Origin of the sequence: Pseudomonas azerbaijanoccidentalis, assembly GCF_019145495.1 — a bacterium.
GTDB classification, from domain to species: Bacteria; Pseudomonadota; Gammaproteobacteria; order Pseudomonadales; family Pseudomonadaceae; genus Aquipseudomonas; species Aquipseudomonas azerbaijanoccidentalis.
The window spans coordinates 1-114,317 of the sequence record NZ_JAHSTU010000013.1; the positions used below are offsets into that span (position 1 = coordinate 1).

The 114,317-nt window shown below is 59.8% G+C and carries 108 protein-coding genes, 1 other RNA gene and 1 riboswitch (1 of these 110 running past the window's edge); of the genes, 50 read left to right on the forward strand and 59 right to left on the reverse strand.

The window, feature by feature from the left end; genetic code table 11:
• Window positions 1-223: 223 nt before the first annotated feature.
• From KVG88_RS29200 to KVG88_RS29230, 7 genes are all read left to right on the forward strand, one after another.
• Window positions 224-1,789: an MBOAT family O-acyltransferase gene (locus KVG88_RS29200; RefSeq protein ID WP_217873439.1), complete on the forward strand. Its 1,566-nt coding sequence runs from the start codon at window positions 224-226 to the stop codon at window positions 1,787-1,789.
• 11 nt (window positions 1,790-1,800) lie between these two features.
• Entirely contained in the window at window positions 1,801-2,976 is a 1,176-nt protein-coding gene (locus tag KVG88_RS29205; protein ID WP_150702924.1) for an alginate O-acetyltransferase, read from the forward strand.
• A 14-nt stretch (window positions 2,977-2,990) separates the two neighbouring features.
• On the forward strand, window positions 2,991-3,647 hold the full coding sequence (locus KVG88_RS29210) for an alginate O-acetyltransferase AlgF (protein ID WP_217873440.1): 657 nt from the start codon (window positions 2,991-2,993) through the stop codon (window positions 3,645-3,647).
• 148 nt (window positions 3,648-3,795) lie between these two features.
• Window positions 3,796-5,247, forward strand: coding sequence for a mannose-1-phosphate guanylyltransferase/mannose-6-phosphate isomerase (locus tag KVG88_RS29215; RefSeq protein WP_150702926.1), 1,452 nt, complete (start codon window positions 3,796-3,798; stop codon window positions 5,245-5,247).
• A 238-nt stretch (window positions 5,248-5,485) separates the two neighbouring features.
• Window positions 5,486-5,950: a multidrug transporter gene (locus KVG88_RS29220; RefSeq protein WP_150702927.1), complete on the forward strand. Its 465-nt coding sequence runs from the start codon at window positions 5,486-5,488 to the stop codon at window positions 5,948-5,950.
• Between the two features lie 34 nt (window positions 5,951-5,984).
• Window positions 5,985-6,809: an SDR family oxidoreductase gene (locus tag KVG88_RS29225; RefSeq protein WP_217873441.1), complete on the forward strand. Its 825-nt coding sequence runs from the start codon at window positions 5,985-5,987 to the stop codon at window positions 6,807-6,809.
• Window positions 6,810-6,928: 119 nt separating this feature from the next.
• On the forward strand, window positions 6,929-7,327 hold the full coding sequence (locus KVG88_RS29230; protein WP_217873442.1) for a DUF4440 domain-containing protein: 399 nt from the start codon (window positions 6,929-6,931) through the stop codon (window positions 7,325-7,327).
• Window positions 7,328-7,462: 135 nt separating this feature from the next.
• Here the strand turns inward: KVG88_RS29230 and KVG88_RS29235 are convergent, their stop codons facing one another.
• From KVG88_RS29235 to KVG88_RS29250, 4 genes are all read right to left on the reverse strand, one after another.
• A complete protein-coding gene (locus KVG88_RS29235) occupies window positions 7,463-8,320 on the reverse strand; it encodes an efflux RND transporter periplasmic adaptor subunit (RefSeq protein ID WP_217873443.1) in 858 nt (285 codons plus the stop codon).
• 10 nt (window positions 8,321-8,330) lie between these two features.
• Window positions 8,331-8,531 carry a DUF1656 domain-containing protein gene (locus tag KVG88_RS29240; protein WP_150702932.1) on the reverse strand — a complete coding sequence of 67 codons (201 nt, stop codon included), beginning with the start codon at window positions 8,529-8,531 and terminating at the stop codon, window positions 8,331-8,333.
• Window positions 8,521-10,713, reverse strand: coding sequence for an FUSC family protein (locus KVG88_RS29245; RefSeq protein WP_217873444.1), 2,193 nt, complete (start codon window positions 10,711-10,713; stop codon window positions 8,521-8,523). Before KVG88_RS29245 ends, KVG88_RS29240 begins: the two co-directional genes overlap by 11 nt.
• 77 nt (window positions 10,714-10,790) lie before the next feature.
• Window positions 10,791-12,290: an efflux transporter outer membrane subunit gene (locus KVG88_RS29250; protein WP_217873445.1), complete on the reverse strand. Its 1,500-nt coding sequence runs from the start codon at window positions 12,288-12,290 to the stop codon at window positions 10,791-10,793.
• A gap of 268 nt (window positions 12,291-12,558) precedes the next feature.
• On the opposite strand from KVG88_RS29250, the gene KVG88_RS29255 reads away from it, so the two are divergent.
• The 7 genes from KVG88_RS29255 to KVG88_RS29285 all read left to right on the forward strand — a co-directional run bounded on the left by KVG88_RS29255 (window position 12,559) and on the right by KVG88_RS29285 (window position 22,689).
• Window positions 12,559-13,527 carry a LysR family transcriptional regulator gene (locus tag KVG88_RS29255; RefSeq protein ID WP_150702935.1) on the forward strand — a complete coding sequence of 323 codons (969 nt, stop codon included), beginning with the start codon at window positions 12,559-12,561 and terminating at the stop codon, window positions 13,525-13,527.
• Between the two features lie 654 nt (window positions 13,528-14,181).
• Window positions 14,182-15,342, forward strand: a complete 1,161-nt coding sequence (locus KVG88_RS29260) for an efflux RND transporter periplasmic adaptor subunit (RefSeq protein WP_217873446.1) — start codon at window positions 14,182-14,184, stop codon at window positions 15,340-15,342.
• Window positions 15,339-18,452, forward strand: coding sequence for a multidrug efflux RND transporter permease subunit (locus tag KVG88_RS29265; RefSeq protein ID WP_217873447.1), 3,114 nt, complete (start codon window positions 15,339-15,341; stop codon window positions 18,450-18,452). The genes KVG88_RS29260 and KVG88_RS29265 overlap by 4 nt, the downstream gene beginning before the upstream one ends.
• A gap of 9 nt (window positions 18,453-18,461) precedes the next feature.
• Window positions 18,462-19,139, forward strand: a complete 678-nt coding sequence (locus tag KVG88_RS29270; protein WP_217873448.1) for a heavy metal response regulator transcription factor — start codon at window positions 18,462-18,464, stop codon at window positions 19,137-19,139.
• Window positions 19,129-20,493: a heavy metal sensor histidine kinase gene (locus tag KVG88_RS29275; protein ID WP_150702939.1), complete on the forward strand. Its 1,365-nt coding sequence runs from the start codon at window positions 19,129-19,131 to the stop codon at window positions 20,491-20,493. The genes KVG88_RS29270 and KVG88_RS29275 overlap by 11 nt, the downstream gene beginning before the upstream one ends.
• Window positions 20,494-20,768: 275 nt before the next feature.
• Entirely contained in the window at window positions 20,769-20,987 is a 219-nt protein-coding gene (locus tag KVG88_RS29280) for a hypothetical protein (RefSeq protein WP_150702992.1), read from the forward strand.
• A gap of 205 nt (window positions 20,988-21,192) precedes the next feature.
• Window positions 21,193-22,689: a sensor domain-containing diguanylate cyclase gene (locus tag KVG88_RS29285; RefSeq protein WP_217873449.1), complete on the forward strand. Its 1,497-nt coding sequence runs from the start codon at window positions 21,193-21,195 to the stop codon at window positions 22,687-22,689.
• A 151-nt stretch (window positions 22,690-22,840) separates the two neighbouring features.
• On the opposite strand, the gene lpxC is transcribed toward KVG88_RS29285, so the two are convergent.
• From lpxC to rsmI, 18 genes are all read right to left on the reverse strand, one after another.
• A complete protein-coding gene (gene lpxC / locus KVG88_RS29290; protein ID WP_150702941.1) occupies window positions 22,841-23,752 on the reverse strand; it encodes a UDP-3-O-acyl-N-acetylglucosamine deacetylase in 912 nt (303 codons plus the stop codon).
• A 112-nt stretch (window positions 23,753-23,864) separates the two neighbouring features.
• Window positions 23,865-25,058 carry a cell division protein FtsZ gene (ftsZ, locus tag KVG88_RS29295; RefSeq protein WP_053154973.1) on the reverse strand — a complete coding sequence of 398 codons (1,194 nt, stop codon included), beginning with the start codon at window positions 25,056-25,058 and terminating at the stop codon, window positions 23,865-23,867.
• Between the two features lie 71 nt (window positions 25,059-25,129).
• Window positions 25,130-26,389 carry a cell division protein FtsA gene (ftsA, locus tag KVG88_RS29300; RefSeq protein WP_034149519.1) on the reverse strand — a complete coding sequence of 420 codons (1,260 nt, stop codon included), beginning with the start codon at window positions 26,387-26,389 and terminating at the stop codon, window positions 25,130-25,132.
• A gap of 15 nt (window positions 26,390-26,404) precedes the next feature.
• A complete protein-coding gene (locus KVG88_RS29305) occupies window positions 26,405-27,271 on the reverse strand; it encodes a cell division protein FtsQ/DivIB (RefSeq protein ID WP_150702942.1) in 867 nt (288 codons plus the stop codon).
• A gap of 4 nt (window positions 27,272-27,275) precedes the next feature.
• A complete protein-coding gene (locus KVG88_RS29310; protein ID WP_150702943.1) occupies window positions 27,276-28,244 on the reverse strand; it encodes a D-alanine--D-alanine ligase in 969 nt (322 codons plus the stop codon).
• Window positions 28,241-29,701 carry a UDP-N-acetylmuramate--L-alanine ligase gene (gene murC, locus KVG88_RS29315; RefSeq protein ID WP_150702944.1) on the reverse strand — a complete coding sequence of 487 codons (1,461 nt, stop codon included), beginning with the start codon at window positions 29,699-29,701 and terminating at the stop codon, window positions 28,241-28,243. The genes KVG88_RS29310 and murC overlap by 4 nt, the downstream gene beginning before the upstream one ends.
• A complete protein-coding gene (gene murG, locus KVG88_RS29320; RefSeq protein ID WP_150702945.1) occupies window positions 29,694-30,764 on the reverse strand; it encodes an undecaprenyldiphospho-muramoylpentapeptide beta-N-acetylglucosaminyltransferase in 1,071 nt (356 codons plus the stop codon). Before murG ends, murC begins: the two co-directional genes overlap by 8 nt.
• Window positions 30,754-31,971 (reverse strand): putative lipid II flippase FtsW, encoded by a 1,218-nt coding sequence (gene ftsW / locus KVG88_RS29325; protein WP_150702946.1) that lies wholly within the window; start codon window positions 31,969-31,971, stop codon window positions 30,754-30,756. Before ftsW ends, murG begins: the two co-directional genes overlap by 11 nt.
• Window positions 31,968-33,314: a UDP-N-acetylmuramoyl-L-alanine--D-glutamate ligase gene (murD, locus tag KVG88_RS29330; RefSeq protein WP_150702947.1), complete on the reverse strand. Its 1,347-nt coding sequence runs from the start codon at window positions 33,312-33,314 to the stop codon at window positions 31,968-31,970. The genes ftsW and murD overlap by 4 nt, the downstream gene beginning before the upstream one ends.
• Before the next feature lie 6 nt (window positions 33,315-33,320).
• Window positions 33,321-34,403 (reverse strand): phospho-N-acetylmuramoyl-pentapeptide-transferase, encoded by a 1,083-nt coding sequence (gene mraY / locus KVG88_RS29335; RefSeq protein ID WP_150702948.1) that lies wholly within the window; start codon window positions 34,401-34,403, stop codon window positions 33,321-33,323.
• Window positions 34,403-35,770: a UDP-N-acetylmuramoyl-tripeptide--D-alanyl-D-alanine ligase gene (locus KVG88_RS29340; RefSeq protein WP_217873450.1), complete on the reverse strand. Its 1,368-nt coding sequence runs from the start codon at window positions 35,768-35,770 to the stop codon at window positions 34,403-34,405. Before KVG88_RS29340 ends, mraY begins: the two co-directional genes overlap by 1 nt.
• Window positions 35,763-37,226: a UDP-N-acetylmuramoyl-L-alanyl-D-glutamate--2,6-diaminopimelate ligase gene (locus KVG88_RS29345; RefSeq protein ID WP_217873451.1), complete on the reverse strand. Its 1,464-nt coding sequence runs from the start codon at window positions 37,224-37,226 to the stop codon at window positions 35,763-35,765. The genes KVG88_RS29340 and KVG88_RS29345 overlap by 8 nt, the downstream gene beginning before the upstream one ends.
• Window positions 37,226-38,965: a peptidoglycan D,D-transpeptidase FtsI family protein gene (locus KVG88_RS29350; protein WP_191630496.1), complete on the reverse strand. Its 1,740-nt coding sequence runs from the start codon at window positions 38,963-38,965 to the stop codon at window positions 37,226-37,228. Before KVG88_RS29350 ends, KVG88_RS29345 begins: the two co-directional genes overlap by 1 nt.
• A complete protein-coding gene (gene ftsL / locus KVG88_RS29355) occupies window positions 38,965-39,258 on the reverse strand; it encodes a cell division protein FtsL (protein ID WP_075945622.1) in 294 nt (97 codons plus the stop codon). The genes KVG88_RS29350 and ftsL overlap by 1 nt, the downstream gene beginning before the upstream one ends.
• Window positions 39,255-40,202 (reverse strand): 16S rRNA (cytosine(1402)-N(4))-methyltransferase RsmH, encoded by a 948-nt coding sequence (gene rsmH / locus KVG88_RS29360; RefSeq protein ID WP_412071274.1) that lies wholly within the window; start codon window positions 40,200-40,202, stop codon window positions 39,255-39,257. Before rsmH ends, ftsL begins: the two co-directional genes overlap by 4 nt.
• Window positions 40,199-40,654 carry a division/cell wall cluster transcriptional repressor MraZ gene (mraZ, locus tag KVG88_RS29365; RefSeq protein WP_007917012.1) on the reverse strand — a complete coding sequence of 152 codons (456 nt, stop codon included), beginning with the start codon at window positions 40,652-40,654 and terminating at the stop codon, window positions 40,199-40,201. The genes rsmH and mraZ overlap by 4 nt, the downstream gene beginning before the upstream one ends.
• Window positions 40,655-41,101: 447 nt before the next feature.
• Window positions 41,102-41,455, reverse strand: an RNA gene (rnpB, locus tag KVG88_RS29370) — RNase P RNA component class A.
• Between the two features lie 75 nt (window positions 41,456-41,530).
• Window positions 41,531-42,403 (reverse strand): 16S rRNA (cytidine(1402)-2'-O)-methyltransferase, encoded by an 873-nt coding sequence (gene rsmI / locus KVG88_RS29375; protein WP_217873452.1) that lies wholly within the window; start codon window positions 42,401-42,403, stop codon window positions 41,531-41,533.
• A gap of 209 nt (window positions 42,404-42,612) precedes the next feature.
• Between rsmI and KVG88_RS29380 the strand changes: the two genes are divergently transcribed.
• The 4 genes from KVG88_RS29380 (at window position 42,613) to KVG88_RS29395 (ending at window position 46,056) form a co-directional block, all read left to right on the forward strand.
• Entirely contained in the window at window positions 42,613-44,424 is a 1,812-nt protein-coding gene (locus tag KVG88_RS29380) for a penicillin-binding protein activator (protein WP_217873453.1), read from the forward strand.
• Entirely contained in the window at window positions 44,424-44,786 is a 363-nt protein-coding gene (locus KVG88_RS29385; protein WP_019582357.1) for a YraN family protein, read from the forward strand. The genes KVG88_RS29380 and KVG88_RS29385 overlap by 1 nt, the downstream gene beginning before the upstream one ends.
• Before the next feature lie 101 nt (window positions 44,787-44,887).
• On the forward strand, window positions 44,888-45,481 hold the full coding sequence (locus KVG88_RS29390) for a phosphoheptose isomerase (protein WP_007904374.1): 594 nt from the start codon (window positions 44,888-44,890) through the stop codon (window positions 45,479-45,481).
• Window positions 45,478-46,056 (forward strand): BON domain-containing protein, encoded by a 579-nt coding sequence (locus KVG88_RS29395; protein ID WP_150702954.1) that lies wholly within the window; start codon window positions 45,478-45,480, stop codon window positions 46,054-46,056. Before KVG88_RS29390 ends, KVG88_RS29395 begins: the two co-directional genes overlap by 4 nt.
• A 148-nt stretch (window positions 46,057-46,204) precedes the next feature.
• Here KVG88_RS29395 and KVG88_RS29400 read toward each other — a convergent pair whose 3' ends face one another.
• The 7 genes from KVG88_RS29400 to rplM form a co-directional block, all read right to left on the reverse strand.
• Complete coding sequence (locus tag KVG88_RS29400; protein WP_217873454.1) at window positions 46,205-46,621, reverse strand: ClpXP protease specificity-enhancing factor; 417 nt, start codon at window positions 46,619-46,621, stop codon at window positions 46,205-46,207.
• Window positions 46,622-46,637: 16 nt separating this feature from the next.
• A complete protein-coding gene (locus tag KVG88_RS29405; protein ID WP_007939828.1) occupies window positions 46,638-47,255 on the reverse strand; it encodes a glutathione S-transferase N-terminal domain-containing protein in 618 nt (205 codons plus the stop codon).
• A 150-nt stretch (window positions 47,256-47,405) separates the two neighbouring features.
• A complete protein-coding gene (locus KVG88_RS29410; RefSeq protein ID WP_150702956.1) occupies window positions 47,406-48,188 on the reverse strand; it encodes a cytochrome c1 in 783 nt (260 codons plus the stop codon).
• A complete protein-coding gene (locus KVG88_RS29415; RefSeq protein ID WP_150702957.1) occupies window positions 48,188-49,399 on the reverse strand; it encodes a cytochrome b in 1,212 nt (403 codons plus the stop codon). The genes KVG88_RS29410 and KVG88_RS29415 overlap by 1 nt, the downstream gene beginning before the upstream one ends.
• Entirely contained in the window at window positions 49,399-49,992 is a 594-nt protein-coding gene (petA, locus tag KVG88_RS29420; protein ID WP_034149537.1) for a ubiquinol-cytochrome c reductase iron-sulfur subunit, read from the reverse strand. Before petA ends, KVG88_RS29415 begins: the two co-directional genes overlap by 1 nt.
• A 268-nt stretch (window positions 49,993-50,260) precedes the next feature.
• Window positions 50,261-50,653, reverse strand: a complete 393-nt coding sequence (rpsI, locus tag KVG88_RS29425) for a 30S ribosomal protein S9 (protein ID WP_003228056.1) — start codon at window positions 50,651-50,653, stop codon at window positions 50,261-50,263.
• 14 nt (window positions 50,654-50,667) lie between these two features.
• Entirely contained in the window at window positions 50,668-51,096 is a 429-nt protein-coding gene (gene rplM, locus KVG88_RS29430; RefSeq protein WP_007917032.1) for a 50S ribosomal protein L13, read from the reverse strand.
• A 245-nt stretch (window positions 51,097-51,341) separates the two neighbouring features.
• Here rplM and KVG88_RS29435 point away from each other — a divergent pair, with 245 nt between their 5' ends.
• On the forward strand, window positions 51,342-52,382 hold the full coding sequence (locus KVG88_RS29435; protein WP_150702958.1) for an NADP(H)-dependent aldo-keto reductase: 1,041 nt from the start codon (window positions 51,342-51,344) through the stop codon (window positions 52,380-52,382).
• A 110-nt stretch (window positions 52,383-52,492) separates the two neighbouring features.
• Here KVG88_RS29435 and KVG88_RS29440 read toward each other — a convergent pair whose 3' ends face one another.
• Window positions 52,493-53,629, reverse strand: a complete 1,137-nt coding sequence (locus tag KVG88_RS29440) for an acyl-CoA dehydrogenase family protein (protein WP_150702959.1) — start codon at window positions 53,627-53,629, stop codon at window positions 52,493-52,495.
• Between the two features lie 146 nt (window positions 53,630-53,775).
• Here KVG88_RS29440 and KVG88_RS29445 point away from each other — a divergent pair, with 146 nt between their 5' ends.
• The 5 genes from KVG88_RS29445 to KVG88_RS29465 all read left to right on the forward strand — a co-directional run bounded on the left by KVG88_RS29445 (window position 53,776) and on the right by KVG88_RS29465 (window position 60,369).
• The gene (locus tag KVG88_RS29445; protein ID WP_110658921.1) at window positions 53,776-54,771 is read left to right on the forward strand and encodes a GlxA family transcriptional regulator; all 996 of its coding nucleotides are present in this window, start codon (window positions 53,776-53,778) and stop codon (window positions 54,769-54,771) included.
• Between the two features lie 269 nt (window positions 54,772-55,040).
• Complete coding sequence (locus KVG88_RS29450) at window positions 55,041-56,987, forward strand: flavin monoamine oxidase family protein (RefSeq protein ID WP_217873455.1); 1,947 nt, start codon at window positions 55,041-55,043, stop codon at window positions 56,985-56,987.
• 197 nt (window positions 56,988-57,184) lie between these two features.
• Window positions 57,185-58,072 carry a nitrilase family protein gene (locus KVG88_RS29455; RefSeq protein ID WP_217873456.1) on the forward strand — a complete coding sequence of 296 codons (888 nt, stop codon included), beginning with the start codon at window positions 57,185-57,187 and terminating at the stop codon, window positions 58,070-58,072.
• A 14-nt stretch (window positions 58,073-58,086) separates the two neighbouring features.
• On the forward strand, window positions 58,087-59,289 hold the full coding sequence (locus KVG88_RS29460) for a hypothetical protein (protein ID WP_150702962.1): 1,203 nt from the start codon (window positions 58,087-58,089) through the stop codon (window positions 59,287-59,289).
• Window positions 59,290-59,367: 78 nt separating this feature from the next.
• Entirely contained in the window at window positions 59,368-60,369 is a 1,002-nt protein-coding gene (locus tag KVG88_RS29465; protein WP_217873457.1) for an asparaginase, read from the forward strand.
• Window positions 60,370-60,523: 154 nt separating this feature from the next.
• Here KVG88_RS29465 and zapE read toward each other — a convergent pair whose 3' ends face one another.
• From zapE to KVG88_RS29480, 3 genes are all read right to left on the reverse strand, one after another.
• Entirely contained in the window at window positions 60,524-61,618 is a 1,095-nt protein-coding gene (gene zapE / locus KVG88_RS29470; protein WP_217873458.1) for a cell division protein ZapE, read from the reverse strand.
• 90 nt (window positions 61,619-61,708) lie between these two features.
• The gene (locus tag KVG88_RS29475; protein ID WP_217873459.1) at window positions 61,709-63,064 is read right to left on the reverse strand and encodes a tryptophan--tRNA ligase; all 1,356 of its coding nucleotides are present in this window, start codon (window positions 63,062-63,064) and stop codon (window positions 61,709-61,711) included.
• A gap of 24 nt (window positions 63,065-63,088) precedes the next feature.
• Window positions 63,089-63,718: an alpha/beta hydrolase gene (locus KVG88_RS29480; RefSeq protein ID WP_150702966.1), complete on the reverse strand. Its 630-nt coding sequence runs from the start codon at window positions 63,716-63,718 to the stop codon at window positions 63,089-63,091.
• A 144-nt stretch (window positions 63,719-63,862) separates the two neighbouring features.
• Between KVG88_RS29480 and KVG88_RS29485 the strand changes: the two genes are divergently transcribed.
• On the forward strand, window positions 63,863-64,297 hold the full coding sequence (locus KVG88_RS29485) for a Z-ring associated ZapG family protein (RefSeq protein ID WP_150702967.1): 435 nt from the start codon (window positions 63,863-63,865) through the stop codon (window positions 64,295-64,297).
• A 181-nt stretch (window positions 64,298-64,478) separates the two neighbouring features.
• On the opposite strand, the gene KVG88_RS29490 is transcribed toward KVG88_RS29485, so the two are convergent.
• The 8 genes from KVG88_RS29490 to ehuR form a co-directional block, all read right to left on the reverse strand.
• Window positions 64,479-65,864: an aspartate aminotransferase family protein gene (locus tag KVG88_RS29490; RefSeq protein ID WP_217873460.1), complete on the reverse strand. Its 1,386-nt coding sequence runs from the start codon at window positions 65,862-65,864 to the stop codon at window positions 64,479-64,481.
• Between the two features lie 23 nt (window positions 65,865-65,887).
• The gene (locus tag KVG88_RS29495) at window positions 65,888-67,360 is read right to left on the reverse strand and encodes an NAD-dependent succinate-semialdehyde dehydrogenase (RefSeq protein ID WP_217873461.1); all 1,473 of its coding nucleotides are present in this window, start codon (window positions 67,358-67,360) and stop codon (window positions 65,888-65,890) included.
• 248 nt (window positions 67,361-67,608) lie between these two features.
• Complete coding sequence (locus tag KVG88_RS29500; protein ID WP_150702970.1) at window positions 67,609-68,088, reverse strand: Lrp/AsnC family transcriptional regulator; 480 nt, start codon at window positions 68,086-68,088, stop codon at window positions 67,609-67,611.
• A gap of 45 nt (window positions 68,089-68,133) precedes the next feature.
• Complete coding sequence (gene doeB / locus KVG88_RS29505) at window positions 68,134-69,135, reverse strand: N(2)-acetyl-L-2,4-diaminobutanoate deacetylase DoeB (protein WP_150702971.1); 1,002 nt, start codon at window positions 69,133-69,135, stop codon at window positions 68,134-68,136.
• 3 nt (window positions 69,136-69,138) lie between these two features.
• The gene (doeA, locus tag KVG88_RS29510) at window positions 69,139-70,329 is read right to left on the reverse strand and encodes an ectoine hydrolase DoeA (RefSeq protein ID WP_150702972.1); all 1,191 of its coding nucleotides are present in this window, start codon (window positions 70,327-70,329) and stop codon (window positions 69,139-69,141) included.
• Window positions 70,330-70,368: 39 nt separating this feature from the next.
• Window positions 70,369-71,361, reverse strand: a complete 993-nt coding sequence (gene eutC / locus KVG88_RS29515; RefSeq protein ID WP_217873462.1) for an ectoine utilization protein EutC — start codon at window positions 71,359-71,361, stop codon at window positions 70,369-70,371.
• A gap of 36 nt (window positions 71,362-71,397) precedes the next feature.
• Window positions 71,398-72,369 (reverse strand): hydroxyectoine utilization dehydratase EutB, encoded by a 972-nt coding sequence (gene eutB / locus KVG88_RS29520; RefSeq protein ID WP_217873463.1) that lies wholly within the window; start codon window positions 72,367-72,369, stop codon window positions 71,398-71,400.
• Between the two features lie 106 nt (window positions 72,370-72,475).
• Window positions 72,476-73,870 carry a MocR-like ectoine utilization transcription factor EhuR gene (gene ehuR, locus KVG88_RS29525; RefSeq protein ID WP_217873464.1) on the reverse strand — a complete coding sequence of 465 codons (1,395 nt, stop codon included), beginning with the start codon at window positions 73,868-73,870 and terminating at the stop codon, window positions 72,476-72,478.
• A gap of 291 nt (window positions 73,871-74,161) precedes the next feature.
• On the opposite strand from ehuR, the gene ehuB reads away from it, so the two are divergent.
• The 4 genes from ehuB to ehuA all read left to right on the forward strand — a co-directional run bounded on the left by ehuB (window position 74,162) and on the right by ehuA (window position 77,282).
• The gene (ehuB, locus tag KVG88_RS29530) at window positions 74,162-75,019 is read left to right on the forward strand and encodes an ectoine/hydroxyectoine ABC transporter substrate-binding protein EhuB (RefSeq protein ID WP_150702975.1); all 858 of its coding nucleotides are present in this window, start codon (window positions 74,162-74,164) and stop codon (window positions 75,017-75,019) included.
• Between the two features lie 75 nt (window positions 75,020-75,094).
• Window positions 75,095-75,754, forward strand: a complete 660-nt coding sequence (ehuC, locus tag KVG88_RS29535) for an ectoine/hydroxyectoine ABC transporter permease subunit EhuC (RefSeq protein WP_110658949.1) — start codon at window positions 75,095-75,097, stop codon at window positions 75,752-75,754.
• On the forward strand, window positions 75,751-76,407 hold the full coding sequence (ehuD, locus tag KVG88_RS29540; protein WP_150702976.1) for an ectoine/hydroxyectoine ABC transporter permease subunit EhuD: 657 nt from the start codon (window positions 75,751-75,753) through the stop codon (window positions 76,405-76,407). The genes ehuC and ehuD overlap by 4 nt, the downstream gene beginning before the upstream one ends.
• A complete protein-coding gene (ehuA, locus tag KVG88_RS29545) occupies window positions 76,407-77,282 on the forward strand; it encodes an ectoine/hydroxyectoine ABC transporter ATP-binding protein EhuA (protein ID WP_412071275.1) in 876 nt (291 codons plus the stop codon). Before ehuD ends, ehuA begins: the two co-directional genes overlap by 1 nt.
• A 115-nt stretch (window positions 77,283-77,397) precedes the next feature.
• Here ehuA and KVG88_RS29550 read toward each other — a convergent pair whose 3' ends face one another.
• The 7 genes from KVG88_RS29550 to KVG88_RS29580 all read right to left on the reverse strand — a co-directional run bounded on the left by KVG88_RS29550 (window position 77,398) and on the right by KVG88_RS29580 (window position 87,984).
• Window positions 77,398-78,129 (reverse strand): YiaD family glycine zipper/OmpA-like lipoprotein, encoded by a 732-nt coding sequence (locus tag KVG88_RS29550; protein ID WP_150702977.1) that lies wholly within the window; start codon window positions 78,127-78,129, stop codon window positions 77,398-77,400.
• 104 nt (window positions 78,130-78,233) lie between these two features.
• Window positions 78,234-78,875: an MBL fold metallo-hydrolase gene (locus tag KVG88_RS29555; RefSeq protein ID WP_217873465.1), complete on the reverse strand. Its 642-nt coding sequence runs from the start codon at window positions 78,873-78,875 to the stop codon at window positions 78,234-78,236.
• Window positions 78,876-78,962: 87 nt separating this feature from the next.
• Entirely contained in the window at window positions 78,963-81,701 is a 2,739-nt protein-coding gene (locus tag KVG88_RS29560; protein WP_217873466.1) for a winged helix-turn-helix domain-containing protein, read from the reverse strand.
• A gap of 202 nt (window positions 81,702-81,903) precedes the next feature.
• A complete protein-coding gene (locus KVG88_RS29565) occupies window positions 81,904-83,268 on the reverse strand; it encodes a DUF1329 domain-containing protein (protein ID WP_217873467.1) in 1,365 nt (454 codons plus the stop codon).
• A 28-nt stretch (window positions 83,269-83,296) separates the two neighbouring features.
• Window positions 83,297-85,183 (reverse strand): DUF1302 domain-containing protein, encoded by a 1,887-nt coding sequence (locus KVG88_RS29570; RefSeq protein ID WP_150702981.1) that lies wholly within the window; start codon window positions 85,181-85,183, stop codon window positions 83,297-83,299.
• Window positions 85,184-85,520: 337 nt separating this feature from the next.
• Window positions 85,521-87,203: a fatty acid--CoA ligase gene (locus KVG88_RS29575; RefSeq protein WP_217873468.1), complete on the reverse strand. Its 1,683-nt coding sequence runs from the start codon at window positions 87,201-87,203 to the stop codon at window positions 85,521-85,523.
• A 151-nt stretch (window positions 87,204-87,354) separates the two neighbouring features.
• Window positions 87,355-87,984, reverse strand: a complete 630-nt coding sequence (locus KVG88_RS29580; RefSeq protein ID WP_217873469.1) for a LysE family translocator — start codon at window positions 87,982-87,984, stop codon at window positions 87,355-87,357.
• Window positions 87,985-88,075: 91 nt separating this feature from the next.
• Between KVG88_RS29580 and KVG88_RS29585 the strand changes: the two genes are divergently transcribed.
• From KVG88_RS29585 to KVG88_RS29595, 3 genes are all read left to right on the forward strand, one after another.
• Window positions 88,076-89,041, forward strand: a complete 966-nt coding sequence (locus KVG88_RS29585; protein ID WP_150702984.1) for a 2-hydroxyacid dehydrogenase — start codon at window positions 88,076-88,078, stop codon at window positions 89,039-89,041.
• 31 nt (window positions 89,042-89,072) lie between these two features.
• Window positions 89,073-90,071: a methyltransferase gene (locus KVG88_RS29590; RefSeq protein WP_150702985.1), complete on the forward strand. Its 999-nt coding sequence runs from the start codon at window positions 89,073-89,075 to the stop codon at window positions 90,069-90,071.
• 39 nt (window positions 90,072-90,110) lie between these two features.
• A riboswitch (yybP-ykoY riboswitch) is annotated at window positions 90,111-90,235 on the forward strand.
• Window positions 90,236-90,324: 89 nt separating this feature from the next.
• Complete coding sequence (locus tag KVG88_RS29595) at window positions 90,325-90,909, forward strand: TMEM165/GDT1 family protein (protein WP_150702986.1); 585 nt, start codon at window positions 90,325-90,327, stop codon at window positions 90,907-90,909.
• A gap of 122 nt (window positions 90,910-91,031) precedes the next feature.
• On the opposite strand, the gene KVG88_RS29600 is transcribed toward KVG88_RS29595, so the two are convergent.
• Window positions 91,032-91,850: a M48 family metallopeptidase gene (locus KVG88_RS29600; protein ID WP_150702987.1), complete on the reverse strand. Its 819-nt coding sequence runs from the start codon at window positions 91,848-91,850 to the stop codon at window positions 91,032-91,034.
• Between the two features lie 247 nt (window positions 91,851-92,097).
• Here KVG88_RS29600 and KVG88_RS31220 point away from each other — a divergent pair, with 247 nt between their 5' ends.
• Window positions 92,098-92,220, forward strand: a complete 123-nt coding sequence (locus KVG88_RS31220) for a hypothetical protein (protein ID WP_264084266.1) — start codon at window positions 92,098-92,100, stop codon at window positions 92,218-92,220.
• Between the two features lie 99 nt (window positions 92,221-92,319).
• On the opposite strand, the gene KVG88_RS29605 is transcribed toward KVG88_RS31220, so the two are convergent.
• From KVG88_RS29605 to KVG88_RS29615, 3 genes are read right to left on the reverse strand one after another with little or no spacing between them, the layout of a single operon-like run.
• Entirely contained in the window at window positions 92,320-92,943 is a 624-nt protein-coding gene (locus KVG88_RS29605) for an SOS response-associated peptidase (protein WP_150702988.1), read from the reverse strand.
• Between the two features lie 35 nt (window positions 92,944-92,978).
• Window positions 92,979-93,239 carry a putative signal transducing protein gene (locus KVG88_RS29610; RefSeq protein WP_150702989.1) on the reverse strand — a complete coding sequence of 87 codons (261 nt, stop codon included), beginning with the start codon at window positions 93,237-93,239 and terminating at the stop codon, window positions 92,979-92,981.
• 9 nt (window positions 93,240-93,248) lie between these two features.
• Window positions 93,249-93,431, reverse strand: a complete 183-nt coding sequence (locus KVG88_RS29615) for a CPXCG motif-containing cysteine-rich protein (RefSeq protein WP_217873470.1) — start codon at window positions 93,429-93,431, stop codon at window positions 93,249-93,251.
• A 139-nt stretch (window positions 93,432-93,570) separates the two neighbouring features.
• On the opposite strand from KVG88_RS29615, the gene KVG88_RS29620 reads away from it, so the two are divergent.
• The gene (locus tag KVG88_RS29620) at window positions 93,571-94,737 is read left to right on the forward strand and encodes a 1-acyl-sn-glycerol-3-phosphate acyltransferase (RefSeq protein ID WP_150704782.1); all 1,167 of its coding nucleotides are present in this window, start codon (window positions 93,571-93,573) and stop codon (window positions 94,735-94,737) included.
• Window positions 94,738-94,835: 98 nt separating this feature from the next.
• On the opposite strand, the gene KVG88_RS29625 is transcribed toward KVG88_RS29620, so the two are convergent.
• A complete protein-coding gene (locus KVG88_RS29625) occupies window positions 94,836-95,114 on the reverse strand; it encodes a hypothetical protein (protein WP_150704781.1) in 279 nt (92 codons plus the stop codon).
• A gap of 193 nt (window positions 95,115-95,307) precedes the next feature.
• Between KVG88_RS29625 and KVG88_RS29630 the strand changes: the two genes are divergently transcribed.
• Window positions 95,308-95,514 carry a hypothetical protein gene (locus tag KVG88_RS29630; RefSeq protein WP_034149566.1) on the forward strand — a complete coding sequence of 69 codons (207 nt, stop codon included), beginning with the start codon at window positions 95,308-95,310 and terminating at the stop codon, window positions 95,512-95,514.
• A 188-nt stretch (window positions 95,515-95,702) separates the two neighbouring features.
• Here KVG88_RS29630 and KVG88_RS29635 read toward each other — a convergent pair whose 3' ends face one another.
• Window positions 95,703-96,287: a YajG family lipoprotein gene (locus KVG88_RS29635; RefSeq protein WP_150704779.1), complete on the reverse strand. Its 585-nt coding sequence runs from the start codon at window positions 96,285-96,287 to the stop codon at window positions 95,703-95,705.
• 204 nt (window positions 96,288-96,491) lie between these two features.
• Here KVG88_RS29635 and KVG88_RS29640 point away from each other — a divergent pair, with 204 nt between their 5' ends.
• Together KVG88_RS29640 and mqo are read left to right on the forward strand one after the other, a co-directional pair.
• On the forward strand, window positions 96,492-96,725 hold the full coding sequence (locus tag KVG88_RS29640; RefSeq protein WP_150704778.1) for a hypothetical protein: 234 nt from the start codon (window positions 96,492-96,494) through the stop codon (window positions 96,723-96,725).
• Window positions 96,726-97,459: 734 nt separating this feature from the next.
• Complete coding sequence (mqo, locus tag KVG88_RS29645; RefSeq protein WP_217873471.1) at window positions 97,460-98,968, forward strand: malate dehydrogenase (quinone); 1,509 nt, start codon at window positions 97,460-97,462, stop codon at window positions 98,966-98,968.
• A 141-nt stretch (window positions 98,969-99,109) separates the two neighbouring features.
• On the opposite strand, the gene KVG88_RS29650 is transcribed toward mqo, so the two are convergent.
• The 3 genes from KVG88_RS29650 to KVG88_RS29660 all read right to left on the reverse strand — a co-directional run bounded on the left by KVG88_RS29650 (window position 99,110) and on the right by KVG88_RS29660 (window position 100,643).
• Window positions 99,110-99,397: a PA4642 family protein gene (locus tag KVG88_RS29650; RefSeq protein ID WP_150704776.1), complete on the reverse strand. Its 288-nt coding sequence runs from the start codon at window positions 99,395-99,397 to the stop codon at window positions 99,110-99,112.
• A gap of 63 nt (window positions 99,398-99,460) precedes the next feature.
• The gene (locus KVG88_RS29655; protein WP_217873472.1) at window positions 99,461-99,946 is read right to left on the reverse strand and encodes a hypothetical protein; all 486 of its coding nucleotides are present in this window, start codon (window positions 99,944-99,946) and stop codon (window positions 99,461-99,463) included.
• Window positions 99,947-100,085: 139 nt separating this feature from the next.
• Window positions 100,086-100,643, reverse strand: a complete 558-nt coding sequence (locus KVG88_RS29660) for a hypoxanthine-guanine phosphoribosyltransferase (RefSeq protein WP_008045996.1) — start codon at window positions 100,641-100,643, stop codon at window positions 100,086-100,088.
• 165 nt (window positions 100,644-100,808) lie between these two features.
• Between KVG88_RS29660 and upp the strand changes: the two genes are divergently transcribed.
• Together upp and KVG88_RS29670 are read left to right on the forward strand one after the other, a co-directional pair.
• Window positions 100,809-101,447: a uracil phosphoribosyltransferase gene (upp, locus tag KVG88_RS29665; protein ID WP_150704774.1), complete on the forward strand. Its 639-nt coding sequence runs from the start codon at window positions 100,809-100,811 to the stop codon at window positions 101,445-101,447.
• 2 nt (window positions 101,448-101,449) lie between these two features.
• Window positions 101,450-102,724, forward strand: coding sequence for a uracil-xanthine permease family protein (locus KVG88_RS29670; RefSeq protein ID WP_217873473.1), 1,275 nt, complete (start codon window positions 101,450-101,452; stop codon window positions 102,722-102,724).
• Window positions 102,725-102,854: 130 nt separating this feature from the next.
• On the opposite strand, the gene hemH is transcribed toward KVG88_RS29670, so the two are convergent.
• Both hemH and KVG88_RS29680 read right to left on the reverse strand, forming a co-directional pair.
• Window positions 102,855-103,880 (reverse strand): ferrochelatase, encoded by a 1,026-nt coding sequence (gene hemH / locus KVG88_RS29675; protein ID WP_217873474.1) that lies wholly within the window; start codon window positions 103,878-103,880, stop codon window positions 102,855-102,857.
• 13 nt (window positions 103,881-103,893) lie between these two features.
• Window positions 103,894-104,796, reverse strand: coding sequence for a TIGR01777 family oxidoreductase (locus KVG88_RS29680; RefSeq protein ID WP_217873475.1), 903 nt, complete (start codon window positions 104,794-104,796; stop codon window positions 103,894-103,896).
• A 197-nt stretch (window positions 104,797-104,993) separates the two neighbouring features.
• Between KVG88_RS29680 and KVG88_RS29685 the strand changes: the two genes are divergently transcribed.
• The 11 genes from KVG88_RS29685 to KVG88_RS29735 all read left to right on the forward strand — a co-directional run.
• Window positions 104,994-105,980 (forward strand): NAD(P)/FAD-dependent oxidoreductase, encoded by a 987-nt coding sequence (locus tag KVG88_RS29685; protein WP_150704770.1) that lies wholly within the window; start codon window positions 104,994-104,996, stop codon window positions 105,978-105,980.
• Window positions 105,977-106,192 (forward strand): TIGR02450 family Trp-rich protein, encoded by a 216-nt coding sequence (locus tag KVG88_RS29690; protein WP_150704769.1) that lies wholly within the window; start codon window positions 105,977-105,979, stop codon window positions 106,190-106,192. The genes KVG88_RS29685 and KVG88_RS29690 overlap by 4 nt, the downstream gene beginning before the upstream one ends.
• 142 nt (window positions 106,193-106,334) lie before the next feature.
• Window positions 106,335-107,294, forward strand: coding sequence for a YbgA family protein (locus KVG88_RS29695; protein ID WP_217873476.1), 960 nt, complete (start codon window positions 106,335-106,337; stop codon window positions 107,292-107,294).
• Window positions 107,294-108,235 carry a MerR family transcriptional regulator gene (locus tag KVG88_RS29700; RefSeq protein ID WP_150704767.1) on the forward strand — a complete coding sequence of 314 codons (942 nt, stop codon included), beginning with the start codon at window positions 107,294-107,296 and terminating at the stop codon, window positions 108,233-108,235. The genes KVG88_RS29695 and KVG88_RS29700 overlap by 1 nt, the downstream gene beginning before the upstream one ends.
• 34 nt (window positions 108,236-108,269) lie before the next feature.
• Complete coding sequence (phrB, locus tag KVG88_RS29705) at window positions 108,270-109,715, forward strand: deoxyribodipyrimidine photo-lyase (RefSeq protein WP_217873477.1); 1,446 nt, start codon at window positions 108,270-108,272, stop codon at window positions 109,713-109,715.
• Window positions 109,708-110,130, forward strand: coding sequence for a nuclear transport factor 2 family protein (locus KVG88_RS29710; protein ID WP_150704765.1), 423 nt, complete (start codon window positions 109,708-109,710; stop codon window positions 110,128-110,130). Before phrB ends, KVG88_RS29710 begins: the two co-directional genes overlap by 8 nt.
• Window positions 110,127-110,909, forward strand: coding sequence for an SDR family NAD(P)-dependent oxidoreductase (locus tag KVG88_RS29715; protein WP_217873478.1), 783 nt, complete (start codon window positions 110,127-110,129; stop codon window positions 110,907-110,909). Before KVG88_RS29710 ends, KVG88_RS29715 begins: the two co-directional genes overlap by 4 nt.
• Window positions 110,906-112,153 (forward strand): NAD(P)/FAD-dependent oxidoreductase, encoded by a 1,248-nt coding sequence (locus tag KVG88_RS29720; RefSeq protein WP_217873479.1) that lies wholly within the window; start codon window positions 110,906-110,908, stop codon window positions 112,151-112,153. Before KVG88_RS29715 ends, KVG88_RS29720 begins: the two co-directional genes overlap by 4 nt.
• A complete protein-coding gene (locus KVG88_RS29725) occupies window positions 112,150-112,965 on the forward strand; it encodes a DUF1365 domain-containing protein (protein ID WP_150704762.1) in 816 nt (271 codons plus the stop codon). Before KVG88_RS29720 ends, KVG88_RS29725 begins: the two co-directional genes overlap by 4 nt.
• Window positions 112,952-114,223, forward strand: coding sequence for an SAM-dependent methyltransferase (locus KVG88_RS29730; RefSeq protein ID WP_150704761.1), 1,272 nt, complete (start codon window positions 112,952-112,954; stop codon window positions 114,221-114,223). The genes KVG88_RS29725 and KVG88_RS29730 overlap by 14 nt, the downstream gene beginning before the upstream one ends.
• Window positions 114,216-114,317 carry the 5' end (the start) of a DUF2878 domain-containing protein gene (locus KVG88_RS29735; protein ID WP_150704760.1) on the forward strand. The gene runs 402 nt beyond the window's last position, so the window shows 102 of its 504 coding nt (coding positions 1-102); it begins with the start codon at window positions 114,216-114,218; its stop codon lies off the right edge, out of view. The genes KVG88_RS29730 and KVG88_RS29735 overlap by 8 nt, the downstream gene beginning before the upstream one ends.

Sequence of the window (114,317 nt, forward strand, 5' to 3'; positions counted from 1 at the left end):
GGGCAAGGGTTCATAGAACAACGCATCCCCTGTAGGAGCTGCCGAAGGCTGCGATCTATTGATCTTGCTTTCAAAGATCAAGATCAAAAGATCGCAGCCTTCGGCAGCTCCTACAGGGTCGGTGTCAGGTTTGAGTTTTGTGTGTTAGCCCCCCGGTTTTCTGTGGGGGGGTTTGGGGGGGCCGTTGGCCCTTGACTGTTGGTTCAAACATGGAGAGATCGGGATGGTTTTTTCGTCCAACGTATTCCTGTTTTTGTTCTTGCCGATCTTTCTCGGCTTGTACTACCTGAGCGGGCAACGCTATCGCAATTTACTGCTGCTGATTGCCAGCTACGTGTTCTACGCCTGGTGGCGTGTGGACTTTTTGGCGCTGTTCGCTGCGGTCACACTGTGGAACTACTGGATCGGCCTGAAAGTCGGTGCCGCAGGCGTGCGGACCAAACCGGCGCAGCGCTGGCTGCTGCTCGGCGTGGCTGTCGACCTGTGCATCCTCGGCTACTTCAAGTACGCCAACTTCGGTGTCGACAGCATCAACGCGATGATGACGTCGGTGGGCCTTGAGCCGTTCATCCTGACCCACGTGCTGCTGCCGATCGGTATCTCGTTCTACATCTTCGAGTCCATCAGCTACATCATCGACGTCTACCGTGGTGACACGCCGGCGACCCGCAACCTGATCGACTTCGCGGCGTTCGTGGCGATCTTCCCGCACCTGATCGCCGGGCCCGTGCTGCGTTTCCGCGACCTGGCCGACCAGTTCAACAACCGCACCCACACCCTCGATAAATTCTCCGAGGGCTGCACCCGGTTCATGCAAGGTTTCATCAAGAAGGTCTTCATCGCCGACACCCTGGCGGTGGTGGCCGACCATTGCTTCGCCCTGCAAAACCCGACCACGGGCGATGCTTGGCTCGGTGCGCTGGCCTACACCGCGCAGTTGTATTTCGACTTCTCCGGTTACAGCGACATGGCCATCGGCCTGGGCTTGATGATGGGTTTCCGCTTCATGGAAAACTTCAAGCAGCCGTACATCAGCCAGTCGATCACCGAGTTCTGGCGCCGCTGGCACATCAGCCTGTCGACCTGGTTGCGTGACTATCTGTACATCACGCTGGGCGGTAACCGTAAAGGCACGCTGATGACCTATCGCAACCTGTTCCTGACCATGCTGCTCGGTGGTCTGTGGCACGGCGCGAACATCACCTACATCGTCTGGGGTGCGTGGCACGGCATGTGGCTGGCGATTGAAAAGGCCCTGGGCCTGAACACCTCGCCGCGCAGCATCAACCCGATCCGCTGGGCGCTGACCTTCCTGCTCGTTGTCATGGGCTGGGTGATTTTCCGTGCCGAGAACCTGCACGTTGCCGGTCGCATGTACGGCGCGATGTTCAGCTTCGGCGACTGGTCGTTGTCGGAACTCAACGAGGCCAACCTCACCGGCCTGCAAGTGGCGACGCTGATCGTGGCTTACATGACCCTGGCGTTCTTCGGCATCCGCGACTTCTACAGCAATCAGCCGCCCGCCAAGACCAAGCCTGCGGTGAACGTCGACAACGACGGCCCGGCCGCGACCGAACCAGGCCTGATCAAAGCTGCACCCGGCGATAACCCGACGAGCATCCACCAGCCTGGCTACACCGTCGGCGTCGATGCCCAGGTGCAACCGGCCTACTGGACCGCTGACTGGTCGCGCTATGTGATGCGTGCCCTGGTGCTGCTGCTGTTCATCGCCTCGATTCTCAAACTCTCGGCGCAAAGCTTCTCGCCGTTCCTTTACTTCCAGTTCTGAGGGATCTGACCATGACCCGCTCATTACGCATCTTCTACATCGCCCTGTTCCTGGTGACGCTGCTCGCCTTGGGCGTGTGGTCGGTTCGCAGCTTCATGGGCTTCAGCACCAACGCCGATGCGACGGTGCTCAACGGCCGCTGGACCAAGGCTGTGGAAACCCACTACGACGACGAATTCCCGATCAAGCGCCTGGGCACCAACCTCTGGGCCGCGCTGGATTTCAAACTGTTCAACGAAGGTCGTCCGGGCGTGGTGCTCGGTCGTGACCAGTGGTTGTACAGCGACGAAGAATTCCACCCGACCGTCAACGAAGAGCTGAACCTGCAAGGCAACTACGCGCTGGTCGAAGGCGTGCGCCAGACCCTTAAAGAGAAAGGCGTGAAACTGGTGATGGCCGTGGTGCCCGCCAAAGTGCGCCTGTATCCGGAGCATCTGGGTGAAGTGAAACCGGCCAGCATTCACGCCAACCTTTACCAGGACTTCCACAAGCGTCTGGCTGCCGATCGCATCCTCGCCCCTGACCTGCTCGGCCCGCTGCAACAGGCCAAGCAGAACGGCCAGCAAGTGTTCCTGCGCACCGACACCCACTGGACGCCGCAAGGTGCCGAGATCGCGGCCAACCGTTTGGCCAAGACCATTGCCGACAAGTACCCGCTGAGCGGCGAGCCACAGCGCTTTGTGACCGAACCTGCGGAAACCATCACCCACAAGGGCGACCTGCGTCTGTTCCTGCCACTGGATCCGCTGTTCGAAAACCTGATGCCCAAGCAGGAACCGTTGCAGAAGCGCAATACGGTTGCCGCTGGTGATCAACCTGCCGGTGACGACGCGTTGTTCGCCAACACCGAAGTGCCGGTGGCCCTGATCGGCACCAGCTACAGCGCCAACCCGAACTGGAACTTCGTCGGTGCGCTGAAACAAGCGCTGAACAGCGACGTGGTCAATTACGCCGAAGATGGCCACGGCCCGATTCTGCCGATGCTCAGCTACCTCAAAAGCGACGCTTTCAAGAACAGCCCGCCACAGGTGCTGATCTGGGAGTTTCCTGAACGATATCTGCCTGTGAACAACGAAATCGGCGACGCCGACCCGCAGTGGGTCGCAGAGCTTAAACAAGCCGGCGCCCGCCAACAAAACGTAGCCGCAAACACTAAATCCGAGACGCCCGACCGGGCGCAAAACTGAAAGAGAGGTACACCATGACTTTCACTACAACTCCTCGTCGTCTCGCCAAAACCTTTGCACTGGTTGCCGGCATGAGCGCGCTTTCCATGCAGGCCTTCGCCGGGGGCGATGCCGCCCTCTACGGCCCGACCGCACCGAAAGGCTCATCCTTCGTTCGTATCTACAACGCCAGCAACGCCGAAGTCAGCGCCACCGTCGGCAGCACCAACCTGAGCGACGTCGCGCCACTGTCGAGCAGTGACTTCAGCTTCATGCCGGGCGGCGACTACAGCGCCAAGGTCGGCAGCCAGACGCTGCCGGTGAAACTGGCCGGCGATCACTATTACACCTTGGTCAACAACGCCAGCGGCGCGCCGCAACTGATCGAAGAACCACCGTTCAAGAACAAGCAGAAATCCCTGGTGCGCGTGCAGAACCTCAGCGACAAGCCGCTGACCCTGAAAACCGCCGACGGCAAGACCGATGTGGTACCGAACGTTGCGCCTAAAGGTCGTGGCGAACGTGAAATCAACCCGGTGAAAGTCAGCCTCGCGCTATACGATGGCACAACGAAAGTCGGCGACGTGAAACCGGTCGCCCTGGAACGCGGTGAAGCGGCCGTGCTGTACGTCACCGGTAACGGCAGCAGCCTGTCGCCGGTCTGGGTGAAACGCCCGGTCTCGACGCGCTAATTAATTTCCCGAACTGCCCCGGCTCTCTGTGGGAGCCGGCCTGCCGGCGATGCAGGCCACTCGGTTTTACGCTGTACCGAGGTGATGCCATCGCTAGCAGGCTAGCTCCCACAAAGGCCTAACCAAACGATTTTCAAGGAGTAACAACATGATTCCGGTGATCTTGTCAGGTGGTAGTGGCTCACGTCTTTGGCCGCTTTCGCGTAAGCAGTTTCCTAAACAGTTCCTGGCCCTGACCGGCGAGCACACGCTGTTCCAGCAAACCCTGGAGCGCCTGGTGTTCGAAGGCATGGACACGCCGATCGTGGTCTGCAACAAGGACCACCGTTTCATCGTCAACGAGCAGTTGGCCGCCCGCAAACTCGAAACCCAGCGCATCCTGATGGAACCGTTCGGTCGCAACACTGCGCCGGCCGTGGCCCTGACCGCGATGATGCTGGTCAATGAAGGTCGCGATGAACTGATGCTGGTGCTGCCGGCCGACCACGTCCTGGAAGACCAGAAAGCCCTGCAACGCGCCCTGGCCCTGGCCACCGTTGCCGCCGAAAACGGTGAAATGGTGCTGTTCGGCGTGCCGGCCACCAAACCGGAAACCGGCTACGGCTACATCAAATCGACCAACGATTCGCTGCTGCCCGAAGGCGTCAGTCGCGTCTCGCACTTTGTCGAAAAACCGGACGTGAAGCGCGCCACCGAGTACGTGCAATCCGGTGGTTACTTCTGGAACAGCGGCATGTTCCTGTTCCGCGCCAGCCGCTTCCTCGAAGAGCTGAAAAAGCACGACCCGGACATCTACGACACCTGCCTGCTGACCCTCGAACGCAGCCAGCAGGATCCCGACACCATCACCTTCGACGAAGCCACTTTCGCCTGCTGCCCGGACAATTCCATCGACTACTCGGTGATGGAAAAAACCCAACGCGCCTGCGTCGTGCCACTGACCGCCGGCTGGAGCGATGTCGGTTGCTGGTCGTCGCTGTGGGAAGTGAATGAAAAAGACGCCAACGGCAACGTCACCAAAGGCGACGTGGTCATTCAGGACAGCAAAAACTGCATGATCCACGGCAACGGCAAACTGGTGTCGGTGATCGGCCTGGAAAACATCGTCGTGGTCGAAACCAAGGACGCCATGATGATCGCGCACAAGGATAAGGTCCAAGGCGTGAAGCAGATGGTCAACACCCTTAACGAACAGGGCCGCACTGAAACCCAGAACCACTGCGAAGTCTATCGTCCGTGGGGTTCCTACGACTCGGTGGACATGGGCGGCCGTTTCCAGGTCAAGCACATCTCGGTCAAACCGGGCGCATGCCTGTCGCTGCAAATGCACCACCACCGCGCCGAGCACTGGATCGTGGTCAGCGGCACCGCTGAGGTGACCTGCGACGAGAACGTGTTCCTGCTGACCGAGAACCAGTCGACCTACATTCCGATTGCCTCGGTGCATCGCCTGCGTAATCCGGGGAAGATTCCGTTGGAGATCATCGAAGTTCAATCGGGCAGCTACCTGGGTGAAGACGATATCGAGCGGTTTGAAGACATCTACGGTCGTTCGACCCCGATCGAGCGTGGCGTGTCGGTGAAAACCATCGCGCAGTAAGCCTCTGTAAGCCTTAAGCCCCCGCCCAGCTCGTTGCGTCCCCTATCCGCAGCGGGTTGGCCGGGGGCTTTTTTTCAAGCAAGAGCAAAAGATCGCAGCCTTCGGCAGCTCCTACAGGAAACCGTATTCCCCTGTAGGAGCTGCCGAAGGCTGCGATCTTTTGACTTTGTTCTTCCCATCGCCAACCCCACCCACGCTTCGGTAGGATGGTCCTCTCTATTCCCGAGGTTGGTGCGACATGTTCATCGGCATCCTGCTGGTCATTACCTGGCTGATCCTGTTACTGCGCTATCCAGCCAAAGCCCTGCCCGTGTCCATGGCGGCCGCCGTGGGGCTGGGCATGGTCGCCACCTGGGTGATCTGGATGGACCACCGCGAACTCAAGCAGCTACAACGCCTGGAATTGCGCATCAGCTACGCGCCGCAACACTGCCCTGCCGACCGGCCACTGCAATTGACCATGAACAACGGCAACGACGTACCATTGACCGAACTGCGCTGGCGCGTCGCCGCTTATGCGCCGGGCGACACGGTCAATCTGGCCGACAATCAGTACACCGCCCCGCGCTATCGTGGCCCCGGCGAATTGCAGGCCGGCGGCAACTGGGAAGACTGTTTGCCGCTACCGCCACTGCGACCTGGCTACCGCCCGGAAACCCTGGAGTTTCGCGCCGAGCGATTGCAGGGTAGTTTTTCCGACTGAGCCCTCTCCCCATTTTTTGCACAAGGAATGCGCCATGCCCGTTGCGTTGATTACCGGTTGTTCCAGCGGCATTGGCCGCGCCCTGGCCGATGCGTTCAAGGCTGCCGGCTACGAGGTCTGGGCCAGTGCGCGCAAGCCTGAAGACGTTGCCGCACTGACCAGCGCCGGTTTTATTGCGGTGCAACTGGACGTCAATGACGGTGTGGCTCTGGAGCAGCTGAGCAGTCGCATCAATCAGGAACGCGGTGGCCTCGATGTGCTGATCAACAACGCCGGATATGGCGCCATGGGGCCGCTGCTCGATGGCGGTGTTCCGGCTATCCAACGCCAGTTCGAAACCAATGTATTCGCCATCGTTGGCGTGACTCGCGCGATGTTTCCGGTGCTGCGCCGAACCAGAGGGCTGGTGGTCAACATCGGCAGTGTGTCCGGTGTGTTGGTCACGCCGTTCGCCGGTGCTTACTGCGCCTCAAAAGCCGCTGTGCATGCCTTGAGCGATGCCTTGCGCATGGAACTGGCGCCATTTGGCGTGCGGGTCATGGAGGTTCAGCCGGGGGCCATCGCGTCCAGTTTTGCCAAGAATGCCGGACACGAAGCCGAGCAGTTGATCAGCGAGCAATCGCCGTGGTTTCCGCTGCGCGAAGGCATTCGTGCACGGGCGAAGGCGTCCCAGGACAATCCGACGCCGGCCAGTGAATTTGCCGCCGGATTGCTCAAGGCGGTGCAGCAGGCCAAACCGCCACGGCTGATCCGCCTGGGCAATGGCAGCCGCGCGTTGCCGTTGCTTGCCGGATTGTTGCCCAAGGGGTTGCTGGAATCGGGATTGATGAAGCGGTTCGGGTTGCGTGGGCACCTCTGAGACCGAGTCGACGCCTTCGCGGGCAAGCCCGCTCCCACATTTGAAATGCGTTCCCCTGTGGGAGCGGGCTTGCCCGCGAAGGCGCCAGAACAGACTCCACAGAATTCAAGGAATCAAACATGACCGACTACACCGAATACTTCGACGAAGTGATCCAGGCCCACGTCGCCATCGAACAATGGCTGGCCGAGGAACGCGACGCGGCTGAACTCGAACAACTGCTGACGCGTTTCTCCCCACAGTTTTCCATGGTCTCGCCCTTGGGCCGAGTGCTGGATTTTGCAGCGCTGAGCGAACTGTTCCTGCTGGCGGGCGGCAAGAAGCTTGGCTTTCGCATCGAGCTCAGCGAGTTGCGTGGCATTGCGCTTCACGAGGGCGGCGCGACCGTGAGTTATCGCGAGCAACAGACCGATGCAACCGGCCTGCATTCGGATCGCCGCTCTACAGTGGTGTTCGAAAAACAGGTGGATGGCCGCGTGATCTGGCGGCATTTGCAGGAAACCTTCTGCAAAGAGTGAACCCGCCCTTTGTAGCAGCTGCCGAGCCCGCGAGGCTGCGTTCGAGGACGCAGTCCTCGCAAAACTCTATTTTCCTGTACAAACACTTCGGCGACTGCTGCGCAGCCGAACGCAGCCTCGCAAGCTCGGCAGCTGCTACAGAGCTTGCTTCACCACCACCGTACAAGTAATCCCCGCCGCCAACAGCACCCCCTCCGGCACTTCATCAATGTGAATCCGCACCGGCACCCGTTGCGCCAGGCGTACCCAGTTGAAGGTCGGGTTCACATCGGCGATCAGCTCGCGACTTTCCGGGTTGTCGCGGTCGTAGATGCCGCGTGAAATGCTTTCCACATGCCCCTTGAGCACTTCGCCGCTCATCAGTTGCATATCAGCCTGATCACCGACACGCACGTGGGGCAGTTTGGTTTCTTCGAAGAAGCCGTAGACCCAGAACGAGTTCATGTCGACCACGGCCATTTTCGCTTCGCCGATGCGCGCGTAATCGCCGCGATGCACATTGAGGTTGGTCACGTAGCCGTCCACTGCCGCACGCACTTCGGTGCGTTTGAGGTTGAGTTCGGCGGCTTCCAGTTGTGCTTGTGCCTGTTGGTAGTCGGCCAGGGCCGAGTCAGCAAGATTGCTCGCGTCGTCGCGGTTTTCCCGGGAGATCACCAGGTTGTCCATGTCGGCACGACGATGAGCGTTGACCTTGCGCATCTCCCAACCGGCCTTGCGCGAGGCCACCAGCGACTGCGCCTGTTTGACCGCGAGCCGGTAGTGCTCAGGGTCGATCTGCATCAGCAAATCGCCTTTCTTCACCAACTGGTTATCGCGCACCGGCACGTTCACCACTTCGCCGGTAACGTCGGCGGCGACGTTGATGATGTCGGCACGCACCCGGCCGTCGCGCGTCCACGGGGTTTGCATGTAATGCACCCACAGGGTTCGGCCGATCCATATCGCAAGGGCCAGCACCAGCAAGGTTGCGAGCAGGCTGAAAAGCTTTTTCATCAGGGCATTCTCAGTGGTAGACAGTCAGCGCCATCGCGCCGAACAGACAGGTAAACAAACTCAGGCGCAGCAACGCCGGGTGCCAGAAAAAACGGTACAGGTCGAACCCGGACAGGAACCGGTCCAGCGCCCAGGCCACCACCGCTGCAATCAGGAACATCAGGGTCATGGTCGGCATGTACACGCCGTGGAAGGCGATTTCACGAGGCATGTTCAAGTCCTTCAGGCTTGGCGGTTGTGTGGGCGGCAAGCGGCGATTGCGGGTCGAGCAGCGACGTGCGGATGAAGTGCAGGTAGCTCTTCACCCGGCGCAACGCCGAGGTATCGAAGTGCGGGGCGAAAGGCTCGTCGGTGGATTGCACGCGGCTGATCGCGTGGTCGACGGCAATCAGTGCACGTTCAAGGTTGCTGTGACTTGGTTGCAGAAACAGTCGCACCAGTGAGCGCCCCATCACGCGAATCGCCTGCCGCCACGGCTGGGATTCGGCGTACGCCGGATGCACCGGCAGAACCGCCTGCTCCTTGCGCAACTCGATGATCGCGTGCCCGACTTCCAGAACCACAAACATCCAGCGCAGCAGGTTGCGCTGCACCTGTGGCTGCCCCGCCGCGAAGCCGTAGGCCTGGTGCACCAGATCGCGGGTGCGGCTCTCGAAACTCGACGCCAACCCTTTGAGTTTGCCGCTGATCGCGTACACCACTTGGCCACGCAGGTCCTGTTCCAGTCGACGCCACAACCAGCGGCTATTGGGCGGCAGAATGATCGCCCCAGCCGCCGCGCACACCAGCATGCCGAGCACCATGGCGATGTAGTCGTTGATGAAGGTGTAAGGGTTGTAGACCGTGAGGTTGTCGGGCACCGAACCGGTGCTGAAGAAGATCAGCAAGCCCAGGCCGACACCGGCGTATTGTGGCCGCGAGGCCAGGAATGAGCCCAGTACGATGACCGGCGCGAGCATTACGCACAGCAACGGAAAACCGTCGATCCACGGGAAGATGAAGAACATCTCGACGAAGCCGATCACCGCGCCGAGCAACGTGCCACACGCCATCTGGAACGCCATGCGTTTGGGGTTCGGCGTAGCGGCGGACAGGCCCACAGTGGCGGCGGCGATCAGGGTCATGGTCGCCCCGCTCGGCCACGCCGTGGCCACCCAATAGCTGCCCAGTACCACGAGGATGAACGCAGCACGAATGCCCGACGCTGCCGACACCAGCCAGTTGGTCTGCGGGGTGAACGGCTCGTCCCAGCGCTCCCGCTCGTGACTGTGATCGGCCAGAGAAGCGTGAGTCTGTGCATAACTGTGCAAATCATCGACGAAGCGATAGAGCAGTTCGTACGCCGTGTGGAAATCCAGCAGTTCGTCGTCGCTCGGTTCACTCTCCTGAAAGATCGCCCGCAGGCTGCGCACCCGCGCCGGCAACCCGGCCTTGTAGGCGCTCAGCGCCGTGACCAGACGCGCCGCATCGGCGCTGGTCAGCGCACGCCCGCTGAAGCCGTCGAGTAATTCAGCAAGGTCTTGCAAACCCGGTTTGATCGCCGCCACGGCATGATCCGTGTCATTGCTGTGCAAGCGCTCGAGCAGTTGATGCAGCGCATTGAAACGCGTGGTGACGCCCATGAATTCGCTGTTCAGGCGGCTCAATCGCCCATTGCGTCGGCGCATGTGCGGGTCTTCGAACACAGTGACACTGCGCAGCCCTTCGAGCCCGACGGCCTCGGCAATGAAGCGCACGTTGCCGGCCTCAAAAGCCTCGCGTTGACTGCGGCCACGCAAGCCGTCTGTGACGAACAAGGCAAACACCCCGAAGCGCTGATACAGGGCGTTGCGCATGGCGGCGCTGGCGGTTTGCGGAAGGATCGCAGCGCTGATCAGGGTCGAGCAGAGAATCCCCAGGGAAATTTCCAGCACCCGCCAGACCGCCGCCATGAATGCGCCATCCGGGTGAGCCAAGGCAGGCAGCCCGACCATCGCCGCGGTGTAGCCGGCGAGCACAAACCCATAGGCGCGAAAATTGCGGCAGCGCGCCGCGCCGGCCGTGCAGATACCGACCCAAATCGCCAGTGAACCGAGAAACAGTTCAGTGTTCTGCGCAAACAGGGCAATCAGCGCCACCATCACCGTCGACCCGGCCAGGGTGCCGAGAAAACGATAAAAACTCTTAGCGAATACATGGCCGCTTTGCGGCTGCATGACGATGAACACGGTGATCATTGCGGTGCGCGGCTGCGGCAATTCCAGACGCATGGCCAGCCACAGCGTGAGAAACGCCGCGATCAGCACTTTGAAAATGTACACCCAGGTCACGCCATCACTGCGCGCCCAGTCAAAGAACCCTCGGCGCCATTCCAGGGAATACAGCCAGCGCAAGGGAGCGGGCAAGGGAGTCATTCAATCCTGCTCATCAAAATTCGATAAAAACCCGGAACCTGTGGGAGCCAGCCTGCTGGCTCCCACAGGGATTACATTCACCTCAGCAGAACCGGGGTTTTCGGAGGCTGGGTTTGTTCGGCTTTCGGCACATCGTTGCCCGCCCCCAACCCACCGCCCAACGCCGTCACCAATTCCGCATGAGCACTCAATCGCGCCGCTTGAACCTGCTGTTGCACCTGCTGTTGTTTGAACAACAACGTCTGCGCGTTGAGCACGTTGAGGTAGTCGGTGAGCCCGCGTTGATAGGCGATCATCGCGATGTCGTAGGTCTGCTGCGCGGTGGCGACCGACTCGGCGGCGAAAGCCTGCTGCTTGTCCATCGACTCGCGGCGGATCAACTGATCAGAGATGTTTTTCAGCGCATTCACCAGAGTCTGGTTGTAGTGCGCCACCGCGATGTCATACCCCGCCGAAGCTTCACCCAGCTCCGCGCGCAAACGCCCGCCATCGAAGATCGGCAACGAAATCGCCGGGCCGACGCTGTAGTTGAGTTTCTTGCCGGTCAAAAACTCCTGCGCCCCGCCGCCGGTGGCCATGTAGCCGAGGCTGCCGACGAGGTCGACGTTCGGATAAAAACCGGCATGGGCGACATCGATGCCCCGCGCCTGCGCCGCCACTTGCCAGCGGCTGGCGACCACGTCCGGACGTTGGCCAAGCAATTGCGCCGGCAACGACGACGGCAGTTTCAGCGCGGCGGCCAATGACAATGTCGGGCGCTGCAACTGCGCGCCTTCGCCCGGCCCTTTGCCGACGAGCGCGGCCAATTGATTGCGGCTCAAGGCGATTTCTTCGTCCAGCGCATCGACCTGCCGATGGGTTTCCGGCAGCGGCGTTTCGGCCTGGCTGACTTCGAAATGGGTGCCGATGCCGCCGTTCAAACGCTTCTGCGCCAGCTCAAGAATTTGCTCTTGCTGCTTCAACGTCGCTTCGACAATGTCCCGCTGTGCGTAATGCAACGACAGTTCGATATAGACGCGCACGATGTTGTTCTGCAACTCGAGCTGGGCCTGACGCGCCTCGGCGACCGTCATGTGGGCCATGTCTACCGCACGCTCGGTGGCATTGCTCTCCCGGCCCCACAGGTCGAGGGCATAACTGAAACCCAGCGCAGCGTTGTTGTCCCAGGTGGTGCTGTTGGCCAAGTCACCGGGACCGTAGAACTGATCAGTGGGCCAGTTGTGCCGCTTGAGGGTCGACTCGCCGTTGATCTGCAATGACTCGGCCGCTTCGGCAACACCGGCCATCGACTTCGCTTGCCGAACCCGTGCGGCGGCCATGGCCATGGTCGGACTGCCTTGCAGCGCGAGTTCGATCCAGTGGTTCAGTTGCGGATCGCCGTAAGCCTGCCACCATTGTGCGGTGGGCCAGCGCGCATCCTGAGCAGCGCTCTGGATGGCTTCGTCGGTGGCCAGTGAATTGGCCTCCAGCGCCTTGCCCTGTGGGGCAATACCTCCGGTTCCGATGCAGCCGCTGATTGCCAGGGTTAAAGCCAAAACACTGAGCGGCGAAAGCGCTCTGCTGATGCGACGCGGCACTGCTGAAGATTCCTGAGATGGAGGGAATACCCTGTAGGAGCTGCCGCAGGCTGCGATCTTTTGATTTTTGTTTTCAAAAGCAAGATCAAAAGATCGCAGCCTGCGGCAGCTCCTACAAAGGATCGGCGCAATTCTATGGGGGGCCTTTGATGGCGATAAGCTGGGATTCCTGTGAATCTTTGTTACCGTTAACGAGATAATCCGTTTGTAGGGCTCACCGCCCCAGAAACTTCGTGTCACAATTTGCCATCGAACCCGAGAGCACCTCATGGACACTTTGCAAAACATGCGCGCCTTCAGTTACGTGGCCGAAGCCGGCAGCTTCACCGCCGCCGCCGTGCAACTGGACACCACCACGGCCAACGTCTCGCGCGCGGTCTCCAACCTGGAAGCCCACCTGCAAACCCGCCTGCTCAACCGAACGACCCGCCGCATCGCCCTGACCGAAGCCGGCAAGCGCTATTTGCTGCGCTGCGAGCAGATCCTGGCTTACGTCGAAGAAGCCGAAGCCGAGGCCAGCGACGCCCACGCACGCCCGGCCGGGCAACTGAAAGTGCACACCATGACCGGCATCGGCCAGCACTTCGTAATCGACGCCATCGCCCGCTATCGCAAGACCCACCCGGACGTGACCTTCGACCTGACCATGGCCAACCGCGTGCCGGACTTGCTCGACGAGGGCTACGACGTGTCCATCGTGCTGGCCAGCGAACTGCCCGACTCGGGCTTCGTTTCCCAACGCCTGGGCATCACCTACAGCATCGTTTGCGCCTCCCCGGCCTACGTCAAAGCCAACGGCTGCGCACAAAAACCCAGCGACCTGCTCAACCACGCCTGCCTGCGCCTGGTGAGCCCGGTCATCCCCTTGGAAAAATGGGCCTTCGACGGCCCTGATGGCCAGGAAATGGTCACCATCAACAGCTCACCGTTCCTGGTGAACTCCGCCGACGCGATGAAAACCGCGATCACCAGCGGCATGGGCGTTGGCGTCCTGCCGCTGTACGCAGCGATCGACGGCCTGCGCGACGGCACGCTGGTGCGCGTCATGCCCAACTACCGCTCGCAGGAACTCAACCTGTACGCGATCTACCCTTCGCGGCAGTACCTGGATGCGAAGATCAAGACCTGGGTGGAATATCTGCGCGGCTCGTTGCCGGAGTTGTTGGCCGCGCATCAGGCGGAATTGGCGGCGTATGAATTGAGTGGGAGTCTGGGAGGGGTTCGGGTGGCGAATTGATGTGCAAACCTGTGGGAGCGAACCGGGTATGTCTGCAAGAGATTGGTAGGCCGGCAGGCAGCCATCGCTGGCAAGCCAGCTCCCACAGGGGGATGGGTAATCCTGTCAGAGATTGATCGGCTATGAGGCCGCCATCGCTGGCAAGCCAGCTCCCACAGGGTAACGGCGTACACCTAAGCTTTTCACCACTCAACAGGCCGAGCGTTAGCTCGCCTGCCGCTTTTGATCTTGATCCACCCGCCCCCTCGGCAGGCTGAGTGGAGGTGTTTATCCGGGGGTGGGCGCGTAGCGCCGTGCGGCGCAGCCGCACACATCGAGAGGAGGTTGAAGCGAAGCCAACCGGAGGCGATGCCCCCGGATGAATGCCGGAACGAAGGAACACCGAGCCCTAGCGAGGGGCCGTACGTAAGGGGCGAGACCTTTTGGTTCCTTTTGGGGCGTTTGCCAAAAGGGACTCGCCGTAAGGGCGAAACCCTAAGCCGCCCTGACCGCAGCAACGGATATGTACCCAATCACCCCCCGCATGGTCGGCCCAGAGGCCGCCAAGGCCCAAACTGACAGCGCCGTCAGTTAGCCGTCACCTTCCCGACCCCCAAACAGGTTTATAAGGGGTGATACCCTTCAACCAAAAACCAGCCCTGGCGCCCCACTCGCATGCGAATCCAGCAAAAACCCGCCCTGCTTGTCGCCCTCCTGATCATCCTGGCAGCGCTGGGCGTGTGGTACGCCACCAAACCCGCCAAGGCAAAACTGACCACCTCCACCGCCATCCCCGTGCGCGTAGTCAGCGTCGCCGAAAAAGACGTCCCGCGCTTCGTCAGCGGCATCGGCTCGGTGCTCTCATTGCACAGCGTCGTGGTCCGCCCGCAAATCGATGGCATCCTCACCAAAATCATGGTCAAGGAAGGCCAACTGGTGAAAAAAGACGACCTGCTGGCCACCATCGATGGCCGCTCGATCCGCGCCAGCCTCGACCAGGCCCGGGCACAACTGGGCGAAAGCCAGGCACAACTGCAAGTGGCGCTGGTCAACCTCAAACGCTACAAAATACTCAGCGTCGACGACGGCGTCTCTAAACAGACCTACGACCAACAACAAGCACTGGTCAACCAACTCAAAGCCACCGCCCAAGGTAACCAGGCCTCAATCGACGCCGCGCAGGTGCAACTGTCCTACACGCAGATTCGCTCACCGGTCACCGGCCGCGTCGGCATTCGCACAGTGGATGAAGGCAACTTCCTGCGCATGACCGACGCCCAGGGCTTGTTCACCGTGACCCAGATCGACCCGATCGCCGTCGAGTTCTCCCTGCCGCAACAAATGCTGCCCACCCTGCAAGGCTTGATCAGCGACCCGCAACACGCCCAGGTAAAGGCCTACATCGGGGCCGACACCGACGGCGAAACCGGCAACCTGCTGGGCGAAGGCCATCTGACCCTGATCGACAACCAGATTAATGCCAATACCGGCACCATCCGCGCCAAGGCTGAATTCAACAACCCCGGGCAAAAGCTCTGGCCGGGCCTGCTGGTGACGGTAAAAATTCAGACAGCGCTGGATAAAGATGCATTGGTCGTACCGCCCAACGTCGTACAACGTGGCCTCGATCAACACTTCGTCTATCGCCTCAATGGCGACAAAGTCGAAACCGTGCCGGTGCAAATGGTCTATCAGGACAGCGGCCAGAACATCATCAAAGGCGTGCAGCCTGGGGATAAGTTGGTCAGCGACGGGCAGTCACGACTCAAACCCGGCTCGACGGTGCAGGTGCTGACCGACCCGCCGCAAGTGGTGCAATCGGAGCCGACACCATGAAGGGCCACGGTTCGGTTTCAGCCTGGTGCATCGATCACCCGGTGGCGACCATTCTCCTGACCTTTGCCTTGGTGCTGCTGGGCGCAATCGCCTTCCCCCGCCTGCCCATCGCGCCGCTGCCGGAAGCAGAATTCCCGACCATCCAGGTCGCCGCACAACTGCCCGGTGCCAGCCCGGAAACCATGGCGTCGTCGGTGGCCACGCCTCTGGAAGTGCAATTCAGCGCCATCCCCGGCGTGACCCAGATGACATCGAGCAGCGCCCTCGGCTCGACCAACCTGACCCTGCAATTCACCCTCGACAAGAGCATCGACACCGCTGCCCAGGAAGTCCAGGCCGCGATCAACACCGCCGCCGGCAAGCTGCCCAAGGACATGCCGAACCTGCCGACCTGGCGCAAGGTCAACCCGGCCGACAGCCCGGTGCTGATTCTCAGCGTCAATTCCTCGCTGATGCCCGGCCCGGAACTCAGCGACCTCACCGAAACCCTGTTGTCCCGTCAGCTCAGTCAGGTCGACGGTGTTGGACAGGTGGCGATTACCGGCCAGCAACGTCCGGCGATTCGCGTCCAGGTCTCGGCCGACAAACTGGCGGCCATCGGCTTGACCCTGGCCGACATCCGTCTGGCGATCCAGCAAACCAGCCTCAACCTGGCCAAAGGTGCGCTGTACGGCGAGTCGAGCATTTCAACGCTTTCGACCAATGATCAACTGTTCCACCCCGACGAATACAGCCAGTTGATCGTTTCCTACAAGGACGGCGCACCGGTTCACCTCAAGGATGTCGCCAAAGTCGTCAACGGTTCGGAAGATGCCTACGTGCAGGCCTGGGCGGGCTCGCAACCGGGCGTCAACCTGGTGATCTTCCGCCAGCCCGGCGCCAACATCGTTGAGACCGTGGATCGCATTCAGGCGGCGTTGCCGGCGCTGGAAGCGATGTTGCCGGCCTCGGTGGAGGTCAAGGTACTGATTGACCGCACCCAGACCATCCGCGCGTCGCTGCATGAAGTGGAAATCACCTTGCTGATCGCCGTCCTGCTGGTGGTGGCGGTGATGGCGTTGTTCCTGCGTCAACTGTCGGCCACGCTGATTGTGTCGGCGGTGCTCGGCGTGTCGCTGATCGCCAGTTTTGCCTTGATGTACGTGATGGGCTTCAGCCTCAACAACCTGACGCTGGTGGCGATCGTGGTGGCCGTGGGGTTTGTGGTCGACGATGCGATCGTGGTGGTGGAGAACATTCACCGCCACCTGGAGGCCGGCGACGGCATGCGCGAAGCGGCGATCAAAGGCGCCGGCGAGATCGGTTTTACCGTGGTGTCGATCAGCTTCTCGCTGGTGGCGGCGTTCATTCCGCTGCTGTTCATGGGCGGCGTGGTCGGGCGATTGTTCAAGGAGTTCGCCCTGACCGCCACCTCGACCATCATGATTTCGGTGGTGGTCTCGTTGACCTTGGCGCCCACCCTGGCCGCGCTATTCATGCGCGCACCGGTGCATAACGCCCACGCCAAACCGGGCTTCGGCGAGCGTCTGTTGGCGTGGTACGAAAAAGGCCTGCGCCGCGCCCTCGCCCATCAAAAAACCATGATCGGTGTGTTCGCGTTGTCGCTGGCCCTGGCCGTCGCCGGGTACATCTTCATTCCCAAAGGTTTCTTTCCGATCCAGGACACCGGCTTCGTTCTCGGCACCACGGAAGCAGCGGCTGACATTTCCTACGGCGACATGGTGAAAAAACACTTGGCGATGGCCGAAATCGTTGCCGCCGACCCCGCTGTCGAAACCTTCTCGCACTCGGTCGGCGTGTCCGGCAGCAACCAGACCATCGCCAACGGCCGATTCTGGATCACCCTGAAAAAGCGCGGCGACCGCGACGTCTCCGCCAGCCAGTTCATCGACCGGATCCGCCCGCAACTGATGAAAGTACCGGGCATCGTCTTGTACCTGCGTGCCGGGCAAGACATCAACCTCAGCTCCGGCCCGAGCCGCGCGCAGTACCAATATGTACTCAAGAGCAACGACGGTCCGACCCTCAGCACCTGGACCCAGCGCCTGACGGAAAAACTGCGCGCCAACCCGGCATTCCGTGACATTTCCAATGACCTGCAGCTGGGCGGCAGCATCACCCACATCAGCATCGACCGCAGCGCGGCGGCGCGCTTCGGCCTGACCGCCAGCGACGTCGACGAGGCGCTGTACGATGCGTTTGGTCAGCGGCAGATCAACGAATTCCAGACCCAGATCAACCAGTACAACGTGATCCTGGAACTGGACACCAAGCAACGCGGCAAGGCCGAAAGCCTCAACTATTTCTACCTGCGCTCGCCCCTGAGCGGTGAAATGGTGCCGTTGTCGGCGTTGGCCAAATTCGATGCGCCGACCATCGGCCCGCTGTCCATCGCCCACGACGGCATGTTCCCCGCCGCCAACCTCTCGTTCAACCTGGCGCCCGGCGTGGCGTTGGGCGATGCGGTGATCATGCTCAACCAGGCCAAGGTCGACATCGGCATGCCGGCGGCCATCAGCGGTAATTTCCAGGGCGCGGCGCAGGCGTTCCAGAGTTCGCTGGCCAGTCAGCCGTGGCTGATCCTGGCGGCGCTGGTGGCGGTGTACATCATTCTCGGCGTGCTCTACGAGAGCTTCGTGCATCCGCTGACGATCATTTCGACATTGCCATCGGCCGGCCTCGGTGCGGTGATCATGCTGTGGATCTGCGGCCAGGACTTTTCGATCATGGCGCTGATCGGACTGGTATTGCTGATCGGGATCGTAAAAAAGAACGGCATCCTGATGATCGACTTTGCCCTCGAAGCGCAGCGCAACGGTGGGTTGTCGCCGGAAGAGGCGATCTTCAAGGCCTGTATCACGCGGTTCCGGCCGATCATCATGACCACCCTCGCCGCCCTGCTCGGCGCCCTGCCGCTGATGCTCGGCTACGGCACCGGCGCCGAACTGCGCCAGCCGTTGGGGATCGCGGTAGTCGGTGGCTTGCTGGTGAGCCAGGCGCTGACGCTGTTCACCACGCCAGTCATATACTTATGGTTGGAGCGTTTATTTCATAGGCACACTCTCTCACCAGCGCCTCCGCCCACACCGGCGCTGGCGACCACAGACTGAGGCGGGGTCATGCGCGTTCTGATTATCGAAGACGAAGAAAAAACCGCGGACTATTTGCACCGCGGCCTGACGGAACAGGGTTACACCGTGGACCTGGCCCGCGATGGCGTGGAAGGCCTGCACATGTCGCTGGAAAGCGACTACGCGGTGATCGTCCTCGACGTGATGTTGCCCGGCCTGGATGGCTTCGGCGTGCTGCGCGCGTTGCGTGCGCGCAAGCAAACCCCGGTGATCATGCTCACCGCCCGCGAGCGTGTGGAAGATCGCATCAAGGGCCTGCGCGATGGCGCCGACGATTACCTGGGCAAACCGTTTTCTTTCCTTGAGCTGGTGGCGCGCCTGCAGGCGCTGACCCGTCGCAGCGGTGGCCATGAACCGGTGCAAGTGAGCATTGCCGACCTGTGGATAGATTTGATCAGCCGCAAGGCCACCCGCGCCGGCACACGGCTGGACCTGACCGCCAAGGAGTTTTCGCTGCTCAGCGTGCTGGCCCGGCGTCAGGGCGAAATCCTCTCGAAAACCGCCATTGCCGAAATGGTCTGGGACATCAATTTCGACAGTGACGCCAACGTCGTCGAAGTGGCGATCAAACGCCTGCGGGCCAAGCTCGACGGGCCGTTCGAAGAGAAACTGCTGCACACCATTCGCGGCATGGGTTATGTGCTGGAGAGCCGTGGTGTCCAGTAACTCGATTGCACTGCGTCTGAGCGGGATGTTCACGCTGGTGGCGCTGTTGGTGTTTTTGTTGATCGGTTGGGCGCTCTACCAACAGGTCGACAAGGGGCTCGGCTTGTTGCCCGAAGCCGAACTGGACGCGCGTTACAGCGTGCTCGAATCCACAGTCGGCCGCTACGGCACACCCGAGCATTGGGTGAAGATCAACAACAAGCTCAAGTTGCTCGGCGAAGAAGACAAGCGCATCAGTTTCTGGATCGTCAGCGGCGATCCGCGCTATGAATACGGCAACCCGACACCACAAATCCGCGCCTTTGCCGAAGGAGCGCTGGGCATGCGCGACATGCAACTGCCAGATCAGCCCTACCCACTAAAAGTGCTGGTCAGCCAGTTCCCGGCCAAGGATCAGCGCCCGCCGCTGCGCTTCATGATCGGCATCGACACCGAGACCTTTCACCAGACTCAACATCAACTGCTGATCGCCCTGATTGCACTGGCGATTATCGGCGTGCTGATGGCTTCGGCGCTGGGGTATTGGGTGGCACGGATTGGCCTCAAACCGTTGATCAAACTGTCCCATGAAGCCCAGCGGTTGGCGCCGCCGTTGCGCTCAGGGCGACTGCGCCTGTCGCCGCTGCCGCCGGAGCTGGATCAGTTCGTCAACGCGTTCAATTCCACACTGGAGCGGGTCGAACAGGCCTACTCGCGCCTGGAATCGTTCAACGCCGATGTCGCCCATGAACTGCGTTCACCGCTGACCAATCTCATTGGCCAGACCCAAGTGGCACTGACCCGTGGTCGCTCGGCAGAACATTACTTCGAGGTCCTGCAATCGAACCTCGAAGAGCTTGAGCGGCTGCGCTCGATCATCAATGACATGCTGTTCCTCGCCAGCGCCGATCAGGGCAGCAAGGCGACCAAGCTGACGTCGACGTCGCTGGCCGATGAAGTGGCAACGACCCTGGAGTATCTGGATTTCATTCTTGAGGACGCCCGGGTCGAGGTTCAGGTCAGCGGCGATGCCCTGGTGCGCATCGAGATCGCCCATCTGCGCCGGGCGTTGATCAACCTGTTGAGCAACGCGGTCCAGCACACCGAACCCGGGCAGGTGATTGAGGTGCGGATCGAAGCCGAGGCGCATCAGGTCAGCATCGGTGTTGCCAACCCCGGCTCGCCGATTGCCAGTGAACATCTGCCGCGCCTGTTCGAACGCTTCTACCGCGTCGACGCCTCACGCAGTAATAGCGGCAACAACCACGGGTTAGGGCTGGCGATCGTCAAGGCAATTGCGCTGATGCACGGCGGCGATGTGTTTGTGCGCAGTGACCATGGCATGAATACCTTCGGTATCCACATCCCCGTTTAACCCACCGGTCCCTGTAGCAGCTGCCGAAGGCTGCGTCCGGCTGCGCAGCAGTCGTGATAGCCGGCACCAGGATTTGTCAGGAAAACCGCGCTGACAGTATTTGCGACTGCTGCGCAGTCGAACGCAGGCTTCGCCAGCTGCTACAAGGTATCGCTATCGCCCACTGTTGCCCTTTACGCAACAGTCCTTTCATGAATCCGCTCTTTTTCCCATCGCCCGACATCCTTATCTTTGCCCGCACCAAACAGCACTTGCCAAGCAAGAAGGTTTTAAAGATGTCCAACAGTATGGGTATTGCCAGCGCTTTCGTTTTGTCCTCTTTGTTCCTGTCTCCGTTCGCCATGGCTGAAGAGTCGCAGGCCTTCGTCGCGCAAAACAGCGCACGTGCCGCTGCGTTCGAAGAGCAGCAGATCGAAATGACGGCCAAAACCCAGGAGGCCATCCAGACCCCGCAAGCATCCAGCAACCAGGCTCAAGCCCTGAAGGACAGCTGATTGCTGCGCACCGCTCCCGTTTCCCTCGACACTTTTCATCGGCTCTTCCCTTTGAAAAGTTGTCTTCAAAGCCGCTGCCATCAGCGGCTTTTTTTCGTCTGAAAGCAAAGTCGTTTGCGCGTTGTTCATTGCATTCGCCGCAACGATGGCCGCTGGCTGCTAGGGTTACTACGCTTACCCAGTCATTCCAGCAGACATCAGCCCCATGACCGAACGCCGCCCCCCCAATCCTTCCGGCCGCACCGGGCGCCCCGAGATCCTGGTCATCCTCGGCAGCAGCCTGACGGTGATCGCGATTCTCGGCATCGTGACCTTTCTGCTGATCCGCGAACATGCCAATGCCCAGGAGGCCGCCACCCGCGGCGCCACCACTGTCGCGCAACTGATCGACGCTGATGTGCTGCGCACCGTTGAGCTGTATGACCTGACGCTGCAAGGTTTGATCGCTGCGGCACAACGGGACGACCTCAAGCAGGTTTCAGCGCAAATCCGCCATCTGGTGCTCTTCGACCGCTCGACAACCGCACGTTTCAAGGGCGACATCCTGTTGCTGGACAAGCACGGCGAGGTGCTGGCCGACTCGTCATTGATCGCGCCCAAACCCGGAAACTTCGCCGACCGCGACTACTTTCTCGTCCACGCCTTCAACCGCGACAGCGGCATGTTCATCAGCCGGCCATTCAAACCTCGCTGCGATTGCGCCTACAGTGATGAATGGCAAATCAGTTTCAGCCGGCGCATTTCCTCGGCCACGGGTGAATTCCTGGGGGTGGCGGTGGCTTCGATGCGCCTGGCTTACTTCGATCAATTGTTCAACAGCCTGGACATCGGCACGGACAGCACACTGGCCATCATCAACGACGACGGCGTTCTGCTGGCGCAAAAGCCGTTTCTGGAAGGTAACTCAATCGGCAAAAGCTTCGCCGGCCGGCCCAACGTAGTGCGCATGCTGCGCGAGGGTAGTGGCAGCTTCGATGGCGTCTCCAGCGTCGATGAGCGGCCGCGGCTTTATACCTTCAGCCGCGTCGGCAACTTGCCGTTGACGGTCATCGTTGCGCTTTCCAGTGACGAAGTGTTTGCCACCTGGAACCGCACCGCCGTGGTGATCAGCGGCGCCACCGGGGTCTTGTGTATCGCGCTGCTGTGGCTGACCTGGTTGCTCTGCCGCGAATTGCGCCTGCGTTACAACGCCGAACAGGAACTGGCACAGTTGGCGGCGACCGATGCCTTGACCGGAGTAGCCAACCGTCGAACCCTCGATCAGACCCTGCGCCATGAATGGTTTCGGGCGCAACGTTCCGGCAAACCGCTGTCGGTGTTGATGATCGACGCCGACCACTTCAAGGCCTTCAACGACCGCCATGGCCACCAGGCCGGTGACCAGGCCCTGCGTGCACTGGCGGGTGTGATTAAGGCCAACGTCCACCGTCCGACCGATCTGGTGGCACGTTATGGCGGCGAGGAGTTTTCGGTGGTACTGGCAGAAACCGACAGCGAAGGTGCGCGGCAGATCGCCGAGCAAATTCGCGAGCAAGTACAGCAACTGCCGTTGATGGCGGGCGATGAACAGCCGATGTCAGTGAGCATTGGTATCAGCACATGGACGACCGCGAGTGACATCAGTCTGGAACAGTTGCTGTTCGCGGCGGACAAGGCGTTGTATCAGGCCAAGGAAGGCGGGAGGAATCGGGTGGTTGGATGATTCTGAAAGCAAAAGATCGCAGCCTTCGGCAGCTCCTACATTGGAATGCGTTCCGCTGTAGGAGCTGCCGAAGGCTGCGGTCTTTTAAGCTCAGAGGCATAAAAAAAGGCCACCCGAAGGTAGCCTTTAAAAAACTAGAGAGGTTTTTTACTTACACGGCCGCAACAGGACGCATGTAAGAGATCGGTGCAGTGCTGGCGTCTTCGAAAGTCACGACTTCCCAAGCATCTGTCTGCTCAATCAACTTGCGCAGCAGCTGGTTGTTCAATGCATGTCCGGACTTGAAGCCCTTGAACTCACCAATCAGGCTATTGCCCAGCAGGTAGAGGTCACCAATTGCATCGAGGATCTTGTGCTTCACGAATTCGTCTTCATAGCGAAGGCCGTCTTCGTTCAGTACACCATCCGCGTCGACCACAATAGCGTTTTCAACGCTGCCGCCGAGTGCGAGGTTGTGCTTGCGCAGGTACTCGATGTCACTCATGAAACCAAAGGTACGGGCGCGGCTGACTTCTTTTACGAACGAAGTGCTGGAAAAATCCACGCTTGCACTTTGTGTGCGGTCACGGAAAACCGGGTGATCGAAATCGATCTCGAAGCTCACTTTGAAACCTTCGAAAGGGACGAAAGTGGCGCGCTTGTCGCCATCTTCCACAGTCACTTCACGCAGGATGCGGATGAACTTCTTGGCGGCGTCCTGTTCTTCCAGGCCAGCCGACTGAATCAGAAATACGAAGGGTCCAGCGCTACCATCCATGATCGGGACTTCGGACGCGGAGAGCTCGACGTAGGCGTTATCGATGCCCAGGCCAGCCATGGCCGAGAGCAAGTGCTCCACCGTATCCACCTTCACGTCACCGTTGACCAGCGTCGTCGACATGGTTGTCTCGCCGACGTTAGCCGCACGAGCCGGTATCTCGACCACTGGATCGAGGTCGGCACGGCGAAAGACGATGCCGGTGTCGACAGGCGCAGGCTTGAGGGTCAGGTAGACCTTCTCCCCGGAGTGCAGACCTACACCTGTGGCACGGATAATATTTTTCAGTGTGCGTTGTTTAATCATGGCTTGGGCCGCTTCAGCGCAAATTGCGAACTGGTATCAACAAAGGCTGGCGATGATAGCAGACCACGCCTTTGCTGAACACCAATCACCTTCATAGCCCTGATACATTTCATCAATCGGCCTGACGACGCAGGAATGCCGGGATGTCCAGGTAGTCCAGATCATCTTGCGGATTCATCTTCGCGGCAGCTGCAGCACCGGCCTGAGCCTGGTTGCGCATGACGGTCGGACGGTCGAGGTCACGGTAGTTCACCGCTGGAGCTTCTTGACGAACAGGAGCTTGTTGTTGTGGCTGCGAAGCCATCGAAGTGTGAACGGTATTGTCGATAACCTTCACAGGCTTCTCGATTTTAGCGCCCAGACCGGTCGCAACGACAGTCACGTGCAGCTCGTCGCGCATGTCCGGATCGATAACGGTACCGACCTTGACCATGGCGTGCTCGGAAGCGAAGGCTTCGATGATGCTACCCACGTCGGAATACTCACCCAGGGACAGGTCAGGACCGGCGGTGATGTTCACCAGGATGCCGCGTGCACCTTGCAGGTTCACGTCTTCGAGCAACGGGTTGCGAATGGCCGCTTCAGTGGCTTCACGTGCACGGTTCGGACCGCTGGCGCAGCCAGTGCCCATCATCGCCATGCCCATTTCGCTCATCACGGTACGCACGTCGGCGAAGTCGACGTTGATCATGCCCGGACGCTTGATGATGTCGGAGATACCGCGAACGGCACCGGCGAGTACATCGTCAGCCTTGGCGAAAGCCGACAACAGGCTGGCGTCTTTACCGAGGATGGTCAGCAGCTTCTCGTTGGGGATAGTGATCAACGAGTCGACGCTTTCAGACAGCAGGCGAATACCTTCGTCGGCCAGCTGCATGCGCTTGCGACCTTCGAAAGGGAACGGACGGGTCACCACCGCAACGGTGAGGATCCCCATTTCCTTGGCCACTTCGGCAATGATCGGCGCAGCACCGGTACCGGTACCGCCGCCCATGCCAGTGGTGATGAACACCATGTTGGTGCCCTGCAGGACTTCGGCAATGCGCTCACGGTCTTCGAGAGCGGCCTGACGACCTACTTCAGGGTTGGCACCGGCGCCCAGACCTTTGGTCACGCCAGTACCCAGTTGCAGGATGGTCCGCGCGCTGATGCTTTTCAGCGCCTGGGCATCAGTGTTGGCGCAGATGAACTCAACGCCTTCAATGTTGCTCTTGACCATATGATTCACGGCGTTGCCGCCGCCACCGCCAACACCGATAACTTTAATGACCGGGCTTGCGGGGATGTTGTCTACGAGTTCGAACATTTTCCCTCTCCTTTACGTTCTCTAGTTTTTTCGCCTACTGCGTGTATCTACAACGGTGTTGCGGTAATGCTTTAGAAGTTGCCCTGCACCCAGCTCTTGATGCGATCGAGCAAGGCGCCTTTGGGCTCTTCATTGCTGTAGCTGTCACGGCTGCCGATGCCCGAGAACGAAATGCCGTCGGATTGCTTCTGCAGGCCGTACATCAACAGGCCAACGCCTGTGGAATAAATCGGGTTGCGGACCACGTCATCCAGGCCCTTCACGCCGTGAGGCACGCCCAGGCGCACCGGCATGTGGAAGATTTCCTCGGCCAGTTCAGTGGCGCCTTCCATCTTCGCGGTACCGCCGGTCAGCACGATGCCGGCCGGGATCAGGTCTTCGTAGCCGCTGCGGCGCAGCTCGGCCTGGATCAGCGTGAACAGCTCGTCGTAACGCGGCTCGACCACTTCGGCCAGGGCCTGGCGGGACAGTTCGCGCGGTGGACGGTCGCCAACACTTGGCACCTTGATGGTTTCACCGGCGCCGGCCAGTTTGGCCAGGGCGCAGGCGTAGCGAATCTTGATTTCTTCGGCGTACTGGGTCGGGGTGCGCAACGCCATGGCGATGTCGTTGGTCACCTGATCGCCCGCGATCGGGATCACTGCGGTGTGGCGGATCGCGCCTTCGGTGAAGATCGCGATGTCGGTGGTGCCGCCGCCGATGTCCACCAGGCACACGCCCAGTTCTTTCTCGTCATCGGTCAGGACCGAATAGGCCGAAGCCAGTTGCTCGAGAATGATGTCGTCGATTTCCAGGCCACAGCGGCGCACGCATTTTTCAATGTTCTGTGCGGCGTTGACGGCGCAGGTGACCACGTGAACCTTGGCTTCCAGACGCACACCGGACATGCCCAGTGGCTCGCGGACACCTTCCTGGTTATCGATCACATAATCCTGCGGCAGGGTGTGCAGCACACGCTGGTCAGCCGGGATCGCCACGGCCTGGGCGGCGTCGAGTACGCGCTCAAGGTCGGCGGAGCTGACTTCGCGATCACGAATCGCCACGATGCCGTGGGAGTTCAGGCTGCGGATGTGATTGCCGGCCACGCCGACAAATGCCGAGTGAATGCGGCAACCAGCCATCAGCTGCGCTTCTTCAATCGCGCGCTGGATCGATTGCACGGTGGACTCGATGTTCACCACCACGCCTTTTTTCAGGCCACGGGACGGGTGCGTACCGATCCCGACGATTTCCAGCGTGCCGTCGTCCGCAACCTCGCCTACCAGCGCCACCACCTTGGAGGTGCCGATATCGAGACCGACGATCATTTTGCCGCTTTGCACGTTTGCCATGGGTCCTGCCTCTTCTTAATTCTTCGCGACAGCGGGTTGGGCTGCCGTCGGCGCTATGGGTTCCCGCCAGCCAACAGCAAGGCCGTTGGCGTAGCGCAGATCGATACGCGCAATGTTCGTAATCTGTTCTTTGAGCGTCTTGTCATAGATGGCAATGAAACGGCGCATCTTTTCCACCTGGTTGCCGCGCCCCAGCAGCAGTTCAATCCCGGGACCCGCACTGCCTGGGCCGGTGGTCAGGAACCAGCTGCCTCGTTCACGCAACTCCAGGCGTGCAATCGAGAAGCCCAGCGGTCTGAGCATCTGGCTCAGCACCTGGTATTGCTGCATCACCTGCTGTTGAGCCCGTTGTGGGCCAAACAGCTGTGGCAAGTGTTCGTAGTTCGCCAACTCGCGCGGTGTGAAAGCCTGGCCCTGGTTGTTCAACAGCGACTCGTCGCCCCAACGGGCTACCGGCAGTTGTTCCTCCAGGCGGATCACCACCTGATCCGGCCACACCCTGCGCACTTCGGCGTGGGCAATCCATGGCATCTGTTCCAGCTCGGTGCGCATGCTCGCCAGGTCGATGGTGAAGAAACTCGACGCCACGTATGGGGCAATCCGTTGCTGCACCGCTTGCTGGCTGATGTAACTCAAGTCGCCCTGTACGTTGATCTTGGTGATCGGCCGGTCGGCGTACGGCAACAAACGCTGCGCGCCTTCGTACGTACCGAACCCCAATGCCACCAGCAGCACGGGCCAGAACAGACTTTTCAGAAAACCAAAATTGGCTTTCGGCAGGCGCGCAGACATCGGCTCTTTGGCCACCATTCGGCTGGCACCCCGCGGCACCGGCTTGCGGCCGGGTACGGGTGGCTGATGTCTGATTTGAGCGCCATGCATGGTCTTAACCCCTTGGCTCTTCATTGCCGGCAACACTGGCTGCCAGAATGGCCAGGACCAGTTGCTGGAAATCCAGACCGGCGGCACGGGCCGCCATCGGCACCAGGCTGTGATCGGTCATGCCCGGTGCGGTGTTGACTTCCAGAAACCAGAACTGCCCGTCGGCGTCCTGCATCACGTCCGCCCGGCCCCAACCGGCGATACCCAGCGCATCACAGGCTTTCGCCGTGAGGTCCATGAGTTCCTTTTCCTTGGCGCTGTCCAGGCCGCACGGAATCCGGTACTGGGTATCGTTGGCGATGTACTTGGCGTCGTAGTCGTAGAAACTGTGCGTCGTGCCCAGGGCGATTGGAGGCAACACCTGGTCACGCAGGGTGGCGATGGTGAACTCCGGACCTTGAATCCATTGCTCGACCAACACTTGCGAATCGTAGGTACTGGCCGCTTTCCAGGCGTCGATCAATTCGGACGCGGAATTCACTTTGGCCATCCCGATACTTGAACCTTCATGGGCCGGTTTGACGATCAAAGGGAAGCCCAGTTCCGTGGTCGCCGAAATACAATCGGCCTCGGAACTCAGTACGGCGTGACGCGGCGTCGGAATGCCCAGGCTGTGCCAGACCTGCTTGGTGCGCAGCTTGTCCATGGCCAGTGCCGACGCCAGGATGCCGCTGCCGGTGTACGGAATGCCCAGGCATTCGAGCAGGCCTTGCATGCTGCCGTCTTCACCGCCACGACCGTGGAGGATGACGAAGGCGCGGTCGATTTTTTCGTTGAGCAAACGCTGCAACAGGTCATCGCCCACGTCGAGGCCGAACGCGTCCACGCCCGCGCTTTGCAGCGCTTCGAGAACCGCGTTGCCCGACTTCAGGGAGACTTCGCGCTCGGCACTCTTGCCACCGAACAACACGGCGACACGGCCGAAGTCCTTCGGTGCAACAGTGGAGACGAGGTTGGCGTAAGCAGCAGTCATTTCAACTTCCCCTCGACCGATGCCGCAACGGCCCCGGCGAACAACGGACTATTCAACAGTTTTGGTGCGAGGCCACCGATATCACCGGCGCCCTGGCACAGCAGGATGTCGCCGGCACGCAGCAGTGGCTTGACCACTGGCGCGAGGTCGACACCACGCTCGATGTAGATCGGGTCCAGCTGACCGCGCTGACGGATGCTGTTGCACAGCTTGCGGCTGTCGGCCCCCGGGATCGGCTCTTCGCCGGCCGGATAGACTTCCATCAGCAACAGCACGTTGGCATCGGCCAGTACATTGACGAAATCGTCGTACAGGTCGCGCGTACGGCTGTAGCGGTGCGGCTGGTAGACCATCACCAGTCGGCGCTCCGGCCAGCCTCCGCGCACGGCTTTGATCACGGCCGCGACTTCGGTCGGGTGGTGACCGTAGTCGTCAACCAGCATCACGTTGCCGCCTTCTACCGGCAGTTCGCCGTAGACCTGGAAGCGTCGGCCGACCCCCTGGAACCCGGACAGACCCTGGACGATGGCTTCATCGCTGACGCCTTCGTCGCTGGCGATGCAAATGGTCGCCAGTGCGTTCAATACGTTGTGGTTGCCCGGCATGTTCACCGAGACATCCAGCGGCTCGCGGTCAGGACGCAGCACGGTGAAGAAGGTCTGCATGCCTTGCTGGCGAACATTGATCGCGCGCACGTCGCAATCGTCGCCGAAGCCGTAGGTAACGGTCGGACGTTTGACCTGCGGGAGGATTTCACGCACCACAGGATCGTCCAGGCACACCACCGCCAAACCGTAGAACGGCAGGTTGTGCAGGAACTCGACGAAGGTTTTCTTCAGTACGTTGAAGTCACCGCCGTAGGTCGCCATATGATCGGCGTCGATGTTGGTGACCACCGCTACCAGCGGCTGCAAGTGCAGGAAGCTGGCATCGCTTTCGTCCGCTTCGGCGATCAGATAGCGGCTGGTGCCAAGCTGGGCATTGGTGCCCGCTGCATTCAGACGACCACCGATAACGAACGTCGGGTCCAGGCCACCGGCGGCGAACACCGAGGCGATCAGGCTGGTGGTGGTGGTTTTACCGTGGGTACCGGCGACGGCGATGCCGTGGCGGTAGCGCATCAGTTCAGCCAGCATTTCTGCACGCGGGACCACCGGGATGCGGCGCTCCAGTGCAGTGGCGACTTCCGGGTTGGACGTGTTCACGGCGCTCGACACCACCAGCACGTCGGCGGCGGCAGCGTTCTCGGCACGGTGGCCAATGAAAATCTGGGCGCCAAAGGATTCCAGGCGCTCGGTGACCGGCGAAGCCTTGAGGTCGGAGCCGGACACTTGATAGCCCAGGTTCAACAACACTTCAGCAATCCCGCACATGCCCACACCGCCGATGCCGACGAAGTGGATGCGGCGGATGCGGCGCATCTCCGGTTGCGGCATGGCTTTCTGATTCTCAACCATGGGCCACCTCCAAACAGGTATCGACCACGTTACGGGTAGCATCGGGTTTGGCCAGGCGGCGTGCCGCAGTAGCCATTTCTTCGAGTCGTTGCGGTTGCATCAGGACCTCTGTCAGGCGAGCGGCAAGATCCGCTGCGCCAGTCGTTCTTTGCGGCATCAGGAAAGCAGCGCCTTCCCGGGCCAAATAATCGGCGTTGCGGGTCTGGTGATCGTCGATGGCGTGGGGCAAAGGCACCAGCATCGAGGGCAGACCGGCGGCGGCCAGTTCACTGATGGTCAGCGCGCCTGCGCGACATACCACCAGGTCGGCCCAGCCATAGGCTTGGGCCATGTCTTTGATGAAAGGCTGCACTTGCGCCTCGACGCCAGCCGCGCGATAGCGCTCTGCAGTCACTTCATCGTGGTTTTTGCCGGCCTGATGGAACACGTCCGGACGCAGGTCGGCAGCGACTTGCGACAGGGCTTCAGGCAGCAACTTGTTCAACGGTTCTGCGCCCAGGCTTCCGCCGAGGATCAGCAAACGCGCCTTGCGCCCAGCCAGGGCTGGACGCGATGTTTCGAGGAACAGCTCGGTGCGCACCGGATTACCGGTGGTCCGACGGCTGTTCGACAGGGTAAAGGTGTCGGGGAACGCTTCACAGACTCGGGCGGCCAACGGCACCAGCAACCGATTGGCGGTACCGGCCACGGCGTTCTGTTCGTGAACGATCACTGGCACACCGGCCAGTTTCGCCGCGACACCGCCAGGACCGGTCACATAACCACCAAAACCGACCACGCAGGCTGGCCGCAACCGACGGATGATCGCCCGCGCCTGCCAGACCGACTTGAGCAACATGAACGGTGCCTTGAGCAGGGACAGTTTGCCCTTGCCTCGCAAACCACTGGCGTTGATCCGGTGCAACTCAATGCCGGCCGCCGGAACCAGATCGTTTTCAATGCCGCGCGGCGTACCCAGCCAGTGCACGGTGTAGCCGCGCGCCTGAAACTCACGGGCACAGGCCAGCGCCGGGAACACGTGGCCACCGGTGCCGCCCGCCATGATCAATACGTTAGCGCCCATGGGTCGGCTCCTCGGCGAAGTCGCTCTCATGGAACTCCATCTCTTCACTGCCCAAATGGGTTCGACTCTCCCACTCAATGCGCAGCAACAAACCGAGACAGGCACAGCAGATCACCAAGGAACTGCCGCCATAACTGAGGAACGGCAGCGTCAGACCTTTGGTCGGCAGCAGACCGACGTTCACACCGATGTTGATCAGGAACTGACCAATCCACAGGAACGACAACCCATAGGCAACATAGGCGGCGAAGAACTGCTTGGCCTTCTCGGCCCACAAGCCGATGTACATGCCGCGGATACACACGAAGACGAACAATGCGACGGTGCACAGCGAGCCGACCGCACCCAGTTCTTCAGCCAATACCGAGAACACGAAGTCGGTGTGGGCTTCCGGCAGGTAGAACTGTTTCTGCACGCTGTTGCCCAGGCCCACGCCCAGCCATTCACCACGACCGAACGCGATCAAGGCTTGGGACAGCTGGTAACCGGCGCCAAACTGGTCGGCCCACGGGTCGGCAAAGTTGGTCAGACGCGCCATTCGATAAGGCTGCATCTGAATCAACAGCACCACGGCCCCGACGGCCAGCACCACCATCAGGGAGAAACGGAACAACCCGACCCCGCCCAAAAACAGCATCGCCGCCGCAGCGCCCATCATCACGACGGTGGCACCGAAGTCGGGCTCCATCAGCAAGAGGCCCGCCATGGGCAGCAGCACGATGAACGGCTTGAAGAAACCCATCCAGCTTTCACGCACTTCTTTCTGACGACGCACCAGATAACCGGCGAGGTAGATCACCACGAACACCTTGGCGATCTCGGAAGGCTGAACGTTGAAAAAACTGAAGCCGATCCAGCGCATCGAACCGTTCACTTCACGGCCGATGCCCGGGATGATCACCATCACCAGCAAACCGAATGCCCCCAGCAGCATCAACCAGCCCAGGCGTTGCCACGTGGCGATCGGGATCATCATCGTGACAATGCAGGCCCCCAGGCCAAGCACCACATAAATAAGGTGGCGAATCATGTAATACAGGGCACTGCCCGACTGCACGGCGGCCACTTCGGTGGAGGCCGACGCAATCATGATCAGGCCCAGGCCGAGCAACGCCAGGCAACCGGCGAGCATCGGGAAATCAAGGTCGATACCGCGCCCGGTGATCAGTGGCGATGGGTAAGGCTTGATGATGTTCAGCAGGCTCATGCCAGTTCCTCCACAGCTTGGACGAACTGGTGACCACGGTCTTCGTAGTTCTTGAACATGTCGAAACTGGCACAGGCTGGCGACAGCAACACCACGTCACCCGCTTGGGCAGCGGCGCGGCATTGCGCAACGGCTTCAACCAAAGAGCTTGCACGAATCAGCGGAACTGCATCGCCAATGGCCTCGCCGATCTTGTCGGAGTCGCGACCCATCAGGATCACGGCACGGCAATTGGCCGCCACCGGATCGCGCAGGTCCTTGAACTCGGCTCCTTTGCCATCGCCACCGGCGATCAGCACGACCTTGCCGTCGATGTCTGCGCCCAGGCCTTCGATAGCTGCCAATGCAGCACCCACGTTGGTGGCTTTGGAATCGTTGTAGTAACCCACGCCATCCAGGTCACGGACCCACTGGCAGCGATGCTCAAGCCCGGCGAACGTGCGCAGAGCCGAGAGCATGGCATCGAACGGCAAGCCGACGGCATGGCCGAGCGCCAGGGAAGCCAGGGCATTGGACTGGTTATGTGCGCCGCGAATTTTCAACTCGCGCACTGGCATCAGGTTCTGGAATTCGAAGGCCAGGTATTTTTCGCCGTCTTCTTCACGAATGCCGAACGCCTTGAAATCGGGTTTGCTCAAACCGAAGGTCCAGCACGGCTGACCCTCGCCCATCAGCGGACGGCTCAGGGCGTCCTGACGGTTGACCACGAACTGCCTGGCGCCACGGAAGATCCGGTGCTTGGCCAGGTGATAAGCCGGCAGACCGCTGTAGCGGTCCATGTGGTCTTCGCTGATGTTGAGTACGGTCGCCACTTCGGCGTTGAGCTGATCGGTGGTTTCGAGCTGGAAACTCGACAACTCCATCACGTACAACTCGATGTCGTCGCTGAGCAGGTCCAGCGCCGGCGTGCCGAGGTTGCCACCGACGGCGACACGTTTGCCGGCCGCTGCCGCCATCTCGCCGACCAGCGTGGTCACGGTGCTCTTCGCGTTGGAACCGCTGATGGCCACGATCGGCGCCTTCGCGTTACGCGCGAACAGCTCGATGTCACCGGACAGTTTCACGCCACGGGCGGCGGCAGCCTGCAGGGCCGGGGTCGCCAGCGCCAGACCGGGGCTCACGTAGAGCTCGTCGGCACGGCACAGGAATTCGACGTCCAGCTCGCCACAACGCACTTCCACGTGCGGATAGTCACGCTTGAGCGTGGCCAGTTCCGGTGGATTTTCCCGCGTATCGGCCACGGCAAACGCCACGCCCCGGTTCGCCAGGAAGCGAACCAGGGACATGCCGCTCTTGCCGAGGCCGACAACGATGCGGAAGTGGTCAGAAGCGATCAGAGACACGAATTTCTACCTCAGCTTCAGGGTGGCAAGGCCGACCAACACCAGAATCACGGTGATGATCCAGAAACGGACAATCACGCGCGGCTCGGGCCAGCCCTTGAGTTCAAAGTGGTGGTGAATCGGCGCCATGCGGAATACGCGGCGACCGGTCAGTTTAAAAGAGGCGACCTGAATGACGACTGACAGGGTTTCCATCACGAACACACCGCCCATGATGAACAGGACGATTTCCTGACGGACGATCACCGCGATGGTGCCCAGGGCTGCGCCCAACGCCAGTGCGCCGACATCACCCATGAAGACTTGCGCCGGGTAGGTGTTGAACCACAGGAAACCCAGGCCCGCACCGATCAATGCGCCGCAGAACACGATCAACTCGCCCGCGCCCGGCACATAAGGAATCAACAGGTACTCGGCGAATTTCACGTTACCCGACAGATAGCAGAAAATGCCCAGGCCACCACCGACCATCACGGTCGGCATGATCGCCAGGCCATCAAGGCCATCGGTCAGGTTGACCGCGTTGCTCGAACCGACGATCACGAAATAGGTCAGGACGATGAAACCGGCGCCCAGCGGAATGCTGTAGTCCTTGAGCATCGGCAGGATCAGCGTGGTTTCCACCGGCGTGGCAGCGGTCATATAAAGGAAGATCGCTGCGCCCAGGCCGAACACCGACTGCCAGAAATACTTCCAGCGGCTTGGCAGCCCACGGGAGTTCTTCTCGATCACTTTGCGGTAATCGTCCACCCAGCCGATGGCACCGAACAGCAGGGTCACCAGCAGGACAACCCAGACGTAGCGGTTGCTCAAGTCAGCCCACAACAGGGTGCTCACGCCGATGGACGACAGAATCAGTGCGCCGCCCATGGTCGGTGTACCCGACTTGGACAGGTGAGATTGCGGACCGTCGTTACGAACGGACTGGCCGATCTGACGGTTCTGCAAAGTGCGGATCATCCACGGGCCATAGCACAGCGACAAAACCAGCGCGGTCAGTACACCAAGAATCCCGCGCAGGGTCAGGTACTGGAAGACCGCGAAGCCTTTGTGGAACTGTTGCAGATACTCCGCTAGCAGCAGCAGCATTAATGTTTCTCCAGACTGGACCCGCACAAAGCGGCGACGATGTTTTCCATCGCCGCGCTGCGCGAACCCTTGATCAAAATGGTGGTGTTTGTATCTTGCTCGGCGCCCAGGGCCTTGATCAGTTCAGCCTGCGTGCTGAAATGAAAGGCCTGTGGACCGAAAGCGTTGACGGCGAGAACCATCATTGGCCCGACGGCGTACAGCGCAGAAACCTTGCCACGGGCGTACTCGCCCACGTCGCGGTGCCCCTGCTCCGCCCAATCGCCCAACTCGCCGATATCCCCGAGCACCAGAACGGTGCGCCCGGAAAAGCCGGCGAGTATATCAACGGCGGCGCACATCGAGGTGGGGTTCGCGTTGTAAGTGTCATCAATCACGCGCATGCCATTGGTGGCCAGTTGCGCGACGGTGCGCCCCTTGACCGGCTGCACCGCGCCAAGGCCGGTGGCGATGCCGAACAACGACACACCCAGAGCATGGGCGGCAGCCGCAGCGGCCATGGCGTTGGCCACGTTATGCGTGCCGAGCAGGTTCAGTTGCACACGTTCCGCACCTTCAGGGCTGTGCAGGTTGAATGCCGGGCAGCCACGGGCATCGGTGGCCAGGTCGCTGGCGTAGAAATCGGCGCTGCTGTTGCTCAAGGCGAACGTCAGCACTTTGCGATCGCCGGCGCGCGCCTTCCAGATACCGAACGCCTTGTCGTCGAGGTTGAGAACGGCGACGCCATCGGCGTCCAGCCCTTCGATGATCTCGCCCTTGGCTTCAACGATTTTTTCAGGCCCGCCGAACTCGCCAACGTGGGCGGTCCCGGCATTGTTGAGAATGGCCACGTGGGGTTTGGTCATGGCCACGGTGTAGGCAATTTCACCCAGACGCGAAGCGCCGAGCTCGATCACGGCAGCGCTGTGTTCCGGCGCCAGTTCGAGCAGGGTCAGCGGAACGCCGAGGTCATTGTTCAGGTTGCCACGGGTCGCCAATACCGGACCGCGCGTGCGCAGGATGCTTGCGAGCATTTCCTTGACCGTGGTCTTGCCGCTGGAACCGGTGACCGCCGCGACTGGCTGGGTGAACGCGGCGCGGTTCAACGCACCGAGTTGCCCCAGCGCCTGACGCGTATCGCTTACCAACAATTGCGGCAACGTGCTGTCAGCCACTTCGCGCTCGACCAATGCCGCCACGGCGCCTTTGGCAGCCACGTCATTCAGATAATCATGACCATCAAAACGCGGGCCGGCCAAGGCAATAAACAGTTGGCCCGGCTTGATCGCACGGCTGTCGATGCTGACACCGTCGAAGCTGGCATCGGCAGATACCAGGCGTGCATTCAGCGCGCCGGTCAGTTCGCTCAGTTTCAAGGCTTTAAGCATGGGCCACCTCCCACGCGGTCAAGGCATGATCGGCCTCGACCAGATCGGAGAAGGCATGCCGTTCGCCGTTGATTTCCTGATAGTCCTCATGCCCTTTGCCGGCCAGCACGATCACGTCGTCCGCGGACGCACCAGCAATCAACTGGGCAATTGCCTGGCCACGGCCAGCGACGAAGGTGACGTTATCCACAGCCGAGAACCCGGCGCGGATGTCGTCAAAAATCACCGATGGATCTTCAGTACGCGGATTATCGTCGGTGACCAGCACGCCATCGGCCAGACGCTCGACCACTTCTGCCATCAGCGGACGCTTGCCGCGGTCACGGTCGCCGCCACAGCCGAACAGGCACAGCAGCCGCCCTTTTGCGTGCGGGCGCAACGCCGTCAGGACTTTTTCCAACGCATCCGGGGTGTGCGCGTAATCGACCACCACCAGCGGCTGGGAACCACCGCCAAGGCGTTGCATGCGACCGGCCGGGCCTTCGAGTTTCGGCAGAACCTTGAGAATTTCGTCCAGCGCGTAATCCAGACCGAGCAACGCACCGACTGCGGCCAAGACGTTGCTCAGGTTGAAGCGACCGAGCAAGGTGCTGCGCAGATGGTGCTCACCCTGCGGCGTGACCAACGTGGCGCGCACACCTTCGTCGTCGAACTGCGCTTCGCGGCAATAGAGGTAGGCGCTGCTGTCGAGCAGGCTGTAAGTGATCAACCGCGATTCACGTTTTTCAGCGGCCAGTTGCCGGCCGAAATCGTCGTCGAGGTTTACCACCCGGCACTTCAAATCATTCCAGGCGAACAGTTTGGCCTTGGCTTCGCCGTAGGCCTGCATGGTGCCGTGGTAATCCAGATGATCGCGGGACAGGTTGGTCATCACCGCCACATCGAACGCCAATGCAGTGACTCGGCCTTGATCCAGACCATGGGAAGAGACTTCCATGGCAACGGCTTTGGCGCCGGCCTTTTTCAGGTCGCCCAAGGTCGCTTGCACGGCAATCGGGTTCGGTGTGGTGTGCAGGCCGCTTTCCAGCGCGCCGTAGAAACCGGAACCCAATGTGCCGACGATGCCGCAGTGCTGACCGAGCAGATCCAGCGCCTGGGCCACCAGTTGAGTCACGCTGGTCTTGCCGTTGGTGCCGGTCACGCCGATCAGGTTCAGATGATGGCTCGGCTCCCCATAAAAGCGACCGGCAATGTCCGACAGTTGCGCGGCCAGGCCTTTGACCGGAATCAATGGCACGTCAGTGATCGGCAGCACAGTGGCGCCTTCCACTTCATAAGCCACGGCAGCAGCGCCGCGCGCCAGTGCGTCGGCGATGTGTGCACGGCCATCGAATTTGCCGCCCGGCACGGCGAGGAACAAATCACCGGCGCGCACGTTGCGGCTGTCGAGTGCCAATTCACGAATCAACAGATCGTGGCCGGCGTGGGGGAAAATCTTGTTCAAACTTAGAGACATCAGCCGCGCCCTCCATTGGCTTTCAGTGGAACGACCGGCGTCGCGTTCGCTTGTTGAGTAGGTGGCAGGTTGTCCGGGGTGACGTTCATCAGACGCAGGGTGCCGGACATCACGCGGCTGAACACCGGCGCCGATACCAGACCACCGAAGTAACCGGCCTTGGTCGGTTCATCGATTACAACCACGATGGCGTAACGCGGATCGCTCATCGGGCCGAAACCGGCGAACAGCGAACGGTAGGAGTTTTCGGCGTAGCCCTTGGCACCCACCGAGGTTTTCCGCGCAGTACCCGACTTGCCGCCCACGTGATACGCCGGCACCTGCGCACGGAACACGCCGCGCGGAGCCTCGATCACTTGTTGCAACATGGTTTGCATGGTTTTCGCGACTGCTTCGGGCAGCACTTGCGTCGTTTGCGGCGCTTTGTCGGTTTTGATCAGTGTCAGCGGCGCGAGGCGGCCGTTGTTGGCCAGGGCCGAGAAGGCGTGAACCAACTGGATCGCGGTCACGGAAACGCCGTAGCCGTAGGACAGCGTCGCGGTTTCGGCCTTGCGCCATTCGCGGTAGTTCGGCAGGTTACCGACGCGCTCGCCGGGGAAACCGAGACCGGTGTCCTGGCCGAGGCCGACTTTCTGTGCCAGACGGAAAATCGTCTCGCCACCGATATCGAAGGCGATCTTACTCATGCCGACGTTACTGGAATTGATCAGGATGCCGGTCAGATCGAGCACCGGACCTTCTGTCTTGGACACGTCCTTGATGGTGTACTTGCCAATCTGCAACGAACCCGGATACACCTCGACGGTGTCGCTCGGTTTCCAGCGCCCGGTCTCGATAGCAGCACTCATGGAGATCGCTTTCATGGTCGAACCCGGCTCGAACACGTCGATCATCGCGCGGTTACGCATCATCGCCGGCTGCAGGTTGCGACGGTTGTTCGGGTTGTAGGTCGGCTGGTTGACCATGGCGAGAATCTCGCCGGTCTTCACGTCCATGATCACCAGGCTGCCGGCCTTCGCGCCGTTCTCGATGATCGCGTTGCGCAGTTCGCGGTTGGCCAGGTATTGCAGGCGCAGGTCAATGGACAACGCCAAGGGCTTTCCGGCCTTGGCGTTTTTGGTGACCTGGACATCCTTGATCAACCGGCCGCGCCGGTCCTTGATCACCTGACGCTTGCCCGGCACCCCGGCGAGCCATTCGTCATAGGCCAGTTCGACACCTTCTCGACCGTGGTCGTCGATGTCGGTAAAACCAACCATATGCGCGGTCACTTCACCGGCCGGATAGAAACGGCGGAACTCTTCGATGCCGTAGACGCCAGGCACTTTCAGGTCGAGCACAGCCTGGCCCTGCTCAGGCGTCAGCCCGCGCACCAGGTAAATGAATTCTTTATTGGCTTGTGCTTCAAGACGTTCGGCCAGGGCTTTCGGATCTTGCCCGAGCGCAGCAGCGAGCGCTGGCCACTTCTCTTTGGCCAGTTGCATTTCCTTGGCGTTGGCCCACAGCGTGGTTACCGGCGTACTGACGGCCAGCGGTTCGCCATTACGGTCGGTGATCAGACCACGGTGAGCTGGAATAGGAATGTGTCGAACGCTGCGCGCGTCGCCCTGACCTTTAAGGAAGTCACGGTCAACCACTTGCAGGTCGATGATGCGCCAGCAAATCGCAGCCACCATGACGCCGAGCAAACCCAGCACCAGACGGAAACGCCACGGAAAGAGCGCGCCTTCGAGTTTCATCATGGTGCCACCATCTGTACGTCGGCGGCGCCGGGAATGCGCATTTTCAGCTGCTCGGTGGCGAGCACTTCGATACGGCTATGGGCGGTCCAGGTGCTCTGTTCCAGAATCAACCGGCCCCATTCGGCCTGCGCCTTGTCGCGCACGCTCAACTCGTTGTACAGCGAGTTCAACAGTTGGCGATTCCAGTGCGCGCTGTAAGACACGCCGATAGCCGACACGAGTACACCGACAAACAGCAGCAGCATGAAAAAGCTGCCGCCGGGCAGTGGCTTGGCGAAAAGCTTGCTCACCGCAGCTTCTCCGCCACGCGCATGACAGCGCTACGGGAGCGTGGGTTGGCTTTGAGTTCGGCGTCGGAGGCCGTCTGCGCTTTGCCATGGACTTTGATTTTTGGTTCGAAAGCCACGTGACGAACCGGAAGGTTGCGCGGCAGGTTGTCGGCTTCGCCTTTCACCAGCTTGCGCATGAACAGCTTGACGATACGGTCTTCCAGCGAGTGGAAGCTGATGACCACCAGACGGCCACCGATTTCCAGGCAGTCCAGAGCGGCTTCGAGGCCGGTTTCCAAGTCGCCCAGTTCGTTGTTGACGTGAATGCGTAGCCCCTGGAATGCACGGGTCGCCGGGTTTTTGCCCTTTTCCCAGGCAGGGTTGGCAACTTTCAACACTTCGGCCAGATCAGCGGTACGCTCGAACGGCTTGATGTCGCGACGTTCGGCCACGGCACGGGCCATGCGCCCGGAAAAACGCTCTTCGCCGTACTCCTTGAACACCCGGGCAATTTCTTCCACCGGTGCGGTGTTGACGAACTCGGCAGCGCTGATCCCGCGGGACGGGTCCATGCGCATGTCCAACGGACCATCGTTGAGGAAACTGAAGCCGCGTTCAGGGTCGTCGAGCTGCGGCGAAGACACGCCGAGGTCGAGCAAAATGCCGCTGACCTTGCCTTGCATACCGCGTTCGGCCACTTCCGAACCCAGCTCGGCAAAGCTACGCTGCACAACGACAAAGCGGCCGTCTTCGGCCGCTAGCGTTTGCCCGGTGGCAATCGCTTGAGGATCTTTGTCAAATCCGAGCAACCGACCATCGGGACCGAGCCGGCTCAGGATCAACCGGCTGTGCCCGCCGCGCCCGAACGTGCCGTCCAGATAGCAGCCATCAGGACGTACGGCGAGAGCCTCGACGGCTTCGTCAAGCAGTACGGTGATGTGGTTAAAGCCGCTATCAATAGTCACAGGATCAAATCACGCAGTTCATCAGGCATCGCGCCCGGTTGTTGAATAGCAGCCAGGTCAGCGGCAGAAACCGCATTCCAGGCATCCTCGTCCCACAATTGGAACTTGTTCAGTTGGCCTACCAACATCGCGCGCTTATCCAACTTGGCATATTCACGAAGACGCGGCGGAACCAGAAAACGACCACTGCCATCGAGCTCGAGGTCGACGGCATTACCAATCAGTAAACGTTGCAGGCGGCGGTTCTCTTCTCGAAGCGAAGGCAGTGCGCGCAGTTTGGTTTCAATAATTTCCCACTCATCGAGTGGGTAAACACACAAACACGGATCAACGGCATCAATTGTGACGATTAACTGCCCGGAACTACGCGAATCGAGCTCGTCACGGTACCGGCTCGGCATAGCGAGACGGCCCTTTGCATCGAGACTGATAGCGTTGGCTCCGCGAAACACGTCAGCGTTTCTCCAAATATTAGCGTTTTGCGTTCAAAAAACCCACTTCATGCCACTTTCCGCCACTTGCGCACACTATAGGAATGCGCCCACCACACCGTCAAGGCGCGCATTAAAGGAAAACCCTTACAGAACTGAGATTTAGGAGCATAAAAGGAGGGGTAACGAGAATCTGGCAGATGAAATCGCCCAATAACTTGAATCAGCACAGAAGGCTGCGTTCGGAAGTTAAAGTAATTTATTAAGAGTAAGATTTTTTCGGTATTACGAAAGTGCTTCTGCCGACGATTCTGAAAGGAGGGAAATCGGTGTTGCGTTGAGTTTTTGCGTTGGCTGTCGGCGTAGGCTAATCGACATCACACAACCCTTCTGGCGAACGGCCTGCAAGAAGGGAGATTGCCATCACCAGCGCCCCTGCTCAATGAGTTAAGCAGAGGGAAGAAAAAGGTGGAGAGTCGATCTGTAAGCCGGGTTCTGTCTTGAACAGTCATTCGTCTACGATGGCCATCACTGGACATCTTTAGCAACCTACCCGGTCCCAGCGCGGGCCACGCCTTGGGACCCTATTTGGTCTTGCTCCAAGTGGGGTTTACCTAGCCACGAACTGTTGCCAGACGTGCGGTGCGCTCTTACCGCACCTTTTCACCCTTACCGGCGCCGAAGCGCTTAGGCGGTTATTTTCTGTGGCACTTTCCGTAGGCTCACGCCTCCCAGGCATTACCTGGCACTTCGCCCTATGGAGCCCGGACTTTCCTCCCCCCCCTAATTTTCATAGAGGGCAGCGACTGTCCGATCGACTCTCCGCCGCGCAGGTTAACGGCAGAGCGCCCGAAGAACAAGCGCTAAAAGCCTTTGAATGCGCCTGCACGTCGGGTTTCACTCGCCCTTCTGTTTATCCAGCGCGACCTGATAAAGAACATTCTTACGCTCGCCGGTAATTTGCGCTGCCAACGCCGCCGCACGCTTGAGCGGCATTTCCTCGAGCAACAGGTCAAGAATGCGCATTGCCTCACTGCTGACCGCATCTTCCGACTCGGGCGCCGTCCAGCCGGCGACCAACACCACGCATTCGCCACGTTGTTGGTTGCTGTCCGACTCGACGAACTGACGCAGCTCGGCCAACGGCAAGCCTTTGAGCGTTTCGAACGTTTTGGTCAGCTCACGCGCCAACAGCGCCGGGCGCTCGGCACCAAAGACCAGTTCCATGTCCTGAAGGCACTCAAGAATACGGTGCGGCGCTTCGTAAAAAATCAGCGTGCGCGGCTCTTCCTTTATGAGTTCCAGACGCGCACGGCGCCCGACGGCCTTGGCTGGCAGGAAACCTTCAAAGATGAAACGGTCCGACGGCAGCCCCGCCGCCGACAGCGCAGCAATCAGTGCGCACGCGCCGGGCACCGGAACCACGTTGATGCCCGCCGCACGCGCCTGGCGCACCAAGTGGTAGCCAGGGTCGGAAATCAGCGGTGTTCCGGCATCGGAGATCAGCGCCACATCGTCACCAGCCAACAGACGAGTGATGAAGCGACTGCCTTCGTCGCGCTCGTTGTGTTCGTGACAGGCCGCTAGCGGAGTCGGAATACCGAAGTGCTGCATCAATCGCTGGGAGTGGCGAGTATCCTCGGCGGCGATCAAGGCAACCTCGCGCAGGATTTTCAGCGCGCGCGCACTGATGTCGTCCAGGTTGCCGATGGGCGTCGCCACCACATAAAGCGAGCCAGCAGCGGAATTCAAAGCACCTGGAGCAGTCAAAGCGCACACCTCATGATCGATAAAGCCGCCATTGTAACCCGTCGCGGCGCTCGGGATACGCGCAAGCCATACTCGCTTTTGCCGCCTTTTGTGCCGCACAGCAACATTTGCGCAAGCTAAATTGATCGATTCACGCCACTAACATCGCGCCCCGGCCAGTGCTTGGGTACAATTCCACGCTAATTTGATCGAGTATCAGGAACACTTACATGATCGCTTGCCTGCGGCTGTTTACTGCCCTCTGCCTCGCTGCCTTGCTGGCGGCTTGCGCCAGCTCGCCCTCCTCCAGCCTTGGCGAACTTCCACGGACCCCGGATGCCAGTATCGAGCAACTGCTCGAGAAGGCCGCCCAAAGCAAATCGCCGGAAGAGGCGGCCCTGTTGCGCCTGAGCGCCGCTGACCTGGCCTACCGCCAGGGCAATGCCGCGCAGTCCGCGCAAATCCTGCAACAAGTGCCTGTGGAGCAACTCAAGCCCGGTCAGCAGGTATTCGCCAGCACACTGGCCGCCGAACTGGCGATGACCCGCAACCAGCCGAAAGCTGCGCTGACGGCATTGAGCCATCCAAGCATGCAGCGCCTGGGCGAACTGCCGGAAGAGCAACAGATCCGCACCGGCACTGTTCGTGCCCGCGCTCTTGAAGCCGATGGCCAGACCTTGGCCGCCGCCAAGGAACGCATCTTTATCGCGCCGATGCTCAAAGGCGAAGCCGCCAGCAAAAACCACGAAGCGATCTGGACACTGATTGCATCGCTGCCGACCGATCAACTGCAACCCAACACCACCGACGACCTCGGCGGCTGGATGGGCCTGGCCCTGGCGGTCAAAACTGCCGGCACTCTGGAACAGCAGCAGGCAGCCATCGACAACTGGCGCGCGCAGAACCCGAAACACCCGGCCGCCATCCAGTTGCCGCTGCCTTTGACCAAACTCAAGGAACTGGCCAGCCAGCCCCTGAGCAAAATCGCGCTGCTGCTGCCGCAGGACGGTCCATTGGCGTCGGTGGGCAAGGCATTGCGTGAAGGCTTCATGGCCGCGCACTACCAGGCCCAACAAGCCGGGCAGAAGCCGCCAGCCATCGAGTTCTATGACAGCTCGCGCCTGACCTCCCTCGACGAGTTCTACCGCAAGGCTCAGGCAGACGGCGTGCAACTGGTCGTCGGCCCGCTGGAGAAGCCACTGGTCAAACAGCTGAGCACTCGCCCGCAACTGCCGATCACCACCCTCGCGCTGAACTACAGCGAAGGCGAACAAGGACCGGCCCAGCTGTTCCAGTTCGGCCTTGCCGCTGAAGACGAAGCCCGCGAAGTGTCCCGCCGTGCTCGCGCCGACGGCCTGCATCGTGCCGCCATCATGGTGCCGAAAGGCGAATGGGGCGACCGCGTGCTCCGCGCGTTCAGCCAGGACTGGCAAGCCAATGGCGGCAGCATCGTTGCCACCGAGCGCGTTGACCAGCCGGTTCAACTGGCCCAGCAAATTGCCGACATGTTCCAGCTGCGCCAGAGCGAAGGTCGCGCCAAGAGCCTGCAAAGCACCGTCGGGTCGCAAGTCGCTGCCCAGCCTTCGCGTCGCCAGGACATCGAGTTCATCTTCCTCGCGGCGACGCCGCAACAGGCCCAACAGATCAAGCCGACCCTGAACTTCCAGTACGCTGGTGACGTTCCGGTTTACGCCACCTCCCACGTGTTCAGCGCCAGCGGTGATGTAAACCAGTACAACGACATGAACGGCATTCGCTTCTGCGAAACCCCGTGGCTGCTGGACGCCAATGATCCGCTGCGCAGCCAGGTCACCGCTCAATGGCCACAAGCCGCAGGCAGCCTGGGCCGCTTGTACGCAATGGGCGTCGACGCCTATCGCCTGGCGCCACGCCTGGGCCAGCTCAAGGCTTTGCCTGACAGCCGCATCGAAGGCCAGTCAGGCAGCCTGGGCATGACCCAGAACCAACGTGTCGTGCGACAGTTGCCGTGGGCAGAGTTCGTCAACGGCCAGGTCCAGCGCCTGCCGAACACCACACGCTGATGCCTGACAGGTCACGCCAGCAAAGCGGTAAAGATGCCGAGCGCCATGCGCTCGAGCATCTTCAACAACAAGGTCTGCGCCTGCTGGCGCAGAACTGGTTATGCAAACGCGGCGAGCTTGATCTGGTCATGCTTGATGGCGATACAGTAGTATTCGTTGAAGTTCGCTACAGAAAAAACACTCAATGGGGTGGCGCGCTCGATAGCATTGATGAGCGCAAACGGCAGAAACTGATTTTTGCCGCGCAGTATTTTCTTCAGCGCGAGTCGCGCTGGGCCAATTCCCCTTGCCGTTTCGACGTGGTTGCCATCGACAGCAACCTCGATCAGTTGAACTGGTTGCAAAATGCCTTCGACAGCTGATCGCCTGCGCCACGAAGCGGGCACAACCCAACATTTTTGCTCTTTGTTTTGCGGGCTGCACTTTCACGTGCCGGACAGCCGCGCTCATTAAGGTCACACAGATGGACATGCAATCCAGAATTCGCCAGCTTTTTCAGGCCAGCATCGACACCAAGCAACAGGCGATGGACGTACTTGCACCGCACATCGAGCAAGCCAGCCAGGTCATGGTCAACGCCCTGCTCAACGAAGGCAAAATGCTTTCTTGCGGCAACGGCGGCTCTGCCGGTGACGCCCAGCATTTCTCGTCCGAGCTGCTCAACCGCTTCGAACGTGAACGCCCGAGCCTGCCAGCCATTGCGCTGACCACCGACAGCTCGACGATCACTTCGATCGCCAACGACTACAGCTACAACGAAATCTTCTCCAAACAGATCCGCGCCCTGGGCCAGCCAGGCGACGTATTGCTGGCGATTTCCACCAGCGGCAACTCGGCAAACATAATTCAAGCGATCCAGGCCGCACATGATCGCGAAATGATTGTCGTAGCTTTGACCGGTCGCGATGGCGGCGGCATGGCGTCGCTGTTGTTGCCCGAGGACGTGGAGATTCGCGTACCGGCCAACGTCACCGCACGCATCCAAGAAGTCCACCTGCTGGCGATCCATTGCCTTTGCGATCTGATCGACAGCCAACTGTTCGGGAGTGAAGAATGACCCCTAATCGCCTCGGCCTACTGGCCCTGACCCTGTGCCTCGGCATCAGCGGCTGCACCTCGGTGGTTAATGCCAGCCGGGAAGCGCCGATTGAAGATGACCGTGGCACCCGCACCTTCGGCAGCAAGATCGATGACTCGCTGATCGACACCAAGGTTGGCGTGAACATCGCCAAAGCCGACCCGGCCCTGGATAACGACTCGCACATCGTCGTCACCAGCTTCAACGGCGTCGTACTGCTGGCCGGCCAAACTCCGCGCGCCGACCTCAAGGCCAAGGCCGAACAGGCCGCCGCGGCTGTTCAGCGCGTGAAGACGGTGCACAACGAGCTGCAGGTTTTGCCTCCCTCCGGCTTCCTTGCCCGCCAGAACGACACCTGGCTGACCTCCAAGATCAAGACGCAGATGCTCACCGACCCGAACATCCCAGGCTCGCGGATCAAGGTCGTCACCGAGAACGGTATCGTCTACCTGTTGGGCTTGCTGACCAAACAGGAAGCTGCCCAAGCAACCAGTCTGGTGCAGGGCGTTTCCGGGGTGCAGAAGATTGTGAAGCTGTTCGAATACATCGACTGACCTGCATTTTGCAGGAGCTGCCGCAGGCTGCGATCTTTTGATCCTGGAAAACAGAATCAAAAGATCGCAGCCTTGTTTCACTCGACAGCTCCTACGTTTGAAGGTGGCGAAGTAATAAAAAAGGCGATCCTTGCGGATCGCCTTTTTATTACTTCACCACTTTCAGGCTAGGTCGACCGCTGGGACGCGGCGGCTCGCTGTCGGGTGGCGGAAGATCATCGTCATCCGGCTCGATGTCATCCTCCTCGCCCATAGGCGACTCCAGATCAAACACCATACCCTGACCGTTCTCCCGGGCGTAAATGCCCAGGATCGATGCGATAGGCACGTACAGCGTGTGCGGCACACCACCAAAGCGGCCTTCGAAGCTGACAGCCTCGTTGTCCATGTGCAGATGACGCACGGCTTGCGGCGATACGTTCAAGACAATCTGCCCGTCACTGGCAAAACCTTGCGGCACTTGCACCGAGGGATACTCGGAGTTCACCAGCATGTGCGGGGTGCAATCGTTATCAACAATCCACTCGTAGAGCGCGCGGACCAGATAAGGTCGACTGGAGTTCATAGCGGCTCCTTAAGCCTTAGCGCATATCGCGTTCGACACCAGACAGACTCGCCTGGAAAGCCTCACGCGCAAACTGGCGCTCCATGTAATCAAGCAGCGGCTTGGCAGGCCGCGGCAGTTCTATACCCAGAATCGGCAATCGCCAGAGTATTGGTAATAGGCAGCAATCCACCAGACTTTGTTCCTCACTGAGGAAAAACGGCTTGTCTGCAAACAACGGCGAAACGCCGGTCAGGCTCTCACGCAGTTCTTTGCGCGCCACAACACGGGCCGCTTCCTTGGTCCGCGAATCCAGAATCAGATCCACCAGACCACACCAGTCACGCTGGATGCGGTGGATCAGCAGACGGCTATTGGCACGCGCCACTGGATAAACCGGCAGTAGCGGCGGGTGCGGGTAACGCTCATCCAGATATTCCATCACCACCGTTGACTCCCACAACGCCAGGTCACGATCGACCAGGGTGGGCAAGCTGCCATAAGGGTTCACTTCGATCAGTTTAGGCGGCTGACGGCCAGCTTCAACGTAAATGATCTCGGCGCTGACACCCTTCTCTGCCAGTACGATTCGCACTCGGTGGGAATAGTGGTCGGCGGGGTCGGAGTAACAGGCCAACCGATTGGTCACGCCCATGGCGATCCTCCTCGCTTGTAGAAATTATCGGAAGCGGAAAAACGAGCGCGCCCAGAGGGCGCCTCCCGTAACACCTGCAATACCAGGCTCGTTACATTTTCAGAGGCGCCCTTGGGCGCGCGCGATTAACAGCAATTGCTTAAAGCTTTATCAGTGCACATCTTTCCAGTATTCGCGCTTGAGCAAGTAGGCGAATACGAAGAAGAACGCGAGGTACAGCAATACATACGTACCAATGCGCTGATGTTGCAGCTTAACCGGGTTAGCCGAGTAAGCCAGGAAGGTTACCAGATTCTTGACCTTCTCATCGAACTGCTCTTCGGTCAAAGCACCGCTTTTCGGCACGATGGTCAGCTGATCGCACGCTTCATGCGTCAGCGGCGTGCCGGTCAGCGGATCATATTGCTTCTTGCCGTCTTCGACGATCTGAACCTGTTTGCAACCAACGACCTGGCGACCCTGCAAGCCAACCAGAACGTTAGGCATGCCGACGTTCGGGAAAACCTTGTTGTTCACGCCCCAAGGGCGCGACGGGTCTTCATAGAACGACTTCAGATAACCGTAGAGCCAGTCGGTGCCGCGAACGCGAGCCACCAGGGTCAGGTCGGGCGGAGCCGCGCCGAACCAGGCCTTGGCGTCTGCCGGCTGCATGCCGATGTTCATGTGGTCGCCGATCTTGGCGCCGGTGAACACCAGCTTTTCGAGCATCAGTTCGTGAGGAATACCCAGATCATCAGCAACACGCTCATAACGCTGGAACTTGGCGCTGTGGCAGCCCATGCAATAGTTGGCGAACGTACGCGCGCCATCCTGCATGGCAGCCTTGTCGGACACGTCGATGTCGACTTTTTCCAGCTCCGGACCACCGTGCTCGGCGGCGAATGCAAACACTGGCAGCGCGGCAAGCATCAATACAGCAAATAGTTTTTTCATCAGCCAGTCACCCTTTCCGGAACCGGTTTGGTCTTCTCGAGCCTGGTGTAGAACGGCATCAGAATGAAGTAGGCGAAGTACAGGAAGGTGCAGACCTGCGACAGCAGCGTACGTCCCGGAGTCGGAGCCAGAACACCCAACACACCCAGGATCACGAACGAGATGCAGAACACCCACAGCCAGATTTTGCTCATCCAGCCCTTGTAGCGCATCGACTTGACCGGACTACGGTCCAGCCACGGCAGGACGAACAGCACGGCAATGGCCGCCCCCATGGCGATTACGCCGAGGAGCTTGTCCGGAACCGCACGCAAAATCGCGTAGAAAGGGGTGAAGTACCAGACCGGAGCGATGTGCTCTGGCGTCTTGAAGGCGTTCGCCACTTCGAAGTTCGGCTTCTCGAGGAAGTAACCACCCATTTCCGGGAAGAAGAACACGATCGAGCAGAAGATGAACAGGAACACCACCACGCCGACGATATCTTTCACGGTGTAGTACGGGTGGAAGGCAATGCCGTCCAGCGGTACGCCGTTTTCGTCTTTGTGTTTCTTGATGTCCACGCCGTCCGGGTTGTTCGAACCGACTTCGTGCAGCGCCAGAACGTGCAGTACCACCAGGCCGAGAATAACGATCGGCAAGGCCACCACGTGCAAGGCGAAGAAACGGTTCAAGGTAATACCGGAAATCAGGTAGTCACCACGAATCCACTGGGTCAGGTCGTTACCGATGACCGGGATCGCACCGAACAGCGAGATGATCACCTGGGCGCCCCAGTAGGACATCTGGCCCCACGGCAGCAGGTAGCCCATGAAGGCCTCGGCCATCAGTGCCAGGTAAATCAGCATGCCGAAAACCCACACCAGTTCACGCGGCTTCTGGTACGAACCGTAGAGCAAGCCACGGAACATGTGCAGATAAACCACGATGAAGAACGCCGAAGCGCCGGTTGAGTGCAGCAGACGCAGGATCGAGCCGTACTCGACGTCGCGCATGATGTATTCGACGGAAGCGAATGCCTCTTCAGCCGATGGGGTGTAGCTCATGGTCAGCCAGACACCGGTGACGATCTGGTTGACCAGAACGAGCAGCGCCAGCGAGCCAAAGAAGTAGAAGAAGTTGAAGTTCTTCGGGGCGTAATACTTGCTGAGATGGTCTTCCCACATCTTGGTCGCGGGAAAGCGCGCATCAACCCAATCCATGAACTTGCTCATCACGCTTTCTCCGTATCGACGCCAACGACAATGATGTCATCGGTCTCATAGGAATGCGGGGGAACTGGCAGGTTCAAAGGCGCAGGTTGCGACTTGTAGACGCGGCCAGCCAGATCGTAATGGGAGCCGTGGCAAGGGCAGAAATAGCCACCTACCCAGTCTTTGCCCAGGTCTGCCGGGGCAACTTCAGGACGGAACGTCGGCGAGCAACCCAGGTGCGTGCAGATACCGATCAGCAGCAGGACCTCAGGTTTGATCGACCGTGTTTCCGGGTCGACATAGGTCGGTTGTGTCGAGTTCTTGGAGGTCGGGTCAGACAACTGGCCCTCGATCTTTTTCAGATTCCCCAGGATTTCCTGTGTACGGCGGACGATGAATACCGGCTGGCCGCGCCATTCAGCAATCATCTGCTGGCCTGGCTCGATCTTGCTGACATTCACTTTCACCGGTGCACCTGCGGCTTTCGCCTTGGCACTGGGAAACCATGACCCCACGAACGGGACCGCAGCCCCCACCGCTCCTGCAGCACCCACCACGGATGTGGCTGCTACCAAGAAGCGACGCCGGCCTGCATTCACGCCGTCATTGCTCATTCAGTCCTCTCCCATCAGCTTTGTGGCCTGTTAAATCAGGCATCTACTAAGTAAATCTATGCACTTATAAAAATTTTGCCGAATGGTAATGAAAAGCCCCAATTCTGACAAGGTAATTACCCCGAGGCACCACTGCCAAGCCTTGCAGTATAGGGGGTCTACGGATGTGGCAAGTTGTCACAGCGCAATTCTTTGATAAATCGCACGCATAAAAAAACGCCCAGCTCCGTGAGGAAACTGGGCGTTCTTTTTTGAACGTGGAAGCGAATTAACGCTTCGAGTACTGCGGACGCTTACGCGCTTTACGCAGACCAACTTTCTTACGTTCAACTTCACGAGCATCGCGGGTTACGAAGCCGGCTTTACGCAGCGCGCTGCGCAGAGTCTCGTCGTAATCCATCAGAGCGCGAGTGATACCGTGGCGGATTGCGCCAGCTTGACCACTTACACCACCGCCGATCACGGTGACGTAGATGTCGAACTTCTCGACAGTCTCAGTCAATTCCAGCGGCTGACGAACTACCATGCGGGCAGTTTCGCGGCCGAAGAAATTATCCAGCGAACGGTTGTTGATGGAGATGTTACCAGTACCCGGACGCAGGAAAACGCGTGCGGTTGCGGTCTTGCGACGGCCAGTGCCGTAATTTTGAGTCGCCGACATAATGTACTATTCCGTTAAAACTTCAGTTCTTGGGGCTGCTGAGCAGTATGTGGGTGTGCAGCGCCCGCATAGACTTTCAGCTTACGGTACATGTCGCGACCCAGCGGGTTCTTAGGCAGCATGCCTTTGACCGCGGTCTCGATCACGCGCTCAGGGGCTTTAGCGATCAGCTTTTCAAAGTTGATCGACTTGATGCCGCCCGGGAAACCGGAGTGGGAGTAGTACATTTTGTCAGTGGTTTTAGCACCGGTAACACGGATCTGCTCAGCGTTGATTACGACGATGTAGTCGCCGGTGTCAACGTGAGGAGTGTACTCAGGCTTGTGCTTGCCACGCAGACGGCTCGCGATTTCGGTGGCCAGACGACCCAGGGTCTGACCAGCAGCGTCGACGACAAACCAGTCGCGCTTTACTGTTTCCGGTTTAGCAGTAAAAGTCTTCATTCTTTATAGCCTCAGGGGCCGCCCTGTAAATTAGACGGCGGATCTTACTGAATAGTGCGTACTTTGACAAGTCAAAGGCAGCCGGATACAGACGCTTTCGGGGGCTCGGGTCGGCGCGTCCGTTCAACGGCAAGATTCTTCGGCGGCGGCGCATCACTTCCACTGCAGAAAGAGGTGCGCAATTATGCAGATTGCGAAAAATATTTCAACCTGCTTTTATGATTGTTTTGCCCAAGGAGCACCTGATGGACTATCGCCAGCTAGGCCGGACCAATCTGAATGTGAGTGCCCTCTGCCTCGGAACCATGACCTGGGGCGAGCAAAACAGCGAGGCAGACGCCTTCGCCCAGATCGAACGGGCCAAGAGCGCCGGGATCAACTTCATCGACACCGCCGAAATGTATCCGGTGCCGCCCAAGGCCGAAACCTACGCCACCACCGAACGCTACATCGGCAACTACTTCAAAAGCCGCGGTGACCGTGCCGACTGGATCCTGGCCAGCAAGATCGCCGGCCCCGGCAACACCATCGACTACATCCGCGACAAGAACCTCCGGCACAATCGACAGCACATCACCGCCGCCGTGGATGCCAGCCTCCAGCGCCTGCAGACCGATTACATCGACCTGTACCAATTGCACTGGCCGGAGCGCAGCACCAACTTCTTCGGCCAGCTGGGCTACAAACACAAGATCGAAGCCAACCTGACGCCACTTGAGGACACGCTCGAAGCGCTCGACGAACAGGTCAAGGCCGGCAAGATCCGCCATATCGGCCTGTCCAATGAAACCCCTTGGGGCACCATGCGCTTCCTCGCCCTGGCCGAAGCCCGTGGCTGGCCGCGCGCGGTATCGATCCAGAATCCGTACAACCTGCTTAACCGCAGCTTCGAAGTCGGTCTGGCGGAAATCGCTATCCGCGAACAATGCGGCCTGCTCGCCTATTCGCCGCTGGCGTTCGGTTTCCTGTCCGGCAAGTACCTCGATGGCGCGCGCCCTCCAAAAGGTCGCCTGAGCCTCTACAGCCGCTTCAGCCGCTATTTCAACCCGCAATCCGAGGCAGCGTGCGCCCGTTACGTGGCCCTGGCCCGTGAGCACGGCCTGGACCCGGCGCAGATGGCACTGGCGTTCGTGACGCAGCAACCCTTCGTGACCAGTAACATCATTGGTGCAACCACGATGGAGCAACTGGAAAGCAACATTGCCAGTTTTGATCTGAAACTGTCGGAGGAGGTGCTGGAAGGGATCGAGGCGATTCACAAGGATCATCCCAATCCTGCCCCCTAATTTGTCATGACCACGAAAAAGATCGCAGCCTTCGGCAGCTCCTACAGGGTGTACGCCAATTCTGTGCAGGAGCTGCCGGAGGCTGCGATCTTTTCAACCATCAGCGCCCATCAAAGCGACCGCGCAATAATCTCCTTCATGATCTCATTGGTTCCCGCATAAATCCGCTGCACCCGCGCATCCGCCCATGCCCGCGCAATCGGGTACTCCCACATGAAGCCGTAGCCGCCATGCAACTGCACGCACTCGTCGAGCACTTTGCATTGCAGGTCCGTGCCCCAGTACTTGGCCATCGCTGCGGTCGGCACATCGAGCTTGCCTTGCAGGTGCAACTCCAGACAGCGATCGACGAAGACCCGACCAATCTGGATTTCCGTCGCCATCTCCGCCAGCTTGAAACGAGTGTTCTGGAAATCCGCAATCGCCTTGCCGAAAGCCTTGCGATCACGGGTGTAATCCAGCGTCCACTTCAACGCCGCTTCGGCCGACGCCAGACCGCCAATGGCCACGGTCAGCCGTTCCTGCGGCAATTCCTGCATCAAGTACGCGAAGCCCATCCCGGCCTGGCCCAGCAGGTTTTCCTTCGGCACCCGAACGTCCTGGAAGAACAGTTCTGACGTGTCCTGGGCTTTCATGCCGACTTTTTCCAGGCGCTTGCCCTTCTCGAACCCCGGCGTATTGGCTTCGACCAAGAACAGACTGGTGCCTTTGGCGCCCGCCTTTGGATCGGTCTTGGCCACGACGATGACCAGATCAGCGAGAAAGCCATTGGTGATAAAGGTCTTCGAGCCGTTGATCACATACTCATCACCGTCGAGCACCGCCGTGGTCTTCACCCCTTGCAGGTCAGAGCCCGCGCCCGGCTCGGTCATGGCGATGGCCGTCACCATTTCGCCGGACACCAGTTTCGGCAGGTATTTTTGTTTCAGCGCTTCACTGCCGTAATGCAGGATGTAAGGCGCAACGATGTCCGAATGCAGGGAGAAACCGATACCGGTCAAGCCCAGGCGCCCCACCTCTTCGATGACCACCGCGCTGTAGAGAAAGTCCGCCCCCAGCCCGCCGTACTCTTCCGGCAGGTGCGAGCACAACATCCCCGCCTCCCCGGCCTTGTTCCAGAGTTTGCGATCGATGTAGCCCTGTTTTTCCCATTGGGCATGGAACGGCACCGCCTCTTTTTCGAGGAACGTTCGCACGCTGTCGCGAAAAAGTTCGTGCTCGGAACTGAACAGGGTTCTGGGGATCATGCGGCACCTTTTCTTTGTTTTTAGAATGAGTTGACCTTCAGAGACTATGCCTCGGTTCCGATACAGGACACTGGACACATCCGACAAAAAATAAGACGATCCAGCCGTCTGGTGACCACTTCCCCCTATAAAAATAAAGTTGAATTATGTCTAACCAAGCCTCCACGCCATTGCGGCGCGTCAGCATCCTGGCCATTGACCGGGTTTTCGCTTCCACCCTCCTGCAAGCCAAGGATTTCTTTCATCTCGCCAGCTTGCGCTACGGCAAACAACTGGGCCAAGGCCTGACACCGGCGTTCGAAACCCGCTTGGTCAGCCCTGACGGCAAACCCGTCAACACCTTTAGCGACGTGTTGATTCCGGTGGACGGCGGGCTGGAAAACGCCGACATCATCGTCCTGCCTGCGTTCTGGGATGATTTTGACAGCCTCTGCAAACGTTACCCGCAAGTCCTGCCCTGGCTGCGCCAGCAACATGCGCGGGGCGCGGTGCTGTGCGGCGAAGCAACGGGCGTGTTCTGGCTGGCCGAGGCCGGGTTGCTCAATGGCAAGGAAGCGACCACTTACTGGCGCTTCTTCAATGCCTTTGCCGAACGCTTCCCGCAGGTTCAGCTCAATCAGGACAAGCACCTGACTGATGCCGATAACCTCTACTGCGCTGGCGGCACTACTTCAGCCTGCGATCTGTACATTTACCTGATTGAACGCTTCTGCGGCGCCAACGTGTCCCAGGCCGTGGCGCGAGACATTCTGTATGAAGTGCAGCGTAGCTATTCGCCAGGACGAATTGGTTTCGGCGGGCAGAAGCTGCACCAGGACGTAATCATCCTGCAGATCCAGCATTGGCTCGAAGAACATTTCGCCGACAAATTCCGCTTCGAAGACGTGGCCCGTGAACACGGCATGAGCATTCGTAACTTCATGCGCCGCTTCCAGACCGCCACCGGCGACAAGCCGTTGCATTACTTGCAGCGCCTGCGCATCGAAACCGCCAAGGGCCTGCTGTCCGGCAGTCGCAAGAGCATCAAGACCATCAGCTACGAAGTCGGCTACGACGATGCCAGCTTCTTCGCAAGGTTGTTCCGCCAGCACACGGAACTGTCGCCGAACCAGTATCGGCAGCAGTTTCAACAAGCAGCGTAAGGATCGAGTTTCAACGCCAATCAACTGTAGGAGCGAGCCTGCTCGCGATAGCGGTGTGTCAGTCACGTCAATACCGAATGTGACGCCGCCATCGCGAGCAGGCTCGCTCCTACAGGTTTTTCTGGTGAATCCGCTGAAGGGATTCCTTTTCCTACGCAAAACCGGGAATAAACAACTCCGACGAACACGAATCGGCTGATACTCATGCCCCTCTCGTAACCTCACCATCTCCCTGCACTCACTTTCAGTGCGGACAGGGACGTTCAACAGTGACTATCGGATCAAGCTACAACTACCCCTCATTCGTGGCGAAGGACACCAGCCGGACAAAGCGTTCGGCTGGAAGCAAATGGACCGCTCGCTTTCCTAACCCGCCTGACCTGTGTTTCGACTACCGGGCATTGGTCGAACAAAAAGACGGCATCGCCAAGGCAACTGACCCCAACCACAGAATCTGCATCATTGGCGCCGGCGTGACAGGCCTTACTGCCGCCAGAGAGCTCTACCGCTGCGGCTTTACCCAGATCACCCTCATCGAGCAATCCAGACGCATCGGCGGCAGACACCTGACCGTGCCTGGCAGCCCAAGCTCGGCCGCAAGCCATACACCGTTCGAAATGGGCGCCATGCGCATGCCTTTTTTCAATCGGGCAGACGAGCCGCCAACGGCCGGCCGCTCACTGATGGCGTACTACACCCAGGCATTCGAATTGGCCTTTTCCGACTTTGCCAACCCCGGAAGCCAGTGGGTTGGCTCGACCGGTATCTATCTGCGCGAAGGCAGCATGGGCGATGGCGTCAACCCGCAAATGCTGATCTGGAAAAACCAGGACGGCGTCACTCCGCCTCCCGGAGAGGAACTGCAACGGGTATTTGCCAAGTGGAAGGCATTTGCCGATCGCATGACTCGGCATGTCGCACAAACCTATGCCGATCCCGAGTGGGAATCGATGTGGGCCGCCATCGTCGACAAATATCAGAGCGTTTCATTTCGCGATCTGGTCCGCATGCCGGCCTTGTCGGCCTGGGACAAACGCTCGCCCGGAGATTTTGGCGGAATGGGTATGTCCGCGGAGGAGTCGGCGATTTTTTATGCGATAGGTATCGGTGACGGCAGCTGGGGCGCTTTTTACGATGTTTGCAGCCTCTACCCGTTACGCACCGCCATCTTCGGATTCAGCAGCCTGCTGCAATTGATTCACGGTCGAGTGGACTCAACGGGCGACCCGCTGGAGTCACCCCACATGAACAGCGAAGCCGTTTTTGATTCCACCGGGCTCAGTTTCGACAGACCCCGTTACATCGGCCTCGCCGCTTTGGACGAATGCCTGATGTTCATGAAGATCGATGAAACCGCAAAGTCCGTTTACGAGCACAGTCGCGAACGTAACAACGGCCTGCTGACGGACTCATCGGTTACTCAAATCAAAAAGCTGACCAACCAACAAACACGGGTTTACTACAACTGGAAACACAGCCGCCCCGCAGAAACACAGGAGCATTTCGATGACTTTGATTCGGTCATCGTCACCCTTCCGTCCTGGTTGATTGAAACCCGAATAAGGCTTGAAAACTTTACCCGGGAAATGCTGCCCTTCGAGACGATCAATGCCTGGAAAACAGCGCACTGGGAAACCAGCTGCAAGGTGTTTGCGCCGCTGAAAAAGTCGTTCCTATCGAAAAACAGCAAAATCCCGCAAGTCATCGTCACCGACAGCTTCATCCATGACGTCTACACCTACCGTTACAACGACAATTACAGTTACGACTGCATCTTGCTGAGTTACACGTGGGAGGACGACGCCACCAAACTGGCCTCTTTCAGTGACAAGGAACTGGTCAGCAAGTGCGCCAGTGAGCTGGACCGCATCCTGATGAATTGCACCAACATTCAGGAGAGAATTTCGCCCTACATCGGTATCGATCGAGCCGTGGTCCAACGCTGGGTCACCGATAAAAATGCCTTGGGCTGCGCAAAGCTTTATCGGCCCGGCACCTATTACGAAGCCGTCAGCCTGATGAAATACAACAGGGATTTCGGGCACGTTTCAGGCCTGTATTTTTCCGGGGAATCATTTTCAGTGGACGCTGGCTGGACGGAACCTTGTTTTCGGGGAGCCGTCGACGCGGCCATCCATATCTGCAACAAAACCGACGCCGTGTTTAACGGCGGTTTCACGATGAGTGACTATCCGCACTACCAGCTCAAATCCTGATCACCAGCCCTACTCCTGAGCCATGCACACGGTGTGCTGGCTCGCTGCCTACTCCCTCACCAACGACTCGTTCGATCTTCTTAGGAGGAGGACTACAGCGTTACCGGAAGCGCCTGACTTACATCCTCGATCGATTCAATTCTTATGAGCACGCAGTTTTAAACAGCGTGAATAAAAACAAGAAGAGGTCATCGGGAATGAATCAGCCAGCAAGCCCTATTCGTGTAGCCGTCGTGCAATTCGACCCACAAGTCGGTATCGCTAATCGTGAAGAAAACCAGCGCCGCTGCTTGGAACTGGCGCTGAAAGCAGCAAACGGCGGGGCGAATCTCATCGTCCTGCCAGAGCTTGCCAGCACGGGTTATTTCTTCACTAATCGACAGGACGCCTTTAATCATGCCGAGCCGGTGCCCGGCGGACCAACCCTGCAGACCTGGGAGGACTTTGCCCGCGAGCACAGGATTTACCTCGTAGCCGGTTTGGCCGAACGAGACGGCATGCGGCTTTTCAATACCGGCGTACTGGTAGGCCCCGACGGGTTTATCGGCAAGTACCGAAAAGCCCATCTGTGGAACCTGGAGAAGCTCTGGTTTACCCCCGGCGACCTCGGCTTTCCGGTGTTTGACACACCCATTGGCCGGATCGGGTTACTGATCTGCTGGGATATCTGGTTTCCGGAAGTGCCGCGAATCCTCAGCCAGCAAGGCGCGGACATCATTTGCAGCCTGAACAACTGGGTGTGGACACCCCCGCCGCTGTTCGATGATGCCGGCAAGTGCATGGCGTCGTACCTGACGATGACCGCCGCTCACGTCAACAACGTGTTTATCGCCGCCGCCAGCCGGATCGGCGAGGAGCGAGGCGCGCGCTATCTGGGTTGCTCACTGATTGCCGGCACGAACGGCTGGCCGATTGGTGCCGTGGCATCGGCCGATCAACAGGAAATCCTGTTTGCCGATATCGACGTGACCAGCTCTCGCAGCGCGCCGATCTGGAACGACTTGAACGACTTGCATCGCGATCGTCGAGCCGATCTCTACGATCAGATGCTCGGCTACACCCAACATTCTTGCCTCCCGCGCTGAAGGGGGCCTGAACGATGGAAATCACCACCGATAAAAAAACATCGACTCGCACCTCACCTTTTGATCTGGCAGTCGTCGCGCTGCTGGTCGGCATCGTTGTGCTGGTTATCTGGCTTTCGCTTGCCAACCGCTCCCTGTGGACGGTTCATTGGCCAGGCTACAACGACATGGTGTCAGCGTTTCCCGCATCAAGCGCGTGGCTGCGCTGGATCCTGGGCGACATCAGTGAAGTCGCCTTCTATAAACACGAGTTCGCCTCGATAGGATTACTGGCGGGTGCCTATCTGGCCTATTGGGCGAATCGCACAGGCAAGGCCTGGCAAGGCTTCGCCATTTCCTACGGGACCGGTTTGTGGCCATGGCTGATCACCAGTTCCCTACTGGGCTTGCTGCTGAGCAATCTGTTGTGGGGCTGGACGGTGACCGCCAACAGTTGGCAACCGACGTTCGTCGCGTTTGTTTCACTGCCCGCAGCGATGGTGTTGATGTTTGGCGGAGGCTGGAAGGTCACGATCAACGGCGCAATCATGGGTGCGCTGCTGGTTACGCCGATGTGCTTGTTGATTGTGAACTACGTGTGCAACCCGCTGGCGCTGCCCGTCGTCATCGGCAATGTCCTGGGCATGGCGATTGCCAGCATCGTGGCCTTTCTGCTGTGTCGCTACTGGCCGAGCCTGGTGAAGTCCAGGCATCCCGAAACGCCAGCCGCTTCGGTTGAGCCTCCTGCCATCACCAAAACTCCTGACTACGGAGTCATCTGGAGCCTGCGCCGGGTTCTGGCGGATTTTTCCGAAGCGCCATTTTTTGGTAACGAATTGGCCAGCATCGGATTGTTGCTGGGCGCCTTGCTGGCTTACAGCTTGAACCCCATGAGTCCGGTGTATGGTTCCGGCCTTCTACCGCAATTGATCGGGGCACAGGCGTTGACGTCGGCCATCGGGGTGGTGATCTGGCGACGACAATGGATGCTGCGCGGTTGGTATCCCACCTATATTCCATTGGTGTCTGTGGTGCCGGCGGCACTCTTGACCCACGGTGGCAGCTGGCAGGTGATCGCCTCCAGCGCGTTGCTCGGGGCCCTGATCGCACCACCCTTGGCGTGCGCAATTGCCAAGCGATTGCCGGCCGACATGCACGCCTACATCGCCAACGTACTGTCCATGGCCATCAGTACACTGCTGATTGTCACCCTGATCGGGCTGGTGATAGCAGGCTGAGTCGCTGTCCATGTGGCTGTATTGCGGTCTAATGGCCGGGATACAGCCACCGCTCGTCACAAGAAAACGAGGTAAGAAATGGAACTGCCAAAACTGGCCATCGCGGCACTCGGCGGCACGGTGAGCATGCAAGCCAGGAACGCCGGGGAAGGCGTGATCCCGACGGTCAGCGGGGAAACCTTGCTGGCGTCCGTACCGCAATTGACGACCCTCGCCCGAGTGACTGTTGAAACACTCGGCCTGTTGCCGAGCGCATCGCTGGACTTCCAGTGTTTGTTGAGCGTTCTGTCCTGGGCGAACTATCAGGTGGAGCAAGGTGCCACGGGGGTTGTCATTACCCAAGGCACCGACACACTCGAAGAAACGGCGATATTTTTCGAGTACCTGTGGAATCACGACGCACCGCTGGTTCTGACCGGCGCCATGCGCTCCGCCAAACAGGCGGGCGCCGACGGACCGGCGAACCTGCTGGATGCCTGTAGGGTTGCGCTGGCCGAAAGCAGCCGCAGGCGAGGCGTTCAGGTGGTAATGAACGGGCAGATACATCACGCCAGCCATGTGCGCAAAACCGACTCATTGGCGTTGCAGGCGTTTTCCTCGCCGGTTTTTGGCCCCACAGGTCTGCTGGTGGAGGACCACGTTCAGTATCTGCGGCCTCCCGCTCCACGCAAAATCCTGCCCTTACCGCAAGCAACCTCGCAGAACATAGCGATGCTGGAGGCGTCGCTGTCAGCCGATACCCTGCTGTTGGAAACCATCCTCAAGGTCGGTTACGACGGCTTGGTGATTGCCGGATTGGGCGCGGGTCACGTTTCGGAGAAATGGGCGACGGTGATCGAGTCCATTGCCGAGAAGATTCCGGTCATCATCGCGACCCGCACCGGCTCAGGCGCAACCGCGCAGGCCACCTACGGCTTTGCCGGCAGCGAGATGGACCTGATTCGCAAAGGAGCGTGTATGGCCGGCTTTCTTTGCCCGCGCAAAGCCAGGATTTTGCTGTGGCTTCTAATTGGCTGTCAGCGGCAACATGAGTTGGCGAGCTATTTGAAAGCGACATCCACCCTCAAAATTGATGCATAAATCTGTGGGAGCGAGCCTGCTCGCGATAGCGGTGTGTCAGTCACCTCCATGCCGAATGTGAAGCCGGCATCGCGAGCAGGCTCGCTCCTACAGGGGTTTTCGGCGCACAAAAAAAGGCCTGCATAGGCAGGCCTTCTTATTTTTCCGAATCGTCCTACGGCTTATGCGCCCGGGACAGGAATTCGTGCGACTGCATTTCCAACAGACGGCTCAGGGTTCGCTGGAATTCGAAGTTCAAGCGACCGCCGGTGTACAGATCCTTGAGCTCGACTTCGGCAGAAATGATCAGCTTCACGTTGCGGTCGTAGAACTCGTCGACCATGTTGATAAAGCGTCGGGCGATGTCGTCGGTGGTGACGCTCATTTGCTCGACACCGCTGAGCAGCACGGCATGGAAGATTTTGCCCAGTTCGATGTAGTCATTCTGGCTGCGTGGACCGTCGCACAGTTCGCGGAATTCGAACCAGGCCACGTCATCACAGGTGCGCAGAGCACGGATTTCGCGGTTCTCAATCATCAGCACGTCGTTCTCGACCGCTGCGGTGCATTCCGGCGTCAGTGCGCGGAAGCTTTTGCGCAGGCTTTCGTGGGACGCTTCGTCGAGCGGGAAGTGGAACAGTTCCGCTTGTTCGAGGTGACGCAGACGGTAGTCGACGCCGCTGTCGACGTTGACGATCTCGGTGTTCTGCTTGATCAGCGCGATGGCTGGCAGGAAGCGCGCGCGTTGCAGACCGTCCTTGTACAGGCCGTCCGGCACGATGTTCGACGTTGCGACCAGGGTCACGCCGTTTTTGAACAGCTCTTCCATCAGCGTGCCGAGGATCATGGCGTCAGTGATATCGGAAACGAAGAATTCATCAAAGCAGATCACACGGGCTTCGGTAGAGAAGCGCTTGGCGATGATGGTCAGCGGGTTCTTTTCACCGCCGAGGGTCTTCATTTCTTCATGCACGCGCTTCATGAAGCGGTGGAAGTGAGTACGGGTCTTTTCCTTGAACGGCAGCGCTTCAAAGAAGGTGTCGACCAGGTAGGTCTTGCCGCGACCTACGCCGCCCCAGAAATACAGGCCCTTGACCGGGATCTGATCCTTTTTGCCAAACAGCTTGCCCAGCAGGCCCGGTTTGTTCTGCTCGGCCGCGACCAGATCGTCGTACAGGCGTTGCAAATGACGCACGGCCGTTTCCTGCGCGGCGTCATGGAAGAATTCCGGGCGTTTCAGATCAGCTTGATATCGTTCTAGGGGCGTCATAATTCGTTAGCAAGGCAACAAAAACGGGCCGTCACTGTAGCGATGGCCCGGGGGAATGGCAATCGGCCCTTGGTCGGGTCGTGCCGCTGATTAGTCCTGAACCGGGGTCAGGGCAATGCGCAAAGCTTCGATGGCCGCGTCGCGTGCAGCACTGGCAGCGAACACCGGGCTGTCGGCCACGCACTCGCCTTCCAGCCAGATGCTGAAGCTCAGGTCTTCATTGCGCACGTCCAAGGCCTGGCCCGATTGCAGCTGCTTGGTCACCTGACCGGCGGTTTTGCCGTCGGCGAAGTTGCGCGACAGCAGCAGTTGTTCGCCATCGGCCGCCAGCAGACGGAAGCGGAAACTGCCGTCGTCTTCGCGGAAGCTGACAAAACGCGCGGCTTTCGCGGCTTTTTTCTTGGTGGTCGCGGCGACTTGGGTCTGAGCCACGAAAGAACGCAGGCCTACCGCCTCACGCAACTCATTGAGGAACGGCGTCGCTACCGCACGGGCTTTTTTCGCGCCGTGTTGCAGGATGTCTTCCAGATCCGCCGGGCGCTCGATCAACTGGTGATAGCGCTCGCGGGACTCGCCCAACTCGCTGTCCAGCAATTGGAACAGACGATTTTTTGCCTCGCCCCAACCCAGGCCCTGCAACAGTTCGCTGCGGAACTCGTCGGCTTGCGCCGGGGTGGCGAAGGCCTGGAACAGGGTGAACAGATGCGAATTGTCCGGATCTTTCGCTTCGCCCGGTGCACGGGAGTCGGTGACGATCCGCGAAATCGCGTCTTTCATCTCTTTAGCGCTGCTGAACAGCGGAATGGTGTTGTCGTAACTCTTCGACATCTTGCGACCGTCGAGACCTGGCAGCGTGGCGACGCTTTCTTCGATCAACGCCTCGGGCATGGTGAAGAATTCTTTGCCCTGGCCAAACAGGTGGTTGAAGCGCTGGCCGATGTCCCGCGCCATTTCCACGTGCTGGATCTGGTCGCGACCAACCGGCACCTTGTGCGCATTGAACATCAGAATGTCAGCGGCCATCAGTACCGGGTAGCTGTACAGGCCCATGGTGATGCCGGCGTCCGGGTCTTCGCCGGTCTCGACGTTCTTGTCCACCGAAGCCTTGTAGGCGTGGGCGCGGTTGAGCAGGCCTTTGGCGGCGACGCAGGTCAGCAGCCAGGTCAGCTCAGGGATTTCCGGAATGTCGGACTGACGGTAAAAAGTCACACGGTCGACGTCCAGGCCACCGGCCAGCCAGGTCGCGGCGATTTCCAGACGCGAGCGCTGGATGCGCAGCGGGTCATCGCACTTGATCAGGGCGTGGTAGTCGGCCAGGAAGTAGAACGAGTCGGCATTGCTGTCACGGCTGGCGACGATCGCCGGGCGGATGGCACCGGCGTAGTTGCCCAGGTGCGGCGTGCCGGTGGTGGTGATGCCGGTGAGGATACGGGTACGAGTCGTCATGGGTAATCGCTTGTCAGACTGCAATCAATTCGAGAGACGCGGCAGGATCAGATCCTTGAGATCGGTCAGCTTGCCATGAAAAAAGTGTCCGCATTCTGCCACTTTCAGCAGCTCATGGGGACGTTCAAGCTTGTCGGACCATTCGTAAACCAGCTGCGGATCGATCACTTCGTCGGTTTCCGGCTGGATCAGGGTCAGTTCGCCTTGTTGCGGCAGTTGATCCTGAGCGCCCAGGCGCATGACGGCCGGTGCCACCATGAACAGGTGTTTGAGCGGTTCGCCCTTGGCCTCAAGGCGCCCGCCGAGACTTGCTGCAACAAATCCGCCGAAGGAGAACCCGAACAGGGTCAGCGGCAAGTCCGGGTGTTTGGCACGGAACCATTCGGCCACTGCCTGGGCATCATCGACTTCGCCGGTACCCATGTCGTGGGTGCCTTCGCTGGCGCCAACGCCGCGATAGTTGAAGCGCAGGGTGATCAAACCGGCATCGCGCGCGGTGCGCTGCAGGGTCGAGACCACTTTGTTGAGCATGGTGCCGCCCTGCACCGGGTTCGGATGGCAGATGAGCGCGAGGCCACGCGGCTGCTCGTTGTCCAGATACAGTGCTTCCAGTTGCCCGACCGGGCCGTCAATCACTACAGGGGTTTCACGCATTAGCAAGGAAGGAACTCCGTGACCTCGGATCGGGTCGACTCGTCTAGCAAATTGTCTGTGGCTGTCTATTGCGAGTGAATCGCGGTATACAGCGCAGGTTCGAGCCGTTAACGTAAAGCAAAGCCGTTTATAGAGGAAGGACTCGTGGAACACTCGCTCTTAGTTTGGTTGTTGCCGACTCTTGCCCTGGTTGTGGGTGTCGCCATTGGATTCCTGATCGCTCGCCTTGCGCCGAATGCCGCGCCTAGCAGCACGCAACGTCAGCTGGACGATATTCAGGAACGTTTCGACAGTTATCAGAACGAAGTGGTGACCCACTTCAACAGCACTGCAACACTGGTCAAGAAACTGACTCAGAGCTATCAGGAAGTGCAGGATCATCTCGCCGAGGGCGCCAACCGCCTGGCCCTGGACGAGCAGACCCGCCAACGCTTGCTGGCCTCCCTGCACGCCGACGCGACGCAGGCCCCTCGGGAACGCCTGACGCCGCCGCGCAATCAGGAACCACCGCGCGACTACGCGCCCAAAGCCCCGAACGCCCCGGGCATGCTCGACGAGCACTACGGCCTGAAGAAGTAATCAGGTTTCAGGCGATGTAAAAAGCCCCCGGACAAGTGATTGTCCGGGGGCTTTTTGTTTTGACTCATTGAGACAGGTAGGAGCTGACGAGTGCAACGAGGCTGCGATCTTTTGATTCTAAAAAGCAACATTAAAAGATCGCAGCCTGCGGCAGCTCCTACGGGTGACCGTCGTGGTCGGGTTAGCCAAGTACTTCACTGGCGACCTGATCAATCGCGCCTTTGGTGATCTCGACAATCAGGTCGGCCTCGGCCTCGGTCAGGATCAGCGGCGGGGCAAAGCCCAGGATGTCGCCATGGGGCATTGCCCGGGCGATCATGCCGCGCTCCAGGCACGCCGCCGAGACTTTTGGCCCCACCTTCAAGGCCGCATCGAATGGCGTGCGCTGTTCACGATCGGCCATGAACTCAACCGCGGCAAGCATGCCGTCACCACGCACTTCACCCACCAACGGATGGCCCTCAAGCGTTTCACGCAGCCGGCGGTTGAGATAAGCGCCGACCTTATCGGCATTGGCCGTGAGATTTTCTCGCTCCAGGATATCGAGGTTGGCCAAGGCCGCCGCCGCGCAGATCGGATGCCCGGAGTAAGTCCAGCCATGGCCCATCGCACCTTGGGACTCAGAGGCTTTTTCGATCACGTCCCAAACCTTTTCGCCGACGATCACCGCCGACAATGGCGCGTACGCACTGGTCAGCCCCTTGGCGGTAGTGATCAGATCAGGGCGCATGCCGTAACGCTGGCTGCCCATCTTCGAACCCAGGCGACCGAAGGCGCAGACCACTTCATCGGCGATCAACAACACGTCGTATTTGTTCAGCACCGCCTGGATCGCCGCCCAGTAGCCGGCTGGCGGAACGATGATGCCACCAGTGCCCATCAGTGGCTCGCCGATGAAAGCCGCCACAGTGTCCGGGCCTTCGGCGAGGATCATTTTTTCCAGCTCGTCGGCGCAATAACGGACGAATGCGGCTTCATCCATGCCGGTTGGCGCCTTGCGATACCAGTGCGGGCACACGGTGTGCTTGATGCCTTCGGCGGGCAGATCGAAGTGCTGATGGAAACTCGGCAAGCCGGTCAGGCTGCCGGTCATGATGCCCGAGCCGTGATAACCGCGATCGCGGGAGATGATTTTCTTTTTCTGCGGGCGCCCCAGCACGTTGTTGTAGTAGCGCACCAGTTTGATCTGGGTTTCGTTGGCGTCGGAACCGGAGAGGCCGTAGTAGACCTTCTTCATACCTTCTGGCGCCCAGTCGATGATGCGGCTCGACAGCTCGATGATCGCCTCGGTCGAGTGCCCCATGTAGGTGTGGTAGTAGGCCAGCTCCTTGGCTTGCTTGTGGATCGCGTCGGCGACTTCGGTGCGGCCGTAGCCGATGTTCACGCAGTACAGGCCGGCGAAGGCATCGATCAGTTCTCGGCCTTCGTGGTCACGGATGCGGATGCCCGAGGCGCCCTTGATAATGCGTCCCTTGAGTGCACCACTGGCGTGATCATGGGCGTGGGTGGACGGGTGCATGAAGTGCGCACGGTCTTGTTCGAACAGCGAGTCGAGTTCTTGGTTCATGGCATGTCTCCTGAGAACGGGCCTTAGCACTGGCCTTGAAGGTGCAAGCAAAAATATTTGGTTTCGACAAAGGCTTCGAAGCCCTCGGTGCCGCCTTCACGGCCAAGCCCCGAGGCTTTCATGCCACCGAACGGGATCGGATGGCCGGTGAACTTGACGCCATTGACCGCGACCATGGCGTGGTCGAGACGGCGGATCAGCGGGTGAATCAGGTCCAGGCGATTGGAGCAAATGTAGGCGGCCAGACCGTACTCGGTGTCGTTGGCCATCTCGACGGCCTGATCGAGGGTGTCGAACGCCATTACGCCGGCAATCGGCGCGAAGTTTTCTTCGCGATAGATGCGCATCTGCGGCGTGACGTCGGCCAGCACCGTGGGCTGGTAGAACAAACCACCTAGCGCATGCGCCTCTCCACCCACCAAACGTTGCGCGCCATGTTTCAAGGCATCGGCAACACGCTCGGCGGTGACGTCGAAAGCGGCCTGGTGCATCAATGGCCCGACATCGACCTGTTGTTCGCGGTCGCCGATCACGGCCGGGCCGACTTTCAACGCACGTACCGCCGTGGCAAAGCGCTTGAGAAACTCCGGATAAACCGAACGGTCGACCATGATGCGGTTGGCCGCGCAGCAATCCTGGCCGGAGGTCTGAAACTTGGCGGCTACCGCAACTTTTACCGCCTGCTCAAGATCCGCATCGGCGCAAACAATGAACGGTGCGTTGCCACCCAATTCGAGCGCAACCTTCTTCACATCGTGGGCCGCGGCTTGCAGCACCAACTTACCCACGCGGGTCGACCCGGTGAAACTCACCGAACGGACACGGCTGTCCTGCACCAGGGTTTGCATGGCCATTTGCGGCTCGCCCAGCACCACGTTCAACACGCCGGCCGGGAACCCTGCCTCCTCGGCGAGTTGCGCCAATGCGAAAGCCGAGTACGGCGTTTCATGGGCCGGTTTGATCACCACCGTGCAACCGGCGGCCAGGGCAGCGGCGGCTTTGCGGGTGATCATCGCCGAGGGGAAATTCCATGGCGTCAGCAACGCACAAACGCCCACCGCCTCTTTCACCGTGCCCAGATGCGCACCGGGAATGTGGCTGGGAATGTTTTGCCCATAGAGGCGTCGCGCCTCTTCGGCAAACCACGGAATGAAACTGGCGGCATAGGCGATTTCGCCACGGGACTCGGCCAGGGATTTGCCCTGCTCCAGGCTGAGAATCCGCGCCAGGTCTTCCTGATGCTCAAGAATCAATGCAGCCCAGCGCCGCAAAATCGCCCCCCGCGCCTCCAGGCTTTGCTCGCGCCAATCGGCGAACGCACGGTGCGCGGCATCGACGGCAGCGACGATCTGCGGTGGGTCGAGCATCGGTACATGGCCGATCAGTTTTTGATCAGCCGGGTTATGCACGGCGATGCTGTGGCCGCTGTCGCTGTGTACCCAATGGCCGTCGACGTAGCAGAGCGCTTTGAACAACAGTGGATGTTTGTAGGTCATGGCGTTCACTCCAATCCGTGTGCGTGGGAACCATGCTAGGGCAGCCGGGCCTTGGGGATTTGGCGTTTGGATGGGGTGCGGCAGGTGGTTTTTTCTGATTGGGCGGGGGTGAACAGCTGATTTTGCGGTTGGAGCAAAAACACTGTGGGAGCTAGCCTGCTAGCGATGGCGCCCTTTCAGTCACATCAATGGTGGATGTGCCGACGTGATCGCTAGCAGGCTAGCTCCTACAGGGGTTTGTGGTGATTTCAGGAATCTTGGGCTAGCTCGGCCGGCAAGGCGCCGCCGGTCTTGATGGTTTTGGTGACGATGTAGGTGAAGTAGCGTTCGATGCCCAGATCGTCGAGTAGCAGTTGGTCGATGAAGCGCTGGTAATGATCGATATCCGGTGCCTGGATCATTGCCATGTAATCGACGCCCCCGCCGGTGGCATAACAGAACGCAACTTCGGGGGCTTCGCTCATGCGCTGTTCGAAGCGGCGCATGTCCTGGGCGGTGTGCCGGGCCAGAGTGATTTCCACCAACACCTGCTGACTTTTGAACACCGCGTTCCAATCGATTTGCGCACGGTAACCCTTGATCAGGCCAAGGGTTTCAAGTTTGCGTACACGCTCCCAGGCCGGGGTCACGGACAGATTGATCGCCTCGGCCAGGCTCGACTTGGTGATACGCCCGTCGTCAGCGAGGATTCGCAGGATTTTCAGGTCATAGCGATCGAGTTTGTGCATGGGTGGCGATCTCGTGAATGTTTAGGAGCCCCAGTGGGATTGTGGTCAGGTCAGTACATCGGCGATCACCGCAATGGTATCGCCACACCCCACCAGCCCCGGAAAGTGCCGCGCCGCCAGCAAACCACTGCGCGCCGCGCGATACTCCACCGGGGCCACGCCGCTGCGAGTGGCATCGTAGACGCGGGCAATCACTTCGCCCTTGCTCACGTTATCGCCCAGGTCGCGGCACATTTCCAGCAGGCCGTCGTGCTCGCTGGCGATGAAGCAATCGCCGTCGGGCATGTCGAGCATGATCGACGGCGCCGTCTGCACTTCGCCCTCAAGAATCCCGCTATGCACCAGCAGATTGCGCACGCCACGTTCGGCAATTGCCACACTGCGCGCGGTGGATGAACCACCGCCGCCCAACTCCGTGGTCACGAAAATTTTGCCTTGCGACTCGGCGGCCGTGTCGTACATCGCGCCGGCATCGAGTTCGAGCATGCGCATGCTGTACGGCGCATTGAACGCACGCATGCCAGCCTCGCATTGCGCTTGTTGCTGCTTGTCGGGTAACACGTGACAGGCGGCGAACGGCAGGAAATCCAGGGTGCGCCCGCCGGAATGAATGTCCAGCACGATGTCGGCCATGGGCAGCAAAGTCCGGGTGAAATAGTCCGCAATCTTCTCGGTCACCGTACCGTCCGGTTTGCCGGGAAAGCTGCGGTTGAGGTTGCCCTTGTCGATCGGCGACGTGCGCCGCCCGGCATGAAACGCCGGGGTGTTCATGAACGGGATGATGATCACCCGCCCGCTGACGTCGGCGGCCGTCAGGCGTTGTGCCAGTTTGCTCAGCGCCACCGGGCCTTCGTACTCATCACCGTGGTTACCGCCGGTGAGCAGCGCGGTTGGCCCACGACCGCTCTGGATCACCGTGACAGGGATCATCACCGCACCCCAGGCGGAATCATCCCGGGAATACGGCAACTTGAGAAAACCGTGCTGCACGCCTTCGCGGGTGAAATCCACGGTGGCGCTGATCGGGTTGTCAGGCAGTTCACTCATGGCTCAATCCTTCACGAACAATTGGCGAGGCACGTTGCACAACGTTTCGACGCCGGTTTCGGTGATCAGAATGCTCTCGGTGATTTCCAGCCCCCAGTCATCCATCCACAGGCCCGGCATGAAGTGGAACGTCATGCCCGGTTGCAACACGCTGGTGTCGCCGGGACGCAGGCTCATGGTGCGCTCGCCCCAATCAGGCGGGTAGCTGATACCGATCGGGTAGCCGCAGCGGCTGTCCTTGTGGATGCCGAATTTCTCCAGCACCTTGAAAAACGCCACGGCGATGTCGCCGGTAGTATTGCCCGGTTTCGCGGCTTCAAGCCCGGCAGCGATGCCTTCGACCACGGCTTTCTCGCCATCAAGGAAATGCTGCGGCGGCTTGCCCAGGTAAATCGTGCGCGACAACGGGCAGTGATAGCGCTTGTAGCAACCCGCGATTTCGAAGAAGGTGCCGGCGCCTTTTTCAAACGGCGAATCGTCCCAGGTCAGGTGCGGCGCGCTCGCATCGGCACCGGTCGGCAACAGCGGCACGATGGCTGGATAGTCGCCGCCGTGGCCATCGGCACCGAGAATGCCGCTGCTGTAGATCTCGGCCACCAGTTCGTTTTTACGCATGCCCGGCTCGATTCGTTCGAGGATCCGCCCGTGCATTTTTTCGACGATGCGCGCAGCGATGCGCATGTAGGCGATTTCCTGCGGCGATTTGACCGCCCTCTGCCAGTTCACCAGGCCGACCGCATCGATCAATTTGGCCTTCGGCAGGTTTTTTTGCAGTGACAGGAACGCTGCGGCGCTGAAGTAATAGTTATCCATCTCGACGCCGATGGTCAGCCCATCCCAACCACGGGCACTGATCACTTCCCGCGACAGATAGTCCATGGGATGGCGCTCGCGGGACTGCACGTAGATGTCCGGGTAACCGACGATGTTCTCTTGCTGCATGAACACCGTGCGCTTGGCGCCGTTGGCATCCTGGCCGCGACCGAACCACACCGGCTCGCCATCGAGGGCCAACAGCACGCATTGATGTACATAGAACGACCAGCCGTCATAGCCGGTCAGCCAGGCCATGTTCGACGGATCGGTGACCAGCAACAACTCGATGCCCTGCGCCTGCATGGCCACTCGTACCTTGGCCAGACGCTGGGCGTATTCCTGCCGTTGGAACGGAAGATTGACGACTATCTGAGACATGCACCTGTCCTCTGATAAATGACGCGGATGAAAAAACGGTTAGCTGCCGAACTGAAACCCCTTGCCGGCCGCACGCGCACGCTCGAAAGCCAAGTTGGCCATGGCCGTATCCTGGGCGCCGGTGCCCGTGAGGTCGCACAAAGTGATTTGCGTTGCACCCGTGCGACCGGGCCGTTGGCCGGTCAGCACCTGGCCCAGTTCTGCAAAGCCCGATTCGTCGCTGACCACGCCTGCAGCGAGGGCGTGATGCAGCTCACCGAGGATGCGCGTCTGGCTCAATCGATCCGCCACGTAGCGGTCGACCTGCGCCAGCGCACGGGGGGAGATTTCGTTCTTGTGCTCGGCGTCCGAGCCCATGGCGGTGATGTGCAGACCGGGGTGCAAATGCCGCACATCAATCAGCGGCTCACGGCTGGGTGTGCAAGTGATCGCAATGTCGACCTCGGCCATGGCTTCGTCGATGCTTGCGCACGGCATGACCGCCAGACCGCTGTCGCGGGCCAATTCAATACTGAAGGCCTGGGCCTTCTCGAAGCTGCGCGCCCAGACCCGCACGCTGTCAATCGGCCGCACCAAGCGCAGGGCTTGCAACTGCAACGAAGCCTGCTCGCCGGCACCGATCAGCGCCACGCTGCGGCTGTCTTCCCGCGACAACGCTCGCGCCGCCACGGCCCCGGCCGCCGCTGTACGCACGGCCGTCAGGTAACCGTTATCCAGCAGCAAGGCATCCAGCAGACCGGTGCGCGCCGACAGCAACATCATCATGCCGTTGAGGCTCGGCAAGCCGAGTTTCGGGTTGTCGAAAAAACCCGGGCTGACCTTGATCGCAAAACGCTCCAGGCCCGGCAAGTAAGCGGTTTTCACGTCCACTTCGCCGTTATGTTCAGGGATGTCCAGGCGCAGGATCGGCGGCATGGCCACGGCGGTGGTGGCCAGCAGCACGAAGGCCTGCTCGACGGCATCGATACTGGGCAGATCAAGGGACACGCAGGCGCGCAGGTCCGCTTCGTTCAGCAAGGTGATTTCACTCATCAGCGCGGCACTCCATTGAGTCGTTTTTGTTGGAATTCAGGCATCGGCGCCGTTCAGCACGCGCAGGTGCTGATCGACATCGACATTGCGCCCGCTGATCACCACCACAACGGGCCCGCGCGGCTCGATCAAACCTTCAAGCAACGCCGCAATCCCCACCGCCGCAGCGCCTTCCAGCACCAGCCGTTCTTCGCGATAGGCATGGCGAATCGCATTGGCGATGGAGGCTTCGCTGAGCAGGTGCAGGTGATCACAGGTGTCACGGGTCATGGCAAAGGTGTAACGGTTGTCTAGGCCGATACCGCCGCCGAGCGAGTCGGCCAGAGTCGGCAGCTCCGCTACTTCCAGCGGATGCCCGGCCGCGAGGCTGGCGTGCATCGCCGCGCCGCGTTGCATGCTGATGCCGTGGGTGACGATTTGCCGGTTGGCACTTTTCAGCGCCAGCGCCACGCCGGCGAACAGACCGCCGCCGGACAACGGAATCAGTACTTGAGAGACGTCCGGTTGCTGCTCAAGGATCTCCAGCCCCAGCGTGCCCTGCCCGGCAATGATTGCCGGATGATCGAACGGTGGCAGCAGTGTTGCGCCCTGCTCATGGGCGATGCGCTCGGCTTCGCGCTGGGCATCATCTTGCGACTGGCCAACGATGCGCACTTGTGCACCAAGATCGCGTATCGCCTGGACTTTATTTCCTGGCACCAGGTGCGACAGGCAAATCGTCGCCTTCACACCTAGTTGCGATGCGGCATACGCCAGCGCCCGTCCATGATTGCCCGTCGATGCGGCCACAACGCCCCGCGCTTTTTGCTCGGCATTGAGTTGCGCCACGGCATTGCTCGCGCCGCGCAATTTGAAGCTTCCGGTGATTTGTCGGGATTCGAGCTTGAGGTAAACCGGCACACCCAACTGCTGCGACAGACTCGGTGAATGCTCCATCGGCGTGCGCCGCACCAGCGCGGCGATGCGCTGGCGGGCGAGGTAAATATCGTTGAGCTGTAGCGCTGACATGACCGCATCCCGAAGAGGTATTGGGCGCAGTCTAAGAGGGCTGGATTGTCACGCTGAATGTACTAGGGCAATTTAATCGAGAAAATTTCCGGCGTCTTTTTACCACTCAAAAGTCGTGGATTTGCGGGTACTGGCCGAAGATTTCGCGCATGCCCATCAGCGCATCGCGCATTTCATCGTCGCTGCATTCAGCGCCGACGCACACCCGCACCGCCCGTGGCCGGGGCGTGCCGCGTACGGTGAACGGGTCGGGCGATGTGACCGCAATATGCTTGTGACGCAGCGCACGTACCAGGCTGTCGAGTTCCCAGTGCGGTGGAATTCCGACCCAGGCATTCAGCGCATGGGGATGTTGGCCGAGCAGATATTCGCCGAGGTGTTCAGTGACCATCGCCTGACGTCCGCCTAACAGTTTGCGCTGCAAACCCACCAGCGTGTCCGCGCGCCCGTCGCGAATCCAACGCGTGGCAATCTCCGAAACCATCGGCGTGGCCATCCAGCTGTTGACCCGCAATATGCTTTCGGTACGCAACGCCAGACGCTTGGGCATCACCAGATAACCGATGCGCAAACCGGTCAACACCGATTTGGTCATGCTGGTGCAATAGAACGACAGCTCGGGCAAGTAATGGCTGATCGGCGGCGCGCGACGCTCGTCAAGCAGCGGTCCGTAGACATCGTCTTCGATGATGTGCACGCCGAAGCGTCGGGCAATCTCGGCAATTTCGCGTCGACGGTTGTCTGGCATCAGACTGGTGGTCGGGTTGTTCAGGTTCGGGGTGCAGACCAGCGCGGTGATCCGCTCGTTGCTGCACATGTCCTCGAAATGTTCCGGATCAATGCCGTAGCGATCCATTTCCAGGCCTTTGAGGGTAAAGCCCAGCACTTGGGAATTGCCAATCACGCCGTGGTCGGTGACACCCTCGCAAAGCACCACGTCATCGGGGCCGGCCAGCGAGGCCAGGGCGAGGAAAATCCCGTGGGCCGCGCCGTTGGTGATCAGGATGTCGTCGCGCTCGACCCGCAGCCCCTGCCGACCGATCCAGTGCATCGCTGCTTCACGGTGCGACTCGAAACCGGCGATGGGACGAAACGCGTGAATCCACGGCTGATCTTCTTCGGTACTGAGTTCGCGGCAGGTCTCACGCCAGAACTGGTCGTGCTCGCGGGTGTGCATGATCCGCGTGATGGAAAAATCCACCAATGCGCGTTCGGGACTGTCGAGAATATAGGTGGCGACCCGATCGCTCATGCGCCGCGACACGAAACTGCCGCGCCCTACTTCGCAACGCACCAGGCCCTGACGTTCCAGTTCCTTATAGGCATTAGTGACCGTTTGCACGCTGATGCCCACCGCATCGGCCACCTGTCGTTGCGGTGGCAGGCGCTGATCGTTGACCAGCACACCCTGTTCGATGTCGTCGGCAATCGCCTGCACCAGGATCTTGTATTTCGACTCGCCGCTGCGGGCGATTTCCAATGCTGCTTTCCACTTGTCCATCGGCGCCGAACCCACTTATTGGCCAGTGCCGACAGCATCCCGCGAGAAACCTTGCAAAGCAATTGTCCTAGTGCAATGCAATGTGGCGCAGGGCTTTTGTATGCTCGGTTCAAGGTCGATGCACAGGCTGGCGAACCCGCCGACAACAACAACCAATCGATCTGTACCGGAACTGTGCCCGCAAGCTTCGGCTCAACTGGAATACGGCTCCCGTACGCTTTGCTCTTGTCACACTGCCTCCTACCACAGAGCCGTCACCGACGGGTCCACAAGAAACAGGAGATTTTATCGATGAGCAATTCCACTCCCCGCAGTTCCCATGTGTTGCGTCACCTGTTCGTGGCTTGTGCGATGTTCGGTCTGGCCGCCAGCGCCCATGCCGCCTCGACACTGGAAAACATCACCAAAAACAGCAGCATCCGCATTGGCTACGCCAACGAAACCCCCTTCGCCTTTACCGAGACGGATGGCCGGGTCACCGGTGAATCGCCGGAGATCGCCAAAGTCATCTTCGCGAAAATGGGCATCAAGCAAGTCGACGGCGTGTTGACCGAGTGGGGCTCGCTGATTCCAGGCCTGCGTGCGGGGCGCTTCGACGTGATTGCCGCCGGTATGTACATCACCCCCGAGCGCTGCAAGCAGGTCATTTTCACCGATCCGCAATACCAGTTGCCCGACGCCCTGCTGACCGCCAAAGGCAATCCGAAGAACCTGCACAGCTATGAAGACATCGCCAAGAACCCGGATGTGAAACTGGCGATCATGGCCGGCACGGTCAACCTGAAATACGCACGGGATTCCGGCGTGAAGGACGCGCAAATCCTCCAGGTGCCCGACACCACCGCCCAGTTGCAAGCCGTGCGCGCCGGTCGCGCCGATGCCGCCGTGGGCACCCAACTGACCATGAAAGGCCTGGCCGCCAAGGGTGGCGAAAAGGTCGAAGCGGTCACCGAATTCAAAGATGACCCGTCGCATACCGGCTATGGCGCCCTCGCCTTCCGTCCGGAAGACAAGGACCTGCGTGATGCGGTCAACGCCGAACTGAAAAAGTGGTTGGGCTCTGAAGACCACCTCAAGACGGTCGCACCGTTCGGCTTCGATAAATCCAACGTGACCAGCAAAACGGCTGCCGAGCTCTGCGCTCAATAGTCGAGACAGGCATGGCGCCTTGGCGCGATGCCTATCCCTGCTGACTCCGGATGTTGAACCATGCAGGTGTGAACAATGGGTGAATTACTTCCGCTATTGATACAAGGCGCCTGGGTCACGCTCCAGGTGACGTTCTTCGGCTCGATCCTGGCGATTGTCGCGGCCATTCTGGCGGCGCTGGGGCGCATGTCGCCGTGGCGTCCGCTGAGCTGGTTCTCGGTTGCCTACATTGAAGTGTTTCGCGGCACGTCATTGCTGGTGCAGTTGTTCTGGCTGTTTTTCGTGTTGCCGCTACCACCGTTCAATCTGGAATTGAGCCCCTACAGCGTGGCCATCGTCGGCCTCGGCCTGCACATCGGCGCTTATGGCGCCGAGGTGATGCGCGGCGCGATCAGCTCCGTTGCCAAGGGTCAGTACGAAGCCGCAACCGCGCTGAATTTCAGCGGCTACAAGCGTTTTCGCCGGATCATTCTGCCTCAGGCCTTGCTCGCGGCTATTCCACCGGGCACCAACCTATTGATCGAACTGCTGAAAAACACTTCGCTGGTGTCCCTGATCACGTTGTCCGACCTGAGCTTCCGCGCCAGGCAACTGGATCAGGCCACGTTCCAGACGTTGGAAATCTTCAGTCTGGCGCTGGTGATGTATTTCATCCTGGCCCAAGCGATCAACCTCGGCATGCGCAGCATTGAGCGTCGCCTGGCTCGCGGCCGGATGCGTGGAGGTCTGTCATGACCCTGTTTGACTGGACATACGCCTGGCAGATCCTCCCCGATTTGCTGCGCGCTTCGCTCAACACCGTGGGCATTACCCTGATCGGCTTTCTGATCGCCATCGTGCTGGGGCTGTTCCTCGCCATCGGCCGACGCAGTCGCCTGTACTGGCTGTCGTGGCCGATCGCCGGGATCATCGAATTCATCCGCAGCACACCGCTGCTGATCCAGGTGTATTTCCTCTACTACGTGCTGCCCAACTACGGGGTCAGCATGACGGCCATGCAAGTGGGGGTCATCGGCATCGGCGTGCACTACGCCTGCTACATCGCCGAGGTCTATCGCGGTGGTCTCGATGCCGTGCCCCGTGCGCAATGGGAAGCGGTGACCGCCCTGAACATCGCACCCTACAGCGCCTATCGCAACATCATCCTGCCCCAGGCCCTGCGGCCGATCCTGCCGCCGCTGGGCAACTACCTGGTGGCGATGCTCAAGGACACACCGGTGCTATCGGCCATCACCGTGGTTGAAATCATGCAGCAGGCCAAAAACATCGGTTCCGAAAACTTTCGTTACCTGGAGCCAATCACCATGGTCGGTCTGTTTTTCCTCGCCCTGAGCATCGCCTTGGCTTATCTGGTACGGCGCCTTGAACTGCGCCTGGAGCTCCGCTAATGACTTCTCCACTCTCGACCTCCAACGACCTTTCCCGGCGCGGCAACCTAACGCCGCTGCATCCGCAAGAGGCCACGGCCATGCATCAACCGAAAGCGGTCAAGCCCATAGTCAGCTTCCAGGATGTCACCAAAAGCTATGGCAATTTCACGGTGCTCGACCACTTGAACCTGGACGTCACACCGGGCGAAAAAGTCGCGATTATCGGCCCCAGCGGCTCAGGGAAATCCACGTTACTACGGGTATTGATGACCCTCGAAGGCATCGATGACGGACTGATCCGCATCGAGGACGATTTGCTAACGCACATGCCCAATCGCAACGGCGTGCTGGTACCCGCCAATGACCGGCACATCCGCCGCGTGCGCGGCAAGATCGGCATGGTGTTCCAGAGTTTCAACCTGTTCCCGCACATGACGGCGCTGCAGAACGTCATCGAAGCTCCGGTTCAGGTCTTGGGAATGAAACCCGCCGAAGCACGGGAGCGTGCGGCGGATCTGCTGGAGTTGGTGGGGCTGGGCAGCAAGCTGGGGCATTACCCTTCGCAGCTGTCCGGTGGGCAGCAGCAACGGGTGGCGATTGCTCGCGCCCTGGCCATGCGCCCGAAAGTCATGTTGTTTGACGAGGTGACTTCGGCGCTGGACCCGGAACTGTGCGGCGAAGTGCTCAACGTGATCCGCAAGCTCGGCGCCGAACATAACCTGACCATGCTGATGGTCACCCACCAGATGGGTTTTGCCCGGGAGTTCGCTGACCGTGTGTGTTTCTTCTACAAAGGCCAGATCCACGAACAGGGCACGCCGGCGCAGATCTTCGAGCATCCGCAGCAGGAACGGACGTGCGCGTTTCTCAGTGCGGTGAAAGAGGCCAACTGAAAACTAAAGTGGGAGCGAGCCTGCTCGCGATTGGACCGTCACATTCAACATACTTGTTGACTGACAGGCCGTCATCGCGAGCAGGCTCGCTCCCACAGGTTTTATGTCGCGGGTGTTATGGGTACTGCTGAACAGTGCCCGGTTGTTGCTGACCGCCGTACTGCTGGCCCGGAATTGCCTTGAGGTTGACCTCTACACGGCGGTTCTGCGCACGGCCATTAACGTCGCCGTTGCTGGCCACCGGGTTATCCGGGCCGGCGCCACGGGCGCTCAGGTTGGCACCGCTGACACCTTGCGACGTCAGGTAGGTCGCCACGCTCTGCGCACGACGCTGGGACAAGTCCATGTTGTGCTGGCGGCTGCCGGTGCTGTCGGTGTAGCCGACGATTTCGATCTGGTTCTGGTTGAACTCTTTCAGCGAGCCGGCCAGGTTGTTCAGCGGCTGGTAGAAGCTCGGCGCGATGTTCGCCGAATCGGTAGCGAAGGTGATGTTGCCCGGCATGATCAGCTTGATCTGATCGCCCTGGCGCTGCACTTCAACACCGGTGTTGGCCATGCTGGCCCGCAGTTTTTTCTCTTGCTGGTCGGCGTAATAGCCGTAACCGGCGGCGGAAGCACCCACCACGGCGGCGCCGATCAATGCGCCCTTGCCACGGTTGTTGTGGTCAATGGCGGCACCGGCCAACGCGCCGGCCAGTGCACCGAGGCCACCGTATTTCGCGGTTTTGCTCATGCCGGTGGAGCCGCTATCGGCCTGACCCTGGTTGTCGTAAGGGTTGGGCGATGCGCAACCGGACAACAGGGCCACGGCAGTAGCAACAATAATCAAACGACGGGTGGTGAACATGAAGAGCTCCTACTTTTTTGCATTCTGTGGTGCAACGGACGTAAGCATCGAACCTTTGCGGGCGTTGGATCGTTTGTGCCGTTAAAAATTCCGCAGGTTACAAATCAGGCCCGAACAAACGGGTTCTCGCGCATTTCATCGCCAAGACGGGTATCCGGACCATGCCCGGTCACCACCGTTGCGTCTTCGTCGAGGGTGTACAAACGTTGCTTGATGGAACGCACGATAGTCGCCTGATCACCACCCCACAAATCCGTACGCCCGACCCCGCGCTTGAACAGCGTGTCGCCGGCAATCAAAAGCTTGGCATCGGCAAACCAGAAACTCATCGACCCCGGCGTATGGCCCGGCGTGTGCAGCGCTACGCCACAGCCGCAGGCCAACGCTTCATCATCCGCCAACCAGCGATCCGGCGAGGGCACCGGCGTGTACGGAACCCCGAACATCTGGCATTGCATTTCCAGATTGTCCCAAAGGAACTGATCTTCCTTGTGCAGGTGCAGGGTGGCGCCGGTTTTTTCCTTCAACTGACCGGAGGCCAGGAAGTGATCGAGGTGCGCATGGGTGTGGATGATGCTGACCACTTTGAGGCCCAAGGCATCGAGTCGGGCCAGGATCAACTCATGATTGCCACCCGGATCGACGACGATGGCCTTTTTCGTCACAGGATCGCCGATGATCGTACAGTTGCACTGCAAAGGGCCGACGGGAAAGGTTTCGCGGATGAGAGCGGGTTGCTGGGACATCGAAATCTGCTCGTTAAACGGGGACGGTCAATGTTCGCACAAATCAGTATCGAGCCAATGGCAGCGATGTGTAACGTGAAACATTCCTTAACCCAGTACGCCCAATTCCTTGGCCCGCGCGACGGCCTGAGTGCGCCGCTCTACCCCCAGTTTGCTGTTGATATGGCTGGCGTGGGTTTTTACGGTGTGCAGGGAAATAAACAACTGGTCGCTGATTTCCTGGTTCGAACAGCCTTGGGCAATCAGTCGCAGAACGGCAAGCTCTCGCGTACTCAATTGTTCGGCGGCAGGAACCGTCTCCACTACCTGGCGAATAGGCGCAGCGGGAAGTTTTTCGATAAGGCTCAGAGAAACGTTGGTCGGCGAGCAGAGTTGCAGTTGACCGCGCAACCAGTCCGGATGCTCTGCCAGCAACCTTTCAAACGATTGCAGTATGCCCCCGCTCGCGACGTCCATTGCCTGGGCCATCGCCTTGCGGGCCTCGGGTTCGCGTCCACTGTTAAGCAACAGCGAAACCTTTTGCGTGAGTGCCATGGCGCTGAGCATTTGCCGACCGCTTTGCTGCCCCTGTTCGAGCAAAACATTCAAACGCCCTTCGGCCAGCATCGGCTGGCCCTGGATGACCTCCAGCAAGGCTTGTTGCAGTTCGATGTGCAGCGGCAACTGCGGGTGGAATTCCGGTGGTGCTGCGGCGTGCTCGCCGTTGTAGGTCTGCCCCAATCGCGCCAGCCAGGCTTCGGCCAGATCGGTGCGACCCTGTGCCAGCCAGAGCTCGCATTTGACGAGGGTAATCATCGCCAGATAGTAAATCGGCGGCACGTCCCAGATGTGCATCAGCCGTTCGGCTTCGGCAAGTTCGGCAAAGGCTTTGGCGAATTCACCACTGCTGCCTTCGAGACGGGCGATGACGCAGTGACCGATCAACACGCTGATGTCACGACAGGCGCGGGCTTCGTTCAAGCCCGCCTGTAAGCACCCTCTCGCCGCTTGTGGTTGCAGGCGCAGAGTCAGCAGAAACCCTTCGTACAAAGTCAGTCGGGCACGCACCGCGTAAAGCCGTTGCGGTGACAAGCCCTGCAAGCGTTGCAGGCCCTGGCGAACTTCAGCGAGCGCGCGGAGGATTTCCCCACGCGCTTGCAGCACACGGGCGCGGTCGTAGTGGGCCAACGCTTCAAACAATGGATTGCCGACCCGTTGCGCCAACTCCAGAGAGTCGCGGTTCAACCCGCGCGCGCGCCACAGATCGCCATCGGCAATGGCCAGGTTGGACAACGTCGAGAGACACATCAGCCGCTGGCCGTAACGCTTGCACGGAAGGCTTTCGAGCGCTTCGGTGCAATAGAGCAGCGTGAGTTCACGGTTGCCGCGACCGCGAGCGATGATCCCGCTCAAGGCCAGCCATTGCGCCAGCATCGACTTTTGCGCCGTGGCCGACGGGGCCGGCAGGAAGCGGCTCAAATGACTGGCCAGTTCCTCGGCGGCATCCAGCTGGCAGGCCAAGCCCAGCGCCCAGCTGTAGAGCACGATCAAACGCGGCGTGCTGATCAGCAGGCTGTCGGGCAAGTCCATTTTCCAGCGCAACAACATGCCGACATTCTGTTCCGCCAGCAGCTGTTCTTCTGAGAGGTTTTGCACCAGGTTCGCCGCGACATCCAGATGTCCGGCGCGCAAGGCCTGCTCCACCGCTTCATCGAGCAGCCCCTGGGCATTGAACCAGCGACAGGCACGCAGATGCAGGGTCGCGGCCGGGACCATCGTCTGCGCGGTTGGCCGGGTCCGTAGTAAATCGGAGAACAGGTGGTGATAACGGTACCAGTGGCCGTGCTCATCCAGCGGAACCAGGAACACCTGGTGCGCCGCCAGAAAACGCAGGATCTCGGCACTGTCGTGGGCGTCGCGGACGGCGTCGCACAACTCACTGCAAAAACGTTCTTGAGGCGCGGTGTCGTAGAGAAACGCTTGAACCTCGGCGGGCAGGCAATCGATGACTTCCTCAAGCAGATAATCGCGGATCAGGCCTTCCCCGCCATGGAGCGCTTGGGGCAACGCGCCGTCAGTGCCGGCCTCGGACGCCGCCAGCAGCCAGAACCGCAACCCCGCTACCCAGCCTTCACTGCGCTGGATGAGGTTTTCCATGGCCTCGCCGCGCAATGAACTGCTGTGCCGGTCCAGCAGGCTCAGGGCTTCATCGTGGGTCAACCGCAGGTCCTGTTCGTGCAACTCAAGCAGTTGCCGAGACAGGCGAAGCCGCGCCAAATGCCAGTCCGGACGCTGGCGGCTGGTGACCATCACCAGCAAACCCTCGGGAAGGTGATTGAGGAAAAATTGCAGGCAACGATCCAGAACCGGCCCTTGCGCCAGATGGTAATCGTCCAGCACCAGCAGCAATGGCGTCGCGGTCGACAGATGTACGGCCAGTTCATCGAGCAAACCGTCCAGCCACTCTTCGAAGGCGAACGGTTGATGGCGCTGACGCATTTTCAGCAAGCCGAGGGATTGCCTGCCCAACTGCGGAAAATAGTCTTGAAGGCCTTCGAGCAGTCGCTCGAGGAATCGCCCCGGATCACTGTCTCGCGGACTCAGGCCCAACCACAGGCTTTGCCAATGAGCCGGCAACGCCTGACAGAACTCCACCGCCAACGAACTCTTGCCAAACCCGGCCGGCGCGCTGACCAGCAGTAACCGGCCGCCCAGCCCCGCGCTCAAGCGCTCGCACAGACGCGGCCGAAGCACATAGCCATCAGGCAATGGTGGTCGGAAAAAGCGCCCGTCCAGCGCGGCGACAGCGACGCTTGCAGGACCTGGTGGTGGGGACAGATCAGTCATGGCCGGCTCTTGTTTGAATTGCGGGTGGCGGCGTTGCAGATGTCCGCAGACTAGCGGTAATTGAGGAGGGAATGAAGGTTATTGCTACAAATGGCTACAAAAAGTCTACGAATCGCGGTTGTAGCAGCTGCCAACGAGCGTAAAAAAAACGCCCCGAACCAGTCGGGGCGTTTCTTGAGGATGCGGCCTCTCTCAGTGCCGTTTAGCGAACACCATCCTGACGCAATGCAGCCGGGGTGAAGTCGCTGGTGGTGGCAGTGAAGCCGAAGTCGTAAGCCGACTTCTCTTCGTTCTTCATGCCCAGCGCCAGGTAACGACCCGATTGCAGGTCATACAGGGCTTCGAGGGCATACCACGGCACTTGCTTGTCGTAGTAGTTCTCGGCATGCGCCTCGGCAACGCGCCACAGTTGGCCACGACCGTCGTAGTGGTCGATCACCGCTGCTTGCCAGGTGTCTTCGTCTATGTAGAAGTCACGTTTGGCGTAGATGTGGCGCTGACCTTCCTTCAGGGTTGCAACCACATGCCACACACGACGCAATTCGTAACGAGTCAGGTCCTGGTTGATGTGACCGGCCTTGATGATGTCGGCGTACTTGAGCTTCGGATCGTCGAGCTTGTAGGCGTCGGAGCCGATGTACATCTCTTTCTTGCCTTCGAGCTTCCAGTCGTAACGATCCGGTGCACCGTTGAACATGTCCAGGTTGTCGGAGGTACGCAGGCCGTCGGCAGCAGTACCCGGGCCGTCATAGGACACTTGTGGCGCACGACGCACACGACGCTGGCCGGCGTTGTAGACCCACGCCGAACGCGGCTCCTTCACCTGGTCGAGGGTTTCGTGCACCAGCAGCACACCACCGGCCAGACGCGCCGGAGCAGTCACTTTCTGCTTGAAGTAGAACAGGATGTTGCCCGGGTTCGCCGGATCGTAGTCCTTCATCTTGTCACGGAACACGAACTGGTCCTGGAAGTACACCAGGCTGAACGAGCCGTTCGGCTGTGGCGTGGCCTGGGTCACCAGACGGGTCACGCTACCACCGCGATAACGGGTGATGTGGTTCCAGATAACTTCGACGCCGCTCTTCGGGATCGGGAACGGTACGGCGGTTTCGAAGTTTTCCAGGCCGTTGCCGCCGGACACCAGTTTGGTGTTGGTGGCGTTTTTCTTGATGGCGGCGAACACGTCATCCGGCACGGTGGCGCCGCGATGGGACGGGTAGACCGGCATCTTGAAGGTTTCCGGGTAGCGCTTGAACATCGCGTACTGGCCCGGAGCGAGCTTTTCCTTGTACTGATCGACGTTCTGCGCGGTGATGGTGAACAGTGGCTTTTCACCCGGATATGGATCGGAGAGGAAGCCCTTGCTGTCGACAGTGCCGGCGTTTTTCGGCAGTGGTTTCCAGGCCGGGATCGAACCGTCGGCGTTGCCGGCCATTTCGGCGCCCATCGGGGTCAGGCTCTTGCCCAGCTTGTCCGCTTCGGCCGCAGGGACCGCCGCCATGACGCTGCTCGCCAACAGCGAAAGCCCCAGAACACCGGCGTGGAACAGACTCTTTGTTATTTTCATAATTACGTTCGTCCTGAAAATACAGTGCTTAGAAGTTCACGCCGAAGCTGAGCGCAACGAAGTCGCGATCATCCACAGTGGTGTACTTGCCGTCGAAGAAGTTGGTGTATGCCAGGCTTGCGGTGTAGGTGTTCTGGTACTCGGCATCAACGCCCAGGCTGACCGCTTTGCGACCTTCCTCGAAGTTGCCGCCAGGGCCAGGCGAGTAACCTTCAACGTCGTGGGACCAGGCCACGTTCGGCTTGAGGTTCACACCGGCGAACACGTCGTTGTATTCCCAGATGGCGCGGCCGCGGTAGCCCCAGGAAGTGGCAGTGGTGAAGCCTTCGTCGTTGCAATTGCGGTTGAGGTTGTTGGTCGGCGTACCTGGACCGGCACCGGCGATGGTGCTGGTGTTAAGCGCCTGGCAGGTATTCTGGCCACCGGTAGCCGGCAGTTCACCTGGACCGTAGACCGGATCGCGGCCATAACGAACGTCGGAGGTGCTTTCCAGGCCGCCAACGTGGGTTACGCCCACTTCGCCCACCAGGGTCAGACGGCTGGCGCCCATGACCTGATCGAAGAAGTGCGTCAGGGTGGTCTGGAACTGGGTCACTTCTTTACGGCGATAGCCGTGCAGGTCCTGGCCCGGTACACCGTTGAGCAGGGAGGCGTTGGTCAGCGCGCCGCCCAAAGGACGAACACCGGCGAACAGGATGTCGGTGGAGTTGAGCTGCACCGGTGCGTTCGGACGGTAGCTGACTTCACCGCTCCACGCCGTGCCGGTAGGCAAGGTGGTGGAGAAGCTCAAGCCATAGAGACGGATGTCTTCCGGATACTCGACGAAGTAGTTGGAGTTACCCGCTACGATCAGTGGCGCCAGCGCCCTGAAGGCTGCCGGCAGCGCCGCTGCTCCGGCGTAGACCGATGCTGGAGCACCGGTGGCGCTGAAGATCGGCGCGCGGCTGTGATAGTTCATGAAGTAGGCACCGAATTCGGTGTCCAGCGGGTCGAACATGTACTTCAGGGACGCGCCCCACTGGCCGCTGTCGCGAGCATCGCGATCCGGGCCACGGCGTACCAGTACACCTTCGTTGTCCACGTCGACGCCCAGACGGGTCAGCGTAGGCAATGCCGCGGCGGGAATGGTCGAACGCTTGTTCAGCACGCGCAGGTTGTTATCGCAACCGTCGGCAATGATGTCCGGCTGAGAGAAGAAGGTACCGCAGTTGTCGACGACGGTCTGGTCCCATTCGATCTGGTAGAAGGCTTCAGCCGACAGGTTGTCGGTAAGGCTCTGGGACACGTAGAACATGTTGACCGGGATCAGGCCTTCCTTGATTTCGGCGCCTGGACGACGGAACGCGGACACGTCGATCGGGTTGATCGAGTTGATGCCACTGCCGATGAAAGTACTTTCACCCCAGCTCACTACTTGCTTGCCCAGACGAACCGAACCCGGCTGATCGGCAATCGAGTAGTTGTGGTAAACGAATGCATCGAGGATCTGACCGCCAGCGGACTTGGCGCCTTCCTTGCGGTTGCTGTCGCTGATGTCCTTGAACGGACGGCTTTCGTCCTTGAGTTCAAAGTCGTACCAGTATTTGCCACGAACGAACACGCCAGTGTCGCCGTACTTCAACTCAAGGTCATGGATACCCTTGAAGATTTTCGAGAAGGTCTCGCCGCTCTTGAAGTTCAGGTGACCGTCATCGGAAGTCTGGGACAGGCCTTTGCCGCCGTTGTTGACGCCGATGAGGTTCTTGTTGGCGCTTTCAGTAGACCAACTCGCACCGATCGACAGGGAAGAGTCGAACTGACCTTCGATCTCACCAACGTTGAAACTGACGCCGAATGCAGGCCCGGCGAGCGTAGAGGCAAGGCTGACGGCCAGAGGCAGTTTAGCCCGGCGCCAGAACTGGTTTACTGATGTCATCGACGCTACTCCATGTGCATTTTATTGTTATGGCAGTGAGCACTTTTAAAAACGCTTGGATAACAGGGAGCCATGGCATCCCAAAGTCATTCCAAAGTTGCATCGCCCCGGTTTGTGCGTTTGCTCCGTTCTTAAAAATCCTTGAGCGGACTATAGCCAGCAGGTAGTAGAGCTTGATCCCTCTAAAGTGTGATTTGCAGCTGCCAGCCACTCTGGAACAGTCCTTTGCCAAGCCGACACCCGTCGGCACGGCAAGAATGGCTGAAATTTCGGATTTGACAAGCCAAGCGCTTGCTTGGTGGGCCTGGCGTGCCTTTTCGGGCACGCCAGAAGACGCTTAAAGCGTCGAGAGGAAGGTGCTGTTGGTGGCCTGCCATTCGGTGATGTCGACGCGAATTTTCTTCTTGTCGAGTTTGCCGACACTGGTCTTGGGAATTTCAGTAACAAGGGCGATCTGGCTCGGGATCGCCCACTTGCTCAAGTGCCCCAGTTCGACAAATGGCTTGAGGTGTTCCTTGAGTTCCCGCGCCCCGATCACATGGCCTTCACGCACCACCAGCAAGGCAAATGGACGCTCGCCCCACTGTGGGTCGGCGATCCCCACCACTGCTACTTCGCGTACCGCTACATGGCGGCTGATCAGGTCTTCGAGGTCAAGGGAGGAGATCCACTCGCCCCCGGTCTTGATCACGTCTTTGATCCGGTCGCGAATATCGATCACGCCCATGCTGTCGAGCGTCGCCACGTCGCCCGTGTGCAGCCAGCCCCCCGCCCAGAGTTCGGCGCCCTTCTGCGGCTCATTGAAATAACCTTCAGTGAGCCACGGCGCGCGCAGCACCAGTTCCCCTTGAGTTTCGCCATCGGCCGGCAGGAAGTTGCCCTCGGCATCGACGATGGCAGCCTCGACCAAAGGCCCGGGCACACCGGCCTTGATCCGATAGGTGGTCCGTTCATCCTCGCTGCCGGCCATCAGCTCGTCGTTGAGGTGCGCACAGGACACCAGCGGCCCGGTTTCCGACATGCCATACGCCGCGGTCAATTGAATGCCCTTGGCCTTGGCGGCTTCGTACAGCGTGCGGTTCAGCGCACTGCCACCAATGACGATTTTCCAGCCGCCGAAATCGGTGTTTTGCGCCGCCTTGGCGTTGAGGACCATCTGCAGGATGGTCGGCACGCAGTGGGAGAAAGAGACCTTTTCCTTGCGCCACAGCTCGACCAGGAATTCCGGATCGTAGCGGCCGGGATACACCTGTTTGAGCCCCAGCATGGTTGCCACATACGGCAGCCCCCACGCGTGGACGTGGAACATCGGGGTGATCGGCATGTACACGTCGTTGGTGCCCAGCAGGCGCACGCTGTCGATGGCGCCCATGATGGTCGACACGCCCATGGTGTGCAGCACCAGTTGCCGATGGGTGAAGTACACCCCTTTGGGGTTGCCGGTGGTGCCGGTGGTGTAGAACGTGGTCGCTACCGAGTTTTCGTCGAAGTCCTGGAAGTCGTACTGCGGGCTCGCGGCGGCCAGCAATTGCTCATACTCGCCAACGAGGTTGGGCAGGTCGGCGGTCTTTTCCGGCAGATCGGTCAGCAGCAGGGTCTTCTCGACCGTGGTCAGGTGACCGGCGATTGCGTTGTACAGCCCCACGAACTCGCTGTTGACCAGCACAAAACGGTCCACGGCATGGTTCATGGTATAGAGGATCTGTTCCGGCGACAGACGCACGTTGATGGTGTGGATCACCGCGCCAATCATCGGAATGGCGAACATGCATTCCAGATAGCGATGGCTGTCCCAGTCCATGACCGCCACGGTGTCCCCGGGCTTGACCCCGGCGGCCGTCAATACGTTGGCCAACCGCGCGACCCGTTCGATCAGGGTCGGATAGCTGTAGCGCAACTGGTCGCGGTAGACGATCTCGCGGGTTTTCTCATAACGCGCGCCGGACATGAGCAGCCGTTTGATCAGCAGCGGATACTGGTAAGCGCCTTCGGCTGGGGGAATAACGCGTGTCTGCAACATAAGAATCCCTTTTCTGACTGCACGGTCGTGGCTGTTAAGTACGCACTGTAGTGCGCCTGATCGCCAGCCAAATCAGCCAAAGGAATGATTTGCAGAGCCGCGCAAATGCTAGCCTTGCGCCAGCATTTGCGGGTTATCGAGGATCATACGATCAGTGCATCTCGGTAAACGCGAGCTTCACGCCAATCGCGATCAACACGGCGCCCATGGTCCGGTCGAACCAGTGGCCCATGCGGGCGAAACCGGCGCGCACGCGCTGTTGGCTGAACAACATGGCCACCAGGCAGAACCAGATCGCCGTGGCCACTGCCAGGTAAACACCGTATCCGGCCTGCACCGCCAGCGGCGTGTGCGGATTGATCACCACGGTGAACAACGACAGGAAAAACAGCGTGGCTTTCGGATTCAAACCGTTGGTCACGAAACCCGAGGTGAAGGCGCCACGAGCGGTGCGCTCGCCGGCTTCCTTGTGCAGATCGTCTGTCACTGTTTTCGCCGGTTGCGCACGCAGCGCCTTGAAGCCGATGTACAGCAGGTAAGCGGCGGCGGCCCATTTCAAGGCGTTGAACAGCACAATCGACTGAGAAACGATCAGGCCGATGCCCAGCAACGAGTACCCCACGTGCAGGAAAATCGCCGTACCGACGCCCAGCGCCGTCCAGGTGCCGGCGCGACGCCCGTGGGTTACGCTCTCACGCACCACCACGGCAAAGTCCGGGCCGGGGCTGGCCACGGCCAACAGGTGGATCAAGGCAACGGTCAAGAACTCGGTCCAGTACATGGGGGCTCCTTTAGGCCAAGCGTAACTATTTATTTCATCTGGTAGGCTCGGCAGATTACGCCTTCAGTTCATTGCACAAAAGGTACAGTTGATGACGAACACTCGCCGCGCCGTTTTCCTCGACCACCCGTCCCTTGATCTGGGCGACCTCGATCTCAGCCCGCTACGCGATTGTTTCAGCGAGTTGCAGCTGTACCCGCAAACCTTGCCGGATCAAGTGATCGATCACCTCAAGGGCGCCACCGTGGCGATCAGCAACAAAATCCTGATCGATGCCGCCGCCATGGCCGCCAGCCCCGAACTCAAGCTGATTCTGATCACCGCCACCGGCACCAACAACGTCGACCTCGCGGCCGCCCGCGCCCATGGAATCACCGTGTGTAACTGCCAGGGCTACGGCACGCCGTCCGTGGCGCAACACACGATCATGCTGCTGCTCAACCTGGCGACGCGCCTGGCCGACTATCAGAAAGCCGTGGGCGAAGGTCGCTGGCAACAGGCCAAACAGTTCTGCCTGCTGGATTTCCCGATCGTCGAACTGGAGGGCAAGACCCTCGGTCTGCTCGGCCATGGCGAACTGGGCGGCGCGGTCGCGCGGCTGGCCGAAGCCTTCGGCATGCACGTGTTGTTGGGGCAGATTCCGGGGCGCCCTGCCCGGCCGGATCGTTTGCCGCTGGACCAATTGCTGCCACAAATCGACGCACTGACCCTGCATTGCCCGCTCAACGAGCACACCCGGCACTTCATCGGCGCCCGTGAACTGGCATCCATGAAACCCGGTGCATTTGTGGTCAATACCGCCCGCGGTGGCTTGATCGACGAACAGGCCCTGGCTGACGCCTTGCGCAATGGCCATCTTGGCGGCGCCGCCACTGATGTGCTGAGCGTCGAGCCACCGGTCAACGGCAATCCATTACTGGCCCATGACATCCCTCGCCTGATTGTTACCCCGCACAACGCCTGGGGCAGTCGTGAAGCGCGCCAGCGCATTGTTGGCCAAGTGACTGAAAATGCCCTGGGGTATTTCAGCGGTAAGGCGCTGCGGGTCGTCAGTTGATAAACTGCGGCACTTTTTTTGAGGAGCAGTTATGGATCCGCGCAGTGAAGTACTGCTTCGTCAGGCTGAATTATTCCAGGGTTCGGTGCTGTTGGCCGGTTTGCCTGCCGATGATTTGCTAGGTCGCTTGCCCGCCGCCCGCGGCTGGTGCTGGCATGCCGGTGATCAAGCCGCGCTGGACGCACGTTTCGCCGAGCGCAGCCATTTTGGCGTGCAAGCGCCGGAACATGCGTTCGATGCCGCCGTGGTGTTTTTGCCCAAGTCCAAGGATTTGACCGACTACATCCTCAACGCTTTGGCCTCGCGCCTGGCCGGCCGTGAGCTGTATCTGGTCGGCGAGAAAAAAAGCGGCATCGAAGGCGCCGCCAAACAACTCAACCCGTTCGGCAAGCCGCGCAAGCTCGACAGCGCACGGCATTGCCAGCTATGGCTGGTGACGGTGGCCAATGCACCTGAAGCCAAACCGTTGGAAAGCCTCGCGCAGACCTACGAACTGCCCTTGGCTGAAGGGCCGCTCAAAGTCATCAGCCTGCCGGGCGTGTTCAGCCATGGTCGACTGGATCGCGGCAGTGCGCTGTTGCTGGAGCATCTGGACAAACTGCCGAGCGGCCATTTGCTGGACTTCGGTTGCGGTGCGGGTGTTTTGGGCGCCGCGGTGAAACGTCGTTACCCGCACAATCAGGTGACGTTGCTTGATGTGGATGCGTTTGCCGCCGCCAGCAGTCGCCTCACATTGGCTGCCAACGGTCTGGAAGCAGACGTCATTACCGGCGACGGCATCGACGCTGCACCGATGGGTTTGAGCGCGATACTGAGCAACCCGCCGTTCCATGTCGGCGTGCACACCGATTATTTTGCAACCGAGAACTTGCTGCGAAAAGCGGCCAAACATCTGAAAAACGGTGGCGAACTGCGCTTGGTCGCCAATAGCTTCCTGAAATACCAGCCGCTGATCGAAGAGCATCTCGGCGTGTGCGCAATCAAGGCGGAAGGTCAGGGTTTCAGAATCTACCGGGCCAAACGCGGATAGAAATTTGTACTTGCCGAATGGATTTTGCCTAGGCAGAATCCGCTCCGTCCTAGGGGAGTAGTCTCCCACGAGCGCCATGCTCGTCCGGCATACGTCAACATACTTGGTCCTCAGACCATGGCGTATGCGACCCAAGCGTCCGCATCAGACGGATTGCAGGGTTTGACAAGACCTATGACACGAACACCTTACCCGGGGCGGGAAGGCTGTACGTGTCATAGCCGTGTCGACCCGCCCCTTAGGAAAACCCCTGATGCTGGATTCATTACTCGTTCCCACCGCAATCGTTGCCTTGGCCGAAATCGGCGACAAGACGCAACTGCTCGCGCTCATTCTCGCTGCCCGCTTCCGCAAGCCTTGGCCGATCATCGCCGGCATCGTCGCCGCGACCCTGGCCAACCACGCGGCGGCGGGTGCGGTAGGCGCCTGGGTGGGCAGTTTCTTCTCGGATACGTTACTGCACTGGATCCTCGCGGTGAGCTTTGCCGCCACCGCACTGTGGACCCTGGTGCCGGACAAGATGGATGACGACGAAGCCAGCACCGCCCGCAAGTTCGGGCCGTTCCTGACCACGCTGATCGCGTTCTTCCTCGCGGAAATCGGTGACAAGACCCAGATCGCGACCGTGATGCTGGCGGCGCAATATCCGGAACTGTGGCTGGTGATCATCGGCACCACCCTCGGGATGTTGATTGCCAACGTGCCGGTGGTGCTGGCGGGTAACTTTGCCGCAGACAAACTACCCCTGACGTTGATCCGTCGCCTCGCAGCGTCGGCGTTCTTCATCCTGGCGATTGTCGCGGTGTACAAGGCGATGCAGGCTAGCGGGTGGGTTTGACGGCGTAGGTTGGTAGACCGCGTTATCGTTCAACGCGAGCAAGCTCGCTCCCACAATTGGAATGCATTCCCTGTGGGAGCTAACCTGCTCGCGATGGCGGTAGCGGCCTCACCGCATAGTCGTCAGGATTTCTTGGCCTGCTCATACAACGGCATCACCTTCGGAATCGCTGCCTGCAACGCCGCGATCCGGCTGGTCGAAGCAGGGTGAGTGCTCATGAACTCCGGTGGCGAACCTTCCGACGCCTTGGTCATCTTGTTCCACAGGGTGATCGCGGCATTCGGGTTGTAGCCGGCGCGAGCGGCCAGTTCCAGGCCGATCAGGTCTGCCTCGTTTTCATTGGCGCGACTGTTGGGCAAGGTCATGCCGTAGTTGGCCACGGTATCGGCCAGCGCCAGCGTGTCCTGGCCCAATCCGAACAACGCACCAGCGCCCTGCTTCGCCATCTCCATGCCGTACGCCTTGGACATTGCTTCACGACCGTGCTCGCGCAGGGCGTGGGCAATTTCATGGCCCATCACCGCTGCAATTTCATCATCGGTCAGTTGCAGGCTGTCGATCAGGCCGGTGTAGAAAATAATCTTGCCGCCGGGCCCGCAGTTGGCATTGAGTTCATCGCTCTTGATCAGATTGACTTCCCACTTCCACTGGGCCGCATCCGGACGGAAATTCGGCGCCTGGGCAATCAACCGGTCGGCAATCGCCTGAACGCGCTTGGCGTCGCTGCTGGTCTTGTCCAGCACACCTTTGGTGGACGCTTCGCCGACGGTCTTCTGATAAGACTGGGCATACATCTGGTCGACCTCTTGCGAGGACAACATGCTGAACATGTACTGCTTGCGCTCAACGCCCACAGCGCCACCGCTGGTGGTGTTAACAGACTGGCAACCGGCGAGCAGCAAAGCTGTGCTCAGCGCACACGAAACCAATGTCTTGTTCATCAAAAAGCTCCCTGAAAACATGACCGTATCCTAGGCGCGGAAATGTATCGACGCCAGATACAACGGCATATATGACGCGCATTTCGGACAAAGCTCTCTGCGCCGTAGGAAAAAATTCACAAACCCGGCCAAGCCACGGCGGCCAACCCGCCGGCAATGATTCATTTGCGACATCGAGCGCTCCAAAACAGCCATTTCACCGACGCTCGCTCATGCCCGCGCAACCCTATCAAGGTCGAGTTTTTCCGTGGTGGCAGATGAGGTGGGCAACCTGGCGCAGAAGACCCAGAAGGCCACCGAAGAAATCCAGACAACTTTGACCAAATTGGCCGAGCAGCAGCGGCGGTTGATCAATCAGTTCAAGGTTTAAAAAAAGATCAAATAATCGCAGCCTTCGGCAGCACCTACAGGGTGTACAGCTATCCAATGTAGGAGCTGCAAAAGGCTGCGATCTTTGCAATAACGCCACTCAACCCGGCGTAAGACACTCCGGCCCATTGAGTTTCGGATCATTGACCATGTTGGCCAGCACCCGCTCGCGCAACGCGGCAGGTTCGCTCGCCAGCAGGGCCTGCAAGGTGTGCAGCGGCGTTTCCGGATTGAGCCACGCCGCTTGCCCCGCCTCATCCAGAATCAACGGCCGACGCTGACTCGCCGCCGGTTGCGTGATGACTGCCGTACTCAACCACACCTGTTCCTGCACCGGATAGGCTTCCCAGATCGCCGCAAAAAACAACGACGCACCCTCCCCCGGTGTCAGCCAGTACGGGCGCTTGCGCGTAGTGCCGCGCCATTCGTAGAAACCGTTGGCGGGCAGAAGGCAGCGACGTTCGCGCAGGGCCTGGCGAAACATCGGTTGTTCGGCCACGGTTTCGGCGCGGGCATGGGCCGGGGTGCGGGACAGATCGGTCAGCCACGGCGGTGTCAGGCCCCAGCGGGCACGCGCCAGCTCACGCTGGCCATCCGCACCGGCTCGCAGCATCAATACCGAATCATTGGGGGAAATGTTCCACTGCGCCTGCTGATCGGCGGGAAAACCTGGCAGGGCCGCGAAATCGCGATTCCAGCGAAACAGGGCATAACGTCCACACATGGGGCTGTACGACTCTTGATCAAACGAACGCCAGCCTAACAGACCAGCGTGCCGGGAAAACTCTCCGGTTCATCGCCGGACAACGGCAGCGCGGCATTGTACGCACTGATCAGCTCGCGGGCGTATTCAGCCTGGTCGTTATCTACCGCCAACCCGAGCAGCCCATAGATCGGCAATTCACCGGTGGCCCCGACCAGATCGCGGCCCACCAGGTGTGCCTCGATGCCCTCGCTGGCGAGCATGCCCTGCAGCAACTCACCTTCCATCAGGTTTTCCGGTTCGTAGATTCGCTGCATACGCGCCCCTCACTCGTTTTCGCTGAAGACTTCCAGAAACCAATCCTCTCCGTGAACCTGCAACACGAACGTAATTGGCCGGCAGCACACCTGACAGTCCTCTATGTAGGTCTGATCGCCGCCAGACAAGTCGACAGTCGTTTCGACTGATTCACCACAATACGGACATTCATACTCTGCACTTTCCAGCATCGCGGTCTCCCAAGTGACTTGTGCGTATAATCGCCGGTCTATTTGCAGGGCTATTTTTGTCTGGCTACTTTTTCAGACCGTACCCCGCCGGTTTTCGATCAAAACCTTTACTTACCCTAGCCGTTTCTAACAAGAGAGCATGATGGGCGAATTCGATGCCATCCGACCTTACGACGACAGCGAAGTCCCAGCGGTGCTGGACAGGCTGCTCGGCGACAAGGCGTTTCTAGATATCCTCACCCACTTTCGCTTCCCGCGTTTTGCCGGTGCTTTGGGCTGGGCGCTCAAACCTCTTATAGCTCATCGACTGCGCCGCGAGTTCGCCGGCATCACGTCGGTGGCCACTTTGCAGGACAAAGTCGAGTATTACGTCGACCACACCATCGAGCGCGCCACCGACGGCGTGACGTACACCGGCGTCGAGCAGTTCAAGTCCGGCAGTGCCTATCTGTTCATTGCCAACCACCGCGATATCGTCATGGACCCGGCCTTCGTCAACTATGCCGTGTACCACGCCGGTCTGCCGACCCCGCGCATCGCCATCGGTGACAACCTGCTGCAAAAGCCTTTCGTCAGCGATCTGATGCGCCTGAACAAGAGCTTCATCGTGCACCGCTCGATCACCGGTCGCCGCGAGAAGATGGCGGCGTATCAACTGCTGTCGGCGTACATCAACCATTCGATCCGCAACGATTGCGCCTCGATCTGGATCGCCCAGGCCGAAGGCCGCGCCAAGGACGGCGACGACCGTACCGAGTCGGCGATTCTCAAGATGTTTCACATGAGCCGCAAGGACGAGCCGTTCGGCGAAGTCATCCGTTCGCTGAACCTCACGCCAGTGTCGATCAGCTATGAGTACGACCCGTGCGATCAGGCCAAGGCCCGCGAGCTCTACATCCGCGCCACCACCGGCAGCTACACCAAGGCGCCGGGCGAAGATGACGTGAGCATTGCCAAAGGCATCACTGGCTACAAGGGCCGGGTCCACGTGAACTTCGCAGCGCCGATCACCGAGCTGTTCGAAGACACCAAGCAATTGGCGGTCGAGATGGACAAGCAGATCCTGGGCGGCTACCGCTTGTTCCCGGTGCATTACCTGGCCTACGCCCAGTGGAAAGATGCCGATCCGCAATTGACGGTGCCAAAAGCCGCAGAGGTATTCCCGGCCGACGAATTGGCCAAGGCGCAGGAACAATGGCAACAACGCCTGGACGCCTGCCCTGAGGAACATCGTCCGTTCCTGGTGCTGCAATACGCGACACCGGTGCGTAATCAGTACCGCGTGAAAGCTGGATTGCCGCTTTAAAACGAGATCAAAAGATCGCAGCTTTCGGCAGCTCCTACAGGTGAATATAAATTCTGTGTAGGAGCTGCCGAAGGCTGCGATCTTTTGCTTTGAAGGATTCAGACCTGCGTGCTGATCCACGACACCAGCAGCGCCAGCCCCATGCAGGCGAAGCCGAAGCTGTAGAAAAACCGGTTCATACGCAAAGTGGCCCAGTCCAGCGTCGGTTCTTCGCTGGGGCGACTCTCGCGCTGCGCTTGCAGACTGGCCATCGCGCGCTGTTCGCGACGACGGGTCGCGTGCAGCAACCAGCCGCCCGGGAAGGCAAAGAACAAGGCCAGCAGGTTGATCAATTTGGCGGGATGGGCGGTAAACAGCGTCATCAAATGCAGCGACATCACGAACCTCAAACAAAACCGGTGTGGCGAGCGCCGGACCAGCGACCGCGGCGCGGATTCTACCGAAAGCGTGTGGACCTGCATTCCCCTTTGCGACAAATAACGAGGCAATTGACCAATGGCTGTCCTGCGTCACAGCTTCGTCATCTGCATGGGGCAACATGCGCGCCTCGAAACCGACACGGACTGCGTCATGCTTCACGCCGAAAACCAGGATCGCCTCTACCTCATCGCCCACAACGACGAACAACAAACCCTCGTCGGCAGCCTCGCCTTCAATGTTCAGGACCGTCACTGGCTGGTGTATTGCGCACTCGGCGGTCACCAGCACGCGGATTTGCCGGAAGCGGATTTGCTGACCGGGGTGAGTGTTCTGGATTTCTACTCCCAAGCCGCCTGAAATCCCCACTCCCCCTGTAGGAGCTGCCGCAGGCTGCGATCTTTTGATCTTGATCTTCGGCGTACTTGGATCAGTCAGAAAGCAAGATCAAAAGATCGCAGCCTTCGGCAGCTCCTACAGTTACGGTGCAGGCATTAAAAAGCCCGGGACCATCGCTGGTGCCGGGCTTTTTAACATCTGGCAAAAGCTTACTCGCCGAGCACCTGACCCACGGTCGGGTCTTTGAACAGACGGGTCAGCGCATCGCTCAACACATCGCTGACCAGCTTGGTGTTGGTTTCCTGGTTCGGCGCCATGCCGAAACGCTGGTCCAGGGACGCGCCGTAACGACCGCTGTAACGACGGTTGGCGTTCTGTACATCGGAGCGGAAGGTGGCGCCGATGGTCGCTTCGGTCACGTACATGCCTTCTTTAGGCGACTGATACTTCAGCTCGGCCAGGGTCACCGTGATTTGCGGCGCGCCCGCCGCATTGGTGCTCGGCGTGAAGCCCAGCAGGCGCACGGCGGCTTCGGCCTGAGCTTGCAGCTTCGGCAGGATCTGCGCGCCTTGCACGGTAATCGCGCTGGTCTCCGGGTACAGGCCACCACGGGTGCCCAGGGTCGGCGACGGACGTCCGTCGACCACACGCACCACAACCGGCTGGCCGTGGCCGACCGGTGCCAGTTGAGCCGTCAACTTGGGTTCCGGGTTCAGTTGTTGCGGGCTGTGGGCGCAGCCAACCAGCGTCAAACTGGTCACAGTGATCAAACCGAACAACAGGCGTTGCAACATGCTCTTCTCTCCAGAATCAGGCACAAACAGGCCGGCAGTATAGCGGTGGGCCACTGCAGCTAACTAGGGTCATGCAACGATTACTGAAATCTCTGACAAACCCGTGAGACCGCGGTTCCTGTCACACATTTTTCACTCGTCTTTCACTTGCACGTCACGAGTTGCTGCGAACGTAGTCGGCAGTCACCCAAAAGGTATCTCGCCATGCGTTTTCTCGTTTCGCTGTTCGAAGCACGCCCGCAACATCGCAGCTTCGCCCTGCTCGACCGCAACGGCCATTGCCAGGCTTTCAAACAGTGCAGCCTGCAGCCCATGGGCGACGGGTGGGTCGAAATCGAAGAAATTCGCCTCAACTGGCTGCACAAGCCCCTGCCCGCCAGCGCCCGTGTCATTGCACGTCAGCCACGCTCACGGGCACAGCAACTGCTGACCACCTGACCGAACGCCTAATAAAAGTCATTAAACACGACCAATTCCCTACGTTTCTTCGCTACAATCTCCCCCCGATTATAAGGACGTCTCCTGATCGGGCCTCGCAGCATCGTCAATGCTTCGGTTTTGGCACCCCGCACCGCCCACAGAGAGCCGCCCACACAGATCGAGTGAAGCTGGCGCGCTTGCTGTTCATCTGGCAAAACCTCCACTTTTCGCGAATCTGCAGAGCTGTCATTACGCTCGGTCACTGCTGTTTGCCCGTTTGCCTGCCATGAATTCCCTGGCGGCCAGGCATTCGGGCACGGTGCCAGGCTGGGACAGCCCTTTTTTGAGGTTCACGTCTTCAAAAGAGCGTGAAAAAAACGGGTTTTCACAACTTCACAAGAGTGTGGCGAGCAAATGAATAGTTTTGCGTCTGAACATGCACCATTAGCGTCTAGAACAGCCCAACGACACAGGACCGAGTACTCCTCGAACACCGGAGCCTGAAGCCTGTCCGCTACGGATTTGGTTGCACAAACGGATGTATCGACCATAAGTCGAATTGCCAGCCGCGTGCTGAAATGAGTTCATAGACCTCATTAGCCCGGCCGGTAGCGTCCGTCGAAGTTGCAAAAAATTGCGAAGATTCGGACATGGCGATCCTGCCATGGGGACCAGGGGCAACACTGACACGCCCCGGAACGCCTGGCAGCCATGCCGTCAATTTGGTGCTGCAGATTTTGGAGACGCGTTAAATGGCGCATAACGAAGCAGTCGACGTAGTACTGGTTGGGGCCGGCATCATGAGTGCCACCCTTGCAGTGCTGCTCAAAGAGCTCGACCCCGCGATCAAGCTGGAAGTCGTCGAGCTGATGGATTCCGGTGCCGCGGAGAGTTCCAACCCGTGGAACAACGCCGGTACCGGTCATGCCGGCCTGTGCGAGCTGAACTACACGCCGCAGGCTGCCGATGGCGCCGTCGACATCAAGAAGGCCGTGCACATCAACACCCAGTTCGAGGTGTCGAAGCAGTTTTGGTCGTACCTGACCAAAAAAGGCACGTTCGGCTCGTGCAAATCGTTTATCAGCCCGGTGCCACACCTGAGCTTCGTGCAAGGCGACAGCGGCGTTTCCTTCCTCAGGGAACGCTTCAAGGTGCTGAGCAAGCACCACGCCTTCAATGACATGGAATACACCGAAGACAAGGCAACAATGGCAGAGTGGATGCCGTTGATGATGCCTGGTCGCGACCCTGGCGAAACCCTGGCCGCCACCCGCGTGATCAACGGCACCGACGTCAACTTCGGCGCCCTGACCAATCAGTTGCTCAAGCACCTGACCAGCGCACCCGATGCCCAGGTCAAGTACTGCAAGCGCGTGACCGGTCTCAAGCGCAACAACGGTGGCTGGACTGTCAGCATCAAGGACGTCAACAGCGGCAACACCCGTGAAGTCGACGCCAAGTTCGTCTTCCTCGGCGCTGGCGGCGCGGCATTGCCGCTGCTGCAAGCCTCTGGCATCGAAGAGAGCAAAGGCTTCGGCGGCTTCCCGATCAGCGGCCAGTGGCTGCGTTGCGACAACCCGGAAGTGGTCAAGCACCACCAGGCCAAGGTCTACAGCCAGGCGGCCGTAGGTTCGCCGCCGATGTCCGTGCCGCACCTGGACACCCGTGTTGTCGACGGCAAGAAATCCCTGCTGTTCGGACCTTACGCCGGTTTCACCACCAAGTTCCTCAAGCACGGTTCCTTCATGGACCTGCCGATGTCGGTTCGCACCGGCAACATCGGCCCGATGCTGGCCGTGGCGAAAAACAACATGGACCTGACCAAATATCTGGTCAGCGAAGTGATGCAGTCCATGGAGCAGCGCCTCGAGTCCCTGCGTCGTTTCTACCCTGAAGCGAAAGCCGAAGACTGGCGCCTTGAAGTGGCTGGGCAACGGGTGCAGATCATCAAGAAAGACCCGAAAAAAGGCGGCATCCTGCAATTCGGTACCGAACTGGTTGCGGCCAAGGACGGTTCCCTTGCCGCCCTGCTCGGTGCTTCGCCAGGTGCTTCGGTAACCGTTTCGATCATGCTGGAACTGATCGAAAAATGCTTCCCGAACCAGGCCAAAGGCGAATGGGCTGCCAAACTGGCCGAAATCTTCCCGGCCCGCGAGAAAGTCCTGGAAACCGACGCAGTGCTGTATCGCAAGATCAACACGCAGAACAACGTTGCTCTGGAGCTGGTTGAAGCCAGCAGCGAGACCGAAAGCTACGCTTGATTCGGCCGCATAAAAAACGCCCCGTCCTCATTGAGGGCGGGGCGTTTTTTTATGTCTTTAAAAGATCGCAGCCTTCGGCAGCTCCTACTTTGCAACCGCGTACCTACTGTAGGAGCTGCCGAAGGCTGCGATCTTTTGATCTTAGCCGCGAGCTTTTTCGATCAGCTCGATGTAATCCGGCGCATTACGCTGATCCTTGATCAGGGCAACGAAGTCATTGCCGTGCTCGTCTTTGCCATCCACGTCGTAACCGGCCTCGACGAAGAACGTCAGGAAACGTTCGAAGTCATCGATACGCAGCCCACGGTAGGCCTTGATCAGTTTGTGCAAGGACGGAGAAGTCGCGTCGACCGGTTCGAAATCGAGGAACAACTTGATCTGCTCATCGCCGATCTCGTCACCAATCACTTGTTTCTTATCTTTACGCATTGCCGACTCCAGCTCGCAGACATTTCACGGGGCGGGCAGTTTACCCCTGCGCAGGCGCCGGGCTCAACGCGGACGAACAGCGCCGGTGTGCAGATCGGCCCAAATATGGCCATTGACGTAGCTTAAAAACTGACAATACACCGTGTCATTGCGCAACAGATCGATCACCACGCGGTACTGCGCCAGCGGGTAATTGAGAGTGAGGGTCTTGGTTTTGTCGTCGTAGACCGGTTTTTTCAGGCTTTTACTTTCGCCATCGAAATTGACCAGCACCTGATTAATGGTCGCGCCCTTGTTCAAGGATTTGCCCTTGAGGCGAACCATCAGCGGCGAGGTGACCGGGATCGGCTGCTGATTGGACTGGCGCTGACTGCCAACCACCACCGAATACTCGGTGACTTGCAACAGTTGTTGCTGCTCGGGCTCGGCATCACGCAGGGTCAGGTCATCCGGCGGCAAAAACTGCCCGTGCATAGGCGCAGGGGCGGCGGCCAGGGGCAGGCTGAGGGTCAGCAACAGGGCGGCGCAGCTGCGGATCAAAAGGCTCATGACAGGCTCCGGAATCGGGGCCGAGCACTCTAGCATGGGTTTAAAAGCAAAAGATCGCAGCCTTCGGCAGCTCCTAAAGGATGTATACCCATCCCATGTAGGAGCTGCCGAAGGCTGCGATCTTTTGAGGTCGACGAGCTTACATACCTTTAACGGCAAAAATCCCGTTGGCGTTACGCCAGTAGCCCTTGTAGTCCATGCCATAACCGAAGATGTAACGGTCAATGCATGGCAAACCGACGAAATCGGCCTTCAGGTCCGGACGCGCCTTGCGGTCGTGGTCCTTGTCGATCAGCACGGCCGTGTGCACTTTGCGGGCGCCGGCGTGTTTGCAGAAGTCGATGATCGCGCCCAGGGTGTGCCCTTCGTCGAGGATGTCGTCGATGATCAGCACGTCACGGTCGATGAACGACACTTCCGGCTTGGCTTTCCAGAACAGGTCGCCACCGCTGGTTTCGTTGCGATAACGGGTGGCGTGCAAGTAAGACGCTTCCAGCGGGAAGTGCAGGTAGGTGAGCAGCTTGCCGGAGAAAATCAGCCCGCCGTTCATCACGCAGAACACCACCGGGTTGCTGTCCGCCAGTTGATCGTTGATTTGTGCACCGACGCGGGCGATGGCCGCCTCGACTTCAGCTTCGGTGTACAGGCAGTCAGCCTCTCGCATGATTTGACGGATATGCTCGAGATCAGCGGACATGGCGCTCTCCAAGGGGGGGACGGATTCGGAAAAGCGGGCAAAGGTACGCATCCCGAACGGCCAGATCAAGCGTTTGTGGACTAACGTACTCTAATGTCTATAGGACAACACCCTCGGATAGATTAATCTAGGCCGGTTTTTTTGCCCGCCGCCGGAGCCTTTCCCATGCCCATCCTCGAGATCCGCCACCCGCTGATCCGTCATAAACTTGGCCTGATGCGCCGCGCAGACATCAGCACCAAGAATTTCCGTGAGCTCGCTCAGGAAGTCGGTGCCCTGCTGACCTATGAAGCCACCAAAGACCTGCCGCTGGAATCCTACGATATCGAAGGCTGGTGCGGCACTGTGTCGGTCGAGAAAATCGCCGGCAAGAAAATTACCGTGGTGCCGATCCTGCGTGCCGGTATCGGCATGCTGGAAGGCGTGCTCAGCCTGATCCCGGGCGCCAAGGTCAGCGCCGTGGGCGTTGCCCGCAACGAAGAAACCCTGCAGGCCCATACGTACCTGGAAAAACTGGTTCCGGAAATCGACGAACGCCTGGCGATGATCATCGACCCGATGCTCGCCACCGGCAGCTCCATGGTTGCCACCATCGACCTGTTGAAAAAAGCCGGCTGCCGCGACATCCGCGCCATGGTGCTGGTCGCCGCCCCGGAAGGCATCGCCGCCGTCGAGAAAGCGCACCCGGACGTGACCATCTACACCGCTTCCATTGATCAAAAACTGAACGAACACGGTTACATCATCCCGGGCCTGGGCGATGCTGGCGACAAGATCTTCGGCACCAAGCAGAAGGACGCGTGAGCATGCAGCAAGAGTTCAACGATCCGCTCTGGCGCACGGTGCTGTCTGGCGCACAGATGCTGTTCGTGGCTTTCGGCGCCCTGGTGTTGATGCCGCTGATTACCGGCCTCGATCCTAACGTGGCGCTGTTTACCGCCGGTCTCGGGACGATTCTGTTCCAGATCGTCACCGGGCGTCAGGTGCCGGTGTTCCTGGCGTCGAGTTTTGCCTTCATCACCCCGATCATTCTCGCCAAGGGCCAGTTCGGCCTGGCCGCGACCATGGGCGGCGTGATGGCGGCCGGCTTCGTCTATACCTTCCTCGGCCTGGCCGTGAAGATCAAAGGCACCGGCTTCATCGATCGCCTGCTGCCACCGGTGGTGATTGGTCCGGTGATCATCTCCATCGGCCTGGCCATGGCGCCGATTGCCGCCAACATGGCGATGGGCAAGGCTGGCGACGGTAGCGAGCTGATTCATTATCAGACCGCGATGCTGATCTCGATGCCGGCGTTGCTGACCACCCTGATCGTCGCGGTGTTCGGCAAAGGCATTTTCCGCCTGGTACCGATCATCTCCGGCGTGCTGGTAGGTTTTGGCATGGCGTTTTACTTCGGCGTGGTCGACACGGCGAAGATTGCCGCTGCACCGTGGTTTGCCATCCCGCACTTCACCGCGCCGGAGTTCAACTGGCAGGCAATTCTGTTTATCGTTCCGGTGGCCCTGGCCCCGGCCATCGAGCACATCGGCGGCGTGATTGCCGTGGGTAGCGTGACCGGTCGTGATTACCTGAAGAAGCCCGGCCTGCACCGCACCCTGCTGGGTGACGGCATTGCTACCACCGCCGCTGGCCTGTTCGGCGGCCCCCCCAACACCACCTACGCCGAAGTCACCGGCGCGGTGATGCTGACCAAGAACTACAACCCGAAAATCATGACCTGGGCGGCGATCTTCGCCATCAGCCTGGCGTTCATCGGCAAGTTCGGCGCCCTGCTGCAAAGCATTCCGGTGCCGGTAATGGGCGGGATTTTGTGTCTGCTGTTCGGTTCGATTGCAGCGGTGGGGATGAACACGCTGATCCGCCACAAGATCGATCTGGGCGAGGCGCGCAATCTGGTGATTGTGTCGGTGACCCTGGTGTTCGGGATTGGCGGTGTGCTGGTTGGCACCGGCACCGGACCGGATGACTTCGGCCTCAAAGGCATTGCGCTGTGCGCGGTGGTGGCGATTGCGCTGAACCTGATCCTGCCGGGCAATGACAGCTGGAAGCACAAGAAGGCGGATGAGCCGCTGCTGTAATGCTTCAAGATCTTTGTTGTTAATCAAACAGCTTTCGCGAGCAAGCCCGCTCCCACATTAGATATTCGGTGTAAGAAAATTTTGTGTTCGACATCGATCAAATGTGGGAGCGGGCTTGCTCGCGAAGCTTTTAAAGCGCCAACGGCGCCCTTTCACACAACACACTCAACGCCTGCGCCCAACGCGGGTCATCGTTGAGACACGGCACCAGCACCAACTCCTCCCCGCCCGCTTCGCGGAACTGCTCCTTGCCGCGATCACCAATCTCTTCCAGCGTCTCGATGCAATCGGCCACGAATGCCGGGCACATCACCAACAGCTTCTTCACACCCGACTTGGCCAACGCCTCAAGACGCACTTCGGTGTAGGGCTCGATCCATTTGGCGCGCCCCAGGCGCGACTGGAACGACACCGACCACTTGCCATCAGGCAGGCCCATACGTTTGGCAAATTCGGATGCCGTGCGCAGGCATTGGGCGCGGTAGCAGGTCATCAATACTTCTGGCGAAGCGTTCTGGCAGCAATTCTCGCCTTTGAAGCAATGGTGACCGGTAGGGTCGATCTTGGTCAGGTGCCGCTCCGGCAAACCATGAAAACTCAGCAACAAATGATCGTAATCCTGTTGCAGATAGGGTTTGGCCGTGGCCACCAGCGCGTCGAGATATTCCGGCTGATCGTAGAACGGCTGAAGCACCGACAATTGCAGGTCGAGCTTTTTTTCGCGCACGACGCGCCGGGCTTCTTCGATCACCGTGGTGGTGGTGCTGTCGGCGAACTGTGGATAAAGCGGCGCGAGCGTGATGCGTTTGTTCCCCGCCGCCACCAGACGCAGTAGCGTCGTCTCAATGGACGGCTCACCGTAACGCATCGCCAGCTCGACCGGGCCGTGACGCCACTGTGAGGTCATCGCCTGCTGCAGACGACGGCTGAGCACCACCAGCGGCGAGCCCTCGTCCCACCAGATCGACGCGTAAGCATGGGCCGACTGCTCGGGACGCTTGATCAGGATCAGCGACACCAGCAAACGCCGCACCGGCCATGGCAGGTCGATCACGTAAGGGTCCATCAGAAACTGATTGAGGTAACGGCGCACATCCGCCACCGAAGTGGAGGCCGGTGAGCCCAGGTTGACCAGAAGCAACGCGTGATCGGTCATGCAACGTCCTATTTCAGAGGCGGCTGGAGAGATCTTCCAGGGCCGCACGCAAATCAGTGAACTGGAATGTGAATCCCGCTTCAAGCAAACGCACTGGCGTGGCTCGCTGACCACCCAGCAACAACAATGACAACTCGCCCAAACCTACCTTCAACGCAAAGGCCGGCATCGGCATGAACGCCGGGCGATGCAACACGCTGCCCAGGGTCTTGGCAAATTCGCGATTGCGCACCGGCTTCGGTGCGCAGGCATTATATGGACCGTTGGCTCCATTGCGATGCAGAAGAAAATCAATCAAGGCGATTTGGTCGTTGATATGAATCCACGGCATCCATTGCCGACCATTGCCAATCGGCCCGCCCAGCCCGAGTTTGAACGGCAGCAGCAGGCGCGACAAAAAGCCGCCCTCGGCCGACAACACCAACCCGGTGCGAACGAGGATCACCCGAATCCCCAAGGCCTCTGCACGCTGCGCGGTTTCTTCCCAGGCGATGCACAGCTGGCTGGCGAAGTCGTCGATCACTGGCGGCGAGTCTTCGGTGAGTTCGCGTTCACCGCCGTCGCCGTACCATCCGACCGCCGAACCGGAAATCAGCACGGCCGGTTTCTGCTCACGGCTTTCGAGCCAGGCCAGCAAGGTTTCGGTCAGCTTGATCCGGCTGCTCCACAACAAGGCTTTGCGTTTGTGGGTCCACAGCCGATCGGCAATCGGCGCCCCGGCAAGATTGATGATTGCGTCCACCGGTTCCTGCCCGATGTCTTCGAGTCGGGCGACACCACGTACCTGGGCGCCGCATATTTTCGCGACTTTCGCGGGCGTCCGGCTCCAGACCGTCAGGTGATGACCCTGACTCAACCAGTATCGACAAAGCTGACGTCCTATCAAACCAGTACCGCCGGTCAGCAATATGTGCATGACTTCTTCCTCGCGTGGCGTTTTACCGTGATGACTAGTCTATTTTTATAAGCAAGGGATCTTTGATATCGGGCAGGCTCTGTGTTTAACAATAGGCCAAGCTGTCAGAACGAGAACGCTAAAAGTTATACCAAAAAACAACATTGTACAGGTTTCAACCCCGGCGTAGTCTGTACAGAAAGGTAAACGAGGCCCTTATGACTGTACCTATCGCAATCATCGGCACCGGCATCGCCGGACTCTCAGCCGCACAAGCCCTGACTGATCTGGGGCATGTCGTGCAACTTTTTGATAAAAGCCGCGGCAGTGGCGGACGCATGTCGAGCAAGCGCAGTGATGCGGGTGCGCTGGACATGGGCGCGCAATATTTCACGGCCCGCGACCGCCGCTTCGTCACGGAAGTGCAGCGCTGGCAAGCCAACGGCTGGGTGGCCGAGTGGACGCCACAGCTGTACACCTTCCATGGCGGCCAGCTCAATCTGTCACCGGACGAGCAGACCCGCTGGGTCGGCACGCCCCGCATGAGCGCCATTACCCGGGCGTTGCTCGGCGATCTTGAAGTGCACTTCGCCTGCCGGATCACCGAGGTCTATCGCGGCGAAGAACACTGGCACCTGCAGGATGCCGAAGGCTTTACCCACGGCCCCTTCAGTCACGTCGTCATTGCCACGCCGGCGCCACAAGCGACGGCGTTGCTGGCCTCCGCGCCGAAACTCGCGGGCGCCGCTGCCGGGGTGAAAATGGACCCGACCTGGGCCATCGCCCTGGCGTTTGAAACGCCGCTGGAAACGCCCATGGAAGGCTGCTTCGTGCAGGACAGCCCGCTCGACTGGCTGGCTCGCAACCGCAGCAAACCGGGGCGCGACAACACGCTCGACACTTGGGTGTTGCATGCCACCAGCGCCTGGAGCCGCCAACACATCGACCTGTCGAAAGAAGCCGTGATCGAGCAACTGCACGGTGCTTTCGCCGAGTTGCTGCATGACTCCATGCCCGCGCCCACCTTCAGCATGGCCCACCGCTGGCTCTACGCCCGCCCCGCCAGCAGCCATGAATGGGGCACGCTGGCCGATGCCGACCTGGGTTTGTATGCGTGTGGCGACTGGTGCTTGTCAGGTCGCGTCGAAGGCGCCTGGCTCAGTGGCCAGGAAGCCGCTCGCCGCCTGCATGAGCACTTGCAGTGAACCGCATCAATCCGAGCAAATTGCTGCTGTCGAAATGGACAGCAGCCCACCCGCAAAACCGCGAAAAACATTTTCTGGTCACCGAATTGCTCCGCAACGAGGAAGACTCGGTCATAGGCGTTGAATTGCAGGCGGTGCTGACCAAGCGCATTCAGTTGCTCGATTGGAAGTCCTTGAAAGACAGTGAAGCCTGGCAGCACGGCTGGCGCTAATACCGCTCGAAGTGAACACCTCAGCGCTCACCCTCCGCCAAAACCTATACAAATAATTTGACTTGTACAGCTTCGAATCTATGATGAACCTACGTTGTACAGATAAAACAATCTGTACAGGTTTTGGATTCGAGGTACTCCGATGCCCCTGCCACCCGCCAAACCAAAAATCGCCATCAGCGCCTGCCTGATGGGTGCCGAGGTGCGATACAACGGTGGGCACAAGGAATCGCGGTTGTGCAGCCGCACCCTCACTGACTACTTTGATTTCGTTACGGTCTGCCCGGAAGTCGCTATCGGCCTGGGCATTCCTCGCGAGCCTATCCGGCTGGTAGGTAACCCGGTCGAGCCGCAGGCCGTTGGCACGGTCAACCGCGAGATCAACGTCACCCAGCCGCTGGCCGAGTACGGACGCAAAATGGCAGCAGAACTCGACGACATCTGCGGCTACATCTTCATGCAAAAATCCCCGTCCTGCGGTCTGGAACGGGTCAAGGTCTATCACGCCAACGGTGCACCGGTGGACGGCGGCGGCCAGGGTATCTATGCCCAGGCCTTTTGCGCGCTGCATCCGGATTTGCCGGTGGAAGAAGACGGCCGGCTCAACGATCCGGTACTGCGCGAAAACTTCCTCACCCGCGTGTTTGCCTACAGCGCCTGGCAAGATTTGTTGAAAGAAGGCCTGAGTCGCCGCGGTCTGACGGAGTTTCATTCGCGCTACAAATACCTGCTGATGGCCCACAACCCGGTGCAATACAAAGCCCTGGGCAATCTGCTGGGCAACATGGGCCAGACCGATCCGCAAGCACTCGGTCCGCAGTACTTCAGCGAATTGATGGCCGCGCTCAAAAAATGTGCGACCCGGCGCACCCACACCAACGTGTTGCAGCACCTCAGCGGTTACCTGAAAAAAACCCTCAGCGCCGATGACAAACAGGAAGTGCAGCACGTGATTGGCCAGTATCGGCACGGCATCGTGCCGCTGGTGGTGCCGCTGACCCTGCTCAAGCATCACTTTCGGCAACACCCTGACCCGTACATCGCGCAACAGGTTTACCTGCAACCGCATCCGGAAAACCTCAGCCTGCGAAACGCCATTTAATGAAAGACCTACTCGACAGCAGCGCCAGCGAAGACTTCGAGGCCGACTTCAAAAAGGCCCTCGACGAGGGCTGGCTGCCGATTCGCGAAGTGGCCCGCCAGACGGGCGTCAACGCCGTGACCTTGCGCGCCTGGGAACGGCGCTACGGTTTGATCGTGCCGCAGCGTACGCCCAAAGGGCATCGCTTGTTTTCCGCTGAACATGTGCAGCGCATCCAGACGATCCTCACCTGGCTCAACCGTGGCGTCGCCGTCAGCCAGGTCAAGCAACTGCTCGATACCCCACAAGCCTTTAGCCAACCGGTGGAAAACGACTGGCAACGGCTACGCCACACGTTGCTGCTGGCGGTCACGAAACTGACCGAGCGTGCTCTGGATGACACCGTCAACCAGGCCATGGCGCTCTATCCGCCGCGGACCTTGTGTGAGCAATTGTTGCTGCCGTTACTGGCAGAACTGGAGCAACGCTGGCAAGGCCAGTTCGGCGCGCAGATGGAACGGGTGTTTTTTTATTCCTGGTTGCGCAGCAAATTCGGTGCGCGCATCTACCATAACAACCGTCAGTTACACACCGCGCCCTTGCTGTTGATCAACCATTCGGACCTGCCACTGGAACCTCACCTGTGGCTCACGGCCTGGCTGGTCAGCAGTGCCGATTGCCCGGTAGAAGTGTTCGACTGGCCATTGCCTGCCGGTGAACTGGCGCTGGCAGTGGATTATCTGCAACCCCGGGGCGTACTGCTGTATTCCAGCAAAGCCATAAACCTTGCGCAGTTGCCGAAACTTTTGAACAACGTCAGTTGCCCAAAAATGATCGCCGGACCAACGGTGTGCATTCACCACGCCGAGTTGTCCGCAAGAACTTCACAAATGACTGATTTGTACCTGGCCGAAGACCCCTTGTTGGCACACCAGGCACTGGTTCAGTGCGGGCTCCTTTAATGGCGCTTCTTTAATGATTAGTACGGACATCACCATGCAATTGATCTGGCTGCGCAGCGACTTGCGCCTACACGACAACACTGCCCTTTCGGCCGCCGCTGCGGTTGGCCCCTGCGTGGCGGTGTATTTGCTGAGCCCGGAGCAATGGCTGGAACATGACGATGCGCCATGCAAAGTGGATTTCTGGTTACGCAACCTCAACGAGCTGAGCGCCGCGCTGGGCCAATTGAACATCCCGTTGCTGATCCGCACGGCGCCGCGCTGGGATGACGCACCGCAGGTGCTGCTCGATCTTTGTCGGCAATTGAATATCGAAGCCGTGCACGTCAACGAGGAATACGGCATTCATGAAACCGACCGGGACGGCGCAGTGGCCGAAACGCTCAACGCCCAAGGCGTAGGTTTTCACAGTTACCTTGATCAATTGTTGTTCAAGCCGGGCAGCGTCCTGACCAAGACCGGCACGTATTTCCAGGTCTTCAGTCAGTTCCGCAAGGTGTGTTACGAACGCCTGCATCGCTCACTGCCTCGGCTGGTGAGCACGCCGATGACTCAAGTACCGCTGAACATTGCCAGTGATCAGGTGCCGGCCAGCGTCAAAGGGTTTGAAACCCCCACCGCCAGCCTTCGCGCGCTGTGGCCTGCCGGGGAAACCGAAGCCCGGCGCCGACTCGACACCTTCACCGACGCGCAGATCGACTATTACCAGAGCGAGCGCGATTTTCCGGCAAAACCCGGCACCAGCCAGCTCTCGGCGTATCTTGCCGCCGGAGTGATTTCACCGCGCCAATGCCTGCACGCCGCGCTGCAAAGCAATCAGGGCGAGTTTGAAAGCGGCAAGGTCGGTGCCGTCACCTGGATCAATGAGCTGCTGTGGCGCGAGTTCTATAAACACATTCTGGTGGGCTACCCACGGGTATCCCGTCACCGTGCCTTCCGCCCGGAAACCGAAGCCCTGGCCTGGCGTCATGCCCCCGAAGAACTCGCGGCCTGGCAGCAGGGCCGCACCGGTTTGCCGATTATCGACGCCGCCATGCGTCAACTGCTGGAAACCGGCTGGATGCATAACCGCTTGCGCATGGTGGTGGCGATGTTCCTGACCAAGAACCTGCTGATTGACTGGCGTGAGGGCGAGCGCTTTTTCATGCGCCACCTGATCGATGGCGACCTCGCCGCCAACAACGGTGGCTGGCAATGGAGCTCTTCCACCGGCACCGACTCCGCGCCTTACTTCCGGATCTTCAATCCGCTGAGCCAGTCGGAAAAGTTCGACGCCGAAGGCGTATTCATCAAGCACTGGCTGCCGGAACTGTCGGGGCTGAACAAAAAAGAGCTGCACAACCCGGCGCAACTCAGTGGTTTGTTCGGCGTGGCGGATTACCCGTCACCGATTGTCGATCTGAACACGTCCCGCGCGCGCGCCCTGGCGGCGTTCAAGAACCTGCCGACGCGGCAGAACGCCGGAGGCCTGCATGAGTAGTTTCCTGCAACAGTTCGCCCAACAGTTTGCAGAGCTGGATAAAGACAACCTGCGTCGCCTCGATGACCTTTATACCCCGGACGTGCGATTTACCGATCCCTTGCACGAAGTCCAGGGCCTTGGACAATTGCGCAGCTATTTCGCCGAGCTGTACTCCAATGTCAGTGATCTGCGCTTCGATTTTCACGGCTTCGACCAGATTGCCGAAGGCGAGGGTTATCTGCGCTGGGTCATGAGTTACCGTCATCCGCGCCTGGCCGGCGGCCAACTGATTCGGGTCGACGGCTGCTCGCACTTACGCTGGCGCGACAAAGTTTATTGCCACCGGGATTACTTCGATGCCGGGGCGCTTCTTTATGAACATCTACCCGTATTGGGCCGGGCGATTGCCTGGCTGAAAAGGAGAATGGGATGATTCTTACACCACCACGACGATACTGGCTGACCGGCGCCAGCAGCGGGATTGGCGCCGCGCTGGCCGAAGAAATCCTTAAAACCGGCGCCCACGTGGCCGTCAGCTCGCGCTCGCTGGCGCCGCTGAAACTCTTGTCCGAGCGTTTTCCGGGGCAAGTGCTGGTGGTGGCGGGCGACCTGACCAACAGCCAGACCGTCCGTGAAATCGGTGAACAGATTGCCGAGGACTGGGGCTCACTGGACACGGTCATTCTCAACGCGGGCACCTGTGAGTACGTGGACGCCAAGCAGTTCGACGCCTCGATCGTTGAACACGTGGTGCGCACCAATCTGCTCGCCAGCAGCTATTGCATCGAAGCCGCCCTGCCGCTGTTGCGCAAAGGCATCGCCCCGCACCTGGTCGGCGTGGCCAGTTCAGTGACCTACCTGCCGCTGCCAAGGGCGGAAGCCTACGGGGCTTCGAAAGCCGGTTTGCGTTACTTGTTCGAATCCTTGCGCATCGACCTGGCGCCGCAAGGCATTGAAGTCACGGTGGTCAGCCCGGGGTTCGTCAATACCCCGCTGACGGCAAAAAACGATTTCCCCATGCCCCTGAGCTGGCCCGCGGACAAGGCCGCACGGCACATCATCGGCAAGCTGCGGGATCGGCCGCTGGAGATCGCGTTTCCGGGGTTGTTCATGGCCGCCCTGTGGCCGATGTCGAAATTGCCCGACCGAGTGAAACTGGCGATCGGTAAACGCATGTTGCGCAGTAACCCGCCGATCAAGGATCAGCCGTGAACATTGCCATAGTCGGCAGCGGCATTTCGGGACTGACCTGCGCCTACCTGCTCAATCGCCGACATCAGATCACCGTGTTCGAAGCCAGCGATTGCGTTGGCGGGCACACCCACACCGAGAACGTGACGGTCGATGGCCGACGTTATGCGGTGGACACCGGTTTCATCGTATTCAATGACTGGACCTATCCCAACTTCATTCGCCTGCTTGGCGCATTGGGCGTGGGGTTCAAACCCACCGAAATGAGTTTTTCGGTCACCGACCCCGACAGCGGTATCGAATACAACGGCAACAATTTCAACAGCCTTTTCGCCCAGCGCCGCAACCTGTTGTCACCCGGGTTCTGGGGCATGCTGCGCGACATCCTGCGCTTCAATAAAGAAGCCTTGCGCGATCTGGAACAGCAACGGATCAAACCCGACACCACACTCAATGACTATCTGACGGCGGGCCGCTACGGCGAGCGTTTCATCCTGCACTACATCGTGCCGATGGGTGCGGCGATCTGGTCGATGCCGATGGCCGACATGCTGGCTTTCCCGCTGCAACTGTTTGTCCGGTTTTTCAAGAACCATGGTCTGCTGTCTGTCAGCAATCGCCCGCAATGGCAGGTGATCGAAGGGGGTTCTAGCGCCTACGTGGCGCCGTTGATAGCTGGCTTTCGCGAAAATATTCGCCTTGACTGCCCAGTGACGCGGGTCGAGCGTGACGCAGAAGGGGTGGTTATCCACAGCGCCGGCGCCAGCGAGCGTTTCGATAAAGTGGTGTTCGCCTGCCACAGCGATCAGGCGTTGAAGCTGCTGACCGTACCAAGCGACGCCGAGCAAGCAATCCTCGGTGCCCTGCCCTACGCCGACAACGAAGTGGTGCTGCACACCGATACGCGACTGTTGCCTGAGCGAAAACTCGCCTGGGCCAGCTGGAATTTTCGTCTCGCCGGTTCCGGCCACACCCATGCTGCCGTGACCTACGACATGAACATCCTGCAAGGCATCCAGAGCGACACAACGTTCTGCGTCAGCCTCAACCAGAGCGCCGCCATCAGCCCTTCCAAAGTGCTCGCCAGATACACCTACGCCCACCCGCAATTCAGCCTGGCATCGGTGGCCGCCCAGGCGCGCTGGGAAGAACTGCACGGCGCGCAACATACCTACTACTGCGGGGCATACTGGGCCAACGGTTTCCATGAGGACGGCGTGGTCAGCGCCTTGCGCGTTGCCGGCGCCTTTGGAGAAACCCTGTGAACAGCGCCTTGTACAGCGGCTGGATTGCCCATCGACGTTTTACTCCGCGGACTCACCAGTTTCGTTACCGTATCGGCCTGCTGTACCTGGACCTCGACGAACAGCAAGACGTGTTTGGCTTGTCGCGTCTTTCGGGCCTGAGCCGTTTTGCACCGTTTTCGTTCCGCGAAACCGATTACCTCAAGGCGTACACCAGCCGTGGCGTACGCCTGATCGACGCGGTGCGGCAACAGGTGAGCGAAGCCATCGGCCATGTGCCGCAAGGCTCGATCTGTCTGCTGACCCAACCCCGCAGCTGGGGACTGTCATTCAACCCGGTGAGTTTTTTCTATTGCCATGAAGCCGACGGGCAATTGGCAGCGATTGTCTGCGAAGTCAGCAACACGCCTTGGCGCGAGCGCTATCACTACGTGTTGCCGGCCAAAGCACCAGAAGATCTGTCGGACTTCCACCAACACTTTTCCGTGCCCAAAGCCTTTCATGTCTCGCCGTTTTTGCCCCGCGATATTCAGTACCGCATGAGCTTCAGCCCGGTGGCGAAACGCATCGGTGTGCACATGGCCGACTGGCAGGGCGAGGAAAAACTCTTCGATGCCACGCTCAGGCTCAAACGCGAAACCCTTGATCGCGCCAGCCTGCACCGTTACTTGCGGCGTTTTCCGTGGATGACCGCGAAAACCGCCCTGGCGATTTATTGGCAAGCCCTGCGTCTGCTGCTCAAGCGCTTGCCGTTGTTTGCTCATCGGGCTGCCGAGGGCAGCTTTCAAACCGCCACCGTCCCTCCCAAGGATCGCCGCCATGAAATCCTCTAGCATTTCGCTCAAGGCCAATCTGTTCGGCACTTATGTCCTGAGCGGATCGTTGCTGCGTCGTGGTGTGCTGCGGCAACTGGCGCGACTCGAACACGGCCAGCTGGTGCTGATTGAAGACGGTGAACGGCAGGTGTTCGGCAGCACCGGCAGCCCCCTGCTGGGAGAAATCCATATCCTCGACACCGCCGCCTGGGGGCTGGTGGCGAGCAAGGGTTCGATTGGCGCAGCCGAGGCGTTCATTCACGGCTACTGGAGCTCACCGGATTTGACCGCGGTGGTCCGGGTGTTCGTCAGCAACCTTGAGGTGCTCGATGCCCTGGAAGGCGGCCTGACAAAACTCGGGCGGCCACTGATCCAGGCCCTGCACTGGCTGAACCGCAACACACGCAAGGGCTCGCAGAAGAACATCGCCGCCCATTACGATCTGGGCAACGACTTGTTCGAACAGTTCCTCGACCCGACCATGATGTATTCGGCCGCGCAGTTCCTGCATGCCGACGACAGCCTGGAGCAGGCGCAACTGAACAAACTGCAGCGAATTTGCCAGAAGCTCGCCCTCAAACCCACGGATCATCTGCTGGAAATCGGCACCGGCTGGGGCAGCATGGCCCTGTACGCCGCGCAGCACTACGGCTGCAAAGTCACCACCACCACGCTCTCCAAAGAGCAGTACGCCTTCACGGCAAAACGCATCGAAGCGCTGGGGCTGCAAGATCAAGTCACTTTGTTGCTCAAGGACTATCGCGACCTCACCGGCCAGTACGACAAACTGGTGTCGATCGAGATGATCGAAGCGGTCGGCCATCGCTTCCTGCCAACGTACTTCAAGCAGTGTGCGCACTTGCTCAAAGGCAACGGCCTGATGCTGTTGCAAGCCATCACCATCCGCGAGCAGCGGTATGAGCAGGCCAAGGACAGCGTCGACTTTATCCAGAGATACATTTTCCCCGGTGGCGCCCTGCCCTGTGTACAGAAAATGCTCGAGATCGTCAGCCGCGACACCGACATGAACCTGCTGCACATGGAAGATTTCGGCCTGCACTACGCCCGGACCTTGCGCTTGTGGCACGAGAATTTTCGTCTGGCCCATAGCCGCTTGAGCGAATTGGGCTACGACGATTATTTCCTGCGCCTGTGGGAGTATTACCTGTGCTACTGCGAGGGCGGCTTTCTTGAGCGCACCATCGGCACAGCGCAATTGCTGTTGGCCAAACCGTCGGCGATCACCGCGCCGCTGCTCGGCCGTTTCGATGCTTGAACGTCTGGCCAATGCGGTGTTGTTTCAGCTCGGCTGGTTTGCATGCGTGATGGGCGGCAACAGCCTGTGGTTGCTGGTGGCGCTGGCGGTGCTG

Bases quoted from the DNA above. Each gene is read 5' to 3' on its own strand.
- KVG88_RS29200 (WP_217873439.1), top strand. From the start codon at position 224: ATGGTTTTTTCGTCCAACGTATTCCTGTTTTTGTTCTTGCCGATCTTT.
- KVG88_RS29205 (WP_150702924.1), top strand. From the start codon at position 1,801: ATGACCCGCTCATTACGCATCTTCTACATCGCCCTGTTCCTGGTGACG.
- KVG88_RS29210 (WP_217873440.1), top strand. From the start codon at position 2,991: ATGACTTTCACTACAACTCCTCGTCGTCTCGCCAAAACCTTTGCACTG.
- KVG88_RS29215 (WP_150702926.1), top strand. From the start codon at position 3,796: ATGATTCCGGTGATCTTGTCAGGTGGTAGTGGCTCACGTCTTTGGCCG.
- KVG88_RS29220 (WP_150702927.1), top strand. From the start codon at position 5,486: ATGTTCATCGGCATCCTGCTGGTCATTACCTGGCTGATCCTGTTACTG.
- KVG88_RS29225 (WP_217873441.1), top strand. From the start codon at position 5,985: ATGCCCGTTGCGTTGATTACCGGTTGTTCCAGCGGCATTGGCCGCGCC.
- KVG88_RS29230 (WP_217873442.1), top strand. From the start codon at position 6,929: ATGACCGACTACACCGAATACTTCGACGAAGTGATCCAGGCCCACGTC.
- KVG88_RS29235 (WP_217873443.1), bottom strand. From the start codon at position 8,320: ATGAAAAAGCTTTTCAGCCTGCTCGCAACCTTGCTGGTGCTGGCCCTT.
- KVG88_RS29240 (WP_150702932.1), bottom strand. From the start codon at position 8,531: ATGCCTCGTGAAATCGCCTTCCACGGCGTGTACATGCCGACCATGACC.
- KVG88_RS29245 (WP_217873444.1), bottom strand. From the start codon at position 10,713: ATGACTCCCTTGCCCGCTCCCTTGCGCTGGCTGTATTCCCTGGAATGG.
- KVG88_RS29255 (WP_150702935.1), top strand. From the start codon at position 12,559: ATGGACACTTTGCAAAACATGCGCGCCTTCAGTTACGTGGCCGAAGCC.
- KVG88_RS29260 (WP_217873446.1), top strand. From the start codon at position 14,182: ATGCGAATCCAGCAAAAACCCGCCCTGCTTGTCGCCCTCCTGATCATC.
- KVG88_RS29265 (WP_217873447.1), top strand. From the start codon at position 15,339: ATGAAGGGCCACGGTTCGGTTTCAGCCTGGTGCATCGATCACCCGGTG.
- KVG88_RS29270 (WP_217873448.1), top strand. From the start codon at position 18,462: ATGCGCGTTCTGATTATCGAAGACGAAGAAAAAACCGCGGACTATTTG.
- KVG88_RS29280 (WP_150702992.1), top strand. From the start codon at position 20,769: ATGTCCAACAGTATGGGTATTGCCAGCGCTTTCGTTTTGTCCTCTTTG.
- KVG88_RS29285 (WP_217873449.1), top strand. From the start codon at position 21,193: ATGACCGAACGCCGCCCCCCCAATCCTTCCGGCCGCACCGGGCGCCCC.
- lpxC (WP_150702941.1), bottom strand. From the start codon at position 23,752: ATGATTAAACAACGCACACTGAAAAATATTATCCGTGCCACAGGTGTA.
- ftsZ (WP_053154973.1), bottom strand. From the start codon at position 25,058: ATGTTCGAACTCGTAGACAACATCCCCGCAAGCCCGGTCATTAAAGTT.
- ftsA (WP_034149519.1), bottom strand. From the start codon at position 26,389: ATGGCAAACGTGCAAAGCGGCAAAATGATCGTCGGTCTCGATATCGGC.
- KVG88_RS29305 (WP_150702942.1), bottom strand. From the start codon at position 27,271: ATGCATGGCGCTCAAATCAGACATCAGCCACCCGTACCCGGCCGCAAG.
- KVG88_RS29310 (WP_150702943.1), bottom strand. From the start codon at position 28,244: ATGACTGCTGCTTACGCCAACCTCGTCTCCACTGTTGCACCGAAGGAC.
- murC (WP_150702944.1), bottom strand. From the start codon at position 29,701: ATGGTTGAGAATCAGAAAGCCATGCCGCAACCGGAGATGCGCCGCATC.
- murG (WP_150702945.1), bottom strand. From the start codon at position 30,764: ATGGGCGCTAACGTATTGATCATGGCGGGCGGCACCGGTGGCCACGTG.
- ftsW (WP_150702946.1), bottom strand. From the start codon at position 31,971: ATGAGCCTGCTGAACATCATCAAGCCTTACCCATCGCCACTGATCACC.
- mraY (WP_150702948.1), bottom strand. From the start codon at position 34,403: ATGCTGCTGCTGCTAGCGGAGTATCTGCAACAGTTCCACAAAGGCTTC.
- KVG88_RS29340 (WP_217873450.1), bottom strand. From the start codon at position 35,770: ATGCTTAAAGCCTTGAAACTGAGCGAACTGACCGGCGCGCTGAATGCA.
- KVG88_RS29345 (WP_217873451.1), bottom strand. From the start codon at position 37,226: ATGTCTCTAAGTTTGAACAAGATTTTCCCCCACGCCGGCCACGATCTG.
- KVG88_RS29350 (WP_191630496.1), bottom strand. From the start codon at position 38,965: ATGAAACTCGAAGGCGCGCTCTTTCCGTGGCGTTTCCGTCTGGTGCTG.
- KVG88_RS29380 (WP_217873453.1), top strand. From the start codon at position 42,613: ATGATCGCTTGCCTGCGGCTGTTTACTGCCCTCTGCCTCGCTGCCTTG.
- KVG88_RS29385 (WP_019582357.1), top strand. From the start codon at position 44,424: ATGCCTGACAGGTCACGCCAGCAAAGCGGTAAAGATGCCGAGCGCCAT.
- KVG88_RS29390 (WP_007904374.1), top strand. From the start codon at position 44,888: ATGGACATGCAATCCAGAATTCGCCAGCTTTTTCAGGCCAGCATCGAC.
- KVG88_RS29395 (WP_150702954.1), top strand. From the start codon at position 45,478: ATGACCCCTAATCGCCTCGGCCTACTGGCCCTGACCCTGTGCCTCGGC.
- KVG88_RS29400 (WP_217873454.1), bottom strand. From the start codon at position 46,621: ATGAACTCCAGTCGACCTTATCTGGTCCGCGCGCTCTACGAGTGGATT.
- KVG88_RS29405 (WP_007939828.1), bottom strand. From the start codon at position 47,255: ATGGGCGTGACCAATCGGTTGGCCTGTTACTCCGACCCCGCCGACCAC.
- KVG88_RS29410 (WP_150702956.1), bottom strand. From the start codon at position 48,188: ATGAAAAAACTATTTGCTGTATTGATGCTTGCCGCGCTGCCAGTGTTT.
- KVG88_RS29415 (WP_150702957.1), bottom strand. From the start codon at position 49,399: ATGAGCAAGTTCATGGATTGGGTTGATGCGCGCTTTCCCGCGACCAAG.
- petA (WP_034149537.1), bottom strand. From the start codon at position 49,992: ATGAGCAATGACGGCGTGAATGCAGGCCGGCGTCGCTTCTTGGTAGCA.
- rpsI (WP_003228056.1), bottom strand. From the start codon at position 50,653: ATGTCGGCGACTCAAAATTACGGCACTGGCCGTCGCAAGACCGCAACC.
- rplM (WP_007917032.1), bottom strand. From the start codon at position 51,096: ATGAAGACTTTTACTGCTAAACCGGAAACAGTAAAGCGCGACTGGTTT.
- KVG88_RS29435 (WP_150702958.1), top strand. From the start codon at position 51,342: ATGGACTATCGCCAGCTAGGCCGGACCAATCTGAATGTGAGTGCCCTC.
- KVG88_RS29440 (WP_150702959.1), bottom strand. From the start codon at position 53,629: ATGATCCCCAGAACCCTGTTCAGTTCCGAGCACGAACTTTTTCGCGAC.
- KVG88_RS29445 (WP_110658921.1), top strand. From the start codon at position 53,776: ATGTCTAACCAAGCCTCCACGCCATTGCGGCGCGTCAGCATCCTGGCC.
- KVG88_RS29455 (WP_217873456.1), top strand. From the start codon at position 57,185: ATGAATCAGCCAGCAAGCCCTATTCGTGTAGCCGTCGTGCAATTCGAC.
- KVG88_RS29460 (WP_150702962.1), top strand. From the start codon at position 58,087: ATGGAAATCACCACCGATAAAAAAACATCGACTCGCACCTCACCTTTT.
- KVG88_RS29465 (WP_217873457.1), top strand. From the start codon at position 59,368: ATGGAACTGCCAAAACTGGCCATCGCGGCACTCGGCGGCACGGTGAGC.
- zapE (WP_217873458.1), bottom strand. From the start codon at position 61,618: ATGACGCCCCTAGAACGATATCAAGCTGATCTGAAACGCCCGGAATTC.
- KVG88_RS29475 (WP_217873459.1), bottom strand. From the start codon at position 63,064: ATGACGACTCGTACCCGTATCCTCACCGGCATCACCACCACCGGCACG.
- KVG88_RS29480 (WP_150702966.1), bottom strand. From the start codon at position 63,718: ATGCGTGAAACCCCTGTAGTGATTGACGGCCCGGTCGGGCAACTGGAA.
- KVG88_RS29490 (WP_217873460.1), bottom strand. From the start codon at position 65,864: ATGAACCAAGAACTCGACTCGCTGTTCGAACAAGACCGTGCGCACTTC.
- KVG88_RS29495 (WP_217873461.1), bottom strand. From the start codon at position 67,360: ATGACCTACAAACATCCACTGTTGTTCAAAGCGCTCTGCTACGTCGAC.
- KVG88_RS29500 (WP_150702970.1), bottom strand. From the start codon at position 68,088: ATGCACAAACTCGATCGCTATGACCTGAAAATCCTGCGAATCCTCGCT.
- doeB (WP_150702971.1), bottom strand. From the start codon at position 69,135: ATGAGTGAACTGCCTGACAACCCGATCAGCGCCACCGTGGATTTCACC.
- doeA (WP_150702972.1), bottom strand. From the start codon at position 70,329: ATGTCTCAGATAGTCGTCAATCTTCCGTTCCAACGGCAGGAATACGCC.
- eutC (WP_217873462.1), bottom strand. From the start codon at position 71,361: ATGAGTGAAATCACCTTGCTGAACGAAGCGGACCTGCGCGCCTGCGTG.
- eutB (WP_217873463.1), bottom strand. From the start codon at position 72,369: ATGTCAGCGCTACAGCTCAACGATATTTACCTCGCCCGCCAGCGCATC.
- ehuR (WP_217873464.1), bottom strand. From the start codon at position 73,870: ATGGACAAGTGGAAAGCAGCATTGGAAATCGCCCGCAGCGGCGAGTCG.
- ehuB (WP_150702975.1), top strand. From the start codon at position 74,162: ATGAGCAATTCCACTCCCCGCAGTTCCCATGTGTTGCGTCACCTGTTC.
- ehuC (WP_110658949.1), top strand. From the start codon at position 75,095: ATGGGTGAATTACTTCCGCTATTGATACAAGGCGCCTGGGTCACGCTC.
- ehuD (WP_150702976.1), top strand. From the start codon at position 75,751: ATGACCCTGTTTGACTGGACATACGCCTGGCAGATCCTCCCCGATTTG.
- ehuA (WP_412071275.1), top strand. From the start codon at position 76,407: ATGACTTCTCCACTCTCGACCTCCAACGACCTTTCCCGGCGCGGCAAC.
- KVG88_RS29550 (WP_150702977.1), bottom strand. From the start codon at position 78,129: ATGTTCACCACCCGTCGTTTGATTATTGTTGCTACTGCCGTGGCCCTG.
- KVG88_RS29555 (WP_217873465.1), bottom strand. From the start codon at position 78,875: ATGTCCCAGCAACCCGCTCTCATCCGCGAAACCTTTCCCGTCGGCCCT.
- KVG88_RS29560 (WP_217873466.1), bottom strand. From the start codon at position 81,701: ATGACTGATCTGTCCCCACCACCAGGTCCTGCAAGCGTCGCTGTCGCC.
- KVG88_RS29565 (WP_217873467.1), bottom strand. From the start codon at position 83,268: ATGAAAATAACAAAGAGTCTGTTCCACGCCGGTGTTCTGGGGCTTTCG.
- KVG88_RS29570 (WP_150702981.1), bottom strand. From the start codon at position 85,183: ATGACATCAGTAAACCAGTTCTGGCGCCGGGCTAAACTGCCTCTGGCC.
- KVG88_RS29575 (WP_217873468.1), bottom strand. From the start codon at position 87,203: ATGTTGCAGACACGCGTTATTCCCCCAGCCGAAGGCGCTTACCAGTAT.
- KVG88_RS29580 (WP_217873469.1), bottom strand. From the start codon at position 87,984: ATGTACTGGACCGAGTTCTTGACCGTTGCCTTGATCCACCTGTTGGCC.
- KVG88_RS29585 (WP_150702984.1), top strand. From the start codon at position 88,076: ATGACGAACACTCGCCGCGCCGTTTTCCTCGACCACCCGTCCCTTGAT.
- KVG88_RS29590 (WP_150702985.1), top strand. From the start codon at position 89,073: ATGGATCCGCGCAGTGAAGTACTGCTTCGTCAGGCTGAATTATTCCAG.
- KVG88_RS29595 (WP_150702986.1), top strand. From the start codon at position 90,325: ATGCTGGATTCATTACTCGTTCCCACCGCAATCGTTGCCTTGGCCGAA.
- KVG88_RS29600 (WP_150702987.1), bottom strand. From the start codon at position 91,850: ATGAACAAGACATTGGTTTCGTGTGCGCTGAGCACAGCTTTGCTGCTC.
- KVG88_RS29605 (WP_150702988.1), bottom strand. From the start codon at position 92,943: ATGTGTGGACGTTATGCCCTGTTTCGCTGGAATCGCGATTTCGCGGCC.
- KVG88_RS29610 (WP_150702989.1), bottom strand. From the start codon at position 93,239: ATGCAGCGAATCTACGAACCGGAAAACCTGATGGAAGGTGAGTTGCTG.
- KVG88_RS29615 (WP_217873470.1), bottom strand. From the start codon at position 93,431: ATGCTGGAAAGTGCAGAGTATGAATGTCCGTATTGTGGTGAATCAGTC.
- KVG88_RS29620 (WP_150704782.1), top strand. From the start codon at position 93,571: ATGATGGGCGAATTCGATGCCATCCGACCTTACGACGACAGCGAAGTC.
- KVG88_RS29625 (WP_150704781.1), bottom strand. From the start codon at position 95,114: ATGTCGCTGCATTTGATGACGCTGTTTACCGCCCATCCCGCCAAATTG.
- KVG88_RS29630 (WP_034149566.1), top strand. From the start codon at position 95,308: ATGCTTCACGCCGAAAACCAGGATCGCCTCTACCTCATCGCCCACAAC.
- KVG88_RS29635 (WP_150704779.1), bottom strand. From the start codon at position 96,287: ATGTTGCAACGCCTGTTGTTCGGTTTGATCACTGTGACCAGTTTGACG.
- KVG88_RS29640 (WP_150704778.1), top strand. From the start codon at position 96,492: ATGCGTTTTCTCGTTTCGCTGTTCGAAGCACGCCCGCAACATCGCAGC.
- mqo (WP_217873471.1), top strand. From the start codon at position 97,460: ATGGCGCATAACGAAGCAGTCGACGTAGTACTGGTTGGGGCCGGCATC.
- KVG88_RS29650 (WP_150704776.1), bottom strand. From the start codon at position 99,397: ATGCGTAAAGATAAGAAACAAGTGATTGGTGACGAGATCGGCGATGAG.
- KVG88_RS29655 (WP_217873472.1), bottom strand. From the start codon at position 99,946: ATGAGCCTTTTGATCCGCAGCTGCGCCGCCCTGTTGCTGACCCTCAGC.
- KVG88_RS29660 (WP_008045996.1), bottom strand. From the start codon at position 100,643: ATGTCCGCTGATCTCGAGCATATCCGTCAAATCATGCGAGAGGCTGAC.
- upp (WP_150704774.1), top strand. From the start codon at position 100,809: ATGCCCATCCTCGAGATCCGCCACCCGCTGATCCGTCATAAACTTGGC.
- KVG88_RS29670 (WP_217873473.1), top strand. From the start codon at position 101,450: ATGCAGCAAGAGTTCAACGATCCGCTCTGGCGCACGGTGCTGTCTGGC.
- hemH (WP_217873474.1), bottom strand. From the start codon at position 103,880: ATGACCGATCACGCGTTGCTTCTGGTCAACCTGGGCTCACCGGCCTCC.
- KVG88_RS29680 (WP_217873475.1), bottom strand. From the start codon at position 104,796: ATGCACATATTGCTGACCGGCGGTACTGGTTTGATAGGACGTCAGCTT.
- KVG88_RS29685 (WP_150704770.1), top strand. From the start codon at position 104,994: ATGACTGTACCTATCGCAATCATCGGCACCGGCATCGCCGGACTCTCA.
- KVG88_RS29695 (WP_217873476.1), top strand. From the start codon at position 106,335: ATGCCCCTGCCACCCGCCAAACCAAAAATCGCCATCAGCGCCTGCCTG.
- KVG88_RS29700 (WP_150704767.1), top strand. From the start codon at position 107,294: ATGAAAGACCTACTCGACAGCAGCGCCAGCGAAGACTTCGAGGCCGAC.
- phrB (WP_217873477.1), top strand. From the start codon at position 108,270: ATGCAATTGATCTGGCTGCGCAGCGACTTGCGCCTACACGACAACACT.
- KVG88_RS29710 (WP_150704765.1), top strand. From the start codon at position 109,708: ATGAGTAGTTTCCTGCAACAGTTCGCCCAACAGTTTGCAGAGCTGGAT.
- KVG88_RS29715 (WP_217873478.1), top strand. From the start codon at position 110,127: ATGATTCTTACACCACCACGACGATACTGGCTGACCGGCGCCAGCAGC.
- KVG88_RS29730 (WP_150704761.1), top strand. From the start codon at position 112,952: ATGAAATCCTCTAGCATTTCGCTCAAGGCCAATCTGTTCGGCACTTAT.